Origin of the sequence: Paraburkholderia sp. 35.1 (assembly GCF_050436525.1) — a bacterium.
GTDB lineage: Bacteria > Pseudomonadota > Gammaproteobacteria > Burkholderiales > Burkholderiaceae > Paraburkholderia > Paraburkholderia tuberum.
In genome coordinates, this window is the sequence record NZ_JBNDMJ010000002.1 from 2,583,513 (window position 1) to 2,698,855 (window position 115,343).

99 protein-coding genes and 10 pseudogenes (2 of these 109 cut by a window edge) are annotated in these 115,343 nt (G+C 62.5%); 37 read left to right on the forward strand and 72 right to left on the reverse strand.

Going from position 1 to position 115,343, the window contains the following annotated elements; all coding sequences use genetic code 11:
* Window positions 1-403, forward strand: the final stretch of a protein-coding gene (locus tag OKW27_RS17720; protein WP_429334254.1) for a 2-dehydropantoate 2-reductase. The gene continues 575 nt to the left of window position 1, outside the view; the window shows 403 of its 978 coding nt (coding positions 576-978); the start codon falls outside the window, past its left edge; its stop codon occupies window positions 401-403.
* A gap of 85 nt (window positions 404-488) precedes the next feature.
* On the opposite strand, the gene OKW27_RS17725 is transcribed toward OKW27_RS17720, so the two are convergent.
* From OKW27_RS17725 to oxlT, 3 genes are all read right to left on the reverse strand, one after another.
* A complete protein-coding gene (locus OKW27_RS17725) occupies window positions 489-1,940 on the reverse strand; it encodes an aldehyde dehydrogenase family protein (RefSeq protein WP_429334626.1) in 1,452 nt (483 codons plus the stop codon).
* 92 nt (window positions 1,941-2,032) lie between these two features.
* Window positions 2,033-3,016 carry a LysR family transcriptional regulator gene (locus tag OKW27_RS17730; RefSeq protein ID WP_429334255.1) on the reverse strand — a complete coding sequence of 328 codons (984 nt, stop codon included), beginning with the start codon at window positions 3,014-3,016 and terminating at the stop codon, window positions 2,033-2,035.
* 30 nt (window positions 3,017-3,046) lie between these two features.
* The gene (gene oxlT / locus OKW27_RS17735; protein WP_090809285.1) at window positions 3,047-4,396 is read right to left on the reverse strand and encodes an oxalate/formate MFS antiporter; all 1,350 of its coding nucleotides are present in this window, start codon (window positions 4,394-4,396) and stop codon (window positions 3,047-3,049) included.
* Window positions 4,397-4,766: 370 nt separating this feature from the next.
* Here oxlT and OKW27_RS17740 point away from each other — a divergent pair, with 370 nt between their 5' ends.
* Both OKW27_RS17740 and OKW27_RS17745 read left to right on the forward strand, forming a co-directional pair.
* The gene (locus OKW27_RS17740; RefSeq protein WP_090809283.1) at window positions 4,767-5,714 is read left to right on the forward strand and encodes a LysR family transcriptional regulator; all 948 of its coding nucleotides are present in this window, start codon (window positions 4,767-4,769) and stop codon (window positions 5,712-5,714) included.
* A gap of 96 nt (window positions 5,715-5,810) precedes the next feature.
* Window positions 5,811-6,131, forward strand: a complete 321-nt coding sequence (locus OKW27_RS17745) for a hypothetical protein (protein ID WP_090809281.1) — start codon at window positions 5,811-5,813, stop codon at window positions 6,129-6,131.
* 90 nt (window positions 6,132-6,221) lie between these two features.
* Here the strand turns inward: OKW27_RS17745 and OKW27_RS17750 are convergent, their stop codons facing one another.
* The 6 genes and pseudogenes from OKW27_RS17750 to OKW27_RS17775 all read right to left on the reverse strand — a co-directional run bounded on the left by OKW27_RS17750 (window position 6,222) and on the right by OKW27_RS17775 (window position 12,357).
* A complete protein-coding gene (locus OKW27_RS17750) occupies window positions 6,222-7,067 on the reverse strand; it encodes an NAD(P)(+) transhydrogenase (Re/Si-specific) subunit beta (protein WP_244144962.1) in 846 nt (281 codons plus the stop codon).
* A 54-nt stretch (window positions 7,068-7,121) separates the two neighbouring features.
* Window positions 7,122-7,937: a fumarylacetoacetate hydrolase family protein gene (locus OKW27_RS17755; RefSeq protein WP_429334256.1), complete on the reverse strand. Its 816-nt coding sequence runs from the start codon at window positions 7,935-7,937 to the stop codon at window positions 7,122-7,124.
* Between the two features lie 9 nt (window positions 7,938-7,946).
* Window positions 7,947-9,194: a formyl-CoA transferase gene (frc, locus tag OKW27_RS17760; protein ID WP_090809275.1), complete on the reverse strand. Its 1,248-nt coding sequence runs from the start codon at window positions 9,192-9,194 to the stop codon at window positions 7,947-7,949.
* 24 nt (window positions 9,195-9,218) lie between these two features.
* A pseudogene (locus OKW27_RS17765) lies at window positions 9,219-10,984 on the reverse strand (thiamine pyrophosphate-binding protein).
* A 457-nt stretch (window positions 10,985-11,441) separates the two neighbouring features.
* Window positions 11,442-12,161 (reverse strand): GntR family transcriptional regulator, encoded by a 720-nt coding sequence (locus tag OKW27_RS17770; protein ID WP_013091210.1) that lies wholly within the window; start codon window positions 12,159-12,161, stop codon window positions 11,442-11,444.
* Window positions 12,139-12,357 (reverse strand): hypothetical protein, encoded by a 219-nt coding sequence (locus OKW27_RS17775; protein WP_184010619.1) that lies wholly within the window; start codon window positions 12,355-12,357, stop codon window positions 12,139-12,141. The genes OKW27_RS17770 and OKW27_RS17775 overlap by 23 nt, the downstream gene beginning before the upstream one ends.
* A 374-nt stretch (window positions 12,358-12,731) precedes the next feature.
* Here OKW27_RS17775 and shiA point away from each other — a divergent pair, with 374 nt between their 5' ends.
* The 3 genes from shiA to OKW27_RS17790 all read left to right on the forward strand — a co-directional run bounded on the left by shiA (window position 12,732) and on the right by OKW27_RS17790 (window position 16,008).
* Window positions 12,732-14,051, forward strand: a complete 1,320-nt coding sequence (gene shiA / locus OKW27_RS17780; protein ID WP_429334257.1) for a shikimate transporter — start codon at window positions 12,732-12,734, stop codon at window positions 14,049-14,051.
* 414 nt (window positions 14,052-14,465) lie between these two features.
* Complete coding sequence (locus OKW27_RS17785) at window positions 14,466-15,869, forward strand: L-lactate MFS transporter (RefSeq protein ID WP_429334258.1); 1,404 nt, start codon at window positions 14,466-14,468, stop codon at window positions 15,867-15,869.
* Window positions 15,870-15,879: 10 nt separating this feature from the next.
* Window positions 15,880-16,008 (forward strand): MFS transporter small subunit, encoded by a 129-nt coding sequence (locus OKW27_RS17790; RefSeq protein ID WP_090809263.1) that lies wholly within the window; start codon window positions 15,880-15,882, stop codon window positions 16,006-16,008.
* Between the two features lie 76 nt (window positions 16,009-16,084).
* Here the strand turns inward: OKW27_RS17790 and OKW27_RS17795 are convergent, their stop codons facing one another.
* The 3 genes from OKW27_RS17795 to OKW27_RS17805 form a co-directional block, all read right to left on the reverse strand.
* Entirely contained in the window at window positions 16,085-17,119 is a 1,035-nt protein-coding gene (locus tag OKW27_RS17795) for an SGNH/GDSL hydrolase family protein (RefSeq protein WP_090810433.1), read from the reverse strand.
* Between the two features lie 131 nt (window positions 17,120-17,250).
* Window positions 17,251-17,676, reverse strand: a complete 426-nt coding sequence (locus OKW27_RS17800) for a DUF3830 family protein (RefSeq protein ID WP_018424716.1) — start codon at window positions 17,674-17,676, stop codon at window positions 17,251-17,253.
* A 300-nt stretch (window positions 17,677-17,976) separates the two neighbouring features.
* On the reverse strand, window positions 17,977-18,888 hold the full coding sequence (locus tag OKW27_RS17805; protein ID WP_429334259.1) for a helix-turn-helix domain-containing protein: 912 nt from the start codon (window positions 18,886-18,888) through the stop codon (window positions 17,977-17,979).
* Window positions 18,889-19,070: 182 nt separating this feature from the next.
* On the opposite strand from OKW27_RS17805, the gene OKW27_RS17810 reads away from it, so the two are divergent.
* Window positions 19,071-20,072, forward strand: coding sequence for an autoinducer binding domain-containing protein (locus OKW27_RS17810; RefSeq protein WP_429334260.1), 1,002 nt, complete (start codon window positions 19,071-19,073; stop codon window positions 20,070-20,072).
* An 82-nt stretch (window positions 20,073-20,154) separates the two neighbouring features.
* Here the strand turns inward: OKW27_RS17810 and OKW27_RS17815 are convergent, their stop codons facing one another.
* From OKW27_RS17815 to OKW27_RS17830, 4 genes are all read right to left on the reverse strand, one after another.
* The gene (locus tag OKW27_RS17815) at window positions 20,155-20,916 is read right to left on the reverse strand and encodes an ABC transporter permease (RefSeq protein ID WP_187613587.1); all 762 of its coding nucleotides are present in this window, start codon (window positions 20,914-20,916) and stop codon (window positions 20,155-20,157) included.
* Window positions 20,913-21,839, reverse strand: coding sequence for an ABC transporter ATP-binding protein (locus OKW27_RS17820; protein WP_090810431.1), 927 nt, complete (start codon window positions 21,837-21,839; stop codon window positions 20,913-20,915). Before OKW27_RS17820 ends, OKW27_RS17815 begins: the two co-directional genes overlap by 4 nt.
* Before the next feature lie 256 nt (window positions 21,840-22,095).
* On the reverse strand, window positions 22,096-23,751 hold the full coding sequence (locus OKW27_RS17825; protein ID WP_429334627.1) for a tannase/feruloyl esterase family alpha/beta hydrolase: 1,656 nt from the start codon (window positions 23,749-23,751) through the stop codon (window positions 22,096-22,098).
* Window positions 23,752-23,786: 35 nt separating this feature from the next.
* Window positions 23,787-24,902 carry an OpgC domain-containing protein gene (locus OKW27_RS17830; RefSeq protein ID WP_429334261.1) on the reverse strand — a complete coding sequence of 372 codons (1,116 nt, stop codon included), beginning with the start codon at window positions 24,900-24,902 and terminating at the stop codon, window positions 23,787-23,789.
* A 66-nt stretch (window positions 24,903-24,968) separates the two neighbouring features.
* Between OKW27_RS17830 and OKW27_RS17835 the strand changes: the two are divergent.
* The 3 genes and pseudogenes from OKW27_RS17835 to OKW27_RS17845 form a co-directional block, all read left to right on the forward strand.
* Window positions 24,969-25,037: pseudogene (locus OKW27_RS17835) on the forward strand (transposase); the annotation flags it as partial.
* A 127-nt stretch (window positions 25,038-25,164) separates the two neighbouring features.
* Window positions 25,165-25,251: pseudogene (locus OKW27_RS17840) on the forward strand (IS6 family transposase); the annotation flags it as partial.
* 899 nt (window positions 25,252-26,150) lie between these two features.
* Window positions 26,151-30,887 (forward strand): YadA-like family protein, encoded by a 4,737-nt coding sequence (locus OKW27_RS17845; protein WP_429334262.1) that lies wholly within the window; start codon window positions 26,151-26,153, stop codon window positions 30,885-30,887.
* A 47-nt stretch (window positions 30,888-30,934) separates the two neighbouring features.
* On the opposite strand, the pseudogene OKW27_RS17850 reads toward OKW27_RS17845, so the two are convergent.
* Window positions 30,935-31,230 (reverse strand): annotated as a pseudogene (locus OKW27_RS17850) (IS6 family transposase); the annotation flags it as partial.
* Between the two features lie 372 nt (window positions 31,231-31,602).
* Between OKW27_RS17850 and OKW27_RS17855 the strand changes: the two are divergent.
* Window positions 31,603-32,727 (forward strand): acyltransferase family protein, encoded by a 1,125-nt coding sequence (locus OKW27_RS17855; protein ID WP_429334263.1) that lies wholly within the window; start codon window positions 31,603-31,605, stop codon window positions 32,725-32,727.
* A 113-nt stretch (window positions 32,728-32,840) separates the two neighbouring features.
* Here the strand turns inward: OKW27_RS17855 and OKW27_RS17860 are convergent, their stop codons facing one another.
* The gene (locus OKW27_RS17860; RefSeq protein WP_429334264.1) at window positions 32,841-34,739 is read right to left on the reverse strand and encodes an ATP-dependent metallopeptidase FtsH/Yme1/Tma family protein; all 1,899 of its coding nucleotides are present in this window, start codon (window positions 34,737-34,739) and stop codon (window positions 32,841-32,843) included.
* A gap of 603 nt (window positions 34,740-35,342) precedes the next feature.
* Between OKW27_RS17860 and OKW27_RS17865 the strand changes: the two genes are divergently transcribed.
* The gene (locus OKW27_RS17865) at window positions 35,343-36,191 is read left to right on the forward strand and encodes a shikimate dehydrogenase family protein (protein WP_429334265.1); all 849 of its coding nucleotides are present in this window, start codon (window positions 35,343-35,345) and stop codon (window positions 36,189-36,191) included.
* A 128-nt stretch (window positions 36,192-36,319) separates the two neighbouring features.
* Window positions 36,320-36,943 carry an ABC transporter ATP-binding protein gene (locus tag OKW27_RS17870; protein ID WP_429334266.1) on the forward strand — a complete coding sequence of 208 codons (624 nt, stop codon included), beginning with the start codon at window positions 36,320-36,322 and terminating at the stop codon, window positions 36,941-36,943.
* A 335-nt stretch (window positions 36,944-37,278) separates the two neighbouring features.
* On the opposite strand, the gene OKW27_RS17875 is transcribed toward OKW27_RS17870, so the two are convergent.
* Window positions 37,279-38,286: a zinc-dependent alcohol dehydrogenase family protein gene (locus tag OKW27_RS17875; RefSeq protein ID WP_429334267.1), complete on the reverse strand. Its 1,008-nt coding sequence runs from the start codon at window positions 38,284-38,286 to the stop codon at window positions 37,279-37,281.
* A 99-nt stretch (window positions 38,287-38,385) separates the two neighbouring features.
* Window positions 38,386-38,700 (reverse strand): antibiotic biosynthesis monooxygenase family protein, encoded by a 315-nt coding sequence (locus OKW27_RS17880; RefSeq protein WP_018424703.1) that lies wholly within the window; start codon window positions 38,698-38,700, stop codon window positions 38,386-38,388.
* 190 nt (window positions 38,701-38,890) lie between these two features.
* On the opposite strand from OKW27_RS17880, the pseudogene copM reads away from it, so the two are divergent.
* Window positions 38,891-39,284: pseudogene (gene copM / locus OKW27_RS17885) on the forward strand (CopM family metallochaperone).
* 13 nt (window positions 39,285-39,297) lie between these two features.
* Here the strand turns inward: copM and OKW27_RS17890 are convergent.
* From OKW27_RS17890 to prpC, 4 genes are all read right to left on the reverse strand, one after another.
* A complete protein-coding gene (locus tag OKW27_RS17890) occupies window positions 39,298-40,539 on the reverse strand; it encodes an MFS transporter (RefSeq protein WP_090809240.1) in 1,242 nt (413 codons plus the stop codon).
* Window positions 40,540-40,709: 170 nt separating this feature from the next.
* A complete protein-coding gene (gene prpF / locus OKW27_RS17895; protein WP_429334268.1) occupies window positions 40,710-41,897 on the reverse strand; it encodes a 2-methylaconitate cis-trans isomerase PrpF in 1,188 nt (395 codons plus the stop codon).
* Window positions 41,898-42,002: 105 nt separating this feature from the next.
* A complete protein-coding gene (acnD, locus tag OKW27_RS17900) occupies window positions 42,003-44,600 on the reverse strand; it encodes a Fe/S-dependent 2-methylisocitrate dehydratase AcnD (protein WP_429334269.1) in 2,598 nt (865 codons plus the stop codon).
* A 112-nt stretch (window positions 44,601-44,712) separates the two neighbouring features.
* Window positions 44,713-45,882, reverse strand: a complete 1,170-nt coding sequence (gene prpC / locus OKW27_RS17905) for a bifunctional 2-methylcitrate synthase/citrate synthase (protein ID WP_429334270.1) — start codon at window positions 45,880-45,882, stop codon at window positions 44,713-44,715.
* Window positions 45,883-46,119: 237 nt separating this feature from the next.
* Here prpC and prpR point away from each other — a divergent pair, with 237 nt between their 5' ends.
* Both prpR and OKW27_RS17915 read left to right on the forward strand, forming a co-directional pair.
* Window positions 46,120-48,078: a propionate catabolism operon regulatory protein PrpR gene (gene prpR / locus OKW27_RS17910; protein WP_429334271.1), complete on the forward strand. Its 1,959-nt coding sequence runs from the start codon at window positions 46,120-46,122 to the stop codon at window positions 48,076-48,078.
* A 54-nt stretch (window positions 48,079-48,132) separates the two neighbouring features.
* Window positions 48,133-48,465 carry a hypothetical protein gene (locus OKW27_RS17915; protein ID WP_429334272.1) on the forward strand — a complete coding sequence of 111 codons (333 nt, stop codon included), beginning with the start codon at window positions 48,133-48,135 and terminating at the stop codon, window positions 48,463-48,465.
* A 58-nt stretch (window positions 48,466-48,523) separates the two neighbouring features.
* Here OKW27_RS17915 and OKW27_RS17920 read toward each other — a convergent pair whose 3' ends face one another.
* The 5 genes from OKW27_RS17920 to OKW27_RS17940 all read right to left on the reverse strand — a co-directional run bounded on the left by OKW27_RS17920 (window position 48,524) and on the right by OKW27_RS17940 (window position 51,851).
* Window positions 48,524-48,799, reverse strand: coding sequence for a hypothetical protein (locus OKW27_RS17920; protein ID WP_090809227.1), 276 nt, complete (start codon window positions 48,797-48,799; stop codon window positions 48,524-48,526).
* Between the two features lie 128 nt (window positions 48,800-48,927).
* Window positions 48,928-50,271, reverse strand: coding sequence for an IS4 family transposase (locus OKW27_RS17925; RefSeq protein WP_425199403.1), 1,344 nt, complete (start codon window positions 50,269-50,271; stop codon window positions 48,928-48,930).
* Between the two features lie 59 nt (window positions 50,272-50,330).
* Window positions 50,331-50,588 carry a hypothetical protein gene (locus tag OKW27_RS17930; protein WP_429334273.1) on the reverse strand — a complete coding sequence of 86 codons (258 nt, stop codon included), beginning with the start codon at window positions 50,586-50,588 and terminating at the stop codon, window positions 50,331-50,333.
* A gap of 69 nt (window positions 50,589-50,657) precedes the next feature.
* A complete protein-coding gene (locus tag OKW27_RS17935; RefSeq protein WP_429334274.1) occupies window positions 50,658-51,008 on the reverse strand; it encodes a hypothetical protein in 351 nt (116 codons plus the stop codon).
* Window positions 51,009-51,020: 12 nt separating this feature from the next.
* On the reverse strand, window positions 51,021-51,851 hold the full coding sequence (locus OKW27_RS17940) for a hypothetical protein (RefSeq protein ID WP_429334275.1): 831 nt from the start codon (window positions 51,849-51,851) through the stop codon (window positions 51,021-51,023).
* A 177-nt stretch (window positions 51,852-52,028) separates the two neighbouring features.
* Here OKW27_RS17940 and OKW27_RS17945 point away from each other — a divergent pair, with 177 nt between their 5' ends.
* The 3 genes from OKW27_RS17945 to OKW27_RS17955 all read left to right on the forward strand — a co-directional run bounded on the left by OKW27_RS17945 (window position 52,029) and on the right by OKW27_RS17955 (window position 55,688).
* Window positions 52,029-53,111 carry a tartrate dehydrogenase gene (locus tag OKW27_RS17945; RefSeq protein ID WP_429334276.1) on the forward strand — a complete coding sequence of 361 codons (1,083 nt, stop codon included), beginning with the start codon at window positions 52,029-52,031 and terminating at the stop codon, window positions 53,109-53,111.
* A 500-nt stretch (window positions 53,112-53,611) separates the two neighbouring features.
* On the forward strand, window positions 53,612-54,970 hold the full coding sequence (locus OKW27_RS17950) for an MFS transporter (protein WP_090809219.1): 1,359 nt from the start codon (window positions 53,612-53,614) through the stop codon (window positions 54,968-54,970).
* A 385-nt stretch (window positions 54,971-55,355) separates the two neighbouring features.
* The gene (locus tag OKW27_RS17955) at window positions 55,356-55,688 is read left to right on the forward strand and encodes a hypothetical protein (protein ID WP_429334277.1); all 333 of its coding nucleotides are present in this window, start codon (window positions 55,356-55,358) and stop codon (window positions 55,686-55,688) included.
* A gap of 12 nt (window positions 55,689-55,700) precedes the next feature.
* On the opposite strand, the pseudogene OKW27_RS17960 reads toward OKW27_RS17955, so the two are convergent.
* From OKW27_RS17960 to OKW27_RS17985, 6 genes and pseudogenes are all read right to left on the reverse strand, one after another.
* Window positions 55,701-55,874: pseudogene (locus tag OKW27_RS17960) on the reverse strand (glycosyl hydrolase 53 family protein); the annotation flags it as partial.
* 34 nt (window positions 55,875-55,908) lie between these two features.
* Window positions 55,909-57,873, reverse strand: a complete 1,965-nt coding sequence (locus OKW27_RS17965) for a beta-galactosidase (RefSeq protein WP_429334278.1) — start codon at window positions 57,871-57,873, stop codon at window positions 55,909-55,911.
* A gap of 60 nt (window positions 57,874-57,933) precedes the next feature.
* Entirely contained in the window at window positions 57,934-58,785 is an 852-nt protein-coding gene (locus OKW27_RS17970) for a carbohydrate ABC transporter permease (protein ID WP_018424689.1), read from the reverse strand.
* Between the two features lie 27 nt (window positions 58,786-58,812).
* Window positions 58,813-59,718: a carbohydrate ABC transporter permease gene (locus OKW27_RS17975; protein ID WP_429334279.1), complete on the reverse strand. Its 906-nt coding sequence runs from the start codon at window positions 59,716-59,718 to the stop codon at window positions 58,813-58,815.
* Window positions 59,719-59,808: 90 nt separating this feature from the next.
* Complete coding sequence (locus OKW27_RS17980) at window positions 59,809-61,008, reverse strand: ABC transporter substrate-binding protein (protein ID WP_429334628.1); 1,200 nt, start codon at window positions 61,006-61,008, stop codon at window positions 59,809-59,811.
* 270 nt (window positions 61,009-61,278) lie between these two features.
* A pseudogene (locus OKW27_RS17985) lies at window positions 61,279-61,506 on the reverse strand (ATP-binding cassette domain-containing protein); the annotation flags it as partial.
* A 204-nt stretch (window positions 61,507-61,710) separates the two neighbouring features.
* On the opposite strand from OKW27_RS17985, the gene OKW27_RS17990 reads away from it, so the two are divergent.
* Window positions 61,711-62,727: a LacI family DNA-binding transcriptional regulator gene (locus OKW27_RS17990; RefSeq protein WP_429334280.1), complete on the forward strand. Its 1,017-nt coding sequence runs from the start codon at window positions 61,711-61,713 to the stop codon at window positions 62,725-62,727.
* 4 nt (window positions 62,728-62,731) lie between these two features.
* Here OKW27_RS17990 and OKW27_RS17995 read toward each other — a convergent pair whose 3' ends face one another.
* Window positions 62,732-63,733, reverse strand: coding sequence for a 4-hydroxythreonine-4-phosphate dehydrogenase PdxA (locus tag OKW27_RS17995; RefSeq protein WP_429334281.1), 1,002 nt, complete (start codon window positions 63,731-63,733; stop codon window positions 62,732-62,734).
* A gap of 23 nt (window positions 63,734-63,756) precedes the next feature.
* Window positions 63,757-64,116: pseudogene (locus OKW27_RS18000) on the reverse strand (enolase C-terminal domain-like protein); the annotation flags it as partial.
* Window positions 64,117-64,292: 176 nt separating this feature from the next.
* On the opposite strand from OKW27_RS18000, the gene OKW27_RS18005 reads away from it, so the two are divergent.
* Both OKW27_RS18005 and OKW27_RS18010 read left to right on the forward strand, forming a co-directional pair.
* Window positions 64,293-64,619 carry a hypothetical protein gene (locus OKW27_RS18005; protein WP_143037256.1) on the forward strand — a complete coding sequence of 109 codons (327 nt, stop codon included), beginning with the start codon at window positions 64,293-64,295 and terminating at the stop codon, window positions 64,617-64,619.
* Window positions 64,620-64,699: 80 nt separating this feature from the next.
* Window positions 64,700-64,879 (forward strand): annotated as a pseudogene (locus OKW27_RS18010) (LysR family transcriptional regulator); the annotation flags it as partial.
* Window positions 64,880-64,899: 20 nt separating this feature from the next.
* Here the strand turns inward: OKW27_RS18010 and OKW27_RS18015 are convergent.
* From OKW27_RS18015 to OKW27_RS18045, 7 genes are all read right to left on the reverse strand, one after another.
* Window positions 64,900-65,310 carry a hypothetical protein gene (locus OKW27_RS18015; RefSeq protein WP_429334282.1) on the reverse strand — a complete coding sequence of 137 codons (411 nt, stop codon included), beginning with the start codon at window positions 65,308-65,310 and terminating at the stop codon, window positions 64,900-64,902.
* Window positions 65,303-65,995: a M35 family metallo-endopeptidase gene (locus OKW27_RS18020; RefSeq protein ID WP_429334283.1), complete on the reverse strand. Its 693-nt coding sequence runs from the start codon at window positions 65,993-65,995 to the stop codon at window positions 65,303-65,305. Before OKW27_RS18020 ends, OKW27_RS18015 begins: the two co-directional genes overlap by 8 nt.
* Window positions 65,988-66,434, reverse strand: a complete 447-nt coding sequence (locus OKW27_RS18025) for a hypothetical protein (RefSeq protein WP_090809190.1) — start codon at window positions 66,432-66,434, stop codon at window positions 65,988-65,990. Before OKW27_RS18025 ends, OKW27_RS18020 begins: the two co-directional genes overlap by 8 nt.
* 330 nt (window positions 66,435-66,764) lie before the next feature.
* Complete coding sequence (locus tag OKW27_RS18030) at window positions 66,765-67,100, reverse strand: hypothetical protein (protein WP_090809188.1); 336 nt, start codon at window positions 67,098-67,100, stop codon at window positions 66,765-66,767.
* Window positions 67,101-67,136: 36 nt separating this feature from the next.
* Window positions 67,137-68,222 carry a sugar-transfer associated ATP-grasp domain-containing protein gene (locus OKW27_RS18035; protein ID WP_090809186.1) on the reverse strand — a complete coding sequence of 362 codons (1,086 nt, stop codon included), beginning with the start codon at window positions 68,220-68,222 and terminating at the stop codon, window positions 67,137-67,139.
* A 2-nt stretch (window positions 68,223-68,224) separates the two neighbouring features.
* Window positions 68,225-69,607 (reverse strand): undecaprenyl-phosphate glucose phosphotransferase, encoded by a 1,383-nt coding sequence (locus OKW27_RS18040; protein ID WP_429334284.1) that lies wholly within the window; start codon window positions 69,605-69,607, stop codon window positions 68,225-68,227.
* 41 nt (window positions 69,608-69,648) lie between these two features.
* Window positions 69,649-71,169, reverse strand: coding sequence for a mannose-1-phosphate guanylyltransferase/mannose-6-phosphate isomerase (locus tag OKW27_RS18045; protein ID WP_429334285.1), 1,521 nt, complete (start codon window positions 71,167-71,169; stop codon window positions 69,649-69,651).
* A 635-nt stretch (window positions 71,170-71,804) separates the two neighbouring features.
* Between OKW27_RS18045 and OKW27_RS18050 the strand changes: the two genes are divergently transcribed.
* The gene (locus OKW27_RS18050; RefSeq protein ID WP_429334286.1) at window positions 71,805-73,112 is read left to right on the forward strand and encodes an O-antigen ligase family protein; all 1,308 of its coding nucleotides are present in this window, start codon (window positions 71,805-71,807) and stop codon (window positions 73,110-73,112) included.
* On the opposite strand, the gene OKW27_RS18055 is transcribed toward OKW27_RS18050, so the two are convergent.
* From OKW27_RS18055 to OKW27_RS18080, 6 genes are all read right to left on the reverse strand, one after another.
* Window positions 73,088-74,278: a glycosyltransferase family 4 protein gene (locus OKW27_RS18055; RefSeq protein WP_429334287.1), complete on the reverse strand. Its 1,191-nt coding sequence runs from the start codon at window positions 74,276-74,278 to the stop codon at window positions 73,088-73,090. The genes OKW27_RS18050 and OKW27_RS18055 overlap by 25 nt on opposite strands.
* A gap of 51 nt (window positions 74,279-74,329) precedes the next feature.
* Window positions 74,330-75,646, reverse strand: a complete 1,317-nt coding sequence (locus OKW27_RS18060; RefSeq protein WP_429334288.1) for a lipopolysaccharide biosynthesis protein — start codon at window positions 75,644-75,646, stop codon at window positions 74,330-74,332.
* A 16-nt stretch (window positions 75,647-75,662) separates the two neighbouring features.
* Window positions 75,663-76,673: a glycosyltransferase family 2 protein gene (locus tag OKW27_RS18065; RefSeq protein ID WP_429334289.1), complete on the reverse strand. Its 1,011-nt coding sequence runs from the start codon at window positions 76,671-76,673 to the stop codon at window positions 75,663-75,665.
* A gap of 69 nt (window positions 76,674-76,742) precedes the next feature.
* A complete protein-coding gene (locus tag OKW27_RS18070) occupies window positions 76,743-78,200 on the reverse strand; it encodes a hypothetical protein (RefSeq protein ID WP_429334290.1) in 1,458 nt (485 codons plus the stop codon).
* A gap of 18 nt (window positions 78,201-78,218) precedes the next feature.
* Window positions 78,219-79,334, reverse strand: a complete 1,116-nt coding sequence (locus OKW27_RS18075) for a glycosyltransferase family 4 protein (RefSeq protein WP_429334291.1) — start codon at window positions 79,332-79,334, stop codon at window positions 78,219-78,221.
* Between the two features lie 59 nt (window positions 79,335-79,393).
* Window positions 79,394-81,715, reverse strand: coding sequence for a polysaccharide biosynthesis tyrosine autokinase (locus tag OKW27_RS18080; protein WP_429334292.1), 2,322 nt, complete (start codon window positions 81,713-81,715; stop codon window positions 79,394-79,396).
* Window positions 81,716-82,523: 808 nt separating this feature from the next.
* Here OKW27_RS18080 and OKW27_RS18085 point away from each other — a divergent pair.
* Together OKW27_RS18085 and OKW27_RS18090 are read left to right on the forward strand one after the other, a co-directional pair.
* Complete coding sequence (locus OKW27_RS18085) at window positions 82,524-83,456, forward strand: GlxA family transcriptional regulator (RefSeq protein WP_429334293.1); 933 nt, start codon at window positions 82,524-82,526, stop codon at window positions 83,454-83,456.
* Between the two features lie 58 nt (window positions 83,457-83,514).
* Window positions 83,515-84,531 carry an ATP-grasp fold amidoligase family protein gene (locus OKW27_RS18090; protein ID WP_429334294.1) on the forward strand — a complete coding sequence of 339 codons (1,017 nt, stop codon included), beginning with the start codon at window positions 83,515-83,517 and terminating at the stop codon, window positions 84,529-84,531.
* Between the two features lie 153 nt (window positions 84,532-84,684).
* Here the strand turns inward: OKW27_RS18090 and OKW27_RS18095 are convergent, their stop codons facing one another.
* The 5 genes and pseudogenes from OKW27_RS18095 to OKW27_RS18115 form a co-directional block, all read right to left on the reverse strand.
* Window positions 84,685-85,392 carry a substrate-binding domain-containing protein gene (locus tag OKW27_RS18095; protein WP_429334295.1) on the reverse strand — a complete coding sequence of 236 codons (708 nt, stop codon included), beginning with the start codon at window positions 85,390-85,392 and terminating at the stop codon, window positions 84,685-84,687.
* A gap of 14 nt (window positions 85,393-85,406) precedes the next feature.
* Window positions 85,407-86,090 (reverse strand): 4-carboxy-4-hydroxy-2-oxoadipate aldolase/oxaloacetate decarboxylase, encoded by a 684-nt coding sequence (gene ligK / locus OKW27_RS18100; RefSeq protein WP_184067453.1) that lies wholly within the window; start codon window positions 86,088-86,090, stop codon window positions 85,407-85,409.
* Between the two features lie 2 nt (window positions 86,091-86,092).
* Window positions 86,093-87,118, reverse strand: a complete 1,026-nt coding sequence (locus tag OKW27_RS18105; RefSeq protein ID WP_429334296.1) for an amidohydrolase family protein — start codon at window positions 87,116-87,118, stop codon at window positions 86,093-86,095.
* 71 nt (window positions 87,119-87,189) lie between these two features.
* Window positions 87,190-88,546, reverse strand: a pseudogene (locus tag OKW27_RS18110) (MFS transporter).
* Window positions 88,547-89,068: 522 nt separating this feature from the next.
* The gene (locus OKW27_RS18115) at window positions 89,069-89,215 is read right to left on the reverse strand and encodes a hypothetical protein (RefSeq protein WP_167368753.1); all 147 of its coding nucleotides are present in this window, start codon (window positions 89,213-89,215) and stop codon (window positions 89,069-89,071) included.
* Window positions 89,216-89,434: 219 nt separating this feature from the next.
* Between OKW27_RS18115 and OKW27_RS18120 the strand changes: the two genes are divergently transcribed.
* The 3 genes from OKW27_RS18120 to OKW27_RS18130 all read left to right on the forward strand — a co-directional run bounded on the left by OKW27_RS18120 (window position 89,435) and on the right by OKW27_RS18130 (window position 91,435).
* A complete protein-coding gene (locus tag OKW27_RS18120; protein WP_429334297.1) occupies window positions 89,435-90,016 on the forward strand; it encodes a cytochrome b/b6 domain-containing protein in 582 nt (193 codons plus the stop codon).
* Between the two features lie 3 nt (window positions 90,017-90,019).
* Window positions 90,020-90,814: a molybdopterin-dependent oxidoreductase gene (locus OKW27_RS18125; protein WP_429334298.1), complete on the forward strand. Its 795-nt coding sequence runs from the start codon at window positions 90,020-90,022 to the stop codon at window positions 90,812-90,814.
* 219 nt (window positions 90,815-91,033) lie between these two features.
* On the forward strand, window positions 91,034-91,435 hold the full coding sequence (locus tag OKW27_RS18130) for a DUF3597 domain-containing protein (protein WP_429334299.1): 402 nt from the start codon (window positions 91,034-91,036) through the stop codon (window positions 91,433-91,435).
* 258 nt (window positions 91,436-91,693) lie between these two features.
* Here the strand turns inward: OKW27_RS18130 and OKW27_RS18135 are convergent, their stop codons facing one another.
* Together OKW27_RS18135 and OKW27_RS18140 are read right to left on the reverse strand one after the other, a co-directional pair.
* Window positions 91,694-91,966 (reverse strand): hypothetical protein, encoded by a 273-nt coding sequence (locus OKW27_RS18135; RefSeq protein ID WP_013091148.1) that lies wholly within the window; start codon window positions 91,964-91,966, stop codon window positions 91,694-91,696.
* Window positions 91,967-92,295: 329 nt separating this feature from the next.
* Window positions 92,296-93,996, reverse strand: a complete 1,701-nt coding sequence (locus tag OKW27_RS18140; RefSeq protein WP_429334300.1) for a Na/Pi cotransporter family protein — start codon at window positions 93,994-93,996, stop codon at window positions 92,296-92,298.
* Between the two features lie 370 nt (window positions 93,997-94,366).
* Here OKW27_RS18140 and OKW27_RS18145 point away from each other — a divergent pair, with 370 nt between their 5' ends.
* Entirely contained in the window at window positions 94,367-95,107 is a 741-nt protein-coding gene (locus tag OKW27_RS18145; protein ID WP_090809155.1) for a 3-ketoacyl-ACP reductase, read from the forward strand.
* A gap of 173 nt (window positions 95,108-95,280) precedes the next feature.
* Window positions 95,281-95,685: a Fis family transcriptional regulator gene (locus tag OKW27_RS18150; RefSeq protein WP_184067430.1), complete on the forward strand. Its 405-nt coding sequence runs from the start codon at window positions 95,281-95,283 to the stop codon at window positions 95,683-95,685.
* A 16-nt stretch (window positions 95,686-95,701) separates the two neighbouring features.
* On the opposite strand, the gene OKW27_RS18155 is transcribed toward OKW27_RS18150, so the two are convergent.
* From OKW27_RS18155 to coxB, 5 genes are read right to left on the reverse strand one after another with little or no spacing between them, the layout of a single operon-like run.
* On the reverse strand, window positions 95,702-97,030 hold the full coding sequence (locus OKW27_RS18155) for a c-type cytochrome (RefSeq protein ID WP_429334301.1): 1,329 nt from the start codon (window positions 97,028-97,030) through the stop codon (window positions 95,702-95,704).
* On the reverse strand, window positions 97,030-97,446 hold the full coding sequence (locus OKW27_RS18160; protein ID WP_429334302.1) for a hypothetical protein: 417 nt from the start codon (window positions 97,444-97,446) through the stop codon (window positions 97,030-97,032). Before OKW27_RS18160 ends, OKW27_RS18155 begins: the two co-directional genes overlap by 1 nt.
* Complete coding sequence (locus OKW27_RS18165) at window positions 97,443-98,084, reverse strand: cytochrome c oxidase subunit 3 (RefSeq protein ID WP_429334303.1); 642 nt, start codon at window positions 98,082-98,084, stop codon at window positions 97,443-97,445. Before OKW27_RS18165 ends, OKW27_RS18160 begins: the two co-directional genes overlap by 4 nt.
* A 1-nt stretch (window position 98,085) precedes the next feature.
* Window positions 98,086-100,083, reverse strand: a complete 1,998-nt coding sequence (gene ctaD / locus OKW27_RS18170; protein WP_429334304.1) for a cytochrome c oxidase subunit I — start codon at window positions 100,081-100,083, stop codon at window positions 98,086-98,088.
* A gap of 28 nt (window positions 100,084-100,111) precedes the next feature.
* Complete coding sequence (coxB, locus tag OKW27_RS18175) at window positions 100,112-101,173, reverse strand: cytochrome c oxidase subunit II (protein ID WP_429334305.1); 1,062 nt, start codon at window positions 101,171-101,173, stop codon at window positions 100,112-100,114.
* A 357-nt stretch (window positions 101,174-101,530) separates the two neighbouring features.
* On the opposite strand from coxB, the gene OKW27_RS18180 reads away from it, so the two are divergent.
* From OKW27_RS18180 to OKW27_RS18190, 3 genes are all read left to right on the forward strand, one after another.
* Window positions 101,531-101,968: a DUF2778 domain-containing protein gene (locus OKW27_RS18180; RefSeq protein WP_429334306.1), complete on the forward strand. Its 438-nt coding sequence runs from the start codon at window positions 101,531-101,533 to the stop codon at window positions 101,966-101,968.
* A complete protein-coding gene (locus OKW27_RS18185; RefSeq protein ID WP_090809143.1) occupies window positions 101,965-102,240 on the forward strand; it encodes a hypothetical protein in 276 nt (91 codons plus the stop codon). The genes OKW27_RS18180 and OKW27_RS18185 overlap by 4 nt, the downstream gene beginning before the upstream one ends.
* Window positions 102,241-102,979: 739 nt before the next feature.
* Complete coding sequence (locus OKW27_RS18190) at window positions 102,980-104,473, forward strand: penicillin acylase family protein (RefSeq protein WP_429334629.1); 1,494 nt, start codon at window positions 102,980-102,982, stop codon at window positions 104,471-104,473.
* A gap of 43 nt (window positions 104,474-104,516) precedes the next feature.
* Here OKW27_RS18190 and OKW27_RS18195 read toward each other — a convergent pair whose 3' ends face one another.
* Window positions 104,517-105,482 carry a PDR/VanB family oxidoreductase gene (locus OKW27_RS18195; protein ID WP_429334307.1) on the reverse strand — a complete coding sequence of 322 codons (966 nt, stop codon included), beginning with the start codon at window positions 105,480-105,482 and terminating at the stop codon, window positions 104,517-104,519.
* Complete coding sequence (locus OKW27_RS18200; RefSeq protein WP_429334308.1) at window positions 105,479-106,564, reverse strand: Rieske 2Fe-2S domain-containing protein; 1,086 nt, start codon at window positions 106,562-106,564, stop codon at window positions 105,479-105,481. The genes OKW27_RS18195 and OKW27_RS18200 overlap by 4 nt, the downstream gene beginning before the upstream one ends.
* Window positions 106,565-106,749: 185 nt before the next feature.
* Between OKW27_RS18200 and OKW27_RS18205 the strand changes: the two genes are divergently transcribed.
* A complete protein-coding gene (locus OKW27_RS18205) occupies window positions 106,750-107,250 on the forward strand; it encodes a MarR family winged helix-turn-helix transcriptional regulator (RefSeq protein ID WP_090809135.1) in 501 nt (166 codons plus the stop codon).
* Window positions 107,251-107,270: 20 nt separating this feature from the next.
* On the opposite strand, the gene OKW27_RS18210 is transcribed toward OKW27_RS18205, so the two are convergent.
* The gene (locus OKW27_RS18210) at window positions 107,271-108,209 is read right to left on the reverse strand and encodes an NADP-dependent oxidoreductase (RefSeq protein ID WP_429334309.1); all 939 of its coding nucleotides are present in this window, start codon (window positions 108,207-108,209) and stop codon (window positions 107,271-107,273) included.
* Between the two features lie 204 nt (window positions 108,210-108,413).
* On the opposite strand from OKW27_RS18210, the gene OKW27_RS18215 reads away from it, so the two are divergent.
* On the forward strand, window positions 108,414-108,647 hold the full coding sequence (locus tag OKW27_RS18215; RefSeq protein ID WP_184006680.1) for a DUF2795 domain-containing protein: 234 nt from the start codon (window positions 108,414-108,416) through the stop codon (window positions 108,645-108,647).
* Window positions 108,648-108,709: 62 nt separating this feature from the next.
* Window positions 108,710-109,621 carry a DUF72 domain-containing protein gene (locus OKW27_RS18220; RefSeq protein WP_429334310.1) on the forward strand — a complete coding sequence of 304 codons (912 nt, stop codon included), beginning with the start codon at window positions 108,710-108,712 and terminating at the stop codon, window positions 109,619-109,621.
* Here the strand turns inward: OKW27_RS18220 and OKW27_RS18225 are convergent.
* From OKW27_RS18225 to OKW27_RS18250, 6 genes are all read right to left on the reverse strand, one after another.
* The gene (locus OKW27_RS18225) at window positions 109,613-110,275 is read right to left on the reverse strand and encodes a UdgX family uracil-DNA binding protein (protein ID WP_429334311.1); all 663 of its coding nucleotides are present in this window, start codon (window positions 110,273-110,275) and stop codon (window positions 109,613-109,615) included. The two genes, OKW27_RS18220 and OKW27_RS18225, sit on opposite strands and share 9 nt — an antisense overlap.
* 26 nt (window positions 110,276-110,301) lie before the next feature.
* Complete coding sequence (locus OKW27_RS18230; RefSeq protein WP_018437257.1) at window positions 110,302-110,454, reverse strand: DUF6496 domain-containing protein; 153 nt, start codon at window positions 110,452-110,454, stop codon at window positions 110,302-110,304.
* A gap of 127 nt (window positions 110,455-110,581) precedes the next feature.
* A complete protein-coding gene (locus OKW27_RS18235) occupies window positions 110,582-111,265 on the reverse strand; it encodes a hypothetical protein (RefSeq protein WP_429334312.1) in 684 nt (227 codons plus the stop codon).
* A complete protein-coding gene (locus tag OKW27_RS18240; protein WP_090809127.1) occupies window positions 111,262-112,668 on the reverse strand; it encodes a selenium-binding protein SBP56-related protein in 1,407 nt (468 codons plus the stop codon). The genes OKW27_RS18235 and OKW27_RS18240 overlap by 4 nt, the downstream gene beginning before the upstream one ends.
* 264 nt (window positions 112,669-112,932) lie before the next feature.
* Window positions 112,933-113,373: a zinc-finger-containing protein gene (locus OKW27_RS18245; RefSeq protein ID WP_184051964.1), complete on the reverse strand. Its 441-nt coding sequence runs from the start codon at window positions 113,371-113,373 to the stop codon at window positions 112,933-112,935.
* A 107-nt stretch (window positions 113,374-113,480) separates the two neighbouring features.
* On the reverse strand, window positions 113,481-114,158 hold the full coding sequence (locus OKW27_RS18250; RefSeq protein WP_429334313.1) for a DJ-1/PfpI family protein: 678 nt from the start codon (window positions 114,156-114,158) through the stop codon (window positions 113,481-113,483).
* Between the two features lie 160 nt (window positions 114,159-114,318).
* On the opposite strand from OKW27_RS18250, the gene OKW27_RS18255 reads away from it, so the two are divergent.
* Window positions 114,319-115,293, forward strand: coding sequence for a GlxA family transcriptional regulator (locus OKW27_RS18255; protein WP_090809120.1), 975 nt, complete (start codon window positions 114,319-114,321; stop codon window positions 115,291-115,293).
* A 36-nt stretch (window positions 115,294-115,329) separates the two neighbouring features.
* Here the strand turns inward: OKW27_RS18255 and OKW27_RS18260 are convergent, their stop codons facing one another.
* Window positions 115,330-115,343 carry the end of a hypothetical protein gene (locus OKW27_RS18260; protein ID WP_429334314.1) on the reverse strand. Its footprint extends 547 nt past the window's final position, so the window shows 14 of its 561 coding nt (coding positions 548-561); its start codon lies off the right edge, out of view; the stop codon is at window positions 115,330-115,332.

A 115,343-nucleotide genomic window follows, 5' to 3' on the forward strand; every position in this document is an offset into this window, starting at 1 on the left:
GATTCGCGACAACATTCGCGACGAAATCTGGCTCAAGCTATGGGGTAATCTGTGCTTCAACCCGATTAGCGCATTGACGCATGCAACGCTCGATGTGCTCACGAGTGACCCGGGCACGCGCGCGGTCTCACGCACGATGATGCTCGAAGCGAAGCGAATCGCGGATCAGTTCGGCGTGCACTTTCGCGTCGATGTGGAAAGGCGTATTGATGGCGCGGGTGCGGTCGGTGCGCACAAGACATCAACGCTCGTCGATCTCGAGCACCGCAGGCCGATGGAAATCGATCCTTTATTGACCGTCGTGCAGGAAATGGGGCGACTCGTTGCCGAACCGACACCCACTATCGACGTCGTGCTCGCACTGATCAAATTGCGCGAGAAGATGGCTTTACAGGGCAATTGACCGAGTACTCGTCAATTCCCTTTCGTCTTGCAACACGACCTGAAGGATCGGATGCCATGCATCCGATCCTTTTTCGCATTTGCCGCTATTGATCGATCGCCACCCACACCGCCTTCGGTTCCGTGAAGTTCTCGATCGCGACATCGCCATGCTCGCGACCGAAGCCCGAATCGCCAGCACCGCCCCACGGCAAACGCACGTCCGTATAGCCGTAGGTGTTGATCCACACCGTGCCCGCCTTCAGGTCGCGCGCCACGCGATGCACGCGGCTCAAGTCAGCGCTCCACACGCCAGCCGCGAGACTGTACGACGTGCCATTGGCGATTCGGATCGCGTCCGCTTCGTCGTTGAAACGGATCACGCTCGCCACCGGCCCGAAGATTTCTTCCTGCGAAATGCGCATTTCGTGCTCGACATTCGCGAACACGGTTGGCTCGACGAAAAAGCCGCGATCGCCGACGCGCGCGCCACCCGTCACGAGCGATGCACCTTCCGAGCGTCCCGTGTCGACATAGCTCAACACGGTCTTCATCTGCGCGGCCGAAATCAGCGGTCCCATCGACGTTTCGCGCAGCGACGGGTCGCCGACCTTGATCGACTTCGCGCGCGTGGCCAGACGCTCGACCACTTCGTCATACACGTCGCGATGCGCGAGTATCCGCGACCCGGCGGAGCACACTTGCCCCGTATTGAAGAACACGCCCGACGCCGCGGCTCGCACCGCATTGTCGAGATTCGCGTCGGCAAAAATCACGTTGGCCGACTTGCCGCCGAGTTCCAGCGTCACGCGTTTGAAGTTGCCCGCCGCGCCCTGCAGGATGCCTCGTCCGACCGAAGGCGAACCGGTGAACGTGACCTTGTCGATACCGGGATGCGAGACCATCGCGTCGCCCACCACGCTGCCTTTGCCGGTGACGATGTTGAGCACGCCCGGCGGCACGCCCGCTTCGAGCGCCAGCTCGCCGATGCGCAACGCGGTGAGCGGCGTGATCTCGGCGGGCTTGACGATCAGCGTGCAACCGCATGCGAGCGCGGGCGCGATCTTCCACATGCCGATCATCAGCGGAAAATTCCACGGCACGATTGCGGCGACCACGCCGACAGGTTCGCGCAACGTATAGGTCAATGCATCGGGACGCGTCGGCACCACCTGGCCGTTGATCTTGTCGCACCAGCCTGCGTAGTATTCGACGGTATCGATCGCGGCGGGCACGTCCTGACGCATCACCGCGCCAATCGGCTTGCCGCCGTCGAGACTCTCGAGCGCGGCGAGTTGTTCCATGTTCTCGCGCATCAGGCCCGCGAGACGTTGCAGGATGCGCCCGCGTTCGGCGGCCCGAATCGAATTCCATACTTTCAATGCGCCGCGCGCGGCGCGCACCGCGGCATCGACGTCGGCGGCGCTGCCTTGCGCCACCCGTGCGATCGGCTCCTCGGTCGCGGGGTTGATGTCGACGGAATATTCCCCGCTGCCTGGCGGCATGCGCTTGCCGTCGATCAGCAGATCGTGGTGCCTGAGATCGGTCTGGATTTCCATCATGAAGCTCCTTGAGTAGGACGTTATGTGGTTGACTGACGGCGCATCGATCGAATGCCGCGCGTCGCGCAAGCTTTTTGGTCGGCCCCTGTCTAAGGTTCCGGCAACAGGCTTTGCCGCACGGACCGCCAGTTGAAGCTTGGCGTCGCGGCTGCGGCAGGCGCTTCGTTCGCGATCGGCGAATGATCAGTCGTCGACGCAACGAACTGCGCCCACGCAGCAGCGGCATTGGGACGAAGCGACCGATTTCTGCGGTGCACGAGTACCGTCGTCAATGCCGTTTCGGGGACCAGCGGACGACTCACCAACGAAGCGCCCGGCGAAGGCCAATGCGCATCGACAGGCAATACGCCGACACCCAGTCCCAATTCGACCATGCGCGCTACGGCCGCGACGTGTCCGAGTTCCTGCAACGGCCGGCGCTTCGATCCGTTCGCGGCGAGTACCGGTGCGAGCGCGGCACGCACGCCAGTATCGGCATTCAGCGTTATCAGCGGACATTCGCGCAACGCGTGCCATCCGATGCTGTCTTGCCGCGCTAGCGGATGCGCGGATGGAAGCACCGCATGCAGTGGCGTAGTGAAAAGTACCTGAGCGTGCAGTAGAGGACTATCGACAGGTACAGTCACACAGACCGCGCCGAAATCCACCTCGCCCTGCTCGACACTGGCCAGTACGCTGCTTTGAGGTTGATCCTTGACCGATACGACCAGCTCGGGAAAAACCGACGCGCACTGCGCCAAAGCCCGCGGCACCCAGCCCGGTGACAACACCGGATTACTCGCGAATAAGACGACGCCCGTGTGTCCGTCATAAGCAGCGCGCTCTTCGAGCAGCGTCAACTCGATTTCGTCGAGCAGCCGGCCAATTCTTCTCTCGAGACTCGCACCCGCATTCGTCAGTTCGACCTGGCGTGTCGTGCGATCGAACAGCTTCAATTCGACCGCGTCTTCCAGTTCACGCACGCAACGGCTCACGGCCGACTGCGTCAGATCGAACTCGCGCGCCGCGCGCGTGAAACTGCGCTCGCGCGCGACCGCGACGAATACCTTGAGTTGCTGCAGCGAAACATTCATGGCATCGGTTCCGGGCGCGCGACGCTCACGTTATTCGCCAGATTGTTCGGGCCAGTGACTCATTCGCGACGCATTGCCATTGCCATGACCCGCGACGGCCAGCGCGCCCTGAGGTTCGTTGTGCGATTCGATCCAACGCGCGCGCATCGGCTTGAGGATGAACTTCGCGCAAATGCCGGCTGCGATCGTGATGACGGCGGCAAAGACGAAGACAAGGCTCCAGCCGCCCGTCGCCGCGAGTATGGACGCGATCGGAACCAGCAACGAGGCAGTGCCCTTCGCGGTGTACAACGTGCCGGCATTGGCGGCCGCGTACTTGCTGCCGAACGTATCGGCGCAAGTCGCCGGGAAGATCGAGAAGATCTCGCCCCAGAACAGGAAGATCAGCGCGGCAAAGACCATGAACGCATACGGATTGCTGCCGAACTGCATCATGCCGAGCAACGCGAGCCCCTCGCCGACGAAGATCACGAACATCGTGTTTTCACGGCCGATCTTGTCGGAGATGAAGCCGCACAGCGGACGCGTCAAGCCGTTGAAGATATTGTCGATCGACAGCGTGAGGGTCAGCAGCGGCAACGTCGCGCCGAAGACCGTCATCGGAATGCGCGCTATGCCCCAGTCTTTCGCGATCGGGCCGATCTGCGCGGTCGCCATCAAGCCGCCCGCCGCGACCGCGACGAACGACGCGTAGATCACCCAGAACACTGGCGTTCTGATCATCTGGCGCGAGGTGAAATCGACCTTCGACACTGCGAAGCGGCTCTTGCGTACCCCTGGCTGACGCAAGATCGGCCGCGTCAGGAGCATCGCGAGCAGCAGAATGCTGACGCCTTGCACGATGCCGAAGAACAGGAACGTCTCTTCATAGCCGCGGCGCGTAATCATGTTCGCAATCGGAATCACCGTCAGCGCCGCGCCTGCGCCAAAGCCCGCGGCCGTCAAACCCGCGGCGAGACCGCGCCGGTCGGGAAACCATTTGAGCGCGTTGCCGACGCATGTTCCATACACACCGCCCGCGCCTATCCCGCCAATCACCGCGGCGAAATACAACATGCCGAGCGTGGTCGCATGCGAATTGAGAATCCACGACAAACCCGCGCATACCGCGCCGGCTGCCACCACCGGGCGCGGCCCGAATCGATCGACGAGCCAGCCCTCGAACGGCACGAGCCACGTCTCGGTCAGAATGAAGATCGAGAACGCAAGCTGGATCGACGCCTCGCTCCAGTGATGCCGCGCATGCATAGGGGCCACGAATAACGTCCACGCATATTGCAGATTCGCCACCAGCGCCATGCATACCATGCCGATGACGAGTTGCCACCATCGGTTACGCCAGGACATACGGGTCGTCGATTGCTGGGTGATATCGTTCATGAGCCTTGTCTCCACTATTTATTTAGTGCAGCCGGCTTACGCGCCGCGCTGGATGTGTCCCGCCTTATCGTTATGGCCCGAGAACTTCGCTATTCGGGAAAAATCTCAATTGACGCTTTTGTGTTTCCGCAGATGCCCGAACTCGTCTTCTATAAAATTCTTGCTTTATTCCGACCAGAACCACGCTTCAGCCGGTAAGCATTACAGGTTATTCCCCGCTATTGAGTCCGCCACACCACATATCTATGCGTTAACCCGCGTATTACAGCGGCTATTCGGCTTCTTATACGTTTCATGCTAGGGTCATTGCTGAATTACTCATAATTAAAGTTTGTTATTATGTTGATTCACGTTTCCTTATACATCGACCATGACGATGCGCAATGCAACTCTGCGGCAACTGAAGGTCTTTGAAACGGTAGCGCGCCACCTGAGTTTTTCCCGCGCCGCGGAGGAATTGCATCTGACTCAGCCGGCCGTTTCCACCCAGGTCCGGCAACTCGAGGAACATGCGGGGCTGCCTCTGTTCGAGCAACTCGGCAAGAAGATCTATCTGACGCCGGCCGGCACGGAAATGCTCCACTACAGCCGCGCGATCATGCAGCAGTTCCATGAAGTCGACGAAGCGATGAGCCAGTTGAAGGGCGTCTCCGGCGGCAAACTGAATGTTGCGGTGATTAGCGCGGGCGACTATTTCTTTCCGCGCCTTCTCGCCGAATTCACGCGTCGCTATTCGGGTGTGGATCTCAATCTCGCGGTACACAACCGCGAAGAACTGCTTCATCAACTGGCGACCAATCAGACCGACCTCGCGGTCATGGTGCGTCCGCCGCACGAAACCGACGCGACCAATGAACCGTTCGCGCCGCACCCGTACGTGATCGTCGCGGCGCCCACTCATCCGCTTGCGCACAAGCGCAATATCCGCTTCAGTCAACTCGCGAACGAAGCGTTCATCGTGCGCGAACGCGGCTCGGACACGTGGAATTCGATGGAAGAAGGTTTTGCCGGCCGGCTGTCCAATCTGAAGATTGCGATGGAGATCAAGAGCACCGAGACGATCAAGCAGGCGGTCATCGCCGGCATGGGCATCGCGTTTCTGTCCGCCCATACGATCAGCCTCGAATTGCAACTGGGTCATCTGGTCGTGCTCGACGTCGAAACCTTTCCGGTCATGCTCAATTGGTATGTCGTGCATCGGAAGAACAAGCGTCTGCCACCGGTTGCCGTCGCCTTCAAACGCTTCCTGATGGAGGAAGGCGCCAATCTGATCGAAAAGATCACCCGCGTGAGGGAACTGAGCGTGCATAAGCCGTAGGCTATGGAAAGCCAATAAAACTTTAACTATTGCAAATCGATCGCGACTTCTATGCTGCAAGCGAGTTCTTTCACTTGCGAGCCGAGGAGGCCAATCATGAACCACGCTCCGGTTGAATCCCGTATCAGTACACGCAACGCTCGCACAGCGGCGGCGGATCACGAAGACCAACCCGACGATGCGCACCTGAGCGCCTACAATGCCGCGTTCAGCGATCTTGGGCTGCGGTTTCGCTGGGACCGTGCGACGCTCGACATGCTGAAAGAGTTCAATGGCGAGTTGGCGCGAATCACCGCTTATATCGAGCGCTATCACAGCCACCTGCATCGGGCGTACGATGCCGACTTTCTCGCGCAACTGATTCTGCATAGGAAGACGCAGTACTACAGCGAATTCGCCGCGACCGTGGGCGACTAGAAGCATCGAAAAAGACTCGGGCGGCGGGATCATCGTCCCGCCGTCTTCGCTATTGGCAATCCGGTCTCCTGGCGGCGCATGCATCATTGATCAGCGACGTGTAGTGAAATGAACCGGCCGCTCGTGCGCGCATTGGCGTGCATAGTCGCGCTGGCGGCCGTTGCCGCGTCTACCATCACGCCCATCCCGACTATCTGCAGAGGCGCTCACGCGCATCATCGCCGGCGTGACATCGCGAAGCGCCCACGTCTGCTCTTCCCCGCCATGCCACTCGATGTTCGCGAGCAGGCCCGGCTTGCCGATCGCCAGGCCATCGCTACGCGCGGCGAAGGCATACATGCGCGCCGCGCAACTGACGCGATTCGCCGCGTGAGCGGGATCGGCCGAGTACTCGCGGCTCAGCATCAGATGCACGCCCATTGCCAACGCCAGCGCGCCCGTCGCGAGCAATGCCGCGAGTCCGAACGGCTGTGCCTGTTCAGTGACGAAGCCGTAACCGAGCCATCCGCATAAAAACAGCGCAAACAGATTGACGACGTGATGTCCCGGCCGCGCGAGCGCCTCGAGTTGCAATGCGCCGCGCAGCTTGCAGAACGCAATCGCCGAGATCGCAAAGAGCAGCGCGCCGATCAACACGGCTGCAAACAGTTCGATGCGTTCGCTGTTCTCGCGCGCCGCTGCCAACAGGTAGCGCGTAAAGCCTGTCGACGCGACCGCCAAACCGATGCCGCTGCCAAGCAATGCAAGCATCCGGGGCCTGCGTGTCAGATCGCGTTCGCGCACGCATGAATGCCGCTGCGCCGAACGTCGGCCGAACTGTCGTCGCGAGAGCGCGGCCAACGCCACCATCAGCACCGCAATCAACGCCGCGGCGACAGTCACGGCGAGCAGCCACAACAGGTCCATCCACACGGCACTCCCACAGGCTTGCGGCATGCGTGATCCTCCGTGATGCGATGAAAAGGCAAGAGCCGCGAGGTCCGGCCCTCGTCAACCGACGTTCGCGGTATCGCCCGATCGCCGTGGCTCGTCGCGCTGCGCCGCGCTCAAGGTATTGGTCAGCGTGCCTATCCCATCGATCGTGATCGAGACCGTTGCACCGTCCTTGATCGACCCCACGCCCACCGAGGTGCCGCACGCAATCACGTCGCCGGGTTCGAGCGTCAGATCCTGCGATATCAGACTCACCTGCTCGGCCGGCGAAAAGACCATATCGGCGAGCGGATAGTTCTGACGCTCGGCGCCGTCGAGCGTGGTCAGGAGGCGCGCCGCCCGCCAGTCGAAACCGGAGACGATGGCCGGACCCAGGCAACAGAAGGTATCGAAGCTCTTCGCGCGACACCACTGCGGAAAATGCGGATTCTCGTTAAGCAGATCGGCGGCGGTGACGTCGTTGACGAGCGTGTAGCCGAAGATCGCCGCCTCTGCCTGTTGCGCATCCACGTCGCGGCAACGCTGGCCGATCACGATGCCGAGTTCGCCTTCGTAGACGATCTTGCCCGCGTAGTGACGCGGCCGGCGGATCGGCTCGCCCGCGCCGATCACCGACGCCGCCGGCTTCAGCAGAAACAGCGGATGCGTGGGCACGGGTTTGTCGAGCTTCGCCGCGAGCGCGCGATAGTTATTCCACAGCGCGACGATCTTGCCGGGCGCGCACGGCGCCAACGGCGTCAATGCGCGCAGCGACAGTACCGCGCCGGTCGGCACCGGCTGCGCGAGACTTTCGTACTCGTGCAGATAGGCGCCTTCGACACGGCCGAACACGATGCCGCCATCGCCCGACATGAACCGCATCCACGTCTGCATGCCTCGCTCCTAGATTGCGCCCGCCGTGCGCAGCGCCGTGATCTGCTCGGCCGAATAACCGAGCTCGGCCATCACTTCATCGGTATGTTCGCCAAGCAGCGGCGAGCGTTTGACGTCGGTCGGGCTGTCGGACAGCTTGATCGGATTGCCCACTGTCAGATACTTGCCGCGCTTCGGATGATCGACTTCGACGATCGTGCCGGTTTTGCGCAGCGACGGCTCCGCGGCAATTTCCTTCATCGACAGGATCGGGCCGCACGGAATGTCGTATCCGTTCAGGATCTGCATCGCCTCGAACTTGGTCTTCGTCATCGTCCAGCGTTCGATTTCGGCGAAGATCTCCTTCAATCGCGGCAGGCGCGCGGGCGCCGTCGCGTAGTCGGGGTCCGTGGCCCACTCCTCCTTGCCGATCACGTTGCAGATCTTCGCCCACACGGGCGCCTGCGTGATGAAGTAGATATAGGCGTTGGGGTCGGTCTCCCACCCTTTGCATTTCAGAATCCAGCCCGGCTGGCCGCCGCCCGACGCATTGCCCGCGCGCGGCACCGCTTCGCCGAACGTGCCGTTCGGATATTGCGGATACTCCTTCATCACGCCGGTACGGTCGAGCCGCTGCTGGTCTCGCAGTTTGACGCGGCACAGATTGAGCACGCCGTCCTGCATGGCCGCGAGCACGCGCTGGCCGCGTCCGGTATGCGTGCGTTGATAGAGCGCAGTGACGATGCCGAGCGCGAGATGCAGCCCCGTGCCGCTGTCGCCGATCTGCGCGCCGGTCACGACCGGAGGGCCGTCGTCGAAGCCGGTGGTCGACGCCGCGCCGCCCGCGCATTGCGCGACGTTTTCATAGACTTTGCAGTCCTCGTAAGGACCGGGACCGAAGCCCTTCACCGAGGCGACGATCATGCGCGGATTCAATTCCTGAATCCGCTCCCACGTAAAGCCCATCCGGTCGAGCGCGCCCGGTGCGAAGTTTTCGACCAGTACGTCGCATTTCTGGATCAGCGCTTCGAGCACCTGCTTGCCTTCCGGATGCTTGGTGTCGATCGTGACCGAGCGCTTGTTGTGATTGAGCATCGTGAAGTACAGGCTATCCACGTCGGGAATATCGCGCAGCTGCTCGCGCGTGATGTCGCCCGCGCCTGCCCGTTCCACCTTGATCACGTCCGCGCCGAACCATGCGAGCAATTGCGTGCAGGTCGGCCCCGATTGCACATGCGTGAAATCGAGGATGCGCACACCGTCGAGTGCCTTGGCCATGTCGTATCTCCTGAACGATGAGGGTTATTTGTACATGGTCTGGTTCTTCGTGCCCGGTGCGTACTCGCGCGGGTCGACCCAGATGTTGACCACCGCCGAGCGGCCGGTGCGATGAATCGCTTCGCGCGCACGCTGTAGCGCGCTCGCGATCTGCGCGGGATCGCGCACTTCCTCGCCATAGCCGCCGAGCATTTCGGCGAATTTGCTGAACGGCACGTCGCCGAGCAGATTGCCGACGTTGCCGCGTTCTTCGCCGTATTTGGCAAGCTGGCCGTAGCGGATCTGGTTCATCGCCGAGTTGTTGCCGATCACCGCGAGATACGGTGCGCCGAAGCGGTTCGCGGTTTCCATGTCGAACGCGGTCATGCCGAACGAGCCGTCGCCGTAATAGCAGAGCACTTCCTTGTGCGGGTGCGCGAGCTTCGCCGCGAGCGCGAAGCCGGTGCCGACGCCGAGCGAGCCGAGCGCGCCGGGGTCCATCCACTGGCCGGGGCGGCGCGGGCGCACCGCTTGCGCGGAGATCGTCACGACGTCGCCGCCGTCGCCGATATAGACGGTGTCGTCGGACAGGAATTCGTTGAGTTCGTACGCGACGCGATACGGATGAATCGGCGTGCTGTTCGAGCGGAACAGCGGCATCAGTTTTTCGGTTGCGCTCGCTTCGGCGTCGCGCAACTGCGCCATCCATTTGCGGCGCGCCTGACGCTTGTCGTCCTTGATACGACCGCTCGCGGCCTGCAGCACCGCGGCGAGGATCGCGCCCGGATCGCCGACCAGACCCAGATCGATATCGCGATTCTTGCCGACGGTTCGATAGTCCATATCGATCTGCACCAGCGTCAATTCCTTGCTGATGCGTCGGCCGTAACCCATGCGGAAATCGAACGGCGTGCCGACCACGATCAGCACGTCGGCATTCGCAAACGCCTGCGAACGCGTGCGATCGAAATGATGCGGATCGCCCGGCGGCAGCAGCCCGCGGCTCGCGCCATTGAAATAGCCGGGAATCTCGATGCCGCGCAGCAGCGCGATCGCTTCCTCGTGACCGCGCGCGGTCCACACCTGCTGGCCGTACAGGATCGCGGGGCGTTGCGCATCGACGAGAATGTCCGCCAGTTTCTCGATGTCGCGCGGGTCACCGATCGATTTCGTCGACGCGCGATAGCGGCCCGGCCGCGGCACGATCGCGCGCGACACGTCGACTTCGCGGTCGAGCACGTCGCGCGGAATTTCCAGGTAGGCGGGACCGGGCGCGCCGTTGAAGCATTCGCGCGCGGCCATCGAGATCATGTCCGCGATGCGCTCGGTGTGCTCGACACGCTCGCGGCGAACTTCGTGATCGGCGCCATGATGTCGACGTGCGGCAGGTCCTGCAGCGAGCCCATCTTGTGCTGCGTCAGCGCGCCCTGCCCGCCGATGTGCAGGATCGGGCTTTCCGAGCGGAACGCGGTCGCGATGCCGGTCACCGCGTTCGTGCAACCGGGGCCGGCGGTCGTCACCACGCAGCCGAGCTTGCCGGTCTGGCGCGCGTAGCCGTCGGCCGCGTGCGCGGCGACCTGCTCGTGGCGCACGTCGATGATGCGGATGCCTTCGTCGACGCAGCCGTCGTAGATATCGATGATGTGGCCGCCGCACAGCGTGAAGATCGTGTCGACCCCCTCGTTTTTCAGCGCCTTTGCGACCAGATGGCCGCCCGACACGACGCCCGCGTCGCGGGTCTTCTGCTTGAGCGTGTCGTCGGCGGTCGTGGTGGCCGTGGCCGGACTCAGGGATGAAACAACTGCAGACATGGTCATCTCCTCATCAATCGGATGTGCAACGGTTATCGACGGACGCGTCCGCTTCGATATACGTCCGGTTGCACCGACGTCTCACGGCTTCGAAGATACCGTATGTGATATATCACATTCCTTCAAGGCCAATTTCGAGACATAGACGGCGCGAAGTTTGTGCTGCTCGAGCTTGTCTGCCGCAGCTTTGCGCCGAATCTACAAGGCTCTGCGGCAGTCATTTCAAGGGAAAACACCAGGCCGTGCGTTCCACCGGTCATTGTTGATATATCACATACCATATTTTCGGGACCGTCAAGCAAGGTTTATCCCGCAGCGCGGCGGCGACCCCGTTTTGTTTGCCGTTCGCCGCCGCGCGACCTGCGCATCGCTCGAAGTGCGCGCACGCAAAAAAGCCCGCGGTGCTTGCACACGCGGGCTTTTCGCCATCAGCAGCCAGGCAGCGTCTACGCCGCCATCAATCGAGGAAATCGCAATTGGCTTCGACGAACGCCGCGAGATCGAGCGAATGCTGGCGCGTGAGCCGCTCGGCGAGTTCGGTATCGCGCTTTTCGAGCGCCTCGATGATGCGCAGATGATCGACGATAGAGCGCGCGGCCCGGTCGCTCTGCGAGATGGTCATGCGCCGGATCGCGCGCACGTGGATGAAGATGTTCTTGATCGTGTCGAGAATGATCTGCGACTTCGACAGCTCGACGATCGCCTGATGAAACGCGATGTTCGCGTCCGAATACTCGGCGATATGCTCGGCCGGCGTCGTGTCGCGGAAATTGTCGAACATATGGCGCAAGCGGCCGATTTCCTCGTCGGTCGCATGCAGCGTGGCGAGCCGCGCGGCCATGCTTTCGAGCGCGGCCCACATCTGGATCATCTCGACGATTTCGCGTTTGCTCTTGCGCACGATGTAGATGCCACGCCGCGGCACCATGCGCAGGAAGCCTTCCTGCTCGAGCAGCGTCATCGCTTCGCGCACCGGCGTGCGGCTCACGCCGAGCGATTCGCTGAGCACGCGCTCGTCGAGACGGATTTCTTCGCGATTCTGGTAGATATCCGCGTCGGCGATTGCCTGACGCAGCATCGCATAGGCCTGATCGCGCAAGCTCGCACTCGCGCCGATTGGCTGCAACGACAGGGTCAACGGGGTGGCCACTGTTTCAGTTGGAAGTTCTGACGACATTCATCGCCTCTGCTTGAACACGCGCGCGATTCGGCGCCGCCGTTTTGCCGCGCTGCTCGCCCAGACCCACGAAGCGGCCATGTTGCGATGCAGGTGCAGCGACCGATTCGGGAATCCAGTCGGTCAGCAGAACGGTGGCGGCACAGCCCAACCCAACGACGGCCATGGCGAACAGCGCAAGAGGCACGAATTCCACGTGTAACTCCGGATGATTGAGAAGATTGATCCCTCAATCATATGCTGCGACGCCGCATTTTTCAATATTCGGTATGTAGTATATCAATGACTGTTGTTTTTAAGATTACTTTCACGTTAGCACGCCGCGCGCTGCGTGGGTTCGCCCACCTGATTCCCCGCGACGGTTCTCCGTGGCGCTCGGTGTAAACACGCAAAACGCGCGCTATTCGCGCGGTCGCGAGCGATGATCGCACATTTTCTCCATCACGCGGATTGTGAATTCCGGATCGCGTCATTAACCTTCCGGACATTACCTGCGCGGATCGATCGCGTCGAAAGCCTTGCCCGGGCGGCGCGATCGATTAAAGCACATATCACATTGAAGGAGACTCGATGAGCACCACCCACCCGCAGGCCACAGTGGCCACTCACCGCAATGCGCGCAGTCGGGCTCGCAAGGCCGCGCTCGGCAGCTTTATCGGCGCCGTGGTCGACTGGTACGACTTCCTGTTGTACGGCATCGTCGCCGCGCTCGTGTTCAACGCCGAGTTCTTCCCGAACGTCGGCCCGGCGATGGGCACGCTTGCCGCGTTCGCGACCTTCGGCGTCGGCTTTCTATTCCGGCCGCTCGGCGGCTTCGTGTTCGGCCATTACGGCGACCGGCTCGGACGCAAGCGCATGCTCGTGCTCACCGTGATGATGATGGGTCTGTCGACGGCCGCGATCGGTCTGCTGCCGGCGTTCTCGACGATCGGCTGGTTGGCGCCGGTGCTGCTCGTCACGCTGCGCGCAATCCAGGGCTTTGCGGTCGGCGGCGAATGGGGCGGCGCGGCGTTGATGGCCGTCGAAAGCGCGCCCGAGAAAAAGAAGGCCTTCTACAGTAGCGGCGTGCAGGTCGGCTACGGCGTCGGGCTCGTGCTGTCGACGGGACTCGTCGCGCTGATCAGCCGCTCGATGGACAACGCCGCGTTCCTCAGCTGGGGCTGGCGTCTGCCGTTTCTGTTCAGCGTCGTACTGGTGCTGATCGCGCTGTGGATCCGCTCGAGCATGGAGGAATCTCAGGAGTTCGTCGAGAAAGTCGGCCAGCATGGCGAGCGCCGTGTGCGCCTGCCGATCGTCGAAGCGCTGCTGCGCCATCCGAAAGCCTTCCTGCTGATCATCGCGCTGCGGCTCGCCGAGCTGTTCACGATGTACATCGTGACCGCGTTCGCACTGAGCTACTCGACCACGAACCTGCACATGCCGCGTGAGTTTTTCCTGACGATCGGCTTCGTCGTCGGCGCGCTCAGCTGCGTGACGATTCCGTGCTTCGCCTGGCTCGCGGATCGCTTCGGCCGCCGTCGCATCTATATGATCGGCGCGCTGGTCGGCGTGTTCAGCGCGGTGCCGTTCTTCCTCGCGCTCGAAGCGCGTTCGACAGTATGGATCGTCGTGTTCGCGGTGATGCTTGCCAACATCGCGCACGACATGGTCGTCAGCGTCCAGCAGCCGATGTTCACCGAGCTGTTCGGCACCGAGTACCGCTATAGCGGCGCGGGTGTCGGCTATCAGGTGGCGAGCGTGGTCGGCGGCGGATTCACGCCGTTCATCGCGGTCGCGCTGGTCAGCTTCGCGGGCGGCTCGTGGCATCCGGTGGCCGCGTATCTGGCGATCGGCTGTCTGATCTCGGTACTCGTTGCAGCACGCATGAAGACCGGGCGCAAGATCGAGTGACACCGGCGGAACTCGCCGTCGATACACGACGGGCCGGCGCGGCGAAGAAGCCGCGCCGGTCCGTTTCTTTTTGTGCCGCGCGTCGTGCGCGTCTCCTTTATTGCTGACTTTGCATAGTGGCTCTAGTCGGAAGAACGAAGCAACCCGCTCGGAGCGTCCCACGATTTGCACGATCGCGTGAAGAATACCCACGTTTCACTAGGTTCACACCTTATGTCCGCCCGATTCATATTGCGAAGCCATCGTCCACGTCCTATTGTCGAGCCAGGCACGATTTTGGGTACGTGGATCCAGGCCATATGAAATGAAAGGACATATAGCGATGACGCGACGGCGTGCGCAAGTTACACTCCGCCGCCTCAAGGTATATGCACGAAGCGCCGATAAACAGAACAACTGTAAGGAGACCCACTTATGAGTAGCATCAGCGAGCCGGGCGGCCAACGAGGCTCAGCCCCATTTTTTTCCAAACAGGCCACCGTCGCACAGCCCGGCTTTTCGCGCTGGATGGTGCCCCCCGCGGCGCTCGCCGTGCATCTGTGCATCGGTCAGGCCTATGCGTTCTCGGTATTCAACGGACCGCTGACCAAAGTGATCGGCATCACCCAGTCCGCGCCCGATGACTGGTCGCTGACCGCGCTCGGCTGGATCTTTTCGCTCGCGATCGTGTTCCTCGGTTTGTCGGCGGCATTCGCGGGCAAATGGCTCGAACACGTCGGTCCGCGCCGCACCATGTTCACGGCAGCATGCTGTTTCGGCGGCGGGTTCCTGGTGTCCGCGCTCGGCGTCTATCTGCATCAGATCGTGCTGCTATATCTCGGTTACGGCGTGATCGGCGGGATCGGGCTGGGGCTCGGTTATGTGTCGCCGGTGTCGACGCTGATCCGCTGGTTCCCGGACCGCCGCGGCATGGCGACCGGCATGGCGATCATGGGCTTCGGTGGCGGCGCGATGATCGCGGCGCCGTTGTCGGTCGCGCTGATGAACCACTTTCATAGCGCAACGAGCGTGGGCGTCGCGGAGACCTTCGTCGTGCTCGGCATCGTCTACTTCATCTCGATGACGGTCGGCGCCCTCGCGATCCGCGTGCCGCCCGCCGACTGGAAGCCGGCCGGCTGGACGCCGCCCGAAGTCACGCAGCACCGGCTGATCTCGCGCAACCACGTGCATATCGATCAGGCGTTGAAAACACCGCAGTTCTATCTGATCTGGTTCGTGCTGTTCCTGAACGTGACGGCCGGGATCGGCGTTCTCGGCCAGGCCTCGGTGATGATCCAGGAGAGCTTCAAGAACACCGTGACGGCATCCGCTGCGGCCGGCTTCGTCGGATTGCTGTCGCTGTTCAACATGGGTGGACGTTTCGTGTGGTCGTCGGCATCGGACTGGATCGGTCGCAAGAACACCTACGCCATCTTCTTCGTGCTCGGCGCGGTGCTCTACTACTTCGTGCCCAGCTTTGCCGCGAACGGACAGATCGCGCTGTTCGTGCTGACGTACTGCGTCATCCTGTCCATGTACGGCGGCGGCTTCGCGACGGTGCCGGCCTATCTCGCCGACATGTTCGGTACGGCGTTCGTCGGCGGTATTCATGGACGGCTCCTGACCGCGTGGGCGGCGGCGGGTGTAGCGGGTCCGGTGCTCGTCAATTACATCCGCGCATATGAAGTCGCGAACGGTGTCGCCAAAGCGGACGCGTACACGATGACCGTGCACATCATGGCCGTGCTGCTCGTGATCGGCTTTATCTGCAACCTGCTGGTCAAGCGTGTGGATGAGAAGCACCACATGACCGATGCACAAGTCGCCAAGGGCGCGTGAGGAGATCCGTATGTCGACCGTTCAAACCGTACATCCGACCAACAAGGTGATGCTCGCGGTGTTCTGGGTGTATGTGATGATTCCGCTTGCCTGGGGGGTGATCAATACGCTGACGCAGGCGATGAAGTTGTTCAAGTGATGACCTGATGGGGTGCGCACCCCGGCCTGGTTGAGGGGCGGGGTGCCGACAGCGCGCCCCGCCGCAGTATCCCCCCTCACCGCCCCAACCCACTATGCGCGATCTGCTGCTCGACGAACTGCGCAAACAACGCATGCATATGCGTCGTCGGATGCAAATCATCGGCGAACATGTAAGTCTGATCCGCATTGGCGCTCACGTAGGTTGCCGGCGAACATAGCAGCGCGGTGTCATCGGGCGTTTTCTTCGGATCGCAGGCCTGCCCCGTATTCGACACGGTAAAACCGTTCGCCTGAAAGCTTCCGATGACCTGATTCGTCCACGTGTACGAATCGACCTCGATCACCTTCGACTGCAGCCCATCGGTTTGCAACGCGGCGTTCAACGTAGCGTTGAAAAGCTGCGACAACTGCGTGAGATTCGAGCCACCATCGGCCGAAGCGAGCCCCTTCGGCGACAGCCCGATATTCGGCAGATTGATCACCACCACATGCGTGCCGCCGTTCTGCACGATCTGCCCGACGAGCTGGGCGAGCGTCGTGGCCGCCGCCTGCACGATCGGCGCCGCGGCGGGCAGGTTGCCGGCGCGGAGCACATCGTTCGCGCCCACCCACACGAGCACGAGCTGATTGGCGTTGAAGCTGCCGTGAGCGCTCAGATAACTCGACAGTTGCTGATTGACAGGCATTTCGATGTTGCCGATGACGTCGCTCAGATAGTCGTACTGGTTCGCCGGCGTCGCCACCGTCGAGCCCCCTTCCGCGTAACCGAGGCCGCTCTGCGCACTCAGCTTATGCGTGAAATCGATCGTGAACGCGGCGCTGAGCGTATCGCCGTAGTATTGCGCGACCTCCTGGGCCCACACCTGGCCGGGGTTGGTCGTGAAACGCCCGCCTCCCACCGCGCTCGCGAGCGGCGCATAAGTCCCGACGTCCGACAGGCTGTCGCCGAACGTCACGACCTGCAGCTTGACGCCGCCAGCCGGCTCGGCCGCCGTGCCGCCGCCGCTACTCGACCCGCCGCTTCCGTTACCGCCCCCGCCGCAAGCCGAGAGCAGCACGATCGACATGGCAAAAACTACAGCGCGGACCTTGTCATTTATGCCTCGCATTTGCTCCTCCTCGCCGGGCGGGCCAGCGGTGTCGAGTGCCTCACGTGCGTGGTCGGTGCCGGATCGGTACCTGACCGCACGCGGCTCTTCGAACAAGCATCGCGTGTGCCCAGCAAGGAAATGCGGCTCGCTCAAAGCCTCTCGAACACCACCTCCTGCGCGCCTTCCCACAGCACCTTCGTGCCGAGCTCGCGCAGTTTTTCCTTGCCTTCGACGATCGTCAGAAAATGATTGCCCGCGAGTTGCCCCATCTTGCTCGCAAAGCAGCATGAACCATATGCGAGGATGATCTCGGTCTCGCTATAGCCGCCCGGATAGAACAGGATGTCGCCGACCGATGGATGGCTCGTGTGATTCTCGAAGCCGACCGCGACGCCGTCGTTCTCGAGCTTGAATTCGCCGAGCGGCACCCAGCAGCCCTCACCGCTCCAGCGCACATGGATCAGCTTCTGCCGGTACGGCAGCAGCTTCAGGAACGCGGCCACGGTCTGCGGCGCATCGGGATGGGTTTCGGCGATGAAGGCGTGGCCGCAGGCGGTCATCTTGAGTCGGGTCATGGCGCGTTATCCGGTATGTGGGGTTCAAAAGCGGTTCGATTCTGTCGTCCGATGCAAGGTTTCGACAGATACAGTTGTCGGCGCCGCGGTCAGTCCAGTTAGGCCACGTCCGATCGCGGGCGGCCGGCCGAACCGCGAAGCCTTGCTCCACGTGCCATGCCAGTTTGCACCGCGCGCCGCCACGAAAGTTCGTAGTTTGCAAGCCGCGCAATGCAAAGCACACTGCGCAAGTGCGTGATTCCGACTGTAGAAAGGCGAGCCGCTACGGCGTGCGCAGGCAAGCATCAGCCGGCGTGCATCTCAAGCGCGCAGCCGGTAGGCGAGCGGCGTCGCACCATAGCCACGCTTGAACTGCACGGAGAAATGACTGGCATTCTCGAAGCCAACTTCGAGCGCGATTTGCAGCACGGTTCGATCCGTGGCGCGCAGCAGCCTCGCCGCTTCCTCGAGCCGCAAGCGCGTCACGAACTGATGCGGCGTCTCCCCGGTCTCGCGGCGAAACACCCGAGCAAAATGAAAACTGCTTAGGCCGGCCTGCTCGGCCAGTTCGGCGATCGCCAGATCTTCGGCGAGATTGGTGCGGATGTACTCGGTCACTCGGCGAATCCGGCGCGGCACCAGCCGTTCGGGCCGCGTCGCGCCGCCGCGCCGCGCATCGTTGCCGCTCGAATAGTGCTGCAGCAGGTGCGCGGCGAGCGCGTGAGCCAGCGTATCGACATACAGACGCGAATCGGCCGGATCGCGGGCGGCGCGATGCAGCGCGGCAAGCATCGCGGCGATCAGCGGATCGTGGAAGCGCATCGCGTCGCCGAGCGACAGTTCACGCGACGCGTCGAGCCCCATCTGTTGCGCGACGCTGTCGATCAAATCGCGCTCGATGTGCACGTGCAACGTAGACAACGGCTCGTCGCTGATCGAATGCCAGCGCCACGAGATCGGCGTGGGCGGCACGAACCACAGGTCGTTCACGCGCATATCGGCGCTTTCCCAAGCTCCGCCGAGGTTGCGTTCGAGATGCTCGGCGCCGCTCGCGAGCGTCATCAGCGTGAAGTCGCGCAAACCGGGCGCTTCGAGCAGGTCTTGCCGCACCGGCTCGAGATACGAGCGCAGCACCAGATGCCGCCACTCGCGATCCACGCTCGACACGAGTCGCTGGCCGGCCATGTAGCGGTCGTAGGCGAGCGTCGTCGTGAGCTTGGGAATTCGTGCCATCACATCCCCTCGAAGGAGGTGCCGTATGGAAGGAGAAACGCCGCCGTACCCGTATTGCCGGTCCACTGTCAGCGCAAGATCACAAAAATGATAGCAAGGAACCGGCTACCGACCTTTCACGAAATCGCTAATCATTGAGGTTGTCGTCTTTCACGCGTTTAGAACGCCGGAGCTACCGTTTCATGGAACATGAATGCGATACGCTGCCGCAATGGCTGACCGGCTCGCCGCAAGGCGAAGCCGGGCACGCGTCGGCAGCACACCCGAGAGCGGCATCCGCCCAACCGGCTTACCCGGCCGGCGCGCGGCACGCCGCGCAATCAGCCCACGCGGCTGAAGCAGTGAAGATGTCTCCCCGCGCCGCGAATGGTGCGGGTCGCAGTGGCTTTCTGACTCTGTTCACCGAGGAAGAAATCGGCACGCCGTCGCCCTCGGCGGGGCGGGCCGCGCCGCTGATCGGTCCGCTCGGACGGTTCGGCAGCGCGCAGGACCGCATGGAGTTCGTGCGTCGGCGCATCAGGCAATTGGGCTTCGACTCGTTCAGCTATACCGCCACGCGCACGTCTTCGCATCACAAGACCATGTTCGTGTTGACGAGCTACGAGTCGCAGGCATGGCTCACGCGCTATTTCCGCGAGCGCTATTTCGAGCTCGATCCGCGCGTCGCGCTCGCGTCGCCGACCGGCATGCCGTTTCTGTGGAATACCGCCGACCTGCGCGCCGACCTGCCGCGCGCGCAGCTGCGCAGCGAGCGGCTCGGCGCGCTGATCGACATGCTGGAGGCGACCGACCGCAAGAGCGGCATTCTCACGCAGATGCCGCTGCCGGAGCCGGAGCTGAGCGCGAGCCTGTGCTTCAATTCGGAGATCGGCAACCCGCGCTGGATGACCGAATCGATCGTCGCGGAAACGCTGATGTTCGCGCACTCGATTCATGAGTTCATCTGGATGCACGCGAAAAGCGTGATCGGCATCGCGCCCGCGCAGCAGCAGCGCGTCGCGCTGAGCACGCTGCAGCACGCGGTGCTGAAGGCGGTCGTGCAGGGGCAGCGCGACAAGGAAATCGCGTATTTCCTCGGGCTGTCGCCGCATAACGTCGACTATCATCTGCGGCGCTTGCGGCAGCTGTTCAACGTGCGCAACCGCGTGCAGTTGATCAATGTCGCACAGGCGTATCTGTTGTAGTTGTAGTCGGCGTCTGCGCGTATCGATGAAGAGGGCGCGACGGCTTTTCGCTGTCGCGCCCTCTGCTAATCCCGCGGTCTTATCAGCTTTTCAATCGATAGCCGGTCCTGAAGATCCAGCCGACGATCACGAGGAACACCGCGAGGAACAGCAGTGTCATGCCGAGACTCAGGCCGACGCCGACGTCGCCCAGCTCGTAGAAGCTCCAGCGAAATCCGCTGACCAGATAAACGATCGGATTGAACAGCGTGACGGCGTGCCAGAACGGCGGCAGCATGTCCACCGAATAGAAGGCGCCGCCGAGAAACGTGAGCGGCGTGACGATCAGGAGCGGCACCAGTTGCAGCTTCTCGAAGCTGTCCGCCCAGATGCCGATGATGAAGCCGAGCAGACTGAACGTGACGGCCGTCAGCACGAGAAACAGCACCATCCAGAATGGATGCATGATCTGCAACGGCACGAATAGCGCGGCGGTCGCGAGAATGATGAGCCCGAGCAGGATCGACTTGGTGGCCGCCGCGCCCACATAGCTGACGACGATCTCCAGATACGATACGGGCGCCGACAGCAGCTCGTAGATCGTGCCCGTGAAACGCGGGAAGTAAATCCCGAACGACGCGTTCGCGATGCTTTGCGACAGCAGCGACAACATGATCAGACCCGGCACGATGAACGCGCCGTAGCTGATGCCCTCCACTTCCTTGATACGCGAGCCGATCGCCGAGCCGAACACGACGAAGTACAGCGACGTGGAAATCACCGGCGCGATGATGCTTTGCATCAGCGTGCGCCACGTGCGCGCCATTTCGAACTTGTAGATCGCGCGCATTGCGTAGATGTTCATGGGTTCCCCCGCAGCAGACTGACGAAAATGTCTTCGAGCGAACTCTGCGTGGTGTGCAGGTCCTTGAAGCGGATACCGGCGTCGTCGAGCGATTTCAGCAGCGCGATGATGTCGGTGCGCCCGCCCTCGCCTTCATAGGTGTAGGTCAGTTCGTTGCCGCCGTTCGCGACCGCGAGCCCGTAGCCGGCGAGCGAAGCCGGCACCGTGTCGAGGGGGCTCTCCAGTTGCAGCGTCAACTGCTTCGTGCCGAGCTTGCGCATTAGCTCGGTCTTCTCTTCGACCAGCATGATTTCGCCCGCGTTGATCACGCCGATGCGGTCGGCCATCTCCTCGGCTTCGTCGATGTAATGCGTGGTCAGGATGATCGTCACGCCGCTCGCCGCGAGCGAGCGCACGAGCTTCCACATGTCGCGCCGCAGCTCGACGTCGACGCCGGCGGTCGGCTCGTCGAGAAACAGCACGCGCGGCTCGTGCGACAGCGCCTTCGCGATCAACACGCGCCGCTTCATGCCGCCCGACAGCGTGATGATCTTGTTGTCGCGTTTCTCCCATAGCGACAGGTCGCGCAGCACTTTCTCGATGTAAGCGGGGTTCTTCGGCTTGCCGAACAGGCCGCGGCTGAACGACACGGTGGCCCAGACGGTTTCGAACGCGTCCGTGGTCAACTCCTGCGGCACGAGGCCGATCAGCGAGCGGGCCGCGCGATAGTTGGAGCCGATGTCATGGCCGTCCACCGTCACGCCGCCTTCGCTCGCGTTGACGATGCCGCAGACGATGCTGATCAGCGTGGTCTTGCCCGCGCCGTTCGGCCCGAGCAGCGCGAAGATTTCTCCACGGTGGATCGCCAGATTGATGTTCTTCAGCGCCTGAAAACCGCTGGCATAGGTTTTCGACAGATTCGTGACCGAAACGATTGGCTGCATGGACTCGATGATGGCCGACACCGCTGTTGAATGACAGGAAACGGCGCGAAGGAACGCGCCGCATCCGCAATGTAATGGAAAGTGCGAAAGCGTGCAGCGCACGCGAGCGGACGAACAGATCGTGCGGTTGCGGCGCTACGTGCGCGAAAAGGCGGTGGCGCTCGGGCTATCGGCTCGTCGGGCGTGGGCCCCGGCTCGGTCCGCACGTTTTCTAGCGCGGCTCGCCGGTCAAACAGGCGCTGCGACGACTCAGACCTCAAGGCTGCGCACAGACAAAACTACTCGCCAGATTTACATTGCCTCGGCCGAGATAGCGCGGAAACCCGGGATAGCGGCACAGCGGCCGCGAGCGTCCATTCGTCGCCGCGGCGAGATCTGTGGCCATCAGCGTTTCGGGCGCGACGCCGCGCGTGACCCACGCGTCGAGCGCCCCGAGCAGATCGACCGATGGAATGAACACGCCGTTGCCATGCTGAAACCCCGGCACCATGTACAGCCGCATGAAGCGATCCACCTCGTCCTTGCCGAAACGCGCGACTAGCGCGTCGTGATATGCGATCGTCTGGTTCGGGCTGATCACTTCGTCGGCGAGACCCTGCAGCGTGATCAGCTTGCCGCCGCGCGCGATGTAACGCGACAGGTCGGGGTTCATCGCGCCGATCGTGCCCGACAGCGCGATCAGTCGCGCGCGATATTTGCCGGGGCGTTGCGAATCGAACGTCAACGAATCGAAGTCCGCATCGCGCGCGACGAAGTAGCGCAGATAGCCGTCGCCTTGCGCGAACAGATAGCCGTTCGCATAGAACGTCGGCACCGGTTGACGCCGCGGCTGATGCGCGAGCCCGAGCGCGCCGGTCAGTTGCGTGCCCTGGAACACGTTGTAGCCGCGATAGCCGCTCACGTCCCACGCGAGCCGATACGGCAGCGACAGCCCGTCGCGCATCGCCAGCAAGGTGGCCAGTTGCGCGTCGGTCAGACACGCATCGTCAGATGAAAGGCGCAGCGCGCAACGCAGCGAATCGACAATTTGCGCTTCGTGCGCGCGACATGCTTCGACGTCGCTGACGATGCCGTCCGCCATGCCGTCGAGCCGGTCGCATACCTCGAGCGTGCGTTGATAGACGCGTTCGAGCAGCGCCGGCGGCACGAAGCCGCCCGGCGTACCGTACTCGGCCTGGCCGAGCTTCACGCCGATCAGCCGCACGCCGGAAAAATTCAGCGCGGGCGCATTGGCGATCACGCCGTCGTAGTCGTCGGGGAAGCGCTGCATCACCGTGTAGCCTTCGCGGCCCCCCGTCGAGCCGCCGGCAAAATACATGCGCTGCGGCGGCCTGCCGTACGCGTGCGCGATCAACGCGAGCGCGACGTCATGGGTTTTCTTCAGATGCGCGTAGCCGAAGTTCGTCACCGCTTCATCGACGAGACCAAACGCCGCGAGCGACGAATCGCCGACATGCCCCGAGTCGTCACCGAACGTCGCGTAGCCTTGCGCGAGCGGCGCGCGATCCGGCGAGAACGGCATCACGCCGGTGCCGCTGACAACCACGCCGTTGTACCCGCCGCCGCCGATCTGCAACGCACGGCCATTCCAGCGACTCGGCAGATTCAGATCGAAGCGGATGTCGGGCGTCGTCCGATTCAGCGCCTTGATGCGGCCCGTGATGCGGCAATACTCGCCGCCTTGCTGATTGCCCGGCGCGGTCGCGCCGATCATTGCCGCGCTTTCGATCAGCGCGCCGGCCGTCGGCATCTCGATCAATTCGGGCGACAGCACCGCGCCCGCGAACTCCGCGCAGTGCATCGCGAACGGTGTCTCTTCGGCCTGCGCGGCCGTGCGATGCATCGCGAGCCACGCGAGCACGACGACGCTCATCACGGTCGCGAGTCCAACGAGCTTGCGCGTCGTGCGCATCGTGGTCGTGATGCGCACGCGGCGCTCGCGTCGCGTCATCCGCAACCCGCGCCATTCGCCTGTGCGCCCGACTGCTGCCCTTTCCAGCCGCTCCAGCCGCGCGCGATCATCAGCAGCGCGCCGATCGCCGCGAGGTCGCCGCCGAGCCCGACCAGCACCGCGCGAAAACCGTGAAACGTGTGCGGTGTCGCCGTGTCGATGATCAACGACACCAGCGTGCCGGTGACGAAGCACACGAGTCCGGTGCGCCCCACCGTCACGACGGCGGGCAGCCGCCTCGCTAGCCACGCGATACTGCCCATCCGCACGAACTGGGCGGCGAGCCACGCGATGACGATGAAATTGATCACACGTTCCACTGAAAGATTCTGCTTGTGCGTGCCGGACAAAGGCTGCGTCAGCACGAAAAGTTTGACCATCGCAAAGCCAAGCACCGCGACCACCGCGACGCGCGTGAGCCACTGCGCGGTATAGCTCGCATGAAAACGTTCGCTGATCGGCTGCACGCGGCACAGCATACCGAGCACGAACATCAGTTGCCACGCAAACGGATTAAAAGCCCAGTCGGCGACGGCGTCAATGCTGAATAACGCGGCGAGCGGCCTCGCGACGGCCCACACCGCGACGCTCACCGCGAGCGCGAGCGATGCAGAGCGGCGCGCGAGCGGCACCATCACGGGCACGCATAGCGCGAACAGCACGTACATCGGCAGCACGCTGGACAGATACGGTTGCCGGCGCAACAGCGCGATATCGAATGCTTGACGCCATGGCTGCAACGCGAACGGCGGCCAGCCGGTCATTTCTACCATCGGCCGATTCAGATCGAGCAGCGCGAGAATCGCGCCGGACGCGAGCGTCAGCACCGCCGTCAACAGATACGCGCGATAGATCTCCCCGCAGCGTTTGAGGAAGCGCAGCTGCGCCGCGTGTTCGCCGCGATGCGCAAGCACCGCCGTATACGCCGCCGCCGATGCATAGCCGCCGAGAAACACGAACACCTCGGCCAAATCGCACAACGCGTACGCGTGCAGCATCAGATGCGATAGCGTGCTGCCGGGAATGTGATCGAGCACGATGACGATCAGCACGATACCGCGAAAGAAATCGACTTCGACCGATCGTCCACGGCCACGGCCTGGGGTTTCCATTCGTCTTCTCGAAGAATGCGCGCTGGCGGCACGCAAGAACGTCAATGGCCACGCATCAGCGGGTGCGATCCTGAACGCACGCAGGCTTTCTTATCGAGCTTCGGTCCGATCCGTCAGCACTTCGCGCTCAAGCGAAGGCCGGCATGACCAGCCGGATGGCGGGCTGTTCGCTGAAGGGATCGGTGGCTGGCGGAAACCATGTCGCACTCCTGTCCTCACCTAACCGCTTGACCACAGTTGGGGCTCTGCGGCGTGCACGGCAGAAGTATTTGTGACGTTGCGCGGCGAGCCTTACCTGCTGTGGCGCGCTGTTGATCAACACGGGACTGAACTCGATATCTTCATGGAGGATGGCGGCTCTCAGCGTTCTTTCCCGCTCGAGAAACTCCAGCTGCAGGCGAGTCTGCCGGAGAGCGAAATCGGTATAGCGATCCTCGACGTAGTCCGTGACGGTCGATTTCAGCACAACGCCGGTCAACAGCACCAGGACAAACGAGACCGCGACGCCCGCGCCCATGACGAGCGTCCGCTGATAGCGGTTCAGCCTGCTCGGCTCATCAACGCGTGAGTCGCGGTTGAGCGTGTGAACCACGCGTCCATGCCTGCTGGAATCTGTGCTCTGTGATGGCATGGCGGACCTGAATCAGGGACGCAAGGAATGATTTCCGCATCATACGGCGATTCCGACTCGTTGCGTGTTTGATGTCGATTGAGCCGCCTGTGGCGGGCGGCGTTGCGGTTTGCGCCTGTCCCCGCCTTCACTTCTGGTCGTCGCCTGTTACGTGAAGCTCGACTGAAACCCGTTCGGCGCGCGGTTGCACTCGTCAGCGCAAGCATTGGCGACGGGCATCGCTGAACTGTTGACAGTTGATGAAACACATAGGGCACCCTTTCCACTATCTGCCGTCCCGTCAAGATTTCTGACCTTGCCACGCTCTCCGCGTTAGCAGGCAGTGCCGCCATCTCAAGCGCTGCAGCGCTCAAATACCGGCCCGCGCCGATTCGGACCGGTCCTATTTTTATCCAATCTCAAAAATATAGACTGAACCCAGTTACAGAGATTTAGCAAAGGCCTGCCCCAGATTGACTCGGCAGAAATCTGGCCGATTCTTACTGCGGCCATGAGCTTTCTGGATCGTCATCGCCCCCGTTTTTGCAGCTGATATCGAACAGCAAGAAATGGCAACGGCGATTTGGCATTAGTTCGCATACCTCAGTTATTTTTAAAACTTTAAAAGGAATCATGTCATGAACAAGTCCTATGTCAGCATCTGGAGTGAAGCCCTTGGGTCGTGGGTGGCTGCATCCGAGCACACTGCACGTCGCGGCAAGCGCAGCAAGTCACGCTGCGTGATGGGTAGCATCGGCGTAGCCTTGGGTGTGATTGCCGGCTACAGTGGGAATGCTGCTGCTAAAGTTGCGAACCCTATTGGCGCCTATGGCAACATTGCTATTGACAATTCGACCAGCACCGCCGTCGCTGCTTCTGCCAGCACTCCTGGATCGATAGCGATTGGTGCTGGTGCAAACGCTAAAGGCGACGTTAATTATGACGGTAGCTCGGCCATTGCCATCGGCGATTCAGCCGAGGCGAACGGGGGTGGCACGATTGCGCTCGGCGAAATGGCCGTTGTCAACGGTGATCGCTCGGCAGCTTTCGGCCCAGCTTCAACCGTGAGTGCCTCAGATTCTGTGGCGCTCGGTTTCGGGAGCACGGTCACCGCGACCAATAGCGTAGCTTTGGGCGTGAATTCGGTGGCCGACCGGGCGAATACGGTGTCGGTAGGCACGTCCACCGGCCAACGCCAGATTGTGAACCTGGCTGCAGGTACCCAAAGTACGGATGCCGTCAATCTGAGCCAGCTCGGCGGAGTGGTGAATGCGCTAGGCGGTGGGGCGGCGATCGAGTCGGACGGCACGATCAGCGCGCCGAGCTACAGCGTGGGCGGTACGACGGTCAACAACGTGGGTGACGCGTTTGCCAACATCGACGAAAGCGTGCGCCGCAACGCCACATTGATGGATAACCTCAACGATGGCCTAGTGATGATCCACAACATCGCGCTCGACAACAGCAAGGACATCGCGATCAACAAAGCCGACATCACGAAGATGAGTGGCGACATCACGAACGTCACCAACAGCCTGAACGACGGCACGATCGGTCTGGTGCAGCACGACGCAGCGACCCGGAACATAACGGTGGCCAGGGATCTGGACGGCACGACGGTGGATTTCGGTGGCACTGAGGGCGCGCGCACGCTGAGCGGCGTGAAGGCCGGTGCGCTGAGCGACACCAGCACCGAAGCGGTGAACGGTTCGCAGCTGTACGCCACGAACCAGCAGGTGAACCAGAACACCAACTTGATCACCAGCCTGGACGACCAGGTGACGAATATCGGTGGCCAGGTCACCGACGTGTACGAGAAGGGCACGAAGTACTTCCACGCGAACTCGACGGGTGAGGATTCGTCGGCAGTGGGTCAGGATTCGGTGGCGATCGGTATGGGCGCGGTGTCGAACAACACGAATGATGTGGCGCTGGGCGCCTCTGCCACGGCCAGCGGGGGAAACTCGACTGCAATCGGTAATCACGCTCAGGCGGCAGCCGCCTACGCCACTGCGCTTGGTCAGGCGGCTGCTGCAAGCGGGTTCGTCGCAACTGCGATCGGTTCGTCCGCTGAGGCGGCAGGCGACCACGCCACTGCGGTTGGTGCAATGGCTGATGCGGCAGGCGCCTCAGCCACTGCGATCGGTACGTCCGCTCAGGCGGCAGGCGGCTGGGCCATTGCGATCGGTTCGCACGCTCAGGCGGCAGGCATAGATGCTATTGCGCTTGGTGCGTACGCTGCTACGACCGTGGATAGGGCAACGGCACTGGGCGCCGATGCTTCTGCAACGGAGAAGGGCTCGGTAGCGCTGGGCGCAGGCTCGACGACGTCTGCGGCGGTGGGCACCAGTGGAGCGACCATCGGCGGGACGGATTATGCGTTCGCCGGTGCGAACCCGGCGAGCACGGTGAGCGTGGGCAGCGCAGGTAACGAGCGCACGATCACGAACGTGGCCGCAGGCCGCCTGAGCGCGACGAGCACGGACGCGGTGAACGGTTCACAGTTGCACGCGACCAACCTGAGCGTGACGGCCAACGCGACGAACATCGCGGCCAACACGGCTGCGATCACCAGCATCGACGGCCGCGTGACCAACGTGGAAGGCTCGGTCACGAACCTGACGCAGCAGCTGGACGGCGGCAGCGTCGGCCTGGTGCAGCAGGACGCGACCAGCAAGGCCATCACGGTGGCCAGGGACCTGGACGGCACGACGGTGGACTTCGGTGGAACTGAGGGCGCGCGCACGCTGAGCGGCGTGAAGGCCGGTGCGCTGAGCGACACCAGCACCGAAGCGGTGAACGGTTCGCAGCTGCACGCGACCAACCAGAACGTGACGGCCAACACGACGGCGATCACCACCATCGACGGCCGCGTGACCAACGTGGAAGGCTCGGTCACGAACCTGACGCAGCAGCTGGACGGCGGCAGCGTCGGCCTGGTGCAGCAGGACGCGACCAGCAAGGCCATCACGGTGGCCAGGGACCTGGACGGCACGACGGTGGACTTCGGTGGCACCGATGGCGCGCGCTCGCTGAGCGGCGTGAAGGCCGGTGCGCTGAGCGACACCAGCACCGAAGCGGTGAACGGTTCGCAGCTGCACGCGACCAACCAGAACGTGACGGCCAACACGACGGCGATCACCACCATCGACGGCCGCGTGACCAACGTGGAAGGCTCGGTCACGAACCTGACGCAGCAGCTGGACGGCGGTAGCGTCGGCCTGGTGCAGCAGGACGCGACCAGCAAGACCATCACGGTGGCCAGGGACCTGGACGGCACGACGGTGGATTTCGGTGGCACTGAGGGCGCGCGCACGCTGAGCGGCGTGAAGGCCGGTGCGCTGAGCGACACCAGCACCGAAACGGTGAACGGTTCGCAGCTGCACGCGACCAACCAGAACGTGACGGCCAACACGACGGCGATCACCACCATCGACGGCCGCGTGACCAACGTGGAAGGCTCGGTCACGAACCTGACGCAGCAGCTGGACGGCGGTAGCGTCGGCCTGGTGCAGCAGGACGCGACCAGCAAGACCATCACGGTGGCCAGGGACCTGGACGGCACGACGGTGGACTTCGGTGGCACTGAGGGCGCGCGCACGCTGAGCGGCGTGAAGGCCGGTGCGCTGAGCGACACCAGCACCGAAGCGGTGAACGGTTCGCAGCTGCACGCGACCAACCAGAACGTGACGGCCAACACGGCCAGCATTGCGGCCAACACGACGGCGATCACCACCATCGACGGCCGCGTGACCAACGTGGAAGGCTCGGTCACGAACCTGACGCAGCAGCTGGACGGCGGCAGCGTCGGCCTGGTGCAGCAGGACGCGACCAGCAAGGCCATCACGGTGGCCAGGGACCTGGACGGCACGACGGTGGACTTCGGTGGCACTGAGGGCGCGCGCACGCTGAGCGGCGTGAAGGCCGGTGCGCTGAGCGACACCAGCACCGAAGCGGTGAACGGTTCGCAGCTGCACGCGACCAACCAGAACGTGACGGCCAACACGGCCAGCATTGCGGCCAACACGACGGCGATCACCACCATCGACGGCCGCGTGACCAACGTGGAAGGCTCGGTCACGAACCTGACGCAGCAGCTGGACGGCGGCAGCGTCGGCCTGGTGCAGCAGGACGCGACCAGCAAGGCCATCACGGTGGCCAGGGACCTGGACGGCACGACGGTGGACTTCGGTGGCACCGATGGCGCGCGCTCGCTGAGCGGCGTTGCCGACGGTGCGATTGCAGCGGGCAGCAAGGAAGCCGTCAACGGCAGCCAGCTGTATGCGAACTCGGCGAGCGTGGCCGCTGGTCTGGGTGGCGGCTCGACCGTGAACGCGGACGGCACGATCAGCGCACCGAGCTACAGCGTGGGTGGTACGACCGTGCATAGCGTAGGCGATGCCGTCACCAACCTGGATGACCGGGTCACGCAGAACACCACGGACATCACGAAGCTGCAGACCCAGGTGGGCGACGTCGGAACACAACTGTCGGGCGCGGTGCAGTACGACCGTAACGTTGACGGTTCGGTGAACTTCGGTTCCGTGACGCTGGGTGGAGGCCAGAGCGCAGGTCCGGTGACCCTGACCAATGTGGCGAACGGCACGAGCCAGTATGACGCGGTGAACTACGGCCAGCTGTCGGCGTTGCAGGACCAGGTGACGGATCTCAATGGCCAGGTGAAGGATCTCGGTTCCCAGGTGTCGAACATCCAGCCGGTCACTCCGGATGTTTCGTCGTCGGACCGCAACAATGACGCAGTGGCTAATGCGGCGATGCCGGGTACCGGTGCGGGCAGCACGGTGGTCGGGGCAAACGCCAGCGCCGCAGCGGAGAACGCGGTGGCAGTGGGCACCAATGCGGCGGCGACCGGCGTCAACTCGACGGCGATCGGCACGGGCTCGCAGGCTGGCGATGCGAACTCGGTGGCGTTGGGTCAGGGCTCGGTGACGGATCGCGATAACTCGGTGTCGGTGGGTTCAGCGGGTCACGAACGCCAGATCACCAACGTCGCAGCGGGTACCGCAGACACGGATGCAGTCAATTTCGGTCAGATGAACAGCTCGGTCGCACAAGGCGTTCAGCAGGCCAACAACTACACCGATCAGCGTATCAACGCGACCAACCAGGCGGTCAACAATCTCGCCAGGAACGCCTACTCGGGAATCGCCGCCGCTACCGCGCTGACGATGATTCCAGAAGTCGATCAAGGCAAGAAACTGTCGTTCGGTATCGCGGCAGCGACTTACAACGGTTATCAGGCGATCGCACTGGGCGGTACGGCTCGTATCAAGGACAACATCAAGGTGAAAGCGGGTGTTGGGATGTCCGCGGGTGGCACGACTGCCGGGATTGGTGCCTCGTATCAGTGGTAAGCGGTCGGCGGGAAAGGGTGCGTGTGCCCTCTCCCGCTTTTTCACGATTGATCAACAGCGCGCCACAGCAGGTAAGGCTCGCCGCGCAACGTCACAAATACTTCGTCAAGGTGCCATGTCGTGCCGGGCTTGCGACGCGCCGCTTTGACACGGTGGGCGAAACGGGCACCGAATTTATCGCACCAGCGTCGGGCTGTTTCGTAGCTGACGATAACCCCCGCTCGAATAGCAGCTCTTCGATATCACGCAGGCTGAGCTGAAACTTGAAATACCAGCGGACCGCGGAACTGATGACCGCCGCTGGAAAGCGATGACCGTGGTAAAGCGATTTTTCATTCTTCATCACGCGATCTTACTCGAACATCTCAGCAACGTGACAGTGCCCATCAGCGTGCCGACCTGTGCGAACGACAAAAGACTCGATCGTTCAATGCATCACCTATGACGCAGGCGAAGGCGCTGACGATCCGCCTCTAATGTTCGCTTTCACAACGGCTTTCTGAAATGGAGTCGTTGGCGACTGGTAATACTCGGCGCGTCTTTAGCGAACACGCGGAAAGTTTTGCGGCTTTTCATGCACGAAACAGGGACACCCGTCTTCATGGAGGGACGCGAGCCTCGAAAATAAATCATCGAACGCGCGCTGCGATTTTTTTCGCATTTTTTCTCCGTACGATGTTTTCGTGGTTTTCCGCCGCTTTGCGAATAGAGGTTTATGAAAAACAGAATTGCCGGATTCGATGGATTGCGCGCGATCGCTGTGCTGATGGTGTTTCTGCAGCATCGACTCTTCGGCGACATCGGCGAAATCGGGCATCTCGGCGTGTGGATCTTCTTTGCGCTGAGCGGCTTTCTGATCATCGGCATCCTGTCGTCGCGGCGCGCGCGCATCGAAGAGGGCGACAGCTGTTTCCGCACCGAACTCGGGCGCTTTCTGTTTCGTCGCACGGTGCGCATCTTTCCGATCTATTACCTGATGCTCGTCGTGATGTGCGTGCTGATGGCATTCGGCCTCGCGAATCCGGAACTGGCGAGCGGCATGCCGTTTCACTTCGCGTATCTGTCCAACTTCTGGATCGGCTCGGTGCTGCGTTACTGGCCGGGCCGCTATTCGCACTTGTGGAGCCTCGCGATCGAGGAGCAGTTCTATCTCGTCGTTGCGCCGTTTTTGCTGCTGCTCGCGACGCGGCGACATCGAGCGGCATGTTGGGCGATCGTGGCGCTCGGCCTTGCCGCGCTGTTCGCGATGCGCGCCGCGCATTGGGATGAGATCACGATCTATACGCACCCGTTGAGCAATGTCTGGTTGCTCGCGTTGGGCGGCATCGGTGGTCTGGTGATCGAGGACGATCGCGGCCGCGTGCGTGCCTGGCTCGGTCATGGCCTGACGCTGTTCGCGCTGAGTCTGGTCGTGATCGGTTTGTGCGCGGCCGAGCCGAGGTGGAACATGCTCGACGATCCCTTACTGTTTACCGCGATCAGCGCAACGTACGGGATCGGTATCGCGGCGCTGGTGGCTTCGATCGCGTGTTGCCGCAATGCTGCCGTGATGGGGCTGCTACAGATGCGTTGGCTCGCCGGTCTTGGGCGTATCAGTTACGGCTTCTATCTGTATCACAACCTGATCCCCGATCTGACGCGTAACCGTCACGCCGAGGCGTTGTTTGGCGGCACCGTGCCGATGTGGGCACACATGCTTGGCATCGTCGCATCGTTTGCGATTTCGCTTGGCATTGCGGTGCTGTCGTGGCGGTTGATCGAGGCGCCGATTTTGCGAGTGAAGACGCGCGGCGAATCGGTATTGAAAGCGGCGGAGAACGTCGCTTCCGACGTAGCCTGAAAGATCGAACCAGGTCGCCGATCTATCCGGCCACGCGCCTCACGCTATCATTCGGCCTCACCACCCGACCGACCCGGGATCGTCGGACTTCGCGTAGCGCATCATCAGGCTCGTCAAGCCGCCGCAGGCTCGTGCACGATCTTGAGCGTGCTCTTGTGCTCGGCGATGAACCGATAAACGGTGTCCCCGGGTACGGTCTCGTGCTCGAGCAACTGGTCCGAAATGTCGCGCAGTACCGGCTCGTACGCGTGCAGTAGCCCGTAGCAAAGTTCGTTGAGCTCCTTGAGCAGCACGTTCGCATGCTCGATTGCGCTCTTCAGTTGCAGGCCCGCATACTGCGACGGCAGCGCCGCGAGACTGAACAGATCGCCGTCGCTGTTGAAGCCGAACTTCGACACCATGTCGAGGCTGATACGCGAGGCCTCCTGCAAGTCCGACGCGGCGCCGCTCGATGCTTCGGAGAACATCAGAATCTCCGCGTTGCGTCCGCCGAGCAGCACCTGGATCTCGTTGCGGATTTCCGTTTCGCGGTACAGGTGCTTGTCCTGCGCTTTCGTGATCAGCGCGACGCCAAGCGCGCCGCCACGCGGCAGAATCGTCACTTCCTCGAGCACGCCGGTGCCAAGCAGCGCCGCGACCAGACCATGACCCGCCTCATGCACCGCGATGCGCCTGCGCTCGTCCTCGGTGAGCGCGCGCTCGGCGCCGCTCACGTCGCCGATGCGCGCGATCTTGATCGCTTCCATGAAGTGCTTCGCGGCGATTTCGTTATCGCCCGCCTTGCGCGCGATCAGCCCTGCCTGATTCACGACCATCGCGACGGTGGCCGGCGACAGTCCAGTCGTCAAACGCGCGAGCTGGTCGTAGTCGATATCCGCCGCTTTCGACTTCAGCCGCTGCGCGTAGAAACGGAAAATCTTGGCGCGGTCTTCGCGATCCGGCAGACGCACCTGCACCGTGCGATCGAAACGGCCGGGGCGGCGCAATGCTTCGTCGAGATTGTCGGGATGGTTGGTCGCGGCCACGACGATCACGCCCTCGTTCGACTCGAAGCCGTCCATCTCCGCGAGCAGCTGGTTGATGATCCGGTTGCTTTCGGCTTCGACCGGACCACCGCCGGTGTCGGTTCGTTTCGCGAGACCGTCCGCTTCGTCGATGAAGATGACCGTCGGCGCATTCTTGCGCGCGAGTTCGAACAGGTGCCGCACCTTCTGGATACCGACACCGTAGTACTTCGCGCTGAAATAGCTGCCCGTGATCGAAATGAAGTTCGCGCCGCATTCGCCGGCCAACGCCTGAGCGAGCCGCGTCTTGCCGACGCCGGGCGCGCCGACCATCAGGATGCCGCACGGCGCACGCACGCCCAGCGACGAGAACTGCTTCGGATCGGACAGGTAACCGCGAATGTCGGCGAGCGCGGCCTTCGCTTCGTTCGCGCCGATCACGTCGTCGAAACGCAGCGTCGGTGTTTCGCTGAGCAGCTTCGCGCCGCCCTTCATCTCGCGTCGCATGAACCACGCCATGCCGCCGATCAGCACGAGCGGCAGCAGCACGCTCAGCGCGTCGCGGAACTGGTCGAACAGCTGGGTCCAGCGTGCGCCGTCGCTGTGGATATCGACGTCGGGCAGCCATACGAGCTGATACGCGGCGGCGTCGGAGCGCTCGCCCAGCAGCAGCGCGTGCGAGAAGGTTGCGTTGTGATCGGTGACGAAGTACTTCGAGCCGTCACGCAGCGACACCAGAATCGCGTTGGGACTCACGCCGATCGCCGCGACGTTGGTGTCGTGAATGTCACGCAGCATCGTCGACGCATCCTTCTCCGCATGCGTCCACGCGGATGCATCGTGACGCATCTGGCTCGCAATGCCGCTCAGCGCCGGCGCCTGCGGCTCGGCGCGATGCTGGATATACCAGACGCCCCAACCGACCAACACCGCGATCAGCACCGCCACAGCCGCCACCGCAATTTTGCGTGCGCGCTTTTTCCCAAGCGAATTATTTCCCGGCTTCATGAGTCATTTCCAAAATGCGGACTTGAACAAGCCCTTACTTAATCAAGCTTTCTGTCAAACTTACCTGTCGAAATCGGAAGGCGGAGTCTGCGGAAAATCGGCTGGGGGCGAAGCGCCACACGGCGAGGCTCAAAGGACAATTCAGAAGGACGACGATCTGTGCATCCCGGTGAGCCGCATTAGCCGAAGGTAGTATGCCGGCGGCACGCGTCTGTCAAAGCCGCGGAAAAGGCCTATTTGTACCATCTATCCGACCATCGACACGCCGGAAGGTTACGCGGCAAGCGCGCGTAGGGCGTCGCCGCCTTGACTCCGCGCACAGTTTATCAGCGTAAAAAGCAGCGCGTGTTTTTAATGTCTATATCTAACCGCACCCCAATTAAAATCAGTCACAATTACTGACAAAACGTGATTAGACGGACCTAAATGATCTGAAAATAGGCCACGATTAAGTCAGGATTTTGGAATCAGCTGGCAGGATGAGCGACGGCTCTCTACGGACCCGTTCGCATCATCGACACTTTCTCTCAGGTTCTGCTTTTGGGCGCCGGCGCCGAGCGGCATCGACGGTTCTTTCCTATGCTGCACTCAGGAGATTCGATCATGCAGCGGGCTGAAAACCCTTCCTTCGCGGCGTCGCTCGACGCGGGTCTGAGCGGCGCGACGCGCGTGTATTTCATCGTCGGCGATCCGATTGCGCAGGTGCGCTCGCCGTCCGGCGTGACCGCCGCGTTGCGTTCGGCCGGCCGCGATGCGCTGGTGGCGCCCGCGCACGTCGCGCCAGCCGATCTGCCGGCTTTTTTCGCGGGCATCGCGCCGATGCGCAACGTCGACGGCGTGATCATCACGGTGCCGCACAAATTCACCGCGGCGAGCTATTGCGCGACGCTCGCCGAAGAAGCCGCGTTCCTTGGCGCGGTCAACACGCTGCGCCGCAACGCCGACAGCGGCTGGCATGGCGGCATGTTCGACGGCACCGGCTTCGTTGCGGCGCTCGTCGCGGCGGGCTGCGAACTACGGGGCAAGCGCGCGCTGCTGGTCGGCGCGGGCGGCGCAGGCTCGGCGATCGGCCATGCGCTGATTCAGCGCGGCGTCGGCTCGCTCGACGTGCGCGACAACGACGTCGAACGCACCGGCTCGCTGACCGCACGGCTCAATGCGCTCGGCCGAGGCACGGCGCGCGGTGCGACGGCCGACCTCGACCCGAGTCCGTATGACGTGGTCGTCAACGCGTCGCCGCTCGGCATGCGCGCGGGCGATTCGTTGCCGATCGACGTCGCGCGCTTGCCGGCCACGACTTTTGTCGGCGATGTCGTAACGAAACCGCCACTTACGCCGCTGATCGAAGCGGCACGCGCGCGTGGTTGCCCGACCGTGACGGGCACGCAGATGTTCGAACGCGTGTGTGATCGGATGGTGGAGTTCTTTCTGGACACGCCGACGTCTGCGTAACGGCGCGAAGGAACCAGGCGCGCGCTGCTACACTGGCGCGAAATTGCCGTGCCGAAGATCCCGCACGGCATGCACGAGGCGTGGCGCAATCCTGCGCCGCGTTCACATCGCCCTCTGCGCGTCAACCCATGCTTCGATTCGACAACCTCAGCAAGCGCTATAGCGACCGCGTCCTGTTCGAAGGACTGCACTTCGACGCGACGTCCGGCTGCGTCGCGTTGAACGATGAATCCGGCAGCGGCAAATCGACGTTGCTCGCCATCCTCGCCGGCGCGCTCGAACCCGACACCGGCGACGTATGGCTCGGCGGTCATTCGCTGCGCGCCGCGCCGGATGCCGCGCAAGCGCTGCTCACGTATGTGCCGGAAGACAGCATGAGCTGGCCCGATCAGACCTGCCGCGATTATCTGCGGCAGGTTGCGGCGGCGCGGCACACCGCGCTGACCGACGACGTGCTCGCGCTCGCCGAACGCTTCGGCCTCGCGCCGCATCTGGACAAACGTTTCGAGCAGATGTCGTATGGCAGCCGCAAAAAGGTGTTTCTGACGGCGGCCGCGCTCGGCGAAACCCGCGTGCTGATCGCCGACGAACCGGCCGGCGGACTCGACGCGTCAGCGCGCGCGGTGCTCGCCGAGCTGTTCAGAACGCTCGGCACGACGCGCACGGTGTTTTTCACGAGTTACGACGAAGGGTTCACGCAGGCCTGCGAGGCGACGGGTGTCTGTTTCGCGGACCTCGCGAGGGGCATTTGAGCTAGGGCCTGTTCACGCTAATAACGGGCTTGCGCTGGCCGCCAGAAGGGCCGAGCGCAAGGATTGCGACGCAACGAATACTCGACGTATTCGCAAGGAGCATGACGCGGCGATCGGCCCTTCTGGCGGCCAGCCCTTTGAAGGTTTTTTTAAAACAGGGGAACGTGCCTTTGCGCCCGTATTGCGGCGTCGGTCGTCGCTTGTTTGGCTCGGCCAAACGGCGCTCCTCTCTCCTTGCACTACGGGCGGAAAGGCACGTTCGCAAGCCCGTTATTAGCGTGAACAGGCCCTAGCGATCGCGCGGGTCATGCGGGCCGGGCGCGAGCGTTGAATCCTCAGATCGCCACACAAATCTTGCCGAAGTGCGCACCCGATGCCTCGTGCCGGAACGCGTCGGCGAGCTTGTCCAGCGCGAACGTGCTGTCGATCACCGGCTTGATGCCCGTGGTCTCGAGCGCGCGCACCATGTCGATCTGATCCTGCCGGCTGCCGACGATCAGCCCTTGCAGACGCTGTTGCCGCGCCATCAGATGCGCGGTCGGCACCGGACCCGCGCGGCCGGTCAGCACGCCGATCAGCGCGATGTGCCCGCCGATGCGGCATGCGGTGATCGACTGCGGCAGCGTGCCGGGACCACCCACCTCGACTACGTGATCGACACCGCGCCCGTTGGTGATGTGACGCACTTCTTTGCCCCACTCGGGATTGTCGCGATAGTTGATCGTATGGTCGGCACCCAGTTCGCGCAGCTTCGCGAGCTTCGCATTCGACGACGACGTCGCGATCACCGACGCCCCCATCGCCCTCGCCATCTGCAAGCCGAAGATCGACACGCCGCCGGTGCCGAGCACGAGCACGCTGCTGCCTGCCTTCAACTGACCGTCGACGACCAGCGCGCGCCACGCGGTCAGCCCCGCCGTGGTCAGCGTCGCGGCTTCGGCGTGGCTGTAGCCGGCCGGCGCGCGCGTGAAGTAGTGGCTCGGCAGCACGACGACTTCGCGCGCGTAGCCGTCGACGCCGTCGCCGGGGGTGGTCGCAAAATCGCCGATCGCGGGCGAACCGTTTTCCCAGTGTGGGAAGAAGCAGGACACGACGTGATCGCCGGCCTTGAATTCGCGCACGCCTGCGCCGACCGCTTCGACGACGCCCGCGCCATCGGCCATCGGGATGCGGCCCGCTTCGGCCGGCAGATTGCCGCAGACGACGCCGTAGTCGTGGTAGTTCAACGAACTAGCGCGAATGCGCACGCGAATCTGCCCGGCCTCGGGCTGACCGGGATCGGCGAGATCGACGACCTGCAGGCTATCGACTGTGGCGGGAGAACCGATTCTGACGGCTTTCATGTTTTCGATCCTTGGTGAGTGGTGCGCTGCCGTAAGCAGCTCGATGTCCACGCGCGATGCGCGTCGGATGTGTATGCGCCATGCCCGCGCGAGACCGCGCTATTTGACGGTCTGGATGACTTCGAAGCCTTCGAATTCCGGGTGGCCGAGATACAACACGCGGTTTTCGTTACCGGCACTTCGATGCGCGGCACGAAACGCGTCGGACTTCGTCCATGCCTCGAACGATCCATGGTCGCGCCAGATCGTATGGCTCGAATAGAGGACGTGATCGTCCTTGCGCGGTCCCTTCAGCAAATGAAATTCGACGAAGCCCGGCACCTCTTTCAGATGGGTGTCGCGCGTGGTCCACAGATGTTCGAAGGCGTCCTCGGAGCCGGGCGCCACTTTGAAGCGGTTCATCGCGATGTACATGCTGTCAGCCTCGTTGAGTGAGTGATGCTGCCAATGATGCTGGCTTGGTCATCCAGTCGCGTTTCATTATAGGCGTGCGTTGCTTTGCCTCCGCTTGACCTTACCACGGCAGGAGGCTCCACGATGTCCGACGTGACCGTTAGAATCGCGCGGATCACGTCGCCACACTCTTCAACAACGGAAAACCAATCTGAAAAACCTTCGCGCGTTGCGCGCTCTCTGTGTGTTCGGCGGTTTGGCATTCGCGGCGGCGGCTCTGCCCGCTCACGCGCAACATCAGGGCATGCCCGGCATGGACATGCCGGATTCGGCGCATACCGACGCGGGCGCATCGACGCAAGCCTTCAAGGCCGCCGACGAGCGCATGATGCATGAGATGAGCGCCCCCGAATACACCGGCGACGCCGACCGGGATCGTCGCGCACATGATCCCGCATCACCAGGGCGCGATCGAGATGGCGCAGGCGGAGTTGAAATACGGCAAGGACCCGGAGATCAAGCGGCTCGCGCGCAACATCATCAAGGCGCAGCATGACGAGATCGCGTTCATGCAGCGCTGGCAGGAAAAGCACGGCGGCAAGTAACGCAGCGCGAGCATCACCAGCGTGGCTGCTTGCGCAACAGTGGCGTCATCGCGATCAGACCGATGATCGGCCCAGGCAGCAGCAGCCATGCGACGCGCACGTCGAGCGCGTGAAATACGCTGGTCGACCACAGGATCGAGCAGGCGGACAGGAAAAAGCCGAAGCTGTTCTGCAGCGTCAGCGCGCCGCCGATCTTGTCGGCGGGACAGGCCTTCACGGACAGCGCCGAAAACTGCGGCGAATCGGCGATCACGCTGATGCCCCACACGAGTAGTAACCCGAGCTGCGCGGCGGTGCCGAGCCCCGTGGTCAGCGGATAAATCGCGCACAGCGTGCCCGAGATCGTCAGCGCGAGAGCGGCGGTACGCGCGCTGCCGACCACCTGGCTGAGTCTGCCGCCGAACAGGCAGCCGAGCGCACCGATCGCGATGATCAGGAACGACCACAACGCGACGGTGCCCGGCGCCGCCGGCGCCCCGCTCGCGAATGCGCGCTGCACGAGCAGCGGCGTCAGCGTCCAGAACGCGTACAACTCCCACATGTGACCGAAATAGCCGAGCGCGGCCGAGCGAAACTCGCTGATGCGCACGACCTGCCCGACGCCCGCCGACAAACCGAAGCGTCGGCTGCCCGAGCGCCGCGCGTGCGGCCCTTCGCCGAGCACGAACACCAGCAGCGCGCCGATCACCGCGAGTCCCGACGAAGTGAGCACCACGGTTTGCCACGGCACGCTCGACAGCAACGCACGAATCGCATGCACCGACGCCGTGCCGAGCGTCAGCATCGCAACGAGCAACGCGAGCGTCTGCGCGGCGCGGCGCGGGTCCCACGTAACGAGCAGCTTCATGCCGAGCGGATAGATGCCGGCAAGCGCGACGCCCACGCCGAAGCGAAACACGAGCGCCGACGCGAGCCCGCTGCTGCACAGCGCGAACAGCGCATTCAAGGTCGCGCCGAGCACGCCGCAGACGGCGAACACCTTGCTCGCCGACACGCGATCCGCGAGTCCGGTGGTCGCCGACAGCAAGGTCCCGACGATAAAGCCAGCCTGCACTGCATTCGTCAGCCAGCCGATACCGGACGCGCTCAGATGCCAGGCGATCTGCAGATCGCGCATCGCGCCGTTCGCGCTGAACCACAACGACGTACCGAGCAATTGCGCAATCGCGATCACGAGCACAGCGCGTCTCGCGCGCGCGATGTCGTGCGCCGCGTCGCCGGACTTCGTTGCGTCGGCGTCCAGCCTGTTCTGCATCGTGGCTCCTCTGCGTCGGGACTGAGTCGGCCGCTGGGGAGTGGTTATGGGAGCGCGGCCGGAGCGGCCATTGTAGACCGCGAGCACCGTATGCCCCCATCGCCGCGAGCGCTGCGGCCTGCTCTACGTAGCCTTCCGTGCTGCTGACGTTGGCCGACATCGGCGCCGCCTCAGCCCTGCTGCGGCACCCTGACCCACCCCTCCATCAACACGCGCGCGCTGCGGCTCATGATCGCTTTCGTGACGACCCACTCGCCGTCCTTCCGACTCGCCTGCGCGCCGACGCGCAACGTGCCCGACGGATGCCCGAAGCGCACCGACTCACGCTCGCCGCCGCCCGCCGCCTGATTGACGAGCGTGCCCGCGATCGCCGCCGCGGCGCCGATCGCGACCGCCGCCGTGCCCATCATCGCGTGATGCAGCTTGCCCATCGACATCGCGCGCACCAGCAGATCGACGTCGCCCGCGCGCACCGGCTTGCCGCTCGACGCCACGTAATCGACCGGCTTTGCGACGAACGCGACCTTCGGCGTGTGCTGCCGCGTCGCGATCTCGTCGAGATGCTTGATGAGCCCCATGCGCAGCGCGCCATGCGCGCGAATCGTCTCGAACATCGCGAGCGCCTTCGCGTCGCTGTTGATCGCGTCCTGCAACTCGGTGCCCTTGTAGCCGATCGCCTCGGCGGCGACGAAGATCGTCGGGATGCCCGCGTTGATCATGGTCGCCTTCAACGTACCGACGCCCGGCACCTCCAGGTCGTCGACGAGGTTGCCGGTCGGGAACATCGCGCCGCCCGCGCCTTCTTCGTCGGCGGCCGGGTCCATGAATTCGAGCGGCACTTCGGCGGCCGGGAAGGTCACGCCGTCGAGTTCGAAGTCGCCGGTTTCCTGCACCGCGCCATCGCTCATCGGCACGTGCGCGATGATCGTCTTGCCGATATTGGCCTGCCAGATGCGCACGATCGCGACGCCGTCACGCGGCACGCGGCCCGCCTCGACGAGGCCCGCGCTGATCGCGAACGGTCCCACCGCGGCCGACAGGTTGCCGCAATTGCCGCTCCAGTCGACGAACGCCTTGTCGATCGACACCTGCCCGAACAGATAGTCGATGTCGTGATCGGGCCGGCTGCTGCGCGAAATGATCACGGTCTTGCTGGTGCTCGACGTCGCGCCGCCCATGCCGTCGATCTGCTTGCCGTACGGATCGGGACTGCCGATCACGCGCATCAGCAGCGCGTCGCGCGCGGCGCCCGGTCGCTGCGCGGCCTCGGGCAGATCCTGCAGACGGAAAAACACGCCCTTGCTGGTGCCCCCGCGCATATAGGTGGCCGGAATCTTGATCTGGGGAAGGTGGGCCATGAAGGTGTCCTGAGGTGACATGTTCTTTGATGAAGGGCGATGCGGCTCGTCAAGCCGCATCGCCCTGGTCTGTTGCGACGTTCACTGCAAACGCGCGTCTACCCGTCAAGCCGCTGCTCTGGTCGACTCGAGAAAGTCCTGCGCGAAACGCTGCAGCACGCCACCGGCTTCGTAGATCGACCCCTCTTCGGCCGTATCGAGCCGGCACGTCACCGGCACTTCGACGCGCTCGCCGTTGCGGCGATGAATCACCAGCGTCAGATCGGCGCGCGGCTTGCGCTCGCCGATCACATCGAACGTCTCGGTGCCGTCGATGCCGAGCGTCAGGCGATTCACGCCCGGCTTGAATTCGAGCGGCAACACGCCCATGCCGACGAGGTTCGTGCGGTGAATCCGCTCGAAGCCTTCCGCGACGATCGCTTCGGTGCCGGCCAGCCGCACGCCCTTCGCGGCCCAGTCGCGTGACGACCCCTGGCCATAGTCGGCGCCCGCGATCACGATCAGCGGCTGCTTGCGCTCCATATACGTTTCGATCGCTTCCCACATGCGCGTGACCTTGCCCTCGGGCTCGATGCGCGCGAGCGAACCGGCCTTCACCTGGCCATTCTCCAGCACCATCTCGTTCTTCAGCGTCGGGTTCGCGAAGGTCGCGCGCTGCGCGGTCAAGTGATCGCCGCGGTGCGTCGCGTACGAATTGAAGTCCTCTTCGGGCAGGCCCATTTTCGTCAGGTATTCGCCGGCCGCGCTGTCCGGCAGAATCGCGTTCGACGGCGACAGGTGGTCCGTCGTGATGTTGTCGCCGAGCACGGCCAACGCGCGCATACCCTTCAGCGTTCGCTCGCCGGCGAGCGCGCCTTCCCAGTACGGCGGACGGCGAATATAGGTGCTTTCTTCGCGCCAGTCATACAGCGGGTCGGCCTTCGCGCCGGTGTCGGGGGAGACTGCGAACATCGGTTCATACACTTTGCGGAATTGCTCGGGCTTCACGCTCGCGGCGACGATCGCATCGATCTCCGCATCCGACGGCCACAGATCTTTCAGCGTGACCGCATGACCGTCCGCATCGACGCCGAGCACGTCCTTCTCGATGTCGAAGCGGATCGTGCCCGCGATCGCATAGGCGACGACCAGCGGCGGCGACGCGAGAAATGCCTGCTTGGCGTAGGGGTGGATCCGGCCGTCGAAGTTGCGGTTGCCCGACAGCACGGCGGTCGCATACAGATCGCGCTCGATCACCTCCTTCTGGATCACCGGGTCCAACGCGCCGGACATGCCGTTGCACGACGTGCACGCATACGCGACCACGCCGAAGCCGAGCTGTTCGAGTTCAGGCAAGAGCCCCGCCTCTTCCAGATACAGCGTGACCGCCTTCGAGCCCGGCGCGAGCGAGCTCTTGACCCACGGCTTGCGCACGAGTCCACGCCGGTTCGCGTTGCGTGCGACGAGGCCCGCCGCGATCATGTTGCGCGGATTGTTCGTGTTGGTGCAGCTCGTGATCGCGGCGATGATCACCGCGCCGTCCGGCATCAGACCGGGCTCGTTCTCGACCTTGCCGCTGACGCCGCGCGCGGCCAGTTCCGACACCGGCAAGCGGCGATGCGGATTCGACGGCCCCGCGAGCGTGCGCACCACGCTCGACAGATCGAACTCGAGCACGCGCTCGTAGTCGGCGTGCTTCAGCGTATCGGCCCACAAGCCGGTTTGCTTCGCATACGTTTCGACGAGTTTGACGAGTTCGTCGTCGCGGCCGGTCAGCTTCAGATAGCGGATCGTCTGCTCGTCGATGTAGAACATCGCGGCGGTCGCGCCGAACTCGGGCGCCATGTTCGCGATCGTCGCGCGATCGCCCAAGGTCAAATTCGCCGCGCCCTCGCCGTAAAACTCGAGGTACGCGCCGACCACCTTCTCTTTGCGCAAGAACTCGGTCAACGACAGAACCACGTCGGTCGCGGTAATGCCCTCGCCCGGCTTGCCGCTCAGCTCCACGCCGACGATATCGGGCAGCCGCATGTACGACGCGCGGCCGAGCATCACGCTCTCCGCTTCGAGGCCGCCGACGCCGATCGCGATCACGCCGAGCGCATCGACCATCGGCGTATGCGAGTCGGTGCCGACCAGCGTGTCGGGAAACGCGACACCGTCCTTCACCTGCACGACCGGGCTCATGCGTTCGAGGTTGATCTGATGCAGGATGCCGTTGCCCGGCGGAATCACGTCGACATTGCGGAACGCGCGCTTGGTCCAGTTGATGAAATCGAAGCGGTCTTCGTTGCGGCGATCTTCGATCGCGCGATTCTTCGCGAACGCATCCGGATCGAAACCGCCGCACTCAACGGCCAGCGAGTGATCGACGACCAGTTGCGTCGGCACCACCGGATTCACGAGCGCCGGATCGCCGCCTTGCGCGGCGATCGCATCGCGCAGACCCGCCAGATCGACGAGAGCGGTCTGGCCGAGAATGTCGTGGCACACGACGCGCGCCGGGAACCACGGAAAATCGAGCTCGCGCTTGCGTTCGATGATCTGTTGCAGCGAAGCGGTCAGCGTCACCGGGTCGCAGCGGCGCACCAGGTTTTCGGCGAGCACGCGCGACGTATACGGCAGTTTGTCGTAGGCGCCGGGCTCGATCTTGTCGACCGCGGCACGCGTATCGAAGAAGTCGAGCTCGGTGCCCGGAAGGCGTTTGCGGTTGGCAGTATTCATGACGTAGGGACAGGACGGTTATCGGCCGCCGGACGGTATGCCGGCGGCCTCGGGCGGCGCTTCGCTCGCGCGCCGGCCGGACAGTGCGGGTAGTTTAGCTCGCGGCCTCAGCTCAAACGCGCTTCGCCAGCGGCACGAACGGCAGATCGTCCGGACCGGTGTAATTCGCGCTCGGACGAATGATCTTGTTGTCGACGCGCTGCTCGATGATGTGCGCGCTCCATCCTGCCGTACGCGAGATCACGAACAGCGGCGTGAACATCGCGGTCGGCACGCCCATCATGTGATACGACACCGCGCTGAACCAGTCGAGGTTCGGGAACATCTTCTTCGCGTCCCACATGACCGATTCGAGCCGTTCGGCGATCGAGAACAGCTTCGTGTTGCCCGCTTCCTTCGACAGCTTCTTCGCGACTTCCTTGATGATCTTGTTGCGCGGGTCCGAGATCGTGTAGACCGGATGGCCAAAGCCGATCACGACTTCCTTGTTCTCGACGCGGCGGCGGATGTCGGCTTCGGCTTCGTCAGGCGTCTGGTAGCGCGACTGGATTTCGAACGCGGCTTCATTGGCGCCGCCGTGTTTCGGGCCGCGCAGCGCGCCGATCGCGCCGGTGATCGCCGAGTACATGTCCGAGCCCGTGCCCGCGATCACGCGGCCGGTGAACGTCGACGCGTTGAACTCGTGCTCCGCGTACAGGTTCAGCGACACGTGCATCGCATCGACCCACGCCTTCGACGGCTCGACGCCATGCAGCAGATGCAGGAAATGCCCGCCGATCGAATCGTCGTCGGTTTCGACCTCGATGCGCTTGCCGTTGTGCGAGTAGTGATACCAGTACAGCAGCATCGAGCCGAGCGAGGCCATCAGCTTGTCGGCGATATCGCGCGCGCCGGGCAGGTTGTGATCGTCCTTCTCGGGCAGCACGGTGCCGAGCACCGACACGCCGGTGCGCATCACGTCCATCGGATGCGCGGCGGCCGGAATCCATTCGAGTGCGGCTTTTACGTTGGCGGGCAGGCCGCGCATCGACTTCAGCTTCGTCTTGTACGCGGTCAGTTCGGCCTGGGTCGGCAGCTTGCCGTGGACCAGCAGATAAGCGATCTCCTCGAATTCGCACGCCTCGGCGATGTCGAGAATGTCATAGCCGCGATAGTGCAAATCGTTGCCGGTCTTGCCGACCGTGCACAGCGCGGTGTTGCCCGCGGTCACGCCCGACAGCGCGACGGATTTTTTCGGTTTGAAAGCGCCTGCGTTCGGCGTGCTGTTGTCTGCTTCGCTCATCGATTGTCTCCAGAAAGGGTTGGAATTTGGCCATTGCTTCGACTGGGCTGCCTTGTACGCAAGGAACGGGCCAGCCCGTTCACCACCAGCTAAGTGCCTGATTTGGCGGGAGTCCGGCGAAGCAATGACGCGACCCCGTCCGACGCTCGATTTCATTAATGAAACTCCGGATTTCAAATCGGCAATGAATGCTCGCATAATGGAGGTCCCCAACCATCCCGTTGCGAGCCGTCCGCCTTGAGCACGTCTCTTTATGAACCGCCGCAGCGTCCGCGCGTCTGGGCGCTTAGCATTAGCCGCCTGCGCGATCTGTTCTTCGACATCGCCGGCGAATACGTGGAACGCGCGGATGTTCGCATCGTGTCGCACGCCTTCGAAGACGCGGTGCGCGAAATCGAGGCCGCGGGCGCCGCGCGGCCCGACGTCGTGCTCGCGGGCGGCTCGAACGGCGCGTATCTGAAGACGCGCGTGTCGGTGCCGGTCGTGCGGATCAGTCCGACCGGCTACGACGTCATGCATGCGCTCGCCCGCGCGCGTCGGGAAGGCGCGCGCGTCGCGCTCGTCACGCACGGCGACACGCCCGACGAAGTGCGGCGGTTCGCCGCCGCGTACGCGCTCGATGTCACGTTCGCGTCGTACCAGTCGGCGCAGGACGCGGAGAGCGTCGTGCTCGATCTCAGCGATCGTGGCATCGACGTCGTGGTCGGCCCAGGCATGGTCACCGACCTCGCCGCGAACGCCGGCATGGGCGCGGTGTTTCTGTACTCGCGCGCGTCGGTGCGGGCCGGCTTCGACACCGCGCTCGAAGTCGCGCAGGCGACGCGCCGCGAAACCGTGCGACGCCAGCGGCTCGACACGCTGCTGCAGCACCTGCGCGACGGCGTGGTCGCGCTCGATGCGCAAGGCCGCGTCGAACTGATGAACCAGCGGCTCGCGGGCGTGCTCGGTATCGATGCGGCAAAGGCCGTCGGCCGCGCGCTGCTCGAACTCGCGCCCGACCTCGCGGGCAGTCTGCCGGACGCGGAGGGCGACAGCTTCTGCACGGTGCGCGGCGCCAGCTATGTCGTGCATCGCGGGCCGCTCGCAAGCAGCGGCGCGGCGCCGGGCACCGTGCTGACGTTTCAGGAATCGCGCGCGGTCGAACGGCTCGATCGGACGCTGCGCGCGCGTCAACGCGTGCAGCAGTTCACCGCGCGCTACCGGCTCGACGATATCGTCGGCGCGTCGGAATCGATCGAACGGGTGCGCGCGCTCGTCGTGCGTTATGCGAGGTCGGACGCGACCGTGCTGATTCTCGGCGAAAGCGGCACCGGCAAGGAAATGGTCGCGCAGAGCATGCATCAACTGAGCGCGCGACGCGACTTCGCGTTCGTCGCGATCAATTGCGGCGCGTTTCCGGAGGCGCTGCTCGAAAGCGAACTGTTCGGCTACGAGGAAGGCGCGTTCACCGGCGCCCGCAAGGGCGGCAAGGCGGGGCTGATCGAGGTCGCGCATCGCGGCACGCTGTTTCTCGACGAGATCGGCGAGATGCCGTTGCCGTTGCAAAGCCGCCTGTTGCGCGTGTTGCAGGAGCGCGAGGTGGTGCGGCTCGGATCGACGGAGCCGATGCGCGTCGATATCCGCATCGTCGCGGCGACGCATCGCGCGCTGACCGACGCCGTCACAGAGGGCAGTTTCCGTACCGATCTGTACTACCGGCTCAACATCCTCAGCATCGCGCTACCGCCGCTGCGCGAGCGGCCGAACGACCTGCTGCCGCTCGCCGCCGAACTGTTGCGCCAGGCGGCCGCGCGCGAGCCGAGGCTGGCGGCGCGCGTGCCCGACGCGCAGACCGCCGCTCGCATGCTGGAGGGTTTGGGCGCGGCGTTGCGGCGCTATGCGTGGCCGGGCAATGTGCGCGAGTTGCAGAACGTGATCGAGCGGATCGCGGTTGAACTCGCCGATGGCGATGCGGACACGGATGCGAGTGCGGCGCTCGTCACGCGCGACATGCTGCGCGCGATCGCGCCGGAAGTCGTCGAGCCCGTCGCGCGCGCGAAGCCGGCGGCGCTGACGCTGCGCGAGCGCAGCCGTCATGTCGAGGCTGATGAAATCCGCGCGGTGCTCGCGGTTCACGACGGTGATCGCGATGCGGCTTGCGCCGCGTTGGGCATCAGCAAGACGACGCTGTGGCGCAAGTTGAATGCGGGGCGGTAGAGATGGTTACGGTTTCCCGGCGCGCGCAGGCTGTTGTCATAGAGCGACCTTAGCATGTCCACGTCGGCCGGTTGTTGCGCGCGCTCCGCGCTGGTCGGCTTCGTCTCGGGCGTGCCGGTCATTCACGACCTGGACACGCCCGGTTGCCGCAGCGAGACCAACGCAGCCGGAGCAGTCGTGGCGGCGGTACTCGCAAGGATGGGCGGGCGGCGGGCAGACGTGATCGTCTATCGCGACAGCACTGGGCAGTTCGAGGGGCTGCTGGTGGATGACGACGACAGCTTTGCCGGCTTTCTCCCACTCGGCGGCGCACGTTCGCTAGCGGAAGCGCTCGCGCGACTTCCTGAAGCGCTCGCGGCCCTGCGCGCGCCGGACGCGCAACAGTAGGTTTGATAACTCCCGAATGCCCGTTGCACGCACAGCGCATAAGTGCGCGGGCGGCGGGCTACGTCTGTGAAGGCTTGTCGATCGGCTCTTGCGTAACTGACATGTACTGCTTGATGTCAGGCTGACCGAGCGCAATCACGTTGAGTATTGCGACGCCGAGCCTCCGCGCAAATTCGTCGTCGAGTTTGAAATCGTACTCATCGAGAAGGATCGGCATTTCGATTTTCCCGGCCAGCAACGGAGCAAGCCTGGTGGGGTCAACGGTTTGCACCGTGAGCCGTTGACGGTCCTCTGTATAGGTTAGAACCACGGAATACGGCGGATGAGTAGCCATCAATATCCTCTGCACTGTTGATAGTTCTGGAACGCCTGCGTTTTGCATAGCGTGATGCCGCGTGTACCGCCCATTGGGCCAGCCAGTGCGTTGCACAGGTCTATGTCCATAGCGTTATACATAAGTCCTTAGCCGAGCCCGTCGCGGAGCGCGCGTAGCGTGTCAGCGGCAGCGAGTACCTGATCGAGCCCTCGCCAGATGGTCTTGGCACCCGGTTCACCGTCGCTCTTTCGGCCGAGGAAACCACCGATTTGCGCAATCAGCCGTACGACCTCATTCACAGTGGGCGGCGGCGTCGGCATCTTCTTTTTGGCCAGCAGGTGGGCGCCACGAATTTCGTCCGGATCGAAGAACAAGGCGGCATCCAGATCCGGACAGGTCCGGCCTTTGCGCATCAGATACGTCACACGCCATGCCACTACCAGGAACAAGGCCAGCGCACGCTCGATCCGGTCGACAGCGGCCAATTGCAGGGTCTCGACTTCGCAGCCGTTCTTGAGCACATGGAAATAGATTTCGATTTCCCATCGGGCCCGGTACCAATTGATCAGTTCGACCGCGTCTTCCTGGGTTGCGACGGCTCGGTTGGTCAGCAAACGCCACTCAATCGGCTTGATGCCAGCGGGCGCCCCCACTTCGCGTGCGATTACGCAGTGAACCTTGAGCTTGCCGCGTTCGCCGTCCACTATCTCGACTTCGCGAGCCCACAGTTGCTGGCGTACGGTGCGGCTCTTCTGAGTCTCGCGGGCGCCGGTCATGAAGGTGATTTCACCCAAGGGCTCAGCGCTGGTTGTACTCGCCCACAGCCTGGCGCCGTCACCGCCGGGCAGGCAGCGGTCATGTTGGGCGCGCACCAGCCAGTCCGCTGGCGTGCCCAGTTCGTGCGCCCGGCGCATCATTTCCACCATGTCCGCCTCGCGGTCGGCCACGTACACCAGTCGCGTGTGCGGCATGTCCGGCGCCATTTCCGCCACGCGCTCGTAGCCTTCGATCCAGCGCGTGCTTTCTTTCGGCCCAGGACGTACACCATCGGCGTCAAGCTCCTCGCGCGCCCACATCCATGCATCGAGCACGCCCAGCGGTTCGCGTTCGGTCGTCACCGCATAGGTCGGGTGCAAGTACAGCCCGCGCCTTGCTTCGTAGTTCAACGGCCCCAGACCGTCGATGTCCTGGCCGTTAAAATCAAGCTCGGTGGTGTCCTGGATGCACAGCACGACCGACTGGCTGCGCATGCGTTCCTGCGTGCTCGCCCAATGCGGCTCCAGGATGGCTTCCCAGGCCACATCCGTATTGCGCAAAAATCGGTACGCCGCGCACGTCTCGCTCCAGCTATCGCACGCCTGGGGGATACTGGCCGTCGGATTGGCCGCAAGTCGTTCCATCAATTTCTTTGCCCTCCTGTCCAGGCGGGCGTCGCCAAGGTCCAGCCCCGCAAATTCCTGCTCGATCCACTGCTGTGCCGCCTTCGTCACCGCGTCCGCCCAAATTACGAGAGTAGACGCGATCCGGCCAAAGTTTACAAGCACGGCTTTCAAGTCATTGAATGTAAACGGCTTGCTGGCGCGGGCGGCTGCCGCAGCGAGATGTGTATAACGCTATGGTCTATGTCCCGTTCGTACTGCGCGAAGCATTCGGTCTCGTGAAAATCGCTCACTCCGCGCGCCGCAATGTCCTGCACATCGTCACTCACGGCATCTGGCTGATAGTTGAACGCCTGAGCATTGCCGAGGTTCTGCGGCGCGCGCGGGCTGTTGCCATAGAGCGAACTTAACACTGGGTACAGTGTCATTTAGCATCACGGCCACTGCTTCCCGAAAGGCGCCGATTCCCGTAGTCGGAGATTCACGAGTCGAATCGCCTACTCAGCGTCGATCTCGAGCGTCTCAAATTCCACAGCTAGCTCCGCGCCGGCCGTTGCGAGGACTAGCGCTACTTGAGACCCCGGCGTCTTCGAAAACCGCTCGCTTTTAGAGAGCATGGCGCGGGCGAGATCGTAATTCGTGTCCCCCGGCGTGAGGATCTTCATCTCAAAGACGATGTTATTGGACACGCTGAAATGTTCAACGGTGCAGCGACTGGTTCCGCTAAAAGTTGCCGTTGCTCGCTTCCCTTCATCCTCCAACATGACAATAAGTTTATGCTTATCCCGAACCACGAGAGCGTTGATATACCAGTCGTGGAAGTAACCAAATTCCTTGAGTTTGTCCATCAAACAAATCCTTTACCAAGGTAGCAGCGAAAATGCATTTCCCTTATCTCTAACGCCATTTTCCCAATTATGGGAGTGTGGAACGCCAAACCCGTGATCGTGACCGAAATCAATATCGACGGCCGCGTTACCGTCTCCGTCATGTAAGCGCCATTGTTTCTTGCCCGATGTGTTTTCGACCCATTGGTTAGGTGACCCTCCTTCTGAGGGAAGCCATGCCGTTTGCATTTCACCGCCCGTGGGAATGTCCTCGCTGTACTCGAACGGCTGAGCTTCGCCTAACGAACCAACACGGGGAGAATACGACGGCGTACCGGCATTCTGCGGCACCCGGGGGCTGTTGCCATAGAGCGAACTTAGCATGTCCGCGTCGGCCGGTTGTTGCGCGCGCGCGGACGCTGTCCGGGACGCCTTTTCCCGCTGCTCCCGTATCGCCTGCACGCACTTGCGCATCTCGTCCCGCTCAGGGACGAAGATCAGGCTACCGTCCTTCACTTCGTTGTAGAGGGCTTTGGCAACCTCATCGTCTTTCATCCTGTACATATGAAAGCGGTTGTCACTCCGGCCGAGCATATCGCGTAACTCGTATGGCTGGTGCGACAGCAGCACGGATGGGCTATGTTGCAGCCACGCCGCGCGCGCTTCCTCCATGCCCTGCACAATGTCATCGTGCGCTTCGCGGGCTGTGCTCGCCGGCAATGCAAAATGGAACCACCGATCCACGTCAAACAACCAGCGAGACCTGATGTGAAGGTTGAACGATCTGTAAAGGCTGACCGAGAAGAAATGTCCGTGCCGCCTTTCACGGACCTCATGATAAGAACCCAGGGAAAGTGAAGTCATCGTGCCTCACAGTCAATAAAGGAGGCCCGATTGTGCATCAAGGTACCATCCCAAAAAACCCCTGGTTAAGCCTTGCAGGAGAGGCACGCCGCGCCTGGCACGGCATGATCGAATGCACCACGAATAAAATAACCACCACCACATCCCCAACCCAATTCTTCAAAGGAGAAGCCCAGCATGTCGAACAAATACCGGATTGCCGTCATCCCCGGCGACGGCATCGGCGTCGAGGTGATGCCCGAAGCGCTGCGCGTACTCGAAGTCGCGACGCAACGCTTCGGCATCCAGCTCGAATATCGGCACATCGAATGGGCAAGCTGCGACTACTACGCGAAGCACGGCAAGATGATGCCGGACGACTGGAAAGCGCAACTGCAATCGGCCGATGCGATCCTGTTCGGCGCGGTCGGCTGGCCCGACGCCGTGCCCGATCACATCTCGCTGTGGGGGTCGCTGCTGAAGTTTCGCCGCGAGTTCGACCAGTATGTGAATCTGCGGCCCGCACGGCTCTTTGCGGGCGTTCCCTCGCCGCTCACGGGACGCAAGGCCGGCGACATCGACTTCTGGATCGTGCGCGAGAACACCGAGGGCGAGTATTCGTCGGTGGGCGGCGTGATGTTCGAAGGCACCGAGCGCGAGTTCGTGCTGCAGGAGTCGGTGTTTACGCGGCATGGCAGCGAGCGCGTGCTGAAGTTCGCGTTCGATCTCGCGCAGCGCCGCGCGCGCAAGAAAATCACCGTCGCAACGAAGAGCAACGGCATCGCGATCAGCATGCCGTGGTGGGACAAATGCGCGGCCGGCATCGCCGCGCAGTATCCGGACGTCACGTGGGACAAGCAGCACATCGACATCCTGTGCGCGCGTTTCGTCCTGAACCCGGACCGTTTCGACGTGGTCGTCGCGACCAATCTGTTCGGCGACATCCTGTCCGATCTCGGCCCCGCGTGCACGGGCACGATCGGCCTCGCGCCGTCGGGCAACGTGAATCCGGACCGCAAATTTCCGTCGCTGTTCGAGCCGGTGCACGGCTCGGCACCCGATATCGCCGGCAAGCACATCGCGAATCCGATCGCGATGATCTGGTCGGCCGCGATGATGCTCGACTTCCTCGGTCATTCGAGCGGCAAGGAGCGCGAAGCGCACGACGCGATCCTGAAGGCGATCGAGGCGACGCTGATCGAGGGTCCGCACACCGGCGACCTCGGCGGCAAGGCAAGCACGAGCGAAGTCGGCGAGGCGATCGCGGCAAAACTCGCCTGATATGAACGGCGCGCCAGGCCCATCAAAGCGCGCTGCGAATGCCTGGCCGCCGATCGTTCGACATGAAGGGATGACGGCGCAACGCCGGATGCGCCGTTATCGACAGTTGCGCCGCTCGTAGAGCGACCATTCGCCCTCGTGCGTCACCAGGGCGACATCGCATTCGCTATCGCCTCGTCCTTTCTGCGGCCCGATTGCAGCGCGCCGCCTCCCACGCATCGGCGGGCGCGTCGGCCACTGCGAAGCTCGGGTATTCCCCCGTTGACCGCATCGAATTCATTCCTTACAGTGGCGCGCGTTCGCATAGAGAATCACAGTTCTTTATTCGAACAAATTCCCTCGCCCGGCGCGATTCCGTCAAACCGATCCGTCCGGGATGATTCATTGCCGATGAACGGCCAGTTGGCCCGCCGCAGGCATCGTACGCCGTTGCCAGACGGCGTACAGTCTTAGAGAAGAATAGCTCGTCGTGTCGGGCCTTTCGCTGCCAGGAGACCATCATGAACCGCAGCCCCGCTGTGAACGTTCAAACCTTCATCAACGAGCATCCGTTTTCGCCGTTCCAGTGGCTGATCTTTTTCATGTGCTTCGTCATCGTCCTGCTGGACGGTTTTGACACTGCTGCGATCGGCTTCATCGCGCCTTCACTGATCACCGAATGGGGTATCAGCAAGCCCGCGCTCGCGCCGGTGCTGAGCGCCGCGCTGTTCGGCCTCGCGTGCGGCGCGCTCGGCTCGGGTCCGTTGTCCGACCGCCTCGGGCGTCGCTCGATGCTGGTCGGCTCGGTGCTGCTGTTCGGCGTCGCCTGCCTCGCGTCGGCGTTTTCGACCGGCATCGACCAACTGACCGTGCTGCGCTTCGTCACCGGCGTCGGCCTCGGCGCCGCGATGCCGAACGCGGTCACGATGATGGGCGAGTACTGCCCGGACAACCGCCGCGCCACCGTGATCAACCTGATGTTCTGCGGCTTCCCGCTCGGCGCCGCGTTCGGCGGTTTCCTCGCCGCGTGGATGATTCCGCATCTGGGCTGGCGCAGCGTGCTGATCCTCGGCGGCGTCACGCCGCTGCTGCTGTTGCTGCTGTTGCTCGCGAAGATGCCGGAGTCGGTCCGCTACATGGTCGCGAATAACAAGCCGGCCGAGCGGATTCGCGCCGCTCTCGCGCGCATTTCCGGCGACGCGGTGCAGGCCGTCGGTTTCACGATGACCGAAACCGCGCCGCAAACCGGCGGCAAGGGGCTCGGCGTCGTGCTGTCGCGCTCGTACATCGTCGGTTCGGTGATGCTGTGGGTCGCGTACTTCATGGGCCTCGTGATCTTCTACGCATCGATCAACTGGATGCCGATCCTGCTGAAGGACGCCGGCCTCACCCCGCAACGCGCGACGCTGATCTCCGCTCTGTTCCCGCTCGGCGGCGTCGGCGCGGTACTGGCCGGCGTGCTGATGGACCGCTTCAACGCGAACCGCGTCATTGCGGTGTGCTATGCACTGACCGCCGTCAGCGTGTACTTCATCGGTCAGGCGGCCGGCAACGTCGGCGCGCTCGTGCTGATCGTGTTCATCGCCGGCGTGCTGATGAACACCGCGCAATCGTCGATGCCGGCGCTCGCCGCCGCGTTCTACCCGACCGTGGGCCGCGGCACGGGCGTCGCGTGGATGCTTGGCGTCGGCCGCTTCGGCGGCATTGCGGGTTCGTTCCTCGTAGCCGAGCTGGCGCGCCGCCACTTCTCGTTCGGCGGCATCTTCGCGACGATCGCGGTGGCGGGTCTGCTCTCTTGCGTCGCGCTGCTGATCAAGCAGGCGGCACGGCCGCAGGCGGCGGAAGCGGGTGCGTCGAAGACGGAGTCGTTCGGCCATTGAGCGTGCAATGAAATGTGCGCGCCAGCGGACCGGTGACGGTTCGATCGAGTGGCGACCCAGAAGCCGCCCTGCGAATCGCAGGGCGGCTTTTTGTTTCGCTGAACGCCTGGAATCTCTCGCTTACCTGAACGCGAGCAGTTGCTCGACACACAGCAGCACGGCAATCAGAACCATCGCCGCGCCTGAAACCTGGCTAAAGGATCGGCCGCTGCCGCTGTGACGCATCGACGTCACATCCGTTCGCCTGCGGCATTGTGATCCACGGCGGCGAAAAGCGCCCCGGCCTACTTCCCGATACACTACGCAACAATTTTTCCGCGCGCGGCCAGGCGCGGCGATCACCGCCGCTGCCGCGCCGCCGCCGTCTCATGTCAGGACTCCGGTAATGAAACGCGTAGTCGTATCCGCGCTCGTCGCGCTGTGCATCGCGCAGCCGGCCGCTCAGGCCGTCGCGCAGACCGTCAGCGATCAATGTTTCGCGCTCGGCGATATCGCCGGCCAGGTCGCGTCGTGGCACGCACACAAAAAGACCAAAGCTCAGGCGCTCGAGCAGGCCGCCCGCTACTACAAAGATCCGTCCGACCGCGCGGCCGTCGACGCGATCATCGAAAAGATCTACAGCCCCGACGCGCCACACATGACGCCCGATCAGGCGAGCATGGCGATCACGTCGGAGTGCGTGAACCAGCACAAGGGGCAGGCATCGCCGGCACAGTGATGCCGGCGTGTCACCCGCGATGCCGCCGCTGTCGATATGCAGCATCACCTTGATACGCCCGTCGACGGATTTGACCGCGTCGTGCCCGGCCTTCAGCAGCGCCGCGAGGTTATCGAGCTGATCGTACTTGCCGAGCGGCCACAGCACGCCACCGGTGATCTCATTGCCGATCTGCACCCACTCGGTTGACTTCCTGCCGTGACGTGACAACCACACCACGTCACGCGTCTTTCCACGCGCAGACGTCGCCGGTATTCAGGCGCGGCTCGCCGAGCACGAACGTCGCATTGCGCGGTGCTGGCGCCTGCACCGGTTGCGCGCCGAAATTGAATGCGAAGGTCAAGCCGCCGCGGCGGCGCAGCCGCAGTCCATCGGCGAGTACCTGCGTATCGAGGCCCGCGTCGCGCGCCGCCTGCCGCAACAGCGTGCGATGCAGTTCATGCGACAGCCAGCCGGCCACATAGCGCACGTTGCCGTGCGTCAGCAGCGCGGGCCAGGCATCGTCGAAGCGCGCGGCAATGCGTGTCTTGCCATTGGCGCGCACATGCTCGCGCCAGTGCAGCGCGTGACCCTCGGTGCCGTCGATCGACAGCGCGGGCGCGAGCGTCGAGCGCAGCGTTTCGACTTCGAGCACCTGGATCGGCAGCGCGCGCTGCAACGCGCCGGGCGGCAGATTGCCGGGAATCGCGAACGCGTCGGTTTTCGAGCCGCTGCGTGGGCCGAACACCCATTGCGCGTTCGAACGCGCGATCTGCTCGACGAGCGCGGCGTCGATCACCGCGAGACTCGGCACCACGACTAGCTGGTAGCGCGAAAGATCTGCCCGGCTCGACACGATATCGACATCGAGCCCGAGTTCGCGCAGCGACTCGTAGTAGTCGAACGCGAGCGTCTGGTAGTCGAAGCCCTTGCCGTGACGCTGGATTTCGAACATCCACTGCGTCTCGTAATCGAATACCAGCGCGGTGGCCGCGCGCGCGGGCGCGGCGAGCGTCGACAGCGCCGTACTGCCCGCGATCTCACGCGCGGCCCGTTGCACCTCGAGACCGCCCGGCGACAGTTCGTCGTTCGGCAGATTGAGCCCGGAATGCATCTGCTCCTGCGCATACGGGCACTGACGCCAACGGAAATACGACACCAGCTCCGCGCCATGCGCGAACGCCTCGTACGCCCATAGCCGCACCATGCCCGGCGCCGGAATCGGATTGCACGACGCCCAGTTCACCGGACCGGCCTGCTGCTCCATCACCCAGAAGCGCCCGCCGCCAATGCCCCGGTAGCGGTCGTGATCGAACGCGGACACGTCGGGATGTCCGGTACGCGCGAAGCGCGCCTTCTGCTCCTCCGGCAACGCGATCGACTCAGTGCGCGCAACCGGATAGCTGTCCCATGCGGCGACGTCGATCGCGTTGTCGGCGGCGAAGCGATAGTGATCGAAGGTCGTGAAAAAGCCCATGAAGTTGTGCAGCAGATCCGCGTTCGGCGCATGCTCGCGCAGTACGTCGATCTGCTCGCGATGGAAGCTCGCCACCTCGTCGGACATGAAGCGGCGGAAGTCGAGCAGATGGATCGGATTGGCGTCGGTGGGTGTCAGCGTCGGCAGCCCGATCGCGTCGAACGACGGGTACTCCATGCTCCAGAACACGTTGCCCCACGCGTCGTTCAACGCGCCGATCGTTGCGTAGCGCCGCTGCAGCCACGCATGAAAGCGCTGCAACGCCGCGGCTGAATAGCTCGGCACCGTGTCGTGGCAGCCGAGTTCGTTATCGGTCTGCCATGCGACGATCGACGGATGCCGGCCATAGCGCTTCGCCATCGCGGTGACGATGCGCACGCATTCGCGCCGGTACGTGTCGCTCGAAATATCGTAGTGACGCCGCGAGCCGAAACTCCAGCGCGCGCCGTCCGCGCGCACCGGCAACACGTCCGGATGCGCGTCGACGAGCCACTTCGGCGGCGACGCGCTCGGCGTGCCGAGCACGAGTTTCAAGCCCGCTTTCGCGAGCGTTTCGACCGCTTCGTCGAGCCATTGCCAGTCAAATTCGCCGGCGCGCGGCTCCATACGGCTCCACGCGAATTCAGCGATCCGCACATGCGTGATGCCGAGTTCGACCATACGTTGCGCGTCGTCGGCCCACATCGCGCGCGGCCATTGTTCCGGGTAGTAGCAGACACCAAGTTGCATGTGAAAGTCTCGTGGTGAGTTGACGTCGAGCCGTCGTTTCAATCGTGTTTCAGGCGCCGTTTATCCCTTGCTCGCCCCGAAGGTCAGTCCGGCGACGAAGTGCCTTTGCATGCCGAAGAACATCAGCACCGAAGGCAACGCGGCCAGCACCGAGCCCGCCGCGACGAGGTTCCACGCGGTCGTCCACTGCCCTTTCAGCGCGGCGACGCCCACCGTGATCGGCGCGGCGTCGTCGCCTTGCGTGAGGCACAGCGCCCAGAAGTAGTCGTTCCACACGAACGTGAACACGAGGATCGCGAGCGCGGCGAGCGCGGGGCGGATCAGCGGCAGCACGATGCGCAGATAGATCGTCCACTCGCCCGCGCCTTCGACGCGCGCGGCCTCGATCATCTCGAACGGCAGTTGCTTGATGAAGTTGCGCAGAAACAAGGTGCAGAAGCCGGTCTGAAACGACACATGAAAGATCACCAGCGCCCACACGGTGTTGAACAGGCCGAACTTCAGCGCCATGTCGCGCACTGGAATCATCAGGATCTGGATCGGCACGAAATTGCCGGCGACGAACGCGAACAGCACGGCCGTGTTGCCCGGAAAGCGATACGTCGCCAACGCGAAGCCCGCCATCGACGCGAGCACGATCGCGCCGATCACCGACGGCACCGTGATCAGCACGCTATTGGCGAAGTAATGCAGCATCGGCGTTTGCGTGAGCGCGGTGCCATAGTTCTCGAGCAACGCGAAGTGTTTCGGCCACGTCCAGTAGTCGCCTTGCGACAATTCATCCGTCGAGCGGATCGAGGTCAGCAGCACGGCGAGCATCGGCAGCAGCCAGATAAACAGCGCCAGCGGCAGCGAGGCCTTGTAAAGCGTGCGATTCAGCGGTTTCCAGCGTTCGACGGGAAGCGGATACATGAGCGGGTACTCCTGAGGTTCAGAGAATCAGCGTTCCTTGCGCAACATGCGGCGCAGATGGAACACGATATAGACGAGCATGATCGCGAACAGCACGACCGCAATCGCGGCGGAATAGCCTTCGCGGTAGTACTTGATCGCCTGGTCGTACATGAAATAGGCGAGCACGGTGGAACTGTCGAACGGACCGCCGCCACTCATCACCGCGATCAGATCGAAGCTGCGCAGTGCGCCGATCACGGTCAGCACCACCGCCATGAAGGTGGCGGGCCGCAATTGCGGGAGGATCACGTGCCACAGCAGTCGCAGCCCTTGCGCGCCTTCCATGCGCGCGGCCTCGACCACCTCGGGATTGATGCCGGTGAGCCCGGTCAGATACAGGATCATGCAGAACGGCGCCTGCGGCCACAGCGCGGCGAAGATGATGCCGAACGTGACCGTATGCGGATCGCCGAGCACCGGAATGCCACGGCCGACGATCAGCCGCAGCAGCCCGAACGTCGGATCGTAGAACCAACTGAATACGAGGCCGACCACGACGCCCGACAGCACGAACGGCGCGAAAAACAGCGACTTCACGACGCGCATGCCGCGCACCTGCTGGTTCAGATACAGCGCGAACAGCAGACCGAGAGGTGGCGCGAGTAGAAACAGCGCGAGCCAGATCAGGTTGTTCTTCAGCGCCGTATAGAACGTATCGGACTGAAACAGCTCGACGTAATTGGCGAGACCGGCGAAGGTCTTCGGCGTCATGCCGTCCCAGTGGTAGAAGCTCAGCGAAATGCTGCTGATGATCGGATAGATCACGCACAGCGCGAACAACGCGCAGCCCGGCAGCAGAAAGAAAAACGCGGCGCGATGCTGATGACGGCGCGTCGTCGAGACGCGACGGTGCCGCGCCGCGGGCAGGCGGCGCGCTGCTGTATGTGACATGGAACGGCCTCGTCGGAAATCGAAGGCGGAATTGGGACCCGCAAGGGGACCCGCAAGCCGGCCGCGCTCAGGCGGCCGGCGCGGCGGGACTTACTTCTGGTAGATGCGCTTGCGCGTCGCTTCGAGATGAGCGAGCACGCTGTCGAGTTGCGACGGATCGCTGTAGAACTGCTGCATGGCCTTCATGCCTTCGTCGGCCATTTCCTTCTGCATATCGCGATCGTAGAACTGCGCGATGCCGCCCTTCGTGTTCGCGAGCGTCTGGAAGCCGACCTTCGAGATCGCGTCCTCAGGCGCCGCCGCCTGGCTGTTCGACGGCAACTGTCCCCAGCCCTTCGCGAGTTCGGCGTTGATCTTCGGCGTCTCCATGAACGCGAGTAGCTTGCGCGCGTCGGCCTTGTTCTTCGCCTTCGCCGGAATCAGCAGCACGTTGACGGGGCCGTCCTCGGCCATCGGCACGTTCGCGTCGAGCACCGGAAAGCGGAAGAAGCCGATCTGGTCCTTGATCGACGGCGCGAAGCTCGCCGAGAAGAACGTGCCCATCAGCATCATCGCGGCTTTGCCGTCGTTGAGGATCGGGCCGATCGAATCGACGTCGTACGACAGCGCATTGTCGATAAAGTCGTGATTGTCGAGCAGCGTCTTCCACGTCGTGTAGACCTTCTTCACGCGCGGATCGGTGTACGGAATTTCGCCGGCCATCAGCTTCTGATGGAACTCGTTGCCGTTGATGCGCAGATCGAGATAGTCGAACCAGGCGGCCAGCGTCCAGCTGTCGCGTGCGGCCACCGCGATCGGCGCGACGCCGATCGCCTTCAGCTTCCTGTTGGCTTCGAGCAGTTCGTCCCACGTTTTCGGCTCGCTCCTGATGCCGGCCTTCTCGAACAGATCCTTGCGATAGAAGAAGCCGTACGCGTCATAGCCGAGCGGTGCCGCATACTGCTTGCCCTTGTAAGTCGACGCGTCCTTGACCGACGCATACTGCTGCGACCAGCCGTTCTTCGCCCAGTCCGAGCTCAGATCTTCGAGCAGACCACGTTGCGCGTAATAAGCCATCCGCTCGCCGTCGTGCCACGAGACGACGTCGGGTGGATCGGTGGCGAGCCAACCGCCCATCTGCACCTTGTAGGCTTCCTCGGTCACGTAGGTGATTTTCAGGTCGATGTCGGGATTGGCTTTCTTGAACTGGTCGAACGCATCCTGCCAGGTCGAGCGCTGATTACCGCGCGCCGATACGTTGACGTTCAGCGTGGCCGCGTCGACCGCGGCGCTGCCGAGCGCGCCGGCCATCACGGCGGCGGCGATCGACACCTGTGCGAAACGGCGAAGGCGAAGAGCAATCATCTATGTCTCCTTGTCTACCTTGTTGACCGGCGACGCAGCGTGGCCGGCGATGTAACCCGCTCTATGGCGGAATTCAGTCTGACGAACCGTTCAAGCAGGTCCGCCGTCGACGATCGTTCAGGCGGCCGCGCGTTCCGGCTCGAACGTGCTACGCCGCAGCGCGAGTCCCTGTTCGTCGAACAGATGACAGGCAGCGGGCGGAACATGGACGCGGATGCGCTCGGCGGCCGGCCCGTCGTTGACGAGGCGGCCACCGATATGCAGCTCGCCTTCGCTGAGGTCTTCGAGACCGGCGATCATCCGTAATAAGGTCGACTTGCCGCAGCCCGAGGGGCCGAGAAACACGCAGAATTCATGCTGCGCGATCTCGAGATTCACGCGCCGGATCACCGGCGGATGGTCGCCGTAGGCCTTTTGCACATCCCTCAAACGAATCGTCGCCATGCTGTCTCCGCCTTGATTTAACCGCTTAAATTTTGGCCGAAATAAAACGCCCTAGCCTTGTGCCGACTGCATTTAATCGCTTAAATTCGAGTTCGACGGATAAAGTCATGGTGGGTGTCTCCGTTACATTTTCGAGAAAGTTAGCAATGTCGCAGGCCGTTTGCAACATTTGAATTGACCTCCCTAAATATGGGATAACCCGACATGGTCACGTTGTCCGAAGTCGCGAAACGCGCGCAGGTTACCGCCGCCACGGTCTCCAACGTGCTGCGCAATCGCGAGAAAGTCCGCCCTGAAACGGCTGAGCGCGTGCTGCAGGCGATCGCCGAACTCGGCTACCGGCCGAACCTGAATGCGCGCGCGCTCGCCGAAGGCCGTTCGTCGACGCTCGCGCTCATGCTGTCGAACATCTCGAACCCGTTTTACCCGGAGTTCGTGCTCGCCGCCGAGCGCGCGGCGCGCAAGACCGGCCACTTCCTGATGGTCTGCAATACCGACGACGATGCCGAAATCGGCCGCGCATATCTGAACCAGATCGCCGGCACGCTCGCCGACGGCGTGCTCGTGATGAACACGGACATCACGATCAACGACCTGTGCGCGTCTGCGACGCATAGCGCGCCGATTCTGCTCGCCATGTGGGAGCACCCCGAGTCGCCGCCCGAGCTACCGTGCATCGCAGTCGACTTCGCGCGTGCCGGCGAGCTGGCCGCGGGGCATCTGCTAGGACTCGGCCATCGCGAGATCGGCTTGCTGATCGGCGACGGCTGCGGCGGTTTGCAGGACGCGCGCTCGAACGGCTTTCGCGCCGCGATGCGCATGGCCGGCATCGAAGCCGATGCGGCCGCCGTGCTGCAGATTCGCGACTCGATCGACGCCGGCTTCGCCGCCTGCATGGAACTGATGGCGAACCGCCCGCAACTGAGCGCGATCTTCGCGACCAACGACCTGCTCGCGATCGGCGCGATCCAGGCGTTGATCACGCTCGGCCGCTCGGTGCCCGACGACGTGTCGGTGATCGGCATCACCGACATTCAGCTCGCGCATCAGGTGCATCCCCCGCTGACCACGGTCGCGATTCAAACCGCGGCCGTCGCGGAGTTGTCGATCAAGAGCCTGATCCGTTTGATCCAGACGCCGGAGCGGCAGCCGTCGATGGTGCTCGGGCCACCGCCCGAGCTCGTGGTGCGCGCCTCGACCGGGCCGCGCAGGAAACGCTGACGCGTTAGTTCACGCGCTCGGTCGCCATCCGCGTGACGATGTCGAACGCCTTCTGCGTCGCGCCGACGTCGGCCTTGCCCTGGCCGTGGATGCCGAACGCGGTGCCGTGCGCGGGCGTCGCGATCGGAATCGGCAAGCCGCCGTGCACGGTTACGCCGCGCCAGAAACCCATCAGCTTCATCGCGATCTGGCCTTGATCGTGGTACATCGTGACGACGCCGTCGAAGGCCTTCTGGTCGCGCGCGCGCACGAAGATCGTGTCGGCGGGAAACGGTCCCTGCGCGTCGTAGCCGAGCTCGCGCGCGGCCTCGACGGCCGGCGCGATCACGTCGACCTCCTCGCGGCCGAACGCGCCGTTGTCGCCGTTGTGCGGATTGAAACCGCATACCGCGATACGCGGCTGCGGATGGCCGGCTCGCTTCAGGCCTTCGTGAATCAGCCGCACCGCGCCGACGATGCGCTCCTCCGACAGCTTCGCGCTGACGTCCTTCAACGCCATATGCGAGGTCACGCGCGAAGTCCATAGCTCGTCGAGCACGTTGAACTCGCAGAAGCTGCCCGTGTAGCCGAGCTGCTTCGCGAACCACTCCATCTCGTCGCCGGTTTCCATGCCGGCCAGATGCAGCGAGGTCTTGTTGACCGGCGCGAACAGCATGCCTTGGGTGACGTTGCTTTGCGTCAGCGCGAGCGCGTGCCTGAACGCGGCGAGACTATAGCGGCCGCCGTGTTCGGTCGCCACCGCACGCTCGAAAGCTTGATCGCCGGGCAGACGGAAATCGATCAGCGACGGCACGCCGTCGCGTTGAAACGCGGCATGCGCATCTTCGACCACGTCGTAATCGAAGCGCTGCTGCGCGATCTTCATGCCGGTTTCGAGCTCGCGCCGGTCGCCGATGATCAGCAGCTCCGCGCGCGCGCGGTTCGCCCGCTGCGCGAACAGACGCGCGATCAGCTCGGGACCGATACCGGCGGGGTCGCCAAGAAGGACTGCGATGCGTGGCTTCATATGCTCTCCTCGGATCGGTCCACTCATTCGACGATGTTGAAGTCGGCAAGATACTTGTCGCTCAACTTGATGCCAAGACCCGGCACGTCGTCCGACAGTTGCAGATAGCCATTTTCCGGCTGCGGCTCGCCTTCGAAGATGTAGTAGAACAATTCGTTGCCAACTTCGACATCGAACACCGGGAAGAACTCCGACATCGGGCTCGCGGTGCTCGACATCGTCAGATGATAGTTGTGCATCTGTCCCGCATGCGGAATCACCGGCACCGACCACGCTTCGGCCATCGCGTTGATCTTGCGCGCCGCCGTGATCCCGCCCACGCGATTCGTGTCGTACTGGATCACGTCGATCGCGCGGCGTTCGAGCAGATCCTTGAAGCCATGGTCGGACTGATCGGCGCATTGCTGCTGCTGACGTTCCGCGGTGTCGGTCAGGTATAGATTTGGGGCTCCATGCGACCGACCCGCAGTATGGCCAAAACTGATCAGCATCATTCGCTCACGCCATCTCGATCAATATGACGTCCGGTAGAACAGACAAAACGTTGAGGACACGATTGGTGACCTTCGCTCCGCTTCTCGCCAGCGTGCACGCAATGGCATCGGGGCAGACGACCGCCACAGCGGATCAGGCAGCGGACCGGGCAGCGAAAGTTACGCAGAGCCACCATCTATCCTCCAACCGCACCCAATGCCTGAGGTTCGACGTATCCGATGAGAAGCGCTATTTCATCGTCGGGGTTCATGAGAAACACACCCCCGAATGCGGTGGCGATCCGGCTACCGCACCGGTGCTGTTCTTCCTGAAGATACGCAAGCGAGATGGCTACGTCGTCACCAATCATCGTGACGGGGATCATTTCGCGCCGCTCCCGCCGAAACAATGATCCCGGACCCGCTACCACCACGGCGGGTTCCTCCTCTGTTGCCTCGCACCCCGCGCTGGTTGTGCTCGCTCTTGCCCAGCATGAACCTCGGGGTTCTACAGTGCTTCGTCATTCTCGCGGAGGTACTCAACTTCAGCCGCGCCGCGAAGCCGATGCATACCGCGCAGCCCGCGCTGAGCCAGCAGATCCGCTCGCTCGACGAACTGCTCGGCACGCGGCGGCGTCGACCGCACGCGGCGGATCGACTCAATCACAACTTAACGCACATTGGATGTAAGCGCTATTGACCCGTACAACACTTGTTAGGACAATCGGGCTCAAACGATATTTCAACACGCCGGCCGTTTTCGACATCTTTCTTCGAATAGACGCGCGAACTGGTCTTTACCGTTCCACGCAAGAAGCCAAATTGATCCAGCACCGCTTTACCCGCTATCAGGCGAGCTTGGGCCAATTGGATTGCGTTCTGTTCGCGTTCCTCAGCATGCCCACTTACTAGCGTTGTTTCCCTGGTTTTGTGATTCGCATATGCAATATTTTTATCGACTACCCAGTTAGCAAGCCTTAAAACCTCATCGGCGGGGATAACGGCACTATTCGGTGGAAAGTAGATATCGAAATTCTCGCCAGGCATACACGCAAAAACATGTCCCGATATCAGAGCCGAAATGATGACGTAAAGTTTACGCATTGTAGATAACGTATCCGGCGATGCTGTCAGCGTTATCGATTGCTTGTTCGGGATTCGTTCCTCCCCACGAAAGGCACTCGTTCATGAAGTACTTCCAATCTTTGGTTCCCATAGTGTCTTGAAAGTGACTCGCCTCATGAATGAGCGTAGAAACAATTGAATCCTTGTCCCAAGAGAAGTCACGCATTGAACAAAAATCCAAGTGTATAGCGATCGTGTGTGTTTTGGTGTCTGGCGCGCATACTTCAGCGACCACGCCAGATCTTACGGGGTTTGGTACGCATCCCACGTATCTCGACGTATCAGGTTCCCATCGGACGAAATTGTCACCGGTTAACCCTCGCAACACGCGAACAATTGATGTTAAACCATTCGCAAGCCGGTTTCTTGCTGACTCGTCGCAACAGCCAAACCATGCTCGTACGCGGTCCTGATCTGATGCTGACCAGCGTGCCAAATCCTCCAGGCGAGTCTCAACGTAACCAACAGCACGATCCCGGCACTTCAGAACCATGTCGCGAAAAACTTTGTTTGACATTTTCGGGCAAATCTTGTCTGTATTGATTGTTACATGGACCATTGAACCGGGGTTTGTATTCGTAATAGCACCAGTGTGTACCTCGAACCATTCTTCATTTTCGTCGGTCTTGAACCCGTATTTATTCCGATCATCAAAATCATTCATCCCTGATTGCCTCTGCAATATAAAACCTCAAGCTCGATTCAAAAATGGTCGCGATACGCTCGGTTTTCCCTTGCGCACTCGTAGTTCCCGATTTCACCCGCTCACCGTCAAGAACGATCCGGTAACGCACATTAGCGAGCGGTTTGCCGTCGCGATCTTTGAGCGTGTATTGCTCGTCGTGAGTGAAACGCTTCGACGCTGGCTCTAGCGCTGCCTTGCGTCCGCGGCAATCGCACGCCCATGCGTAACCGAGGGCTTCGGCCATATCGTAGCCGTTTGAATACGACCGAAGCCTATCCAGCGGAAACCATTCGCCGGTTTCGACGTTCAGAGCCATGGCTGACGGCATTGGCGGGAAGTTTGAATATATTGAATATGTCACGCGGCAAAGCTGGCATTCTTCCTTGCCCCCGGCGTCTTCCTGTTTCTGTTGCTCCATTTGACCTCTGCTGGTTTTCCAGAACACACCCGACGAATTAACCATCTAAAACGAATCACAGTCAATGACTTTAATCTAAGATAAAACCGTTTTTGCAGATATTCACGATCGTTGCGGGTATCTGATTTTCGGGTCCATCTTTCCGGTATCGCCGCTCAACAAGAAAAGACGGCATTGAGCCGCCTTCTCCGCCAGTGATCGACGCCGGTCAGTGCCAGCGAGAAGCGCTGCCGCGCCCGCCGGTGTCAGTCGTCGGTTGGGGAAGCCTCTCGGCTGATCTGATCGAGGACGTGCCACTGCCCGCATAACGCGGTTTGCCGTAGCCGCGCTTCACGCATCGTCCTTCCCCGTGCGCGCGATGCTCAGCAGTTCTCTAACGCGTCGCGCGAGATTCGACAACGGGCCGCCGGACCGCGCGACGGCCTGCTGTCTGTGTGGCATACATTGCAGATCGTGCCAGTCGTCATCGAGCGCTCTTGCGTGAGCGTCCGCGCCATACGGCCATTCGACCACCACCGCGCGCAAGCGGGCGGCGCGCGAGCTTCTGTCGGCGCGATCGATATACGCATTGATCTGCGACGCCTCGTACCGCGCCGATTCCTCCGAATCGACGGCAATGAAGTCGTTCAGTCCTTCGATATGGACGCACCATAACTGTTCGCTCACGTCGCGTCTCCTACTACGTTTTTTTGGCCTGCCCGATCAGCCCAGTGACAGCCGCGCAAACTCAGGTTCGGCCCTCAGCCGTTCCCAGTTCAGATCAGCGAAGCACGGGCCTTGCGTCGCCTCGCTGAATTTGACGTCGTTGTGCTTGCCGTTCCACTCCATCACCTTGACCTGGCCGTTCGCGTCGACCGCGAGATCCCAGCCGATGCAGCGCGCAAACGGAATCTTCCTGTGCAGGCGTAGCACGGTGGCCACGCATTTCTCGAAACATGGAATCTTCAGGCCCGCAAAGCGCGCGCCCGAGTCTGGATGCGCGTCCACCGCGGCCCAGTCGCTCATATACCCCTCGTCGCACAGTTCGCCCGTTTCGAGTTCGACCGGCACGCATATCTCGCGATCGCTCAGCACATGCGTATCGTCCGCTCTGCCGAGTCGCAAGTAGCAGGCCCGAATGGAAATGCGACCGGCCTCGTCCACCACGGTCGTGAAGCGCAATGTCGCCACCGGCTTCGCAGCAAACGTAGCGAACAGACTGTGCTGGTTGATGAACGTCTGAATCACGCCATTGCCGAGCGACCTGATGACCGCGGGGTCGAAGTTGGCACGGTCGAAGAAGTAGACACCGTTGCCCTGTCCGGAACCGTCGAGCTTGAATACGACGCGTTCGGTATGCTCGAACACGACGTCTGTCAGATCACGCTCAGGCACCACGACGCCTTTGTCGGTAAAGAACAGCCCATTGGCAAAGTACGCGACGTCCGGCAATTCGTCGCCGTCGAAGATCAGCCGTGAAATCGGCTTGAGGCTCGAAATCTTGCCGTACCAGCCTTGCATTTGCGGCACGACGACGATGCCGTAGTAGTTGTCCGGAATCCAGCCTTCCTTGAAGGTGCCGCAAAACGCGGTATAAACGCGCAGCCAGGGTGCGTAGACCGGGTCGCCGAACACGTCTCGCGCATAGGTGTCCGCGAGCCGCAGTTTGTTCGGATCGGTCTTGCCATACCTGCTTTCGAGTCGCTCCAATATTTTTCTCGCCTGCAAGTCGTGATCGTGGTGAAAGCGGTAAAGCGAGACCCGCTTCGCAGATCGTCTCACTATGTTTTCAACTCCGGATAGCATCATGCTCAGTACGCGTTTGGATGATGAAGCCCCTTGAAAATCGTGGCCAGGATGATCTTCATGTCGAGCCAGAACGACCAGTTGCGCAGGTAGTACAGATCGTGTGCGACGCGGCCCTCCATCTTTTCCAGACGATCGGTTTCGCCGCGATAGCCGTTGATCTGCGCCCAGCCGGTAATGCCGGGTTTGATCCGATAACGGTGGATATAGCCCGATACGATGTTCTGATAGAGATCGTCGTGTTCGAGCGCATGCGGGCGCGGCCCCACCACCGACATATCGCCGCGCAGCACATTGAAGAACTGCGGTAGTTCGTCGAGACTCGTGCGGCGCAGGAACGCGCCGACGGTCGTGATGCGTGGATCGTCGCGCGTGGCCTGTTCGAGAATGCCCGGCTTCTGCTCGTGCAGGCGCATCGTGCGGAACTTGTAGATCGTAAATACGCGGCCGTCGGCGCCTTTGCGACGCTGCGTGAAGAACACCGGCCCGCGCGAACTCAGTTTGACGGCGATCGCGCAGCCCAGCAGTATCGGCGAGATCGCGATCAACGCGACGAGCGCGAACAGACGATCGAACAGGTCTTTTTGCACCAACGCCTTCGGCGGCAGCGGCGACGCGGCAAGATTGATCGTCGGCAAGCCGAGCAACTCGGTCATGCTGCCTTCGAACAGCGCAAGCGAGCGCACATCGGGCATGAAGCGCACATTGATCAGGTCGTTGCGAAACTCCGCCACCAGCTTGAGAATCGCGCGCTCCTCGGTGAGCGGCAGCGCCAGCCACACTTCGCCGATCTGCTGTTCGCGCACGTAGCGAGCGAACGCACCCTGTTCTTCGAAGACCTGCACCGACGAGCGCGGCGGAATGCAACAGCCGGGGTGCAGGTTATACAGCGCATTCGCGCGAAAGCCGGCCGCGGGCGACGTCTCGATCTTATGGATGATCTCGTCGCAATGTTCGCCGCACGCCGCCACCGCGACCTGCTGCAAGTTCATCCCCGCATGACGCATGCGCCCAAGCAACGCATGCGTGACCAGCCGGCCGGCCATCATTGCCGCGCCCGAAATGCCGGTCCAGTACACGAACCAGAGTCGCGACACGAAATCGATCCGGTGCAGCGAGAACATCAGCACCATCGCGCAGGCCTGCACGACGAGCCAGCCGAGCGCCACCTGGCTCGCCAGCACTCTCTTCGAGCGGCCACGCCACGATTGGTAGACGCCGAGCGCCGGAAAGACCGCGAGAGCGAACGCCGCGGCAAAAGCGACGAAGGCGAAATAAAAGCTCCGTTGCGAGCCGCCGTCGAAGCGGATCTGGGAGGCCGCAAATGCCCCAGCCACGATCATAACGACGTCGAACGCTCTCGCCAATAGACCAGTCAGCAATCGCATCACAGCCCCCTCATAGGACGTAGCAGGTCGACTCCGTCGCATCAGCCACAACGCCCGTACTTGTCGTCGAAACGAACGATGTCGTCTTCGCCGAGATAAGTACCCGACTGCACCTCGATGATCTGCAGCGGCACGCGGCCCGGATTTTCGAGCCGATGGCGAACACCCAACGGGATATAGGTCGATTCGTTTTCGCCAAGAAGAAACTGCTCTTCCCCACGCGTGACGTGTGCGGTTCCACACACCACGACCCAATGCTCGGCGCGATGATGATGCATCTGCAACGACAGACGGCCCCCGGGCATCACGACGATGCGCTTCACCTGAAAGCGCTCGCCATGATCGATCGAGTCGTAAAAGCCCCACGGGCGACGCACTTTTCTGTGCGCATCGGCCTCCGGCGACTTCTCGGCCCTGATCCGCGACACGAGCCCCTTGATGTCCTGCACATGCGAGCGATCCGCGACGAGCACCGCGTCGTCGGTTTCGATCACGATCATGTTGCTGGTGCCGACGCAGGCGAGAAGCCTGCCTCCTTGCGAGCGTGCGTAGGTCGCGGTGGCCCCTTCGAACACCACGCGGCCGCTGGCCGCGTTACCGCAGTCGTCCTTCTCCATCGCTTGCCATACGGCATCCCACGAGCCGAGATCGGACCAGCCTGCTTCGAGCGGCACCACCACGCCGGAAAACGCCGACTCCGGTTCGCCAAGCTGTTCCATCACCGCATAGTCGATCGAGTCGGACGGCGATCCCAGAAACCCCTCGGCGTCCGGCATGATGCATTCTTCAGTCTTCTTCGCGTCGCGGTATGCCTGAACGCAGGCCGCGTGCATGTCCGGCTGAAACTGCTCGATGATGGAGAGCCAAACCGACGCTCGCACCACGAAGATGCCGCTATTCCACCAGTAATTGCCCGACGCGACGTACTGGGCCGCGAGTTCCGTCGCGGGCTTCTCGACGAAGCGCTCGATGCGGCGCGCGCCGTCTGGCAACGCGTCGCCGAGCCGGATATAACCGAAGCCCGTGTCGGGCCGTTCGGGCGGTACGCCTAGCGTGACGATCGCGCCGTCGCGCGCATGCCTCGCGGCGATGTCCAGCGCGTGGTGAAGCGCTTCGAGATTCGCGATCGCATGGTCGGCGGGCATTGCGACCAGAATGGCGTCTTCGTCTTCCGCGCATGCCGTCAACGCGGCAAGCGTCAATGCCGGCGCCGTATCGCGACGCGCGGGTTCGACCACGATCCGCGCGTTCACGCCGATCTCGCGCGCCTGTTCGTAAGTGGCGAAATAATGCTCGGTTCCGCAGACGATCACGGGATCGGCCGCGACGTTCCATGCGCCATCAAAACCCGCCATGCGCCCCATGGTTGCTTGCAGCAAAGTCTGATTGCCGATCACGTCGATCAGTTGTTTTGGAAACTGTTCGCGCGACACCGGCCACAACCGGGTGCCGGAACCACCGGCGAGAATCACCTGCACCAGCGTCGGAAACTCCGCCTCGGCAGAATCCTGTCGTATCGTTTCGACATCCGCTGCGGCTGCTGCCGCGGTAACCTTGCCCATCGCTCACTCCTTCGCATTGAAACCGGCTCGGGAACGCGTTTCCCTCGAGAACACCGCATAACGCGGTGTGCCGCGATCCACGCAAATACCGTCTGATGTGATTCATGACAGGGCGTGCGCGTCAAACGGACCAGGCCAGTAGTTCAGTTCGCAGTGAAAGATGCATGCGCCTACGGCGAATCCGGCTCGATCGGGAAGTACGGAAACTGACTGGCCGAATCGCAATGGTCTGCTCGACAACGACGACCGGAAAACGATTGAAACGAAAGATCGAATGCGGCAAACGACCTGCATCGGATCTAGTCGACATCGTGCCCCGATGAATTCATCATAGTTAGACCGCATTGCGACACAGCCCATCTGGCGCGAAGCGCGGAAGTTTTGGCGGTGCTCGCGGACTTGATTTAACAAGCTTGCGAACGAGCTTGCACTTCTATTGCAGGGCGCGCGATTGGAAATAAGCAGCGACACGTGCTACCGTTTAATGAACGTCCCGTGGCATTCATGTCAAAGATAAACAGCGGTGTGATCCCCGCGCGGCCCACACTGTGAGTTTTCCGCTGTTCCAATCTCGCCATCATCCAGCGCATGGGCACAACCCCAACCGGCGCGCCATTCGTTTTTCTGGAGTTGCAATGGCCTATATTTCGCTGCTCGCACTTTTCCTGACGGTCACCAATTTCGTGCCCATCAGTGCGATCGGCTTTGTCCCGTTGCTATTGCTGGCATGGCGCTTTTACGGCCGCAGTTATCCCGCGTTCATCGCGCCGCTTACCGCTTTCGCGGTGCTCGCGACGGTCTCGACGCTGCTCTACGATCCGCAGTCGTTCCTCGATTTCGACTTTTATCGGCGCGACGGCAATTTTTTCGTTTCCTATGCGCCTATTTTTGCCGGTTTCGTGTATGCGCACCGCTGGGATCTGCACAAGGTACTGCGTGCGCTGTTCATTTTCGCGGTCATCATCAATCTGCCGATGTACGTCTACTACATCGCCACGAACGGGCTGTTCAGCATCTTCGTTAATCCGGCCGACAGTTTCGGCAGCTACTTCATTGCGCGCAACGCAGCCGGCGGCTTCCTGGCGATGCTGTTCTGTCTCGGCATAGCGTGCTACCTGCAAAAGCGCAGCAAGCTGCTGATCGCGCTGCTCGCCTGCAATGTGCTGATGCTGTTTTCGACCTACAGCCGTGGCTCGCTGCTTGGCGCGGCGGCCGTTCTGCCCTATCTGTACTTTGGCCGCAAGCGCTGGATTCTCGGCACGCTGATAGCCGTGCTGCTGCTCGCCTCGGTCGCCGTCGCGATCTACCATACCCAGCCGAACGTCGACTACATGGGCTATACGTTCGCGATTCACGCCAATGACGCCAAGGTCAACAACCTCAACATTCGCTACGAGTGGTTGTGGCCGCGAGCGCTCGCGTATTTCGTGCAAAGCCCGCTCGTCGGTCTCGGCTTCGGCTCCTTCGACGACCACATCGGCAGCCTCACCTCGTACTTCCATCTGTTCGCGGTGCCGTCCGACATAGTGATCGAGCACAGCGACTCGCACGCTCACAACTCGTATCTGAATATCCTCGCCGAGCTCGGCGTAGTGGGCTTGACGCTGATCCTCGCGTTCTTCTGGAGACTGATCGAGTGGAGTAGGCAGGGGGCGGCGTATGCCGCGTTGGTCGAGGGCGGCCGCCAGTTCGCGGCGTTCCGCTTCGTGGAGATTTCGTCGGTTTGCCTGCTGGTGATGTCGGCAACCGAGCATCGGCTCGTTTCGCCGTCGAATGTATTGATTCTTTCTCTGGTGATCTCGCTGCTGCTAGCCGCGCGTCCGCTGGCGGCCACCGCATTCAGGCCCGGCCCGCGCGGAGCGCGCAAGGCGGGCAACGTGGGCACGCGAGCTGCACAGCCCGTGCCCCAGCGCCCGACTCAGGGCGTAACGTCGGCAAGATGACGTTCTTCGGCCGGCAGCGACTGACTCGGCGCATAGGGAAGAAACTGTTCGAAGCACGCATACGGGAGCCGCGCGTCGACGAAGCCCATCAGGGCCTTCTTGAAGTTCTCCGACGAAAACCGCTCGGCATTCTTGCGGCACACGCGTGCGTCGAATAGGGCTGCGTTGCTCTCGAACCGGGTAACGGCTTCGAGCAACGACGCGGTGCTTTGCTCACCGAAGAAAACCCCGGTGGGTCGCTCGAGCGGCAATCCCACCACCGATTCAAGCGCGCCACCGCGGCCGAAGGCGATCACCGGCGTGCCGCATGCCTGCGCTTCGACCACCGAAATGCCGAAGTCTTCTTCCGCCGCGAACACGAACGCGCGCGCGCGCCGCAAATGATCGACCAGCACATCGGACGGCTGATGCCCGAGAATCTGGACGTTGTCGCCGGCCACCGCTTTGATCTTCTTCATCTCGGGACCGTCGCCGATCACGACCAGCTTGCGTTCAGGCGTTTGCGAAAAGGCCTGAACGATCAGATCGATACGCTTATAAGGCACCATCCGCGACGCCGTCACGTAGAAATCCTCTTTCTCCGTACCAATAGGCATGTTCACCAGATCGACCGGCGGATAGATCACGGTCGATTCGCGCTGATAGGCCTTTCTGATACGCCGCGCAATGAACTGAGAATTCGCGACGAGATGATCGACGCCGTTCGCGGAGCGCGAATCCCAGCCTCGAATGTAATGAAGCAGCACGCGCGCCAACGCGGAGCGCAGCCCTGTGTCGAGATGGGATTCACGCAGGTACTGATGTTGCAGATCCCACGCATAGCGGATCGGCGAATGAATGTAGCTGATATGCATCTGGTTCGGCCCGGTCAACACGCCTTTCGCGACCGCGTGCGAGCTCGAAATGACGAGATCGTAGCCTGACAGATCCACCTGCTCGATCGCAATCGGCATCAACGGTAGATAGGCGCGGTATCGTCTTCGCGCAAACGGCATCTTCTGGATGAATGACGTGTTGACGGACTTCCCCTTCACGCAATCGCGGTCTTCGAGAAAATCGACAATCGAAAAGACATCCGCATCCGGGAAGCACTCGATGATGTTCTTCAATACTTTCTCGGCGCCGCCGGACACTACGAGCCAATCGTGAACAATAGCGACTTTCACTTCGACCTCCTGTGACAATCCACCCAAACTCCCACACACTCACGCGCCACTTCAATCGTCCTTTGCGCCGCCCGCCTGCGTACTAAGCCCGCACACCACCCGCACCCGCTCGAGCGCACGCTCGGCGCCGGGCAACAGCCCGACCAGCTCGAGGCGAATCAACACGCTGAGCAGCGTCACCGACAGCGCCGCTTCGCCGATCACCCGAGCAGAGGCCATGCCAATCGCGCCAAAACGCGGCGCGAGAACGAGCACCGCTGCGAGATTGACCAGCGCCGAGGCGACGCCGGCAATCGCGAGCACCCGGTCTCTCCTGCGCGGCACGAATACATAGAGCGCGACGAACTCGTTGAAAGCCGCGAACGGGAACATCCATGCAAACACCTGCAACACGTGCACGCTCGGCTCGAACGCGGCGCCGAGAATCAGCGGCAACACGAAAGGCGACAGCGTCAGCGCGCCGCACAGCACGAGCACGCCATAGCCGAGCAGCAAGATGGCGCCGCGCCGCGTCGTGACATGCGCGCCCGCCTTGTCGCCCTGCGCGAGTTGCCGGGTTATCGTCGGAATAAAGACTTGCGCCGCGGGGGCCATCAGGCCGAGTCCGATCGTCGCGAAACGCTCGGCCGCGCCGAAATAGCCGACCTCCGCGGGCGTCGAGAACAAGGTCAGCAAATACGTCGACGATGCCGTCAGCAGGACTGAGCCGGACGAATAGCAGAACAGCATCGTCGACCTGCGCACGAGCGGCAGGACGCCGGCAAACGCCAGACGCGGCCAGCCGAGTTGCCACGTCGTCAAACCGTAGGCAATGATCAAGGACGCGATACCCGCAATCAGCAGACTCGCCAACACCCATACGGCATCGTTCGGCCCTTTGACGAGAGTCAGCACCAGCACGAGACTCAGCGCGAAGCCGAACACTTCGATCATGATCGGCGTGCGAATCTGTTGCCGCCCCTGAAACAGCCAGCCGAGATTGCATGCCGACACGATACCTAGCAAGGTCGCGAGCAGGCCGATCAGCGGCCGCTCCGACAATAACGGTGAACAGAACGTCGCAATGATGCCGATGCCCGCGCCGATCACGGCGAGTGTCAGCCGCGCGCTGACATGCAGCGAATAGATCGCATTGCATTCCTGGGTCGACTGCGCTTTCGCCACCTCGCGCATGCCGACGAAGACAAAGCCGAAGCCGACGAGCATCCATATCGCGTTCATCAGCGACATCGACGCGAGTACCCGGCCGTATTCGGCCACGCCGAGCACTCGGCCATAGAACGGCACGACGATCAGGAGGTACACGTACCTCATGAAATAGCCGGCGTACACAAATACGATCAGATTGGCGCTCGTTCGTCTATCCATGCCGTCCTCCTTCGCCTCAGCGTCCTGCGACGCGACGGCGCGCAAGCGGGTTCGCGATATAACGCACCGCGAAATCCGACAGCGGCGAGTAAGGCACGAGACACAGGCTCGACAGTACGAGCGTGCCGAGCTTCTTCTTCAGGCTCCAGAACGGATTTGCAATGATCGTGTGCAGATAGTTGCGTGAATCGCGGATCATCCAATGCCAGCGCCGGAACAGGGTCGCGCGATAAACGGAAGAGCAGAATGTCGCTTTCTCGTGTGAGAAGTCGAGAAATGTTGCCGGTAGTTCTATGTCGAGCCGGTCTTTGGCGATATTGCGCAGAATGGCCCAGCGCATGTTGAACGCGCGCGGCGCTTTCGTCAGTTGTTCCGAGTTCGCGAACGACACCGTTTCACTGCCCGCGTTATGCACCCGGTAGCCGCCTAGCGACTTCGACACGGTCGCGATCGGTCCAGCCAGCGCGACGCCATAGATCGCATAAAAGTCCGCGCCATAGCGATTCACGCCCTCTTCGGGAACCGGGAAGATCTGCTTGAGCGCGCTCACCCGGTAAGCATTGCCAGACGCGGGCGGGGACGGATAGAGCCACCCGCCGCGCAGCAGCCTGCCGCAGTCGTGTGGCGGCTCGCTATTCGGTACGTAGACGCCCGTCAATGCGCCTTCGTTGTCCATCACGTCGAGCCGGAATTGCACCTTGGCCCACTCGCCGCCCTCGAAAAAGCGCATGACTTCGGTAACCGCGGATGGGTACAGCACGTCATCGGAATCGAGAAGGATCACATACTCGGTGGTGAGCGACGCGATTGCATGGTTGTAGGCGGATACTTGGCCGCCGTTTTTCTTGCACAACGTCAGTACGCGATCGCCATAGCTTTCGATGATCTCGCGCGAACCGTCGGTCGAGCCATCGTCGACGACCATGACGGTGGTCGCCGGATAATCCTGCGCGAGCGCCGAGTCGATCGCCGCGGCCAGATAGTGCTCGTAGTTGTAGTTGCAAATCGCAATGGTGACCTGCTTCATGATGTGTCAACGCTATCCGTCAGGTTCGATCCGCCGGCTCCCGGCGGTCGTCATGCTCGCGAAATATCGCTATGCCACTGCCTGCGTCACACGACGCACCACGAGATAAGCCAGATGTTTGGGCGGATTATTACCAGCGCCGTTCACCTGGTCGGGTACCTTGAATCGCACGTTCATCAAATCGTTGTCCCAACTCGATGCAACCTTGTCCGGTGCGCTCACCTCGCCGCTCAGCGCATCGATGAAATCGACCTGCACCGCGTGCGAGCGCAGCGGCTGCAGCCCGCCGATGGAAATGTTCTGCCAGCCCGCGCTGCTGCTCACCTGCATCACGAGGTCGTTGCCGGAAAGCAAGGCATTTGCAGCAACACCCGGACCGCATTGCAGCGGCTTCGCAAAACTCGCCAGATGCCCGCCCGCTGTTTGATGCAACACGACCAAGCTTCGACCGGAAACGTTGTAGGTTCGTTCAGGCGGACCGGGATGCGTGAGACGAAAAGGTTCATAGCCGTCCCAGTGATAGATCATCGACAGGTACTTGTTCGGGTCGTCCCAATTCCTGCCGAGCGCCCACACCGCGAAGTCGAAGAAATAACGCGGCAAATAGTGCGGGTCTTTCATGTACTCGTTGCCGATCTCCGTTTGCCAGATGCCGCGCGCGGGACCGTTCTTCACATATCGCTGGTACAGCGATTCCATATCGGCAACCGGCAAGTAGTGCGTGTCGATGTAGTCGACCCAATCGAGCATGCGCTCTTTCAAGACCGGACTGCGATATTCGAGCCAGCGGTGGAAGTTATCGAGGCCGCCCTGGTCCGGCCAGCCGCCATACACCACATACGCGCGATAACTGCGAATGATGCGGGCCGCCGGAATATGAATCCGCTCGACGTAATCCTGCATCGCGCGTTCGTACGGTTTCGCGCGTTTTTCGTCCTTGCTGAACTCCGGGCCATGCCAGAACACGGACTGCGGCAAGCCGCCGGACAACTTGCCGGCCGCCTCGTTCCAGATCTGGAAATAGCGCAGGTTATAAGGCGGCGCTGAATACTTGCGGACCACCGCGTCGACATACCGCTTCCACGCGTCCACATCGACCGGTGCCGAATTGCTGTCACCCGGCACACTCGCATTCCATCTCGGCGTATAGCCGAGCAGCAGCAGCGAACCGATTCCATTGCGCTCGTTTCGCAACAACACCGACGGCAGATCGCTTTCGAACGCCGAGCCCGTTTTGTCGATGCGCATCGCCTCGCCGGGCCCATGAGGCTGACCGGGGCCGACCGTGTCGCGCCCCCAGCTGATGCCCATCGCTCGCCACATCTCGATGTCGGCGGCCGATCCGGCCCAGCCGTTCGTGCCGATCAGATCGGTGATCATGCGAGCGCGCGCGTTGGCGGTCGGTGCGTCCCGTACCAATGCGACAGCGGGCCTGATATTCGACAACGGCGCGGCCGCACCCGCCGCCAACGCGGCGAGTGTGCGCAATGCACGTCTTCTGCCAGCACGGGTCTTCATGCGATCCATGTTCGTGCCCACCCATCGCTAGCTCGCGGACGCGCGCGGCGTCAGTTCGGGCAGCCGCTCGCCAGTCTTGACATCGAGGATTTCGAGCACCGTTTGCGCCGCGCGCTCCCAGCGAAACTCGCGCGCATGCAGCAGCCCCGCGCTGCGATAACGTTGGCGAAGACCGGCGTCGCTCATCATCTGCGCGATCTTTGCGGCGATGTCGTCCGCGGAGGTCGCGTCGCAGTACATTGCGGCATCGCCGCATGCTTCGGGTATCGACGTGCGCGCCGACGCGATCACCGGACAGCCGCAATACATCGCTTCCAGAGGCGGCAGGCCGAAACCTTCGTACAACGACGGAAACACGAGGCAGCCAGCGCTCTCGTACAGTGCCTTCAACTCCGCGTCCGACACGAAACCTGCCCACACGACCTGCCGCGAATGCACAGGATGCTCGACGCCTGCACCGCTGAAGATGCGCGGATACTGTTTTCCCACGATGACGAATTTGACGTCGCGCAGATGCCCGAGCCGCACGATCGCATCGAGCACGCCGCGCAGATTCTTGCGCGGATCGAGACTGCCGACGATCACGCAATAGGCGTCCTTGTTCAATTCGAGCCGTTGCAGCACCGATGGGTCGGCAACGATCCGGTCGAAATGATCCGCGCCGGGCGCCACCACTTTCACACGCGATTCGTCGATTTTCAGGTGATGGCAGATACGCATTTTCGAAAACGTCGAGACCGTCAGAACGATCGGATGCGTGCGCGGCAAGAGCGCGAAACAGATGCGATACCAGAGCCGGAATTTCCTCGAAAAGCCCTGCGGCACGTCAAAGACGGCCATGTCGTGAACCATCACGACCTGACTGTGCTTGAACAGCGGGTTCGTATTGCACAGACTCAGCAGCGTGATGCCGCGTGCGGCGACTGGCAGCGTGATCTGCTCCCACAGCGTGCCGCGCAGCCACGGAAAGCGGCGTTGCGGTTTGAGCAGCGCCCCCGGCTCGACGGCGTTTTGCGGCACGAACACTTCCGGTTCATCACCGGGCGCGGCGCGCATCTGCATGGCCCGCGTCAGCTCATACGCAACGCGTTGAACCCCCGTGATGGACTGAGAAGTAAACTTTCCGTTGATTGCAAAGGCCATCTGGTTCTCCGTTTTACGCCATCGCGAACGCGCTTTACCGCGTTGGGGTCTCCACACGCTCAGGCGCCTCGCGGCGCTTGCTGTCCGACGTCGTTTTCGCCGAAATCGCTGGCATAGTTCGTTTCGTAGCCATAGTTCTTCGTGCTTCGACGCAGCGGAATGCCGTTGAACACCGCGCCCGCGATGCGCCCTTCCGCGCGTTCCACCTTTCTGAGCGTGTCGGCGATCTCCTCCTCGCTTTGCATGCCCGAGCGCAGCACGAGCAGAGATGCGCCCGCCTCGTTCGCGACGATCGAGGCGTCGGTGACCGCGAGGAAAGGCGGCGTATCGATGATCACCAGATCGAACTGGCTCGACAGCCGCTCGAGCACATCCTTCAGGTGCGGCCTCATCAGCAGCGCGGCGGGGTTCTCCGGGCGCACGCCGCATGACAGGAACGTCAATCCGTCGATGCGGGTCGAGCGCAGCGCATTGCGGAGCGGCAGGCGGTCGGACAGTACTTCGGAAAGGCCTCCACGATTGCTCTCGTTGAATAGCGAGGCGAGATGACCGCGTCGCATGTCGGCATCGATCAGCACCACCCGTGAGCCGATTTCAGCGTGCAGGATCGCCAGATTCGCGGCGACGAAGCTCTTGCCGGCCGACGGCGTGGGCCCGATGATCATCACGATGTTGTTGCGTGCATGCGCGAGATCGCGCGTGACGGCGGTCCGTACGCTGCGCAGCGCTTCGACCGACGTGTCGTGTGGAAAGCGCGCGGCGAGAATCCTGTTCTGGACGCCGGAATCGAACTGAATCTCGTGCAGACTCTTCTGCATCGGCGGATGGCCGCGCCCGACTGCTGCCGGCAGCGATTTGCGCCCCGCGGTCGCATCGCGGTCGAGCAGCAGTTGCTGATGGCTGAACAGAATCTCGCCAAACACCGGCACGCTCATCTGGCGCTCGACGTAGCGCGGGTCGGTCACGCCGATCATCACGTGGCGGCGCATGAAGACCAACACGACGCCGGACACGATACCGAGCACCAATCCGCCGCCGAGCACGAGAATCGGCTGTGGCATGACCGGCATATGCGGTCTGATCGCGCGATCGAGAATATGCGCGCCGCCCGTCGTGCTGGCGCGGCGCACCTGCAATTGCTCGGCCTTCTGCACCATGCCGAGATACACCGTTTCCGCGACCTTCTGCGCGCGGATCAGATCGACGCTCGCGCGTTCCGACGCGGGCATGCCGTTGAAATGGTCGGAGAATTTCGCTTTCGCTTCTTTCAATTGCGCCAGTTGCTCGTCGACGTTCTGCACCCAGCGGCTCTGTCCCGTATAGCGCTCGAGCATTTGCGTGCGCTGCAATTGCAGCGCCGCGATCTGCTTGTCGAGATCGAGGCCGCCCTGCAAATAGGCTTGCGCCTCGTTGGTCGGCTGCATCGATTGCGAGCGCGACCGGAAGTTCTTCAGCGCTTCCTCGGCTTTTCGCAATTCGCCGAGTAGACGCGGGAGTTCGCCGTCAATAAACGCGAGCGTCTGCGTGTCGTTCGCTTGCCGGCTCGCCACCGCGGATGCGAGGTATTGCTCTCCCAATGCATTGGCGACGGCCGCGGCTTTGTCCGGACTCTTGTCGCGGTACTGGATTTGCATCAGCCCGGAGTCTTTCACCTTGTCGCCAATCTTGACGAGACTGGTGAAGCGCTTGATGGCATCGAGCTCATTCCAGCGGATCACCTCGAACTTCGTACCCGGCCGCGCATCGAGTTCTTTCACGAGCATCGACACGCCGTTCTGCTTGAGCGGCATGCCGACCGTGCCTCTCGCCAGCAACTCGCCGGACGGGCCGTGCAATTCGAAGGCGCCATTGTCGAGCGCGGTCAAGGTCAGCTTCTCTTCCTCGAGTTCGCGCGGCACGTCGAGCGCGGCGATCTGCACACGCTCGCCGCCCCATGCAAACGATTTCAGCCCGAGCCACGGCGCCGCGGGCTGTCCCGGTGTAGCGAATTTTTCGGCGATGTCGCCGAGAACCGGAAGCTTGTGCGGCTTCACCGAAATGTCGAAACGGAACTGGTCCATCACCGGCTGCAAAACTGCACGGCTTTCCATGACCGCCATTTCGGTTACCGACGACGGCGTCGGTGGCGGCAACAGTTCCTGGTTCTGCAACGCGAGTCCGAGGGCATTTGGCTCGGGTGGGTCCACGCGAATGATTACGTCAGCGGAATAGATAGGCGTGGCAATCAGGAGATACGCGACCGCGAACGTGAGGACGACGACCGTCGTCACCACGATCTCCCAGATGTGGTCGCGCATTAGCGTGAGCATCGCGCGGGCACTGAGTTGTCTACGCTCGGTATCAACAGCGGGATAGAGCGAGTTTTGCGGATAGTAATCCACCGGTCTGATCCTTGCAGGTTGATGAAACAAAACGATCGGCGATCGCTTTGCGTCGCCACGTCGCTATTTATGCCGCCGGCCGGATAGACCCTCGATTGGCTGGCAGCACGGCGAAGCGACGTGCTGTGTCGGGTTAGGTCGGGGAGCCGTGTTCGGGACCTCTCGAACCACGGAAGGCTACACACCTATTGCTTATCCACCGCGGTATTGCCGATTGTTCTTCTCACGAATCAGCAAATGCGAAGCCCGCCATTCACGTAATCCGCGATTGACAATTTCTCTCTCGATGTTGCGCTGAAGCATAGTCCGCAAAGGATCGAGGCATTCGCCGGCGGCCCAAAGTAGGGTGCTATTGGCCGATAATGCGGAGCCTTTTACAAATGAAAAGAACCCAGAAAGGCTTGTTGCGATCTGCAATTGCTGTAACAGAGTAATACGACAGGCATCGTACATCGCGACAGAACGCCAATTGCACGGCTCAAGTGCCAGGAATGCCCTTGTTATCCCGCAAATCGCGCCGAATCCAAGCCACTCGGCGCATTCCGCCGATGCCCCAGCATGTCGCTTGCAAGAATCGCGCTAATTGATCGGGAAAAAAATTCCGTGCAACGTTAATTAGTAGCACGCATTTCTGCGAATAGCGAGGTAAGAATTTCTTGAATCCTGACGATTACGCCAAAACACCCATGCATGCCGGCCAAGCTCGTCTCGCCCAAATCGATGCGCTAATCTCAATGCGTAGATTTTCCTGACTGGAGAAGCTCGCGTCATGAAGCACATTGGTCTATTCGTCTTTCAGGATTGTTCGATGGCAAGTACCGGCGCGATCGGCGACGCGTTCCGGCTTGCCAATGAGTTCAAGAGAACGGCTGGCGAAGAGGCGCCATACCGGTTTACCGTGGTATCCGACGGCGGCGGCCTGGTGACCAGTTCGTCCGGCATATCGATCTGGACGCAAGGCCTCGAACGCTACTGCCTCGCTGATTTCCACGCGCTCTTCGTGGCCTGCCGCGACGTCACCGAAGTCGCGGAATCCAACGACCGCTTTCTGTCGTGGATCTCGCTGCAAGGATCGATTGCATCTTTCGGCATGCAACAGGGTGCAAATCTCGCGGTCGTCTGCAACGATCCGCTGCAATCGATCGTGCCGATTTTTCTGTTCGACGACAGCGGTGACGCCGCGCGCACGCAAAGCAATGTGACGCCGACCGATCTCGCGCTCGCGCAGATCGAACGCGACATCAATACCGACACTGCCCGCAAGATCGGCCGCATCCTGCAAAACGGCTACGCCGAGAAAAGCCGCTCCGAGTTCGACGACGTCAACATCACGACGACGACGGAGAAGATTCGCGAATCGGCGCGCTGGATCAAGGAAAACTACAGCAAGGCTATTTCGGTTGCGCAGGCGGCCGAATCGGTGGCGATGAGCAAGCGCAATTTCCAGCGCCGCTTCAAATGCGAGTTCGGCATGACGCCGCTCGAATATCTGCTGCGCACACGCTTCGAGATCGTTCGCTCGATGCTGAAGAACACCGATCTTCCGGTCGACAAGATTGCGCGCCGCTGCGGAATGGGCGACGGTAATCGGCTTGGGCGGCTATTCAAGGAGCGCTATGGCATGTCGCCGACGCAATTCCGCGCGCAACAGCATGTGGATGCGGAGGAACGCTGGCTGACGCCGGAGGAAAGCTGGAGTGCCGCGACCGAGATGTTGCGGCAAGCGCCGCTGGCGCTTTGATTTCAATTCCCGTTACTCCGAGGACGACTCGTCGACTCGACCGCAAAGGGATTAGAACATGACGATCATCAAATCCGCCGAACTGGCCGCGCAGGATGCGGCCGTCGCGCCGAAAAACATGGCCTCCCTACAGTCCGGTGACAGTGCTCTGGCCGCGCCCTGCGGGCAACCGGGCTTGCACACCGGTGCGCATGCGGCGCACGGGCAATCGCCATCTACCGCGAGAAAAATCAAGGAAGCGGCGAAAACGCTATTGCCGGACGCCCTTTTCCTAAGCCTGTTACATCACAAATGCATTGGCCGCTATCCGAACCTGATTCGTCCGGTGACGTTCAATGAGAAGATCCTGCAGCGCAATCTTCATCCTGATCCGCGCTATATCGACCTGACCGACAAGCTTCTGGTGCGGGAATATATTGCCCGGAAAATCGGCGACAAGCATTTGATACCGCTGATCGCAGCGCCCGATGCATTCACGCCCGAAGTGTTCGACGCACTGCCGGATGCTTTCGTCATGAAAGCCAATCACGGCAGCAGCTACGTCGAAGTGGTGAGAAACAAATCAGAGACCTCGTTCGAGAAGCTGAAGAAGCTCGCCGACCAATGGTTGCGCGCCGAATTCTATTACGTTGGGCGCGAGCGGCACTATCGGACGATCGAGCCGCGCGTTTTCTTCGAGCAGTTGCTGCTCGATCGGCGCGGCCAGATTCCGGCGGATTTCAAAATGCACTGCTTTGGCGGCCGTCCTGGCGGGCCGATCATCTATATCCTCGTGATCTCGGATCGATTCGGCGACGCGACGCACGGCGACGTGTACGACGCCGACTGGAATCACCTCGATATCGCAATCGGCGACTACAAGCGCAGCGCGTTGCCCGCTCCGCGCCCGCCGCATCTACAGGCCGTGCTCGATGTCGCGGCCCGTCTGTGCGAAGACTTCGACTATGTGCGCGTCGACCTGTATGCGCCGGACGACCTCGTTTATTTCGGCGAACTTACATTTACGCCCGGCGCGGGCGTGCTGCCCTTCACGCCGGACAGTATCGATTACGAGTGGGGCAAGCTGCTGGCTTGAATCCGCTTTCATTCGTAGCGTTTTGCCTCCTCCATCCGATCGGGCATGGCCGGTCGGCGCTTTCAGCGTTTCGAAGCCGAGCATGCGCTCGCGCAAAGAGATGGAGGCGGAAAAGGCAAGGACACAAGCCTGGGCGGCGAGCGCCGCCCGCCATCAAGCCGGTGACATGCCGTTTTGCAGCTTTGCGCCGTCGGCCTCGCGCGAGGCCAGAAACGCCAGCAACGCCTGGGCTGCTTCACGCTGGCGCGCCACCGTGCAGATCGCGGCGGTGAAAGTCGTGGTGGACTGGGTGGCGGCCGGAAGCTCGCCGAGCACGTCGATGCCCGCCACGTGAATCAATTCGCTCATCTGCTGAAAGCCGAGCGCGACTTCTCCGCGCGCGACGAGCGTGCCGACCGGCACACCCGGCGGCGCCTTCACGATACGCGAAGCGATCTGCCCGCCAATGCCCCAGCGTTCGAACAGCTTCAGTAGATGCGTGCCGCTCGGCCCCGTCGAGTAACCGATGCTGCGCGCATCGAGAATCGCGTCGCGCAGCGCTGCTTCGGACGCGATGTCCGGGTGCGTTTCTCCGGCCGCGACCGCGACCGCGATGCCCGAGCGCGCGAGCCCGACGCGGCTCGCCGCCTCGACACAACCCGTCACCACGAGCCGCTCGATCGCGTCGGCGGCAAGCACGACGATGTCGAAGACTTCGCCATCCTCGACCCGGCGCGCCGCATCGACGCCGCCGACCGATTCGATGGCGACGCCCTGCCCCGTGCGCCGCTCGTAGAACGCGGCGAGTCCGGCCAGCACCTGGCGCATGGCCATCGACGAAATGCCGGTGATCGGCGCGCGCGTGGCTTGATCGTTGATCATTGCGACCACGCCTGTCAGTCCTTGTAACGCAGTCCGGCCTGCTCGAGCGGCCCGCGCATGTTGTACATGTCGAGACCGAGCACCCCAGAGGCGAGTTTCGCGCGCTTCCCGGCTTCATTGGCCTCGCGCGCCGCAGCCTTGTCGAGCACGGCTTGCGCGGCGGCCGCCGGCACCACGACCACGCCGTCCTCATCGGCAACGACGACGTCGCCCGGTGTGACCAACGCACCCGCGCACACGACCGGAATGTTCACCGAGCCGAGCGTCGCCTTGACCGTGCCTTTCGCGGAAATCGCCTTGCTCCAGACCGGGAAGTTCATTTCGCTCAACACGCTGACGTCGCGCACGCCGGCGTCGATGATCAACGCATGAGCGCCGCGCGCCTTGAAGCTCGTGGCCAGCAGATCGCCGAAGTAACCGTCGGTGCTCTGTGCGGTGACGCCGGCGACGACGACGTCGCCCGGCCGGATCTGTTCGGCCGCGACGTGCAGCATCCAGTTATCGCCCGGTTGCAGCAGCACCGTGACGGCCGTGCCGCTCGCGCGCGCGCCGGTATAGATCGGGCGCATATACGGTTGGAGCAGGCCCGTGCGGCCCATGGCTTCATGCACGGTGGCCGAACCGAGCGCGCCGAGTTTCGCTGCCACCTCCGCATCCGCGCGCTGGATGTTGCGATAGACGACTCCGATTTCATACATGATCACAGCCCCTTCGTTTTCAGCGACGCGTCGAGACGCGGATAGACGCGCCGCGCGTTACCTTCGTAGATCTTGTAGCGCTGCTCCGGATTCATATCCGCGGCTTCGACGTAGCGCTTCGTGTCGTCGAAATAGTGACCGGTTTCCGGATCGACGCCGCGCACCGCGCCGATCATTTCGCTCGCGAACAGGATGTTGTCCACGGGAATCACGCGCGTGAGCAGGTCGATACCCGGCTGATGATAGACACAGGTGTCGAAGAACACGTTGTTCAGCAGATGGTCTTTCAGCAAGGGCTTTTTCAGTTCCTGCGCGAGGCCGCGGAAACGACCCCAGTGATACGGCACCGCACCGCCGCCGTGCGGAATCACGAAACGCAGCGTCGGGAAATCGCGAAACAGGTCCGAGGTCAGGCATTGCATGAACGCGGTGGTATCCGCATTCAGGTAGTGCGACCCGGTGGTGTGGAAGCACGCGTTGCAGCTCGTGCTCACGTGAATCATCGCGGGAATGTCGTACTCGACCATCTTCTCGTAGATCGGATACCAGGAACGGTCCGACAACGGCGGGCTGGTCCAGTGGCCGCCCGACGGATCGGGATTCAGGTTGATCGCGACATTGCCGTACTGCTCGACGCATTTGACGAGTTCAGGAATACAGGTGGCCGGATCGACACCCGGACTTTGCGGCAGCATCGCGGCCGGCACGAAGTTCTCGGGAAACAGCCGGCTCACGCGATAGCACAGTTCGTTGCAGATCGCGGCCCACGTGCTCGAGATTTCGAAGTCGCCGATGTGGTGCGCCATGAAGCTCGCGCGCGGACTGAAGATCGTCAGATCGAGGCCGCGCTCGCGCATCAGTTTCAACTGGTTGTTTTCGATCGACTCGCGCAGCTCGTCGTCGCTGATCTGCAATTCCGACCCCTTCGGCATCCCGGAAGGACTGTTGATGCCTGCGATCTGGCGGTTACGCCACGTCTCCAACGCTTTCGGCGCGGTGGTGTAGTGTCCGTGAATGTCGATGATCACCGTGATTCCTCAGTAGATGAATTTATCCAGCGGCGCCCGCGAAACGCACGCGCGCCGCGTTGCCTCACGCCTCAATGCGCGATATTCGGCTGCGCCACCGTTTCGGCGCCGGCCACACGCTGGCTCACCAGGATGGCGATAGCGGCGAGTGTGGCGGGGATCGCGAGCATCGCCAGGATCGCGCCGAACTGCCAGCCGAAGCCGAGCAGCGCGCCGCCTATCGCCGAGCCGAAGATGCTGCCGAAGCGGCCCATGCCGAGCATCCAGCTCACACCAGTCGCACGCGCAACGGTCGGGTAGCGGCCGGGTGCAAATGCGTTCAGACCGGTTTGCGCGCCGCTCATGCAGAAGCCCGCGGCAAACACCAGCAATGCGAGCGACGAAGACAGCGCGCCGATGTGGCCGAGCCCGAGCACGCACAGTGCGCCGCCGATATACGCGGCGCTGATGACCGGCGCCGGACGCGCCTTGTCCATGAGCCAGCCGACGAGGATCGCGCCGATCGTGCCGCCGATCTGGAACATCGCCGTGACGTTGGCCGCGGTCGTGACCGACAGACCCGCATCCTTCATCAGCGTCGGCAGCCAGCCGGTCAGCAGATAGATGACGAGCAGGCCCATGAAATACGTGACCCACAGCGCGATCGTCATCGAGCCATAGCCTTGCGAGAACAGCACGCCGATCGGCTTGCGCGTCGGCAACGGCGGTTCGTTCGACACGAACACTTCATTGCCCGCGAAGTGCACGCCGCACACACGGCCAAGCACCTTGCCGATACGCTGCGCGGGCGCGCCGCGCACCGCGAGCAGACGGGCCGACTCAGGCAGCAGCCAGATCTGGATCGGGATCAGCACGAGCGGCAGTGCGCCGCCGAAAATCAGCACCGCGCCAGCCGTGAACCGGAATCAGCCAGCCGGCCGCGAAGCCGATCAATGCCGAGCCGAGATTGAAGCCCGTGAACATCACGGTGATCAGCAGCGCGCGCTTGCGTTGCGGTGCGTACTCGGACAGCAGCGTCGTCGAGTTCGGCATCGCGGCGCCGAGACCGACACCGCTAAGCAGACGCAATGCTGCCATCGAAAACGGCGATTGCGCGAATGCAGTCGCGATCGTGAACACGCCGAACAGAAACACCGACGTAATCAGCACCCACTTGCGGCCGATGCGGTCCGATGCCGGACCCGCGAACAATGCGCCAATCACGAGACCGATCGGCGCCGCGCTCATCACGAGTCCGAATTCGGGGCGCGAAATCGCCCAGTCATGAATGATGGAAGGCGCGACGAAACCCATGATCGCGACGTCCATGCCGTCGGCGGTCACGATCAGAAAACACAGCACGACCAATAGCCACTGGTAGGGCGAAATCGACCGTTCGTCGATGAACTTCTTGACATCAATCCTGTTACCGCTGGTAGTACTGGTCATCAAAACTCTCCTGTCTCCTTCATTGGTCTCATCGCGCGCTCGAAGCGGGTTAGCTTCGCAAAGTACGTCGACTCCGTCTCCATCGTGGCGATGGGCTCCTACACGGCTTACTCAAATAACTGGCATGAAGGTACGTTTCGTCCTTCGCGGGCCAAAGCGCGGGTTAACCATTGGGTCGATGCGAGTATCCGCATTCTCAGCGTTCCGCATAGCATCGGCGAAGCCCGTCCGATTCGCGCAAAGCCCCGCTGGACAAGCGTTCAAACCAGAGTCACGGCCCTTCGAAGCGGGCTTTTCGAACGCCTGCCGGTGCACACCCTGATAAACAGAACAGATGAAGCGGGAATGAACTCGCATAGAACGGCAGTGAGACGCCCCGCTTTTCCGATCAACATGGATGCGCCGCGCTGGTAGCGGATTTGCCCCGCGCAAAAAGAGCACAAAAAAAAGCGGCATGACCGTGCTATGGCCATTCCGCTTCGGGCTGAGCCGGCCTCGCGAGACCGGCCGGCTGGTACTCAATTACCGTTGTGCGCTACCCGGCTCAGGGTGCTGCGACACCCCTTCCGCGCTGCAACCTTCGAGCCAGCGTCCGTCCGTAGTCAGGAATGTCGTATGCTGCGTTTCCCATGCGGCGGGACGGCCTTCCTGCGCGATGTGCATCGTCATTGAAAGTCGATAGCAAGAACGAAAAGATTTCAGACACGACAGAATAACCGTCGATCGATCGCGATACCGCTTCGGGCGCAATGCCAGTCAGACGCTCGCAGCGTACCTCGTCGCCCGATCCTGCCTGCGGCCCCATACCGGCGCCGACGGCATCCCGTTGACGGCTTCCGCGGCACCGGAATGATTGTCAACGAGCATGGAGTGGTCTTGAGGCACAACATGGTTCAACCCGGATGGGTGCGAATTACGCACTGGATCAATGCCGTCGCGGTCGTGCTGATGGTAATGAGCGGCTGGCAGATCTACGACGCGTCGCCGATCTTTCCCGCAATTGAGTTTCCACCTTCGATCACGCTTGGCGGCTGGCTCGCCGGCGCGCTGCAATGGCATTTCGCAGTGATGTGGCTGCTGGTCGCCAATTTCATCGTCTATCTGGCGCTGAATCTGGCGACCGGACGCTTTCGACGCAAGCTGCTGCCTGTCCGGCCGAAACAGTTGGTCGTCGATCTGCTCGCTGCGCTGAGCGGGCGCCTGAAACACGACGACCTCGCGCACTACAACTCGGTGCAAAAGCTCGCCTATCTCGCCGTGATCGCCGACATCCTGCTGATCGTGTTGTCGGGGCTCGCCATTTGGAAGTCGGTGCAGTTCCCACTGCTGCGCACGCTGATGGGCGGATATGACAACGCGCGCGTGGTGCACTTCATGTGTATGAGCGTCCTGGTGGCGTTTTTCGTCATTCACCTCGCGATGGTTGCGCTCGTGCCCCGCTCGCTGCTGTTGATGCTACGCGGACGGTAAATCATGACGATCCGAAAACGAACCGCGCAACAAGGCACCTTCCTCGCGACGCATGGCGAATCGATCATTCGCGATGCTCAGCGCGAACTCAAATCGCCTGCGCGCCGGCTGTTCGGCCGGCGGCTGCTGACGTTAGGCGGCATCGCGCTGCTGTCCGGTTGCGATCTGACCGACGACAAGGCGGTGAATACCGCGCTGCGCCGCATCTCGTTCTTCAACGACGACGTGCAGGCACTGCTGTTCGATCCGAACAAGCTGGCGCCCACGTATCCGGCATCGATGATCACACGGCCGTTTCCGTTCAATGCGTTCTATGGCGTCGACGAGGTGCCCGAGATCGATGCCGCGACCTACCGTCTGCAGGTCAGCGGCCTCGCGTACGGCAAGCGTACGTGGACGCTCGACGAACTGCGCGCGCTGCCGCAGGAAAGCCAGATCACGCGTCTTATCTGTGTCGAAGGATGGAGCGCGATCGGTCGCTGGGGCGGCGTGCGCTTTTCCGAATTCCTGCGCCGCGCGGGCGCGGACACGAGTGCAAAGTACGTGTCGCTTCATTGCGCGGACTACAACTACTGGACGAGCATCGACATGCCGACCGCGCTCCACCCGCAGACGCTGCTCACGCTGACTTACGACGGTGACGTGCTGCCGCCGAAGTATGGTTTCCCGATGAGGCTGCGTGTGCCGACCAAGCTCGGCTTCAAGAATCCCAAGCATGTCGTCGCTATCGAAATCACGAACCAGTATCCGGGCGGCTATTGGGAGAACCAGGGCTACAACTGGTTCAGCGGCTCGTGACGCAATGATGTTTTGCTCGTTCCATCAACCACGCACAGCGTCATGTTGACGTGACGCGGGCTAAGTCGTGCCAGGATCATTGCGCGCGAACCAATACGAGCAGTCGACGGGTTGACAAAATATTACGTTTTTCACTGTGGTAGATCGCGTAGCATAGTGGGGGTATGTCCTGCGAGCGCCCCCACTCGCATTCGTCATTCAACCGCGGAGATTTCGGAAATGAGTATTTTTGGTGACATCGTGCACAAGCTGTTCGGCAAAGCGAAGCCGGACCAACCTCCCCCCGCGACGGAACCCACCCCCGACCCGGCCGCCGCGCAAGCCGCGACGCCCAGCGCTCCCACCGCGCCCGCGCCGCTGACCGACGTCGACGTGGCCGCCGTGATGGATCAACTCGTCAGCGAAAGCGGACAGACGTTGAACTGGCGTACGTCGATTGTCGACACGATGAAGGCACTCGGCGTCGACAGCAGTCTCGAACACCGCAAGCAACTTGCGCAGGAATTGAAGTACAGCGGGGACATGAACGACTCCGCGAGCATGAACATCTGGCTGCACAAGCAGGTGATGCAGGCGCTCGCGGCAAACGGCGGCAAGCTGCCGCCCGATCTGGCAAGTTAAGCAGGACGAAGCAGGCGTTTCGCAGTAAGCGAGGCGCAGTAAAAATCACGCAGTAAAAATCACGCAGTAAAAATCAAACCCTCAGTCCAGGTTGCCCGGTCGAAGCACGAAACCGGGCAACCGGACACTTCTCCGCTCGGCAATCAATGCTCGCACAATCGACTATCGAGAGCGCGCACTGCCCGCGACAGCACGATTGCCATCAGCCCACGTATCGAAACGCGGGTGACGGAACACATTGCGATGGAATAGACGCGGCTATTGCGCCGCGGTGAGCTTGAGTCCCGGCCGCAACGGCTGGGGAGGCTCCAGAGGAGCCTTGCGTTCGTCCGATACCTGTTCGATTCCCTTTCTCGTGACTTCTTCGAGGAAGGTCAGGCGAGCCCGATAGTAATCGGCACGCAGCTGTGCGTCGAGCACGAGCTGTTCGGCCTGAAACAGTTCCATGCGCAAGTTGTTCAGCGCGCGTTCGGCCTGTTTCTCGGGAGTAGGAGCATGTTGTGAAGCCCAGTTAGCAAGCCACCTTATCATGGTGAAGCCCTCCTTGAGTTCAATGCTCTGCTGCGACAAAGGCTATCAAATTATGGATGCGGCGTGTGTTAAATCGCTTCAGGCGTTGCTTATTGTGCGAGTTACCGTGGGTCGTCGCACGATCGACTTCACCGCCGCGCCTTGACTACTGATACCACAACACGCGCGAGGCGAAAAAAGCCCGCACAGCAAAGGCGGGCAATCCCACTCTCTTTGAAAGCGTGTCACGAGGATGACACGCCACAAGTTTAGAGCTCGCGCAACCCCAACGTCCGTGTGCTGGCGATCACTTTGCGCGAATATATCGATCTCCAATCATGCGTCGCGCGTTATTGCAGCTCTTGAAGCGCTGCCACATTTTTCGCAATGGCCCGCGCGAACTGCGCGATCTGCCGGCCCTGCTCGATCAGATCCATGGCGATCCGGAACGTGACCACGTCCGCCTTGTCCGCCAGTTGAAGCTTCGCGAGCACGACCTGACGCGCGGTCGCGGCGAGCTTGTCGATGCCGGCCTTCGCGTCGACGACCTTCGCGACCTCTTCCGGATCGCTCGTCGCAATCGTGCGGATCGCCTGCTCGAGATTGCGGATCACCGCCTCGGAAAACTGCGTGGTCGCCGCATCGCGCAGACGCAGCAGATCGATCTGCTGCGTCATTCGTTGTTGTCCGACCGTCATCAGCGTCATGCCGACAATGCCGCTGATGCTCTCCAGATGACTCGTGACCTGCGTATAGCCGACCACCTGCTGACCTTCTTCCTCCGAGTGCTGCCGCTGCGACAGGCGGCCGATATATTGAAGAATCTCGAAGGCCAGCCGGTCGCTTTCCTTGTCCTGATCGAGCATCTGATTGATCTCTTCCATCGTGCCGGTCGACACCATTTGCGAGCCGCGTTGCACAACGTCGAGCACCTGCGCGCCGAGCCGGGTCAGCTCGATACGCACGCGTTGCAGTGCAAGCGCCGGCACCGCCAGCGACGTCTCGTCGAGATACTGCGGATCACCCGCGGGTTTGGCGGCCTTCGCGCGCTTCGGCACGACCAGTTGCGCGAGCCGCGCGATCGGACCGGCAAACCAGATCAGCAGCAGCGTGTTCGCGACGCTGAACAGCGTATGCACATTGGCTACCTGACGCGGCGCTTCGGCAGCGAGGCGCGCAAGCCCTTGCAGTTCCGGATGCGACGGCGATATCCAGCGCACGACCTCCGCCATCTGCGGAATCAGGAAGAGCGCAATCACGACGCCGAGCACATTGAAGATCAGATGCACGACGCCGACCTGCAACGCTTCCGGTGGCTTGCCGATCGAGGCGAGCAGTGCCGTGCCGCAGGTGCCGACATTCGCGCCGAGAATCAGCGTGATGGCGGCTTCGAGCGGCATCAAGCCCTGGCCGCTCAACGCAATCACGACCGCGAGCGTCGCCGCCGAGCTTTGCACAACCGCGGTGAAGACCGCCCCCACGATGACGCCGACGAGCGGATTGCGCATGTCCTGCATCGCGTCGATGAACGGCTGATAGGTGCGCAGCGGATGCGTGGACTCGCCCATCAGCTGGATGCCCATGAACAGCAGTCCTAGCCCCATTACGACGCGTCCGATCTGCCGCAGCAGCTCGCGCGGGGCAAACGCGTGCAGCACGAAGCCGATCGACAGCATGTACGGCGTCAGACGCGAAACGTCGAAGGCGATGATCTGCGCGGTGATGGTCGAGCCGATGTTCGCGCCCATGATCATCGGCACCGCCTGGGTCAACGTCATCAGGCCGGCGGACACGAAACCGACCATCAGCACCGTCGTGATGGTCGACGAATTCAGCAGCGCGGTCACGACGGCGCCCGCCACCACGCCGCGAAACCGGCTTGCGGTCAGCACGCCGATCAGCGACTGCAGTTTCGATCCCGCGATCGCCTTCAGGCCGCCGGTCAAGAACTCCAGACCGAGAAGAAACAGCGCGAGGCCGCCAATCAACAGCCCGAAGATCCCAAGGAAGTTCAACCTGTCGGGATCGATGTCAGCAAGATAGTCAGCCATCCTGATGCGCCTCTGATGATCACACGAATAGAGCGGGAGCGAGGGACGGCTTCGCGCCCCGCATCGACGACCGTGCAGGCAGCCTGCCGCACGGTGTCCGGGGCAGGTACTTAAGGCTAAGGGTAAGAGGAAGACGGCGCGCAGGCAAGGACGGGAGGGCGGCCGGCAGTCTCGAGCGCCCCCGGAGTTCGCAAAGCATGCAACCCGCAATCGACGTAATTCATTGCCCCGTCAAGCAACGATTCCACCCCTGATTTGGCAGTTAACCCGTAGGTGAAAATGCCCATCGTCCCAGCCATTGGCCGCTGCCAATAATAGGTCCATCCTCCAATCAAACTTGCTCAACTCACCCAAACAAGAAGGAGGACTTATGGCAAACCGTGTTGCATACGTAACCGGCGGCATGGGCGGTATCGGAACCGCCATTTGCCAGCGCTTGCACAAAGAGAACTACACCGTCATCGCGGGCTGCGGCCCGAACTCGGCGCGCAAAGCCCGATGGCTGGAAGATCAGAAAGCGCTCGGCTATAACTTCGTCGCATCGGAAGGCAACGTCGCGGATTGGGAGTCCACCGCGAAAGCGTTCGAGAAGGTCAGGAAAGAAGTTGGTGAAGTCGACGTGCTCGTCAACAACGCGGGCATCACGCGCGACGGCATGTTCCGCAAGATGACGTTCGAAGACTGGGAAGCGGTGATCGACACCAATCTCACGAGCCTGTTCAACGTGACCAAACAGGTCATCGAGGGCATGGTCGGCAGAGGCTTTGGGCGCATCATCAACATCTCGTCGGTCAACGGCCAGAAAGGCCAGTTCGGGCAAACCAACTACTCCACGGCCAAGGCCGGCATTCATGGCTTTACGATGTCACTCGCGCAGGAAGTGGCGACCAAGGGCGTGACGGTCAACACCGTGTCGCCGGGCTACATCGGCACCGACATGGTCAAGGCCATCCGTCCGGAAGTACTGGAAAAAATCGTTGCGACAATTCCGGTACGGCGTCTCGGCACGCCGGAAGAGATTGCGTCGATCGTCGCGTGGATCGCGTCGGATCAAGCGGGCTTTGCGACCGGGGCGGATTTCTCGCTGAACGGCGGTCTGCATATGGGCTAACGGGAACGGCGCCGCGTCGCGCGCGGCGCAGCCGTTTTCCGTTATGGACGTTGTCAGGTTCCGTGATGGTGTAGCGGCCGGCGCGAGCCGGCTGCCTCAGTGAGCTTATGACCAGAAAAGCGAGCCCTACTCGCGCTGCACCCGCGAAGTCGCCGCGCACGCACCCGAAGGCTATGCTGCGCCCGATCGTACCTGCCAAAGCAGGCGAAATTTCGCTCGACTATCACATGACGCTCGAGGCATTACGCAGCGGCGTCGCCAATCAATATCACGTCGGCAGCATGGCGCAGGCCATTTACATGGCGATGCTGCTGAATCAGCGCGGCTATGGTTCGGCCGTACCCGAGCTGTTTCGCGACGCGGAGGGCGCGATTCTGCGCTGCCGGCAGGCAGGACTCGAAACGGGCCTCTGCGTGGTCGATCACGACGCCTACGCGCTACTCGGTCAGGTTCTCACGCTCTTCGATCAGCAACTCGCGGCGGCGCCAGTACGGGAGTTGATCGCGGTCAATGCGAAGCTGAAGACGCTGTTCAGCGCCGCCAATGGCCACTGCGACGGCAACGAGAACACCGCATGACGAGGCGCGTTGGCATTTACTTGCGCAATGCGCCGCGCACGCTCGACACATCGTTTCGCGTGACCGGTCCGGCCATATTTCCCCATGTGGTCCGAACAAACGTGAGCACGCGCGCCATTTCGGTGTCCGTCAGCTTGCCGGCGAAAGACGGCATCTTGCGCGGCTCCGGTCCCGACTCGGTATGCGGACTGCCCCCGCCTTCGACCAGCAAGCGCACCAATGACGCGCTCGACGCCGACAACACCGCGGGGTTGCCCGCGAGGCGCGGATACTTGTTCGGCACCCCCGCCCCATCCATCTGATGACAGCGCGCGCAATACGATGCGTAAATGCCCGCGCCGGGTCTTTCCACATCCCCGGTTTTCAGCGCCCGTACGGTTTGCTGCGCGGCGGCGGAGCGGGCGTTGAAATAGCCGCTTGGCGCGCGCGGCGGCAGGCTCTTCAAATACGCGGCGATCGCCGCGAGATCGTCGTCGTTCAGGTACTGCGTGCTGTCTTCGACGACCTGAACCATGCTGCCGAACGGGATGAGTCCGCCGCCGTGGCCGTTTCGAAGGAACTCGACGATGTCGGTCGCGGAACTGCGGCCGAGCCCCGAGCCCGGGTCGGCGCTCAGGTTCGGCGCGAACCAGTGATCGTTGGTGCCTCCCGTCAGATAGGCCGATGCCGACTCGTCATAGCCGCGCTCTTCGTACGCCGGTCCGCGCGGCGTGTGGCAGGCGCCGCAATGGCCAAGCGATTGCACCAGGTACGCGCCGCGATTCCATTGCGCATCGCGTTTCGCATCGGCTTTGAACTGGCCTTTCGGCGCGAATGCCCAGTCCCAGAACATCAATACCCAGCGCTGATTGAATGGAAACGGCAAGCGCGTTTGCGGGGCGGGCGCCGCGACCGGTTGCACGCCGTGCATGAAGTATGCGTAGAGAGCATGCATGTCGTCGTCGGTGATCTTCGCGAACGACGGGTACGGCATCGCCGGATAAAGCCGCTTGCCCCCAGGCGCGATGCCCTCGCGCAACGCGCGCGCGAAGTCGTCATAGCTATAGCGGCCGATGCCGTATTGCGGGTCCGGCGTGATGTTCGCCGTATAGATCGTGCCGAACGGCGAACCCATGCCGAGGCCGCCGGCAAACGGCGGCGTTGCTTCAGGCGCCGCCCCCGGATGCGGCACGCGCGGCGCGGCGGTGTGGCAACCGGCGCAATCGGCGGCTTTGGCGAGATATGCGCCGCGCGCGACCTGCGCGGCGTCGGTGGAGGCGCTGGCGGCGTTTGCGGTCGCAGCTATCGTCAGCGGGCATGCGGCCGCGATGGCGAACCTGAGCGCGTTGAGAACGTCGCGCTTCATCACCACCACCTGCACGGCGACACGATCGCGACCGCGGCATCCGTTGCGATCAATGCGAACAGAAACAGCGTGCTGCACATCACCGCGACGCGCGTCAGAAACCAGTCGAGTTCGGCACGCGTGCGGCGCACGCCGTTCAGCGCACCGAACTTCAGTGGCGCGACGCGGCGCAAATTGCGCCACGCGACCCACGTGCCGAACGCGCCCGCGATCAGACACACGGTGCCGAGCGCGACGAGCGCCGGACGCATCCACGACACGAGCGGCGCGCCGAGCGGATGGTTGTACGGATAGCAGGCCTGCGCCGCGAGCGCTTCCGCGAGCATCATCTGCAACAGCCACGCGAACGGCGCCGCGAGCAGACCGATCAGCACGTAGGGCATCGAGATGTGCGAGTCTCTGGGCGCTGTCGTCATGACCACTCCCGGAACAGATACGGCGTCAGATACAGCGTGCTGAAAATGAACAGCCAGACGGCATCGACGAAGTGCCAATATAGCCCACCGACCGACAGCGCCGCGCAGCGTTTGTCGTCGAAATAGCCGAGCGCGGTCCAGATCGCCAGCAGCGTCAGCACGACGATCCCGACCAGTACGTGCGCCATGTGAAAGCCGGTAATCGTGAAGTACAGCGAACCATAGAGATGCGAGGTCAGCCCATAGGGGTGGTTGTGCCATTCGCGCAACTGAATGCCCAGGAAGATGCAGCCCAGCACGATGCCCACCGCCATCGACGCGACACCGAGCCGCAATCGCCGCCGACGCACGCAGCGCTCGCAGAACCAGACGAACACGCTGCTCGATAGCAGAATGACCGTATTCGCGCTGCCGAGCCCGAGCTTCGGCAATCCTTCCGGCGGCCAATGCTGCTGGCTTTGCGAGGCCAGATACAGATACGAGAAGATCAGATAGCCGAACAGCGCGCCTTCGGTCGTGATCAGCGTGAAGCAGCCCCACCAGCCGCTCGATCGCTCGCCCGCGCTGCCAACCGGCAACGCACGCGCGGTCTCGTCCGGTTCGCTCGACGAGCGATTGAGATCCAGTGCATCGCTCATGTCAGCCTCCCGCATCCTCGACCGCGACCGGCTCGCGCTGGATCAGCGCGCGCTCGGGCCACAGCCACGTGATGATCGAGACCGCGCAGCCGGCCAGCATCGCCCCCACGAACACCCAGGCGGTCAAGGCGAGCCCCGCGAACAATAGCGCGGCAAAGACCGCGAGCCAGAACGGCGCGTACGAATCTTCGGGCATCTTCAGGATCACGTCGGGACTCGCCTCGAGCGCGGTCGTGCCCAATGCTTCGCGACCTTGCGCGAGCAGATAGCCTTCGTCGAGTTGCGAGCGTGTTTGAACCGCGTCGCCCGGCTCCTCGATCCGGCCTTCCCACAACGGATGCCGGCTCGCGAGCGTCGGCACCACCGCGAAGTTGTACGGCGGCGGCGGCGAGCTGATCGACCATTCGAGCGTCGGCGCGTCCCACGGATTGTTGCCGGCGACCTTTCCGCGCCTCAGGCTCACCGCTATATCGATCAGAAACAGCAGCACGCCGGCCGCAAACAGGAACGAACCGAGCGACGTGACGAGATTCACCGTGTTCCAGCCCATGTCGGCGGGATACGTGTACATGCGGCGCGGCATGCCGAGCAGTCCCGCGATATGCATCGGAAAGAACGCGACGTTGAAGCCGATGAAGAGCACCCAGAACGCGAGCTTGCCGAGACGCTCGTTCGTCATCCTGCCGGTGAATTTTGGAAACCAGAAGTAGATGCCGCCGATCACCGGAAATACGTTGATGCCAAGCAGCACGTAGTGCAGATGCGCGACGACGAAGTACGTGTCGGTGAGTTGCCAGTCGAACGGCACCGCGGCCGTCATCACGCCGGAGACGCCGCCGATCACGAACAGCAGCACGAAGCCCGCGAAAAACAGGAACGGCACGCGATACACGGGGCGACCGGTCCAGATCGTCGCGACCCAGGCGAACGTCGCGACCGCGCTCGGCACCGCGATGACCATGCTGGCCGAGCCGAAGAACGACAGCGCGAGCGCGGGGATACCGGTCGCGAACATATGGTGAATCCACACGGCAAAGCCGACCACCATCGTCGCGACCGTCGCCAACGCGACCGGCCCATAACCGACCAGCGGCCGGCGGCAAAAGACCGGCAACGCATCCGACACGATGCCCATGGCCGGCAACACGACCACGTAGACCCACGGGTGCGCGAAAATCCAGAACAGGTGCTGCCAGAGCAGCGGCCGCCCGCTATTGAGCACGTCGAAGAAATGCGTGCCGATGCGGCGGTCCATCCACAGCATCAGAAACGCGAGGCTTACCGACGGCACCGCCAACAGATTACCGGCCGACGCGGTCAGCGTGCCCCACACGAGCACCGGCACGCGATCGAGCGACATGCCCGGCGCGCGCATCCTCAGTAGCGTGACGACGAAGTTCATCGCGCCGACCGTCGTCGAAATGCCGAGCAGCACCATGCCTAGCGCGTACACGTCGATATTCGGGCCGTTGCTGTACTCGAGGTCGGACAGCGGCACGTAGTTGAACCAGCCGGCGTCGGGCGCCTGTCCCGTCGGAAAACTCGCATACAGGAAGATGCCGGCGAACAGGAACACCCAATACGACAGCGCGTTCAGGCGCGGAAAGGCCATGTCGCGCGCGCCGAGCACGAGCGGCCATAGATAGTTCGAGAAGCCGGACAGAACGGGCAGCGCGTACAGAAAGATCATCGTCAGTCCGTGCATCGTGAACAGCTGGTTGTACTGTTCGGGCGTCAGCACCGTTGCGTTGGGGCGCGCCAGTTGAACGCGCATAATCAGCGCTTCGACGCCGCCCATCAGCAGAAAGATGAACGCGGTCACCAGGTAGCGCAAGCCGATGGTCTTGTGATCGACCGTCGAGAACCAGCCGCGCCAGCCGGGCCGCGACTCCCAGATTTCGCGCAGCCGCTTTTCCTGCTCGCTGCCGAGCTCGACACGGCCGCGCCGCGGCGTGCGGGTCAGCGCGGGTAGCGAAGCGGAAACGGGATGATCGGACATTGAACGGGCTCCTCGAGTGCGATGCGCTTCAATGCAGCGTCGCGAGATACGCCGACAACGCGGCGGCCTCGCTGGTGGTCAGCGCGATACTGGGCATCAATGCATCGGGTTTGATCCGCTGGGCGTGCTCGATCCAGTCGAGCAGATGGTCGGGCGTGTTGCTGAGCGCGCCTGCCGCGATCGTGCGACGCGAACCGAGATGGGTCAGATCGGGTGCCTGCACGCCAGTCGCCTTGGTGCCGCGAATCGTGTGGCAGCCCGCGCAGCGCTCCTCGAACAGATGCTGGCCGGCCGCGACGGCCGCGTCGCCCGTGGGCACGGTGGCAGCGCGTCCCTGCGCGTCGCGCCACGCGTTGAACGCCGCGGCGTCCTGCGCGATCACTTCGAACGCCATATGCGCGTGCTGCGCGCCGCAGAACTGCGAGCACTGCCCACGATAAATACCGGGACGGTCCGCCTGCAGCCACTGCTCGTTGGTTTGGCCTGGAATCGTCTCCGTCTTGCCCGCGAGTTGCGGTACCCAGAATGCGTGCACGACGTCCGCGCTTTTGAGTTCGATCTTCACCGGCTCACCGACCGGAATATGAATCTCGTTCGCCGTGGTGAAGTTGCGGGCGGGGTTCGGATCGTCGCGGTAGTCGGCTTTCCACCACCAGTCGTAAGCGGTCACGGTGATCGTCAATTGCGGATCCGACGCGGGCGACGCCACCGATTCGAGCGTGATCAATGCATAGACCAGCATCGCCAACAGCACGACCGACGACACCGCGGTGCCGATGAACACCCAGCGGATGCCGCCGGGCTCGGCGCTCAGCGCATCCGGTTGCGCCACGGGACGCTTGCGGACCATCGCGCCGATCAACAGGCCAGCGACGAACAGCGTGACCAGCGTCACGATCGCGGTGAAAACCCAGCCGAGGTACAGCGTCGGACGAGCGGCCGGGCCAGCCGCATGCAGGAAGTAGTTCAGCGGCGCCACCGTGTTCGCGTGTGCGGAGTTGGCGAAACCGATAGCGAGCGCCGGTAACAACGTGACGCTGCCGCGCGTGACGCGCCGGCCTGACGTTCTGGATGCTTCCGCTGCTGCCACTGAGAACCCCGCTGACAGTGATGACCTTTCGACACGCGCCGTCCCCTGCGAACGAGGCGACGTCCGAGCACATCAGCAAAAATCAGGCCGCGTCTGCCGAGGGTGCGGGCGTGAGGTTCGCGCTGACTCGAACAGGTCAGCAGAAGGGTGCATTCGCTCGGTTATGCGAACGCGTAGACGAGTTGCTGCGTAGGCAGGAATTGTTGCTGCGGAAATTTTTTCAATAATGGCCTTCTCAAAATAAATTGCCTTTAAAATGGCCGCGCGGCATAACTGAACTATTTTTCTTATATCACACTTGTCAGTCGATATGGAGGACTGATGCTTCAATGCTCATTCAAACTGAATAATAAGCCAATGAGCGAATTTCGCATTGGCGCGCTAGCGTTTCCCGCGTACTCTGGGCAGGAAGGTTATATCAATAGGGCGGCTGGAATGTGCACGCCGAAGTATGGCGCCATTCCCGTCGGCAGGTATTATATTTTTGACCGAAGGTCCGGAGGCATTCTTGGGCCATGGAAAGATCAGCTTAACCTGAATGGCAATAACAAGAGCGAATGGTTCGCGCTCCACGCTATCGACGGCGATATTGATGACGACAAACTCTTATGCGACGGAATCATTCGCGGCCGATTCCGATTGCACCCAAAGGGAAGATTGGGGAAAAGCGAGGGCTGCATAACTATCGATCAACTCGCGGACTGGCGTCATATCCGTTCAATACTAACCGATACGCCGAAAGTTTCAGTTCCCGGTTCGGAACTTAAAGCGTACGGTGAAGTGATGGTGAGATGAGAAAGCTCCTAATCTGCCTCGCGGTCGGTTTCGGCTTACTGCTCGCAATCTTTGCCAATGCGCTGTGGTGGATGATGAATCCCGAAGCGCCCTTGAACTTTTCGAACCCGATATGGAAATTGGCGGTTCGTCTGTATGGGGTCAAGACGGCATATCAAGAATCCGACCTGGCCTTCCTCATGTCGTCGGCCGCAATCGTGCTAGGGTTCGCCGCAGCTGTGCTGGTTTTCCGGCGGAGCAGGAAGCGTGGTCAGCGAAAGCTTGACGACTAACCATCTCCCGGTGGAAATAATCGCTGTCTCAGCACCAAAAGTTGCGCCTGAAGCCCGCCGCCCAGCGGGTTTCGCGCGGCTCGCTCCGCTCCCACGTCCGGTCGCCCAGCCTTGAAAACCGTGTCATGCCATTGACGGCGCCCAGCGCTTTCGGCAAGGCTTCTTGCACTCGTGGGCCGAGAACATTCTTCAAGGCAGTTTTGCCGTGGCACGGTCCCATCATGACGGCGGTAGCTCAATTTCTCCGTCGTCGCCTTCCGCCGATGTGTCGTATATCAGAGAGTCCTCTGTCCAAAACAGCCGGATTCGCTCTGGATATCGATAAACTCTCGCGGCGAGCAATTCCGCCGTAGTTGCCCGGTACAGCCTCAAGGCGATCCGGTCGCGAGGCAGATATGCATACCGGGCGATGTATTTCCCGTCATCTGATTTCTGATCGTGAAATGTGGCTCCTGTCATTTGCCTGACCGCGGAACGATAGTGGACCGCGCCGAGCGCGATAATTACACTCGTCGTTACGATGAACACCCTGGCGGGAACCGATCGCAGGGCCTTGCTCCTGAAGACATTCATTGATCAAAAATGCACGACGATCGACGACACGCGGTATAGCTTTTCGCTCCAGGTTCAACGTCCGTAAACTACTGATGACCGGAATGCGGGAGCACTGCTTTCTAGCCACATGACATTAATAGCTAACTGACAGTTCGAAAGAAATCAGAGCACGCCCAAACGGGGCATCCAGCCTGGCGCGCCAACCCGGTATCAGGTCGACGGCAACAGCGAAGCGATGACGCCGACGCGCGTGAACGTCGAGGTACGCGCCGCCGACGGTTCGCTGCATACCGTGTCGCGCACGCTGTATCGTTCGCGCTTCGGACCGCTGGTCAATCTCGGCACGATGTCGCCCGCGCTCGCGTGGAATGCGCAGCAGGCGTTCGCGCTGCGCGATATCAATACCGACAACTTCCGCGTGTTCGAAAACTTCCGCGCATGGAATCAGGCGGCCTCGCTCGACGATTTCATCGCCATCCAGAAGAAGAACGCGGCGATGCCGTGGGTCAACACGCTCGCGATCGGCCGTGACGATCCGCGCGTCTGGTACGCGGATATCGGCGCGACCCCTGACGTGCCCGACGAACTCACGCAGCGTTGCACGCCGCCGGTCGGCCGGGCACTGGCGCGGATCATGCCCGGCGTGCCGGTCCTCGACGGTTCGCGCAGCGACTGCGACTGGCGCGACGAGCCCGGCGCGGTACAGCATCATGCGTTGCCGGTCGCGCAGATGCCGTCGCTGCTTCGGCGCGACTATGTCGGCAATTTCAACGACAGTTACTGGCTCAGCAACCCGGCCGAACCGATGACCGGCTACGCGAAGATCATCGGTGCGACCGCGACGCCGCAGACGCTGCGCACGCGACTGGGCCATACGATCGCGGCGCAATTGCAGAGCGATCCGCATGGCGTTTGCGCCGATACACTCGGTCACGCTGCGCTCGACAGCCGCTCGATGTCGGCGTTGCTGTTCGAGCAACCCGTGCTCGACCGTCTGTGCGGCAGCGACGCACTCGCGGCCCTGCCGGCCGGCCCGAACGCCGACCCGCAGCGCGCGGCGTGCAAGGTACTCGCCGCATGGGACGATACGGCCGCGGCCGACGCAGTGGGGGCAACCTTGTGGGACGAACTGTGGCGACGTCTGCTGACGATACGGCCCGCGCAGCTATACGCGGTACCGTTCGATCCCGCGAAGCCGTTGACCACACCCGCGGGCATCGCCGCCGATCCGCCGCAGCTCGCCGCCGCGCTGCATGACGCGCTCGCGGCACTGCAACGCGCCGGCATCGCGATCGATGCACCGCGCAGCGTGGCGCTCTACGTGCAACGCAACGACGAGCGCATTGCGCTATTCGGGGGTTGCGACGCGGGCGGCTATTTCACCTCGGCGTGTGCCGCGCATCCCTTCGATGCGAGCGGCTATTCGATGAACGTCAAGCCAATGGGCGACACCTATCTGCAGATAGTGTCGTTCGCCGGCGCTCAGGTGATCGCGCGCACGCTGCTCGCACCGTCAGAATCGGATGACCCGGCGTCGCCGCACTATGCCGACGGGACGCACGATTACGCGGCCCAACGCTGGACGATTATTCCCTTCTCCGAAGAAGCGATTGCGCACGATCCGGCGTTGAGTGTGCGCACGGTAAGTTCGTCGGATTCCGAGGGAAAAGCGCAATAAATAAGCGGTACGACGGGCAACAGGCCCGTCGTACCGCAGAAAATCACAGATCGAGCACCAGCAGCGGCGATTTCGCGCGCGAGCAGCACGGCAGGAACTGATCGTTTGCCGCGCGTTCCTCGTCGGTCAGATACGAATCCAGATGATCCGGCTCACCGGACAGCACCCGCGTCAAACAGGTACCGCACACGCCCTGCTCGCACGACGTGATCACTTCGACGCCATGCGCGGCCAGCGCCTGCACGACCGTGCATTCGGGCCGCACGTCGATCGTCGCGCCGCTGCTCGCGATGCGCACCTGGAAGCTGCCGCCCGTCGCCGCCTGATTCGCGGCCGCGCCGAAGAACTCGTAGTGCAGCCTGTGTTCCGGCCAGCCCTTCGCACGCGCGGTCTCGAGCACGAAGTCCATGAAGCCGCGCGGACCGCAGACATACAGGTGGGTGCCGGCCGGCGCATCGCTGAGCGTCTGCTCGATATCGAACGTCGAGCCGCCCGGATGGTCATCGTGATGAAGCTGGACCGACTTCGCGAAGCCAGCTTGTGCAAGACGCTCGACGAACGCCGTGCGTTCCTTCGAGCGCGTGCAGTAGTGCATGTCGAACGAAGCGCCCGTGGCGGCAAGCCGCTCGGCCATGCAAAGAATCGGCGTGACGCCGATCCCGCCCGCGAGCAGCAGATGATGAGCCGCATCGTCAGCGAGCGCGAAATGATTGCGCGGCGCGCTGATCTGCAGGCGATCGCCTTCGCGGACCAGATCGTGCACCGCTTTCGATCCGCCGCGTCCCCCTTCGTCGCGCAGCACCGCGATCAGATAGCGATGCGTTTCGCGTGGATCGTTGCACAACGAGTACTGACGCACGAGCCCGTTTGGCAAATGCAGATCGACGTGCGAGCCGGCGTCGAAGGCCGGCAACGCCTGAGCGTTTTCGCTCTCGAGTTCGAAGCTCGCGATACCGAGCGCTTCGTCGCGCCGGCGCGCCACCACCACATTCAGCACGGGATGATTCATGTCGCCGGCCGCACGGGAATGACGCGCGTCACTTCAGCCTGCGGCGCGCCCGTCTCCGCGCGTTCCTGCGCGACGAGCCGATCGATCACGCGACGCGACATCACGCCGCCCGCATCGATATTGAGCTTCAGCAGATTGCGCTCGGGCCAGCGCAACAGGTTCTGCTGCTGACGTTCGAGCATCTCCAGATCTTCACTGAAGATCTTGCCCTGCCCTTCGCGGATGCTCGCGGTCAGCGCCGCATCGTCGGGACGGAAATTGCGCGCCATGCCCCAGAAATACCAGATCGACGTTTCCGTTTCCGGCGTGATGAAATCCACCACGATCGACGACGCTTTCTGGTCGGCCGGCGCGTGATAGCCGCCATGCCCGGCATGCGCGACGCCCACCTCGATCAGCACGTGACTCGGCGGCGTGAAGTGGCAGATCTGCCAACGGTCGACGGGCACGTCGTCGGCGAGACCATTGCCGCGCAACGCCATCTTCCAGAACGGCGGCGCCGCGACGTTTTCCATGAAACGGCTCGTGCGCACGGTATCGCCTTCGGCCACGGTTTTGGGCGCGGCTTCGTCGATTTCCTTTTGCCCGATGCTGTTCGCGTGCACATAGGTCTCGTGCGTCAGATCCATCAGGTTGTCGATCATTAGCCGGTAATCGCAGCGGATGTGATAAAGACCGCCGCCGTACGCCCATTCGGCACTCTCGGCCCACTCCAGATGATGCAGCTTGGCGGCATCGGCCTGCGCCGCATCGCCGGGCCACACCCAGACGAAGCCATAGCGCTCGATCGCTGGATAGCTTCGAATCGATGGAAAGCCGTTGACGCGTTGCCCCGGCATGCCGGTCGCCTTGCCCTGACAGCCCATTTCGAGGCCGTGATAGCCGCACACGAGCGTGCCATCGCGCACGAAACCGAGCGACAGCGGCGCGCCGCGATGCGGACAGAAGTCTTCGAGCGCCACCACGGCACCTTCCGCGTTGCGATAGAAAACCATCGGCTCGCCGCAGATCTGCCGGCCGAGCGGCTTATCCGCGACTTCATCGGGCATACATGCGACGTACCACGCATTCTTGGGAAACATGTCAGTCTCACTCCCTGGATTATTCATGGATTGCATTCAGCCTACTCATTGAGATTCAGTGTACTCAATGTGTCTTTAATGATTAAATGAAGGTTTTCCCCTAGACGAACTTTCAATCAGGTAACACGAACGCCGGTTCGCCATTTCCATTCGCAACGAAAAGGCGCGAGGTCTTCAGAACTAATATGGTCACTTCAACCGATACCAGCACTTCCGCGATCAGCATCGATCTGTACGACCAGCCCGGCCATTTGATCCGACGCGCGCATCAGATTTCCGTGTCCATGTTTCATGATCTGATCGGACGCGAGGTGACGCCCGTTCAGTATGCGGTGCTCAGAATGCTGCAGGAATTGCCCGGACTCGATCAGGTCACGCTCGCGCAGCGAGTGGGCCTCGACACGTCGACCACCGCCGATATCGCGGTACGGCTCGAAGCGAAAGGCTGGATCGTGCGCGAAGTTCTGCCGCGCCGCCAGCGTCGTCTATTGCTGACGCCGGCTGGAGAGCAGTTGCTCGATGAATTGATCCCCGGCGTCAACGCGCTCAATCACGGCCTGCTCGACGGGATGGGAGACGAGGATGCGCGAGAGCTATTGAGACTGTTGAGAAAGTTCGTGCATCTGAATAACGATCAGAGCCGCGCGCCGCTGCGCAGCGCGAGCGACGACGCGAATCCGAACTAGCAGACAGCGCGCTCTCCGTACTACGACGCCATCTCCACCACGATCTTGCCGCGCACGTGGCCTTTCGCGAGCCGTTCCAGCGCCTTGGCCGTCGCATCGAACGCAAACCGTTCGGCGACCACGACACGCACGCTGCCCTTGTCGAGCAACGACGCGATCTCCGTCAATTGCCGGCCGTCGGGTCGCGCGGTATAACGCGTGGCCCGTGCGCCATGGTTCGATGCCTCGGTCTGCGACGGCTCGTTGAGCGTCGAGACCAGCGCGCCACCGGTCGCGACCGCCGACCACGAGCGGCGCTGCGTATCGCCGCCGATCAGATCGAACACGAGGTCGATGTCGCGCGCGACGTCTTCGAAGCGCTGCGCGTGATAGTCGATCACGCGATCCGCACCGAGCGAGCGCACGAACTCGATGCCGTCGCCGGACGCCGTAGCGTACACTTGCGCGCCCTTCTGCTTGGCGAACTGCACGGCGAAATGTCCAACGCCGCCCGCGCCCGCATGGATCAGCACGCGGCCGCCGGCTTCGAGGCAGCCGTGATCGAACAGCCCCTGCCATGCGGTCAACGCGGCGAGCGGCACGGCGCCCGCGGACCCCACATCCAGTTTTTCCGGCGCATGCGCTAGCGCGCTCGCGGACACGACGACGAATTCCGCGTACGCACCCTGTCCCTGGCCAACGAAGCCATACACCTGCTCGCCCGCGCGCCATTGCCCGACGCCCTCGCCGACCCGTTCGACCACTCCGGAAAAATCGCGCCCGAGCGTATAGGGCAGCTTCTCTTCACGAATCAACGGGTACTGGCCCGAGCGCGTCTTCAGGTCCACCGGATTGGCGCTGGCCGCGCGCACGCGCACCAGCACCTGGCCGGCGCCAGGCTCGGGGATCTCGATCTTCTCGGCCTTGAACACTTCGGGACCGCCGAAGCGGTGAATGCGATATGCGAGCATCGTGCTCATGATGGCCTTCTCCTTGAAAGGTCCTGTGTCAGCGGCGCTACTTTGCCGGCTGCGCGCAAGTCGCGTTCCTCATCGCCGGGTTCTTTTCCATTCGCACGACGTGCGCCGCTGGAAAACGCAACACGAGCCCGCGCGCCGAGGCACGAGATATGCGAGAGGTACCGGTAGGCGCGCAGTCGTGATGTACTCATTCACGGAGGAACCATGTCACAGCACCCCGCCCATTCCCAGGATCACCGCCACCCCGGTCAGCCGAATCCCGCTGACGTCGAAAAAGCAATCAGTGGTGTGAATTACCCGACCACACGCGAAAAGCTGGCCGCGCAGGCGCGCAAAAATCACGCGAATACCGACATCGTCGATCTGGTCGACCGTCTGCCCGATCACAATTTCGACAGCCCGGCCGCGGTGGCGAAGCAAATCGCGCGTATTCAATGACGCTGCGATCCGTCGAGTCGGAGCCGGACTCCGAACCCCATTCCGCCGGACCCGACGCGCGAATGAAGAAAACCGGCGATGTGCGTATCGGCATTTCCGGCTGGCGCTACCAAGGTTGGCGCGGCAGCTTTTACCCAGAGGATCTCAAACATGCAGCGGAGTTACAGTACGCGTCGGCGCTATTCGGCACGATCGAAATCAACGGCACGCATTACAGCCTTCAATCGCTCGATAGCTGGCAGCGTTGGTACGCGCAAACGCCTGACGGCTTCGTGTTTGGCATCAAAGGCGCGCGCTATCTGACTCATATGCTGCGGTTTCGCGATGCGAGCGCACGTGTCGGCATCGCGAACTTCTTCGCGCAGGGGCTACTCGCGTTGAACGAAAAGCTTGGTCCGATCCTATGGCAATTTCCGCCCTCGTTCCGATTCGAGCCCGAGGCAATGGAGCGCTTTCTGAGCGTGTTGCCGTCCGACATCGCGAGCGCATCGGCGCTGGCGAAGCACCATGATGCGCGTGTCAAGACGCCTTATGTCGCCATCGATCGCAAGCGGAAGTTGCGTCACGCGGTCGAAGTGCGCCACGCGAGCTTCGTCGATCCGGCGTTCGTGACCTTGCTTCGGCATTACGGGGTCGCGCTCGTCGTTTCAGATTCCACCGAACCGTGGCCCGTCGCCGAAGATCTGACGGCGGACTTCGTCTATCTTCGCCTGCACGGCAGCGAAGCCAAATACTCGGGTTCGTATGGGGACGACGCTCTGCAACGATGGGCCGAGCGAATCGATGCATGGCGCGGCGGCTCCCAGCCTGCCGACGCGCGCTTGATCGCGCCGCAACTCCGGCCGCCTCGCCGAGCCGCGCGAGACGTCTACTGCTACTTCGACAACGATGTAAAAGCTCGGGCGCCGTTCGACGCACAACGATTGATGAAAGGCCTCGGATTACGAGCGACGCACGCGCCGGCGTCATCCTGAGCGCTTGCCGCCGTGGGCCAGCTTCTGTGCGGTGCGCAATGCTGCGACGATGCGTTCGTACACCTCGCGACGCGTTTCAGGGTCCGGCGCGCGCAGCGCAAACGACGGATGGTACGTCGCGACCACGCGTTGCTCGCCGCGCTCGAGCGTTTTGTCGAACGCGTCCTGCAAGCGCGCGTGCGAGTCGTGAACAACCGCTTTCAACGCGGTCGCGCCCAGTGCCACGACCACGCGCACATGCGGCATGTCGAGTTCCTGCTCCAGCCAGTAGCCGCAAGCATCCACTTCACGCTGAGCGGGCGTTTTGTGCAAGCGACGCTTGCCGCGCGCGATCCACTTGAAATGCTTGACGGCGTTCGTCACGTAGACGTCGTCACGCTTGACGCCCGCTTCTTCGAGCGCGTTGTCGAGCAACGCGCCGGCCGGCCCGACGAAGGGCTTGCCCTGCAGATCTTCCATGTCGCCGGGTTGCTCGCCGACCAGCACGATCGACGCATGCCGCTGCCCTTCGCCGGGCACGGCCTGAGTCGCGTTGCGCCAGAGCGCGCAACGGCGGCAATCGTCGAGCTTCGCCGGATGCTGATCGGGTTCGACATCCGCTGGCTCCGATTGCGGGTCGCCATGCGCGCGCTTTTTCTGCGGCCTGTCGGTCATGGGTACGACCGCGCGTGCTGAACCGCTTATTTCTCACTCTTCTTCGGAATCTTCGCGCCCGACTTGCGCGCCTGATTCAACGCGATCGCGACAGCCTGCTTGTGCGGCTTGCCATGCTTCGACTCGGTCTTGATGTTGTGCGACACGGTCTCTTTCGATGTACCTTTCTTCAGCGGCATGATCTTCTCCGGGTGTAGATGACGAGAGGAAAAATCAGGACCCCGCACGGAATGGCGTCCCTGCACCGAAGCTACGCAGCATATGCTGTGCCCGGGAGCCTCATCGGCCGGATCGGCCGCGTCGAAATCAACCGGAAACGCCCGCTGCCGCCGCGTTCAACGCCAGCGACACGCCGCCCACCAGAATCAGACTCGACGCCCATACCGCATCGAGATTGAACCAGCTGCGCGACACGAACCTGAGCCCAAGGTAGCGATAAACGAGCCATGCGAGCACGCCGCCGGCCATCGTCATCGCGGCCGCATGCACCGCGGAGACCGACAGCGCCATGCGCAGACTCGTTTCGATCAGCGTTTGGGCGGCTTGGTGCGCGCTGTCCATTGCTTCTGCGCGGCACAGACCGAGGTAGATCGGCACCAGCATCAAGCCGGCGCCGTGCGCGATCGCCACCGCGAACGACCAGAGCGCGAGCCGCGACGGCGGAATTCTCGCCAGTACGCGCGGATGGCGCCGGCGCATCAGCAACACCAGACCGAAGCCGATCACCAGCACGCTCGCGCCGATCTGCATCTGACGCTGCCACGCGAGCACACTGGCCAGCATCGCGAACGGCAGCATCATCAGCAATATGGCGAGCGCGTGCCCCGCCGCGAGATAAAGAAGCGCTACGACCAGCGCTTGCGAGCGCCGCTGCATCAGCGCGTTCGACACCGCGAGCGGCCACCCCATCGCCGGATTAAGTCCGTGATACACACCGCTCGCGAGGACGGCCAGCCACAGTGCCGCTTGCGGCGACACCGCGCCGCTCAAACGCCCACCGAGGGATAGCAGAACGAATCGGTCGAGCAGTCGCCGCCTTCGAGGCGAATCTGGTGCGCGCGATAGCCGGCGGGAAACTCGACGAAGTAATCCTCGGCGAGCTCGAGACCGCCATTGGGCTCGGCATGCGCCATCACTTGCACGCCGGGCACCCCATCCGGGTAGAACTGGTCGTCCCACGTCGAATAGAGCGAGTTGGTCCAGTAGATGCGCTTGCCGTCGCGACTGATCTCGACCATCTGCGGACCGCCGGCGAAAGCCTTGCCGTTCGGATGCGGCGCGCAATGTTCGATTCCACCGATGCGCACCGAGCCCGTCAATTTCGGCTTGCGCGGTTCGCTCACGTCGTACTGGCGCATCTCGCCGGTGCCCCAGCAGGAGACGTAGAGGAATTTATCGTCGATCGAAAGATCGATGTCGGTGACGAGCGGCGGCACCGCGCCGAAACCTTGCAGCAGCGGCGGCAACTCGTCGGCATGCGCGGGCTCCGGTGGAATGGTCGCGGTCTTTTCGATGTGGAAGTGGCCGCCTTCGCGCCACCAGGTCCAGATCGACCCTTCCAGATTCGTCGTATCGACCACGACGCCGATAAAGCCGTACTCGCGGCTCGGGTCGTGCGCGGGCCGCACTTCGAGCGCCATCTGATGATTCGCGCCGAGATCGAGCGTCTGCACGTTGCGCCTCGCGCGCAGATCCCAGCAGTGCACGCGGTGGCCGTATTTGTTCGCGAGCAGGTCTTCGGGCACGATGCCGTTTTCGAATTGCGGCGGCAGCGCCCATTCGGTCGACACCATGTAGTCGCGCGGCAGATTCCACCAGAAGTCGTAATGCTTTTCCTGCGCGCCGCGCTCGATTTCCCAGCGGCCCAGCACCTCGAATGTTTGGCAGTCCATGATGAAGATTCCGGGCGGCCCGTCGGTGCCGTCCTTGCCACCACCGCCGAGCGTGCTCACGTAGATGCCCTCCGGTCCGCAATGCACGGTGTGCGGACGCGAATAGCCGGTCTTGCGGAAAATTTCCTCCGGCTCGATGATCTTGTGAATCTTCGCCTGGGTCGGATGCGGCTTCGTATCGACGATATAGATGCGCGACGAGCGCATGCCCGGAATGATCAGATAGCGACGTTCCAGAAACGCGTGGCCCGTCAACGGCGACAACGCGGACGAACACGCGTTCCAGCCGAAGTGATGGAATTCGTCGCCCTTGTTCGGCACCGGCACCGTGTGGACCACCTGGCTATAAGTCGGCGAACCGGGCTTCACGTCGATCACGGCGAGCGCGTCGGGCTGCGAGGAGTCCGGACTTAGCAGCACCGTGTACGCGTATTCTTCCGCCGGCGCATCCATCGCGAGCTTCGGCGATGCATGAAAGGTAGGATCGGGGCGCATTCTCATGATGGCACTCTCCCTGTCGTTCGAACGGTTCTGAACGGAAGCCCGGCCCGCCAAAAATCGAACCAGCGCGTAACTTTAGATTTGTAGTTCACGATAGCGACCGACGCAACCGGAAATATGCACCCGAACGCAGGTGCGATCCGGCTGCCGGGCCGCATCGCACGAGAACTGCCAATCTGGTGGGGGTGAAGAGGCGCGGGGAAGGCGGTATGGCGGGGTGGTATTGGAGGAATGAAAGGGAGCTAGCGGTTTGGGGCTATTGCGCTATCGCGCACGCCGAGCTTCGATAAAAGCTTCGACATAACGCAGCGCCTGTTCGCACTGCTCGGGCGTGAACGCGTGAATGCTCGCCGGAACCGGATCGAAGCCAAGCTCGGTCGCGGCCCACCGGATCGCTTTCGCGCGGGCTTCGAACGCGTTGACACCATCGCGGCGCACCTTCCCGGCAACGAGCGGTTCGAGCGCATCGTGCAGCTTGCTCTTCGACTCGCGCAACGTTGCGTCGGCGAGGCGGCCGAGCGGCAGGTTGTGTTTGCTGCGCGAATAAACGCCGATCCACGCCTGACATGCGGTGCAGATCCACAGCGGCCCTTGATCGCTGCGATAGGGGTAGGACTCGTCGCCGTAACGCGCGAGCAACGCACGGTTGCCGCAGTAGTCGCATGACGGCTGCGGCAGTGCCTTGACGGGCTTGCCTACGCGCATGGGGAGTGCCCCGGGAAAAATTCTTCGTACTTCATCGCATCGATCCGACTGGCGGAAACGGGTAGAGCCACACAGTTTAATGGAATGCCCGTACCCGCATGCAAGACTTAGCTTCTCTCCGCGATCTCCATCACCACCCGGCGCCGCGCGGCCAGGCCTTCCGCCGACCGTCGCCGGACCAGTTCCACCACCGCTTGCGGCGCCAACGCCGGATCGCCCGCGTCGAACGGCGGGGCTGGCGCGTATTCGAGTTCGAGCTGGATCGCCTGCGCCTCTTCTACGCCCGCCAGTTCGGCCGCGACGGTCAACCCGAAATCGATGCCCGCTGTCACGCCGCCGCCGGTAATCAGATTGCCATCGCGGACCACACGCGCATGCGTCGGTATCGCGCCGAGCGGTTCAAGCAGCGAGTGAAACGCCCAGTGAGTCGTCGCGCGCCGCCCGCGCAGCAAGCCGGCCGCGCCAAGCAGCAACGCGCCGGTGCAGACCGACGTCACGTAGCGCGCGCTGGCGGCCTGTCGGCAAACGAAGTCGATCGTTTGCTCGTCTTGCAACAGGTCGGTCACGCCGCTTCCGCCTGGCACACAGATCACGTCGAGCGGCGGGCAGCTTTCGTAGGTCGTGCTCGGCGTCAGCACGAGCCCGTTACTCGACACCACGGGCTCCCGTGTCTTCCAGATCAGATGCATCGTGGCGCCCGGCAACGATGCAAGTACGTCGTGCGGGCCAGTCAGATCGAGTTGCTGTACTTTCGGAAACACCAGAAAACCGATTTGCAGGTTCATAGGGATACCTTATTCAGGGAGAAATCGAAACGCGTGATCCGCCGCGTCTTCCAGGTGGACGGACTGATTCTATGCGCGTAGGCTTTGGCAAGACTGCCATTAACCCCAGTTTTTCTGCCACGCGCGCGCGCTCTCTCTTACAGCCCCTGTTACACACGATATGTCCAGCGCTCCCCCCTCCATCGTGCTGCTCGCCTTCCCCAACATGCAACTGCTCGACGTCAGCGGTCCGCTGCAGGTATTTGCGTCCGCCAATGAACTCGTCGCGCAGCGTGGGCTCGACGAACTCTACTCGCCCCGCGTCGTGGCAGCCGAAGCCGGGCCCGTCACGTCGTCGTCGGGACTTGCGGTACTCGCCGGTTCGCTGCGCTCGGTGAAAGCGCCGGTCGATACGCTGATCGTCCCGGGCGGCTGGGGGATTCGTCAGGCATCGGCCGATCAGCGTCTGATCCGCTGGACGCAGCGCCATGCGCCGCATTGCAGACGCGTTGCCTCGGTCTGCTCGGGCGCGTTCCTGCTCGCCGAGGCGGGACTGCTCGACGGCCGCCGCGTCGCCACGCATTGGGGGCGCTGCGACGAACTCGCGCAGGCGTATCCGCAACTGCGCGTCGAAGCCGATCCAATCTTTATTCGTGACGGGGCTATCTGGACATCGGCGGGCGTCACCGCCGGCATCGACCTCGCGCTGGCCATGCTCGAAGAGGATCACGGGCGCGCGTTGGCGCTCGATGTCGCGCGCGAGCTCGTCGTGTTTCTGAAGCGGCCGGGGGGTCAGTCGCAGTTCAGCGCGACGCTGTCGCTGCAACATGCCGACGACCGTTTCGGCGAATTGCATGCATGGATGACGTCGCATCTCGCAACCGACCTGTCGGTCCCCGCGCTCGCGCGACGGCTTCATATGAGCGAGCGCAGCTTCATGCGCCACTACAAGGCACAAACGGGCCGCACGCCGGCCCGCGCGGTCGAGCAGTTGCGCATCGAAGCGGCACAGCGCTTGCTCAGCGAGACATCCTGGTCGATCAAACGAATCGCGGCGCGGTGTGGATTCGGCAGCGAGGAAACGATGCGATGCAGCTTCGTGCGTCAGCTGCGCGTGGCGCCGCAGGTGTATCGCGAGCGCTTTTCATCGACGTGACTCGTCGACGTGAAATGCGCGGCCGTCCGACATCACTCAGTAGCGACGTT

Coding starts and splice junctions, on each gene's coding strand:
- OKW27_RS18160 (WP_429334302.1), bottom strand. CDS start 97,446: ATGACGACAGCGCCCAGAGACTCGCACATCTCGATGCCCTACGTGCTG.
- OKW27_RS18185 (WP_090809143.1), top strand. CDS start 101,965: ATGAGAAAGCTCCTAATCTGCCTCGCGGTCGGTTTCGGCTTACTGCTC.
- OKW27_RS17930 (WP_429334273.1), bottom strand. CDS start 50,588: ATGACACTGTACCCAGTGTTAAGTTCGCTCTATGGCAACAGCCCGCGC.
- OKW27_RS18135 (WP_013091148.1), bottom strand. CDS start 91,966: ATGATAAGGTGGCTTGCTAACTGGGCTTCACAACATGCTCCTACTCCC.
- OKW27_RS17725 (WP_429334626.1), bottom strand. CDS start 1,940: ATGGAAATCCAGACCGATCTCAGGCACCACGATCTGCTGATCGACGGC.
- OKW27_RS18070 (WP_429334290.1), bottom strand. CDS start 78,200: ATGGATCGCATGAAGACCCGTGCTGGCAGAAGACGTGCATTGCGCACA.
- OKW27_RS18085 (WP_429334293.1), top strand. CDS start 82,524: ATGGCAAGTACCGGCGCGATCGGCGACGCGTTCCGGCTTGCCAATGAG.
- prpF (WP_429334268.1), bottom strand. CDS start 41,897: ATGGCCCACCTTCCCCAGATCAAGATTCCGGCCACCTATATGCGCGGG.
- OKW27_RS18240 (WP_090809127.1), bottom strand. CDS start 112,668: ATGAGAATGCGCCCCGATCCTACCTTTCATGCATCGCCGAAGCTCGCG.
- OKW27_RS18015 (WP_429334282.1), bottom strand. CDS start 65,310: ATGCGTAAACTTTACGTCATCATTTCGGCTCTGATATCGGGACATGTT.
- OKW27_RS17805 (WP_429334259.1), bottom strand. CDS start 18,888: ATGGCACGAATTCCCAAGCTCACGACGACGCTCGCCTACGACCGCTAC.
- OKW27_RS18255 (WP_090809120.1), top strand. CDS start 114,319: ATGTCCAGCGCTCCCCCCTCCATCGTGCTGCTCGCCTTCCCCAACATG.
- OKW27_RS17915 (WP_429334272.1), top strand. CDS start 48,133: ATGTCCACGTCGGCCGGTTGTTGCGCGCGCTCCGCGCTGGTCGGCTTC.
- OKW27_RS17990 (WP_429334280.1), top strand. CDS start 61,711: ATGGTCACGTTGTCCGAAGTCGCGAAACGCGCGCAGGTTACCGCCGCC.
- OKW27_RS17800 (WP_018424716.1), bottom strand. CDS start 17,676: ATGACCCGACTCAAGATGACCGCCTGCGGCCACGCCTTCATCGCCGAA.
- OKW27_RS17785 (WP_429334258.1), top strand. CDS start 14,466: ATGAGTAGCATCAGCGAGCCGGGCGGCCAACGAGGCTCAGCCCCATTT.
- OKW27_RS18075 (WP_429334291.1), bottom strand. CDS start 79,334: ATGGCCTTTGCAATCAACGGAAAGTTTACTTCTCAGTCCATCACGGGG.
- OKW27_RS17820 (WP_090810431.1), bottom strand. CDS start 21,839: ATGCAGCCAATCGTTTCGGTCACGAATCTGTCGAAAACCTATGCCAGC.
- OKW27_RS17995 (WP_429334281.1), bottom strand. CDS start 63,733: ATGAAGCCACGCATCGCAGTCCTTCTTGGCGACCCCGCCGGTATCGGT.
- OKW27_RS17870 (WP_429334266.1), top strand. CDS start 36,320: ATGCTTCGATTCGACAACCTCAGCAAGCGCTATAGCGACCGCGTCCTG.
- OKW27_RS17745 (WP_090809281.1), top strand. CDS start 5,811: ATGAACCACGCTCCGGTTGAATCCCGTATCAGTACACGCAACGCTCGC.
- OKW27_RS17830 (WP_429334261.1), bottom strand. CDS start 24,902: ATGGAAACCCCAGGCCGTGGCCGTGGACGATCGGTCGAAGTCGATTTC.
- OKW27_RS18205 (WP_090809135.1), top strand. CDS start 106,750: ATGGTCACTTCAACCGATACCAGCACTTCCGCGATCAGCATCGATCTG.
- OKW27_RS18145 (WP_090809155.1), top strand. CDS start 94,367: ATGGCAAACCGTGTTGCATACGTAACCGGCGGCATGGGCGGTATCGGA.
- OKW27_RS18200 (WP_429334308.1), bottom strand. CDS start 106,564: ATGTTTCCCAAGAATGCGTGGTACGTCGCATGTATGCCCGATGAAGTC.
- OKW27_RS17815 (WP_187613587.1), bottom strand. CDS start 20,916: ATGAACATCTACGCAATGCGCGCGATCTACAAGTTCGAAATGGCGCGC.
- OKW27_RS18245 (WP_184051964.1), bottom strand. CDS start 113,373: ATGCGCGTAGGCAAGCCCGTCAAGGCACTGCCGCAGCCGTCATGCGAC.
- OKW27_RS18115 (WP_167368753.1), bottom strand. CDS start 89,215: ATGACGATGCACATCGCGCAGGAAGGCCGTCCCGCCGCATGGGAAACG.
- OKW27_RS18020 (WP_429334283.1), bottom strand. CDS start 65,995: ATGAATGATTTTGATGATCGGAATAAATACGGGTTCAAGACCGACGAA.
- OKW27_RS18195 (WP_429334307.1), bottom strand. CDS start 105,482: ATGAATCATCCCGTGCTGAATGTGGTGGTGGCGCGCCGGCGCGACGAA.
- OKW27_RS17750 (WP_244144962.1), bottom strand. CDS start 7,067: ATGCCGCAAGCCTGTGGGAGTGCCGTGTGGATGGACCTGTTGTGGCTG.
- OKW27_RS18165 (WP_429334303.1), bottom strand. CDS start 98,084: ATGAGCGATGCACTGGATCTCAATCGCTCGTCGAGCGAACCGGACGAG.
- OKW27_RS18120 (WP_429334297.1), top strand. CDS start 89,435: ATGGTTCAACCCGGATGGGTGCGAATTACGCACTGGATCAATGCCGTC.
- OKW27_RS18140 (WP_429334300.1), bottom strand. CDS start 93,996: ATGGCTGACTATCTTGCTGACATCGATCCCGACAGGTTGAACTTCCTT.
- OKW27_RS17810 (WP_429334260.1), top strand. CDS start 19,071: ATGGAACATGAATGCGATACGCTGCCGCAATGGCTGACCGGCTCGCCG.
- OKW27_RS18155 (WP_429334301.1), bottom strand. CDS start 97,030: ATGAAGCGCGACGTTCTCAACGCGCTCAGGTTCGCCATCGCGGCCGCA.
- OKW27_RS17740 (WP_090809283.1), top strand. CDS start 4,767: ATGACGATGCGCAATGCAACTCTGCGGCAACTGAAGGTCTTTGAAACG.
- shiA (WP_429334257.1), top strand. CDS start 12,732: ATGAGCACCACCCACCCGCAGGCCACAGTGGCCACTCACCGCAATGCG.
- OKW27_RS17790 (WP_090809263.1), top strand. CDS start 15,880: ATGTCGACCGTTCAAACCGTACATCCGACCAACAAGGTGATGCTCGCG.
- OKW27_RS17865 (WP_429334265.1), top strand. CDS start 35,343: ATGCAGCGGGCTGAAAACCCTTCCTTCGCGGCGTCGCTCGACGCGGGT.
- OKW27_RS18065 (WP_429334289.1), bottom strand. CDS start 76,673: ATGAAGCAGGTCACCATTGCGATTTGCAACTACAACTACGAGCACTAT.
- OKW27_RS17940 (WP_429334275.1), bottom strand. CDS start 51,851: ATGACTTCACTTTCCCTGGGTTCTTATCATGAGGTCCGTGAAAGGCGG.
- OKW27_RS17980 (WP_429334628.1), bottom strand. CDS start 61,008: ATGGCCGGCGCGCTCGGCAGCGCCGCGGTCGACGCGGCCACGCTGAAC.
- OKW27_RS17855 (WP_429334263.1), top strand. CDS start 31,603: ATGAAAAACAGAATTGCCGGATTCGATGGATTGCGCGCGATCGCTGTG.
- OKW27_RS17755 (WP_429334256.1), bottom strand. CDS start 7,937: ATGCAGACGTGGATGCGGTTCATGTCGGGCGATGGCGGCATCGTGTTC.
- OKW27_RS18060 (WP_429334288.1), bottom strand. CDS start 75,646: ATGGATAGACGAACGAGCGCCAATCTGATCGTATTTGTGTACGCCGGC.
- OKW27_RS18220 (WP_429334310.1), top strand. CDS start 108,710: ATGAAGAAAACCGGCGATGTGCGTATCGGCATTTCCGGCTGGCGCTAC.
- OKW27_RS17730 (WP_429334255.1), bottom strand. CDS start 3,016: ATGAATGTTTCGCTGCAGCAACTCAAGGTATTCGTCGCGGTCGCGCGC.
- OKW27_RS18210 (WP_429334309.1), bottom strand. CDS start 108,209: ATGAGCACGATGCTCGCATATCGCATTCACCGCTTCGGCGGTCCCGAA.
- OKW27_RS18150 (WP_184067430.1), top strand. CDS start 95,281: ATGCTGCGCCCGATCGTACCTGCCAAAGCAGGCGAAATTTCGCTCGAC.
- OKW27_RS17845 (WP_429334262.1), top strand. CDS start 26,151: ATGAACAAGTCCTATGTCAGCATCTGGAGTGAAGCCCTTGGGTCGTGG.
- OKW27_RS17975 (WP_429334279.1), bottom strand. CDS start 59,718: ATGTCACATACAGCAGCGCGCCGCCTGCCCGCGGCGCGGCACCGTCGC.
- OKW27_RS18130 (WP_429334299.1), top strand. CDS start 91,034: ATGAGTATTTTTGGTGACATCGTGCACAAGCTGTTCGGCAAAGCGAAG.
- oxlT (WP_090809285.1), bottom strand. CDS start 4,396: ATGAACGATATCACCCAGCAATCGACGACCCGTATGTCCTGGCGTAAC.
- ligK (WP_184067453.1), bottom strand. CDS start 86,090: ATGTATGAAATCGGAGTCGTCTATCGCAACATCCAGCGCGCGGATGCG.
- OKW27_RS17945 (WP_429334276.1), top strand. CDS start 52,029: ATGTCGAACAAATACCGGATTGCCGTCATCCCCGGCGACGGCATCGGC.
- OKW27_RS18180 (WP_429334306.1), top strand. CDS start 101,531: ATGAGCGAATTTCGCATTGGCGCGCTAGCGTTTCCCGCGTACTCTGGG.
- OKW27_RS17935 (WP_429334274.1), bottom strand. CDS start 51,008: ATGGACAAACTCAAGGAATTTGGTTACTTCCACGACTGGTATATCAAC.
- OKW27_RS18230 (WP_018437257.1), bottom strand. CDS start 110,454: ATGCCGCTGAAGAAAGGTACATCGAAAGAGACCGTGTCGCACAACATC.
- OKW27_RS18025 (WP_090809190.1), bottom strand. CDS start 66,434: ATGGAGCAACAGAAACAGGAAGACGCCGGGGGCAAGGAAGAATGCCAG.
- OKW27_RS17920 (WP_090809227.1), bottom strand. CDS start 48,799: ATGGCTACTCATCCGCCGTATTCCGTGGTTCTAACCTATACAGAGGAC.
- OKW27_RS17770 (WP_013091210.1), bottom strand. CDS start 12,161: ATGTCGTCAGAACTTCCAACTGAAACAGTGGCCACCCCGTTGACCCTG.
- frc (WP_090809275.1), bottom strand. CDS start 9,194: ATGGCCAAGGCACTCGACGGTGTGCGCATCCTCGATTTCACGCATGTG.
- OKW27_RS18090 (WP_429334294.1), top strand. CDS start 83,515: ATGACGATCATCAAATCCGCCGAACTGGCCGCGCAGGATGCGGCCGTC.
- OKW27_RS18125 (WP_429334298.1), top strand. CDS start 90,020: ATGACGATCCGAAAACGAACCGCGCAACAAGGCACCTTCCTCGCGACG.
- OKW27_RS17825 (WP_429334627.1), bottom strand. CDS start 23,751: ATGCGCACGACGCGCAAGCTCGTTGGACTCGCGACCGTGATGAGCGTC.
- OKW27_RS18250 (WP_429334313.1), bottom strand. CDS start 114,158: ATGAACCTGCAAATCGGTTTTCTGGTGTTTCCGAAAGTACAGCAACTC.
- prpC (WP_429334270.1), bottom strand. CDS start 45,882: ATGAGCGAAGCAGACAACAGCACGCCGAACGCAGGCGCTTTCAAACCG.
- OKW27_RS17965 (WP_429334278.1), bottom strand. CDS start 57,873: ATGCAACTTGGTGTCTGCTACTACCCGGAACAATGGCCGCGCGCGATG.
- OKW27_RS18215 (WP_184006680.1), top strand. CDS start 108,414: ATGTCACAGCACCCCGCCCATTCCCAGGATCACCGCCACCCCGGTCAG.
- OKW27_RS17880 (WP_018424703.1), bottom strand. CDS start 38,700: ATGTACATCGCGATGAACCGCTTCAAAGTGGCGCCCGGCTCCGAGGAC.
- OKW27_RS17860 (WP_429334264.1), bottom strand. CDS start 34,739: ATGAAGCCGGGAAATAATTCGCTTGGGAAAAAGCGCGCACGCAAAATT.
- OKW27_RS18095 (WP_429334295.1), bottom strand. CDS start 85,392: ATGATCAACGATCAAGCCACGCGCGCGCCGATCACCGGCATTTCGTCG.
- OKW27_RS17950 (WP_090809219.1), top strand. CDS start 53,612: ATGAACCGCAGCCCCGCTGTGAACGTTCAAACCTTCATCAACGAGCAT.
- OKW27_RS18045 (WP_429334285.1), bottom strand. CDS start 71,169: ATGGGCAAGGTTACCGCGGCAGCAGCCGCAGCGGATGTCGAAACGATA.
- OKW27_RS18035 (WP_090809186.1), bottom strand. CDS start 68,222: ATGATGCTATCCGGAGTTGAAAACATAGTGAGACGATCTGCGAAGCGG.
- OKW27_RS17875 (WP_429334267.1), bottom strand. CDS start 38,286: ATGAAAGCCGTCAGAATCGGTTCTCCCGCCACAGTCGATAGCCTGCAG.
- OKW27_RS18040 (WP_429334284.1), bottom strand. CDS start 69,607: ATGCGATTGCTGACTGGTCTATTGGCGAGAGCGTTCGACGTCGTTATG.
- OKW27_RS17955 (WP_429334277.1), top strand. CDS start 55,356: ATGAAACGCGTAGTCGTATCCGCGCTCGTCGCGCTGTGCATCGCGCAG.
- OKW27_RS17970 (WP_018424689.1), bottom strand. CDS start 58,785: ATGTATCCGCTTCCCGTCGAACGCTGGAAACCGCTGAATCGCACGCTT.
- ctaD (WP_429334304.1), bottom strand. CDS start 100,083: ATGTCCGATCATCCCGTTTCCGCTTCGCTACCCGCGCTGACCCGCACG.
- acnD (WP_429334269.1), bottom strand. CDS start 44,600: ATGAATACTGCCAACCGCAAACGCCTTCCGGGCACCGAGCTCGACTTC.
- OKW27_RS17890 (WP_090809240.1), bottom strand. CDS start 40,539: ATGCAGAACAGGCTGGACGCCGACGCAACGAAGTCCGGCGACGCGGCG.
- OKW27_RS18225 (WP_429334311.1), bottom strand. CDS start 110,275: ATGACCGACAGGCCGCAGAAAAAGCGCGCGCATGGCGACCCGCAATCG.
- OKW27_RS18050 (WP_429334286.1), top strand. CDS start 71,805: ATGGCCTATATTTCGCTGCTCGCACTTTTCCTGACGGTCACCAATTTC.
- OKW27_RS17795 (WP_090810433.1), bottom strand. CDS start 17,119: ATGCGAGGCATAAATGACAAGGTCCGCGCTGTAGTTTTTGCCATGTCG.